A 115,343-nucleotide genomic window follows, 5' to 3' on the forward strand; every position below is an offset into this window, starting at 1 on the left:
GTGACGGTCGTAGCTGGCCGGACAGCAACCTCGAAAGACTTCGTGGACAGAGAGCGCAGAAAGACAAGACCGTCAGAATTCAAGGCGAAGGAAAAGAAGCTGCAGCGCACGAAAAGGAGGTTGCTTCAGGACGAGTCAGTTCCGACCAAATGCTTGACGGAAAAAGGATGAGGCGGCCGACGCGCCCGTCTCCTTGCTTTCCTCGACTGGCTTCTCTGCTGATACAGCGATAAAAGCCGCCCCGAGAGTTGTTCGCCGTCCGAGCCATGGATCGACAGCGGCAAGCAGTCGCGCCGCCGTCCCGCATGGCGGATAGTATACGGCGCTGCGTATTTCGACGACGCTGAGTCCAGCAACTTCGACGAGGTGGCGAAGCTCCCTGCATGAGCGAAATCTTGCCGCACGCCACAGGGGATGACGGAGCCACCCACGCATCCGTCGATAGGCCGCCCACAAGCTCCAGCGCCCCAGTTCGCCGATGACAAGCAGACCTTTCGGCTTTAGCACGCGGGCAATTTCCGCAACGGCGCGCTCGGCGTCAGGTATGAAGCACAGGGTCGTGACTGCAAGGACTCGGTCAAACTTCGCGTCCGGAAACGGCAACGCCTCGGCCCTTCCTTCGACGAGCAAAAGTAGAATGTTTTCGCTTCCAGGCTGTCGCCGCGCGACGGCGATCATCGTGGGATCTGGATCAACGCCAGTCACGGCGGCGCCTCGCTGGGCGAGTTCTACAGCGAGGGCGGCGTCGCCGCAACCGACATCGAGTAACGTCTTCCCAGCGACCGGCCCGAGAAGTTCGAAGAGCAACTCCCGCTCTAACGCGTCGGTGATCTGACCGAGGCTGCTTCGCCGCCAACGCGCATAGGACTCCCTCAGGCCCGCCGCCCGTCTCTGTGTCTTCTCTTCCATTTTCTTAAGGGCCTAACATCACCCAATCACCTTCGATCGTGCTGGGCTCGGGGAGCCGCGCATCAACAGAGCAACGATTAATCCGGAGACAAATGTAACCGCCGCGATCGCTCCGATCGCCCACGCCATTCCGAACAAGTCGGCGATGATTCCAGCGGAGAGCGCGCCGATCGCGTAGCCGAGATCGCGCCAGAACCGATAGACGCTGAGCGACCGCGCACGCCACGAAGGATGCGACGCGTCGGAGACGGCGGCGATCAGACTCGGATAGACCATCGCCGTACCGAGACCGAGAAGCAGGCTGCCGATCAGCCAGTAATGAAATTGGGACGTCGCCGCCGTGAGAAACAGTGCCGTGGCCTGCACCCACATTCCGGCGACGATCAGGCCCTTGCGGCCCCAGCGATCGCTCAACGGGCCAGTGGCGACCTGAAGAATGCCCCAAGTCGCCGGATAGACGGCTTTGAGAAGGCCGATCCGTTCGACGCCGAGGCCGAAGGACGCGAAGAACAGCGGGAAAATACCCCAGCTCATCCCGTCATTGAGGTTGTTGACGAGTCCGGCCTGGGACGCAGCGAAGAGATTGCGATCACGGAAAGAGGCGAGCGCGAACACCTCCCGGAAGCCGATGGCGGGCGCCTCGACGGGATGGTTGCCGATTTCCGCGCGCACATGCTCGCGCGTATCGCGCACGAACATGATCGACAGCGCCGCGCCCGCGATCGCATAACCGACGCCGAGATAGATTGGGACGGGCCGCAGCCCATACTCGGAGGCGAGATAGCCGGTGGCAAAAGCGGTGACGCCAACGGCGAGATAGCCCGCGAATTCGTTGAGGCCGACGGCGAGTCCCCGCGATTTCGGTCCGACGAGATCAACTTTCATGATGACGGTCATCGACCAGGCGAGGCCCTGATTGACGCCGAGCAGCGCATTGGCGGCGACAATCCATCCCCAGCTTGGAGCCCACATGATCATGAAGGGAACCGGTAGGCCGACCAGCCAGCCGAGGACCAGCACACGCTTGCGACCCCACACGTCGGCGAGATGCCCAGAGACCAGATTGGCGAAAGCCTTGACCACGCCGAAGCTGACGATGAACGAGACCACCAGCGTCGTCGAGGCGATGCCAAATTCCTCCGAGCCGATCAGCGGCACGACCGTGCGCTCAATGCCAACCATGCCGCCGACAAAGGCGTTGATCAGAACGAGCAGCGCGAACTGCCGCCAATTGGCGCGCAGCCCGAGCGTTACGCTGGAGGCAGAGGGAACGGACGCGTCCGTGTCACTTATGCTCACTCCGCCGCTGCCTTCAAACCCGAATTGACCGCGCGAATTTCAGCCGCCTGCGCGGGCGGCGGCGGAATGTCGGCGACCATGGCGCGGACAAAGACCTCTTCGTTCTCGATTCGAAACGCCTTGTTGTGGCGTTTCTCGAACCCGATCGTTGATGTTGGTTTGCCACTCAGGCTGCGTCCGCAAACCGAGCCCGAATAGGCCCCTGGTAGGATTTCGAGATAGTCGGGAAGAGCCTTGAGCCTCTGCACCGACCGGAACAATACCCGCGCGCCTTCCTCGGCGTTCGTCGCGAGCTCCGTTCGGCCGAGATCGCCCACCATGAGCGTATGCCCGGTCAGCACGAACCAGGGCTCATCGGCGCGCGTGCGATCGGTGACGAGGAGCGAAATATGCTCGGGCGTATGACCCGGCGTGTGCAGGACGCGGATCGTGACGTTACCCAGCTCCAGAATGTCGCCGTCGCGCACGCCATAGAAGGGGAACGCCGTTTTCGCTTCGGCGAACAGCACGTATGGCGCGCCCGCCGCCTCAGCCAACTCGCGGCCTGCTGAGATGTGATCGGCATGGAGATGCGTGTCGATCACATAGCGAATGCGCATGCTGATTTCTTCCGCCGTGCGCAGATAAGCACCGATATCGCCGACCGGATCGACAACCGCCCCCGCGGCGCGCCCGCCGCAGCCGAAAAGGTAGGAGGCCGCAACAGGGCTGGCGTGGAGGAATTGACGCAAGATCATGGAGGTCTCTCCTTGCTCTCTCCCAGCGCCGGGCGCGGAGCGTCTTGACAAAGCGCCTGGGATTTCATTCAATTAATCGATTGAATGATATGAGCGTTACCCAAGATGTCAACCCGAAGTCCCAAACAGGCGCTGTTCGCGGAGTTCGCCACTCTTGCCAAGGCGCTCGGCCACGCCCATCGCCTCGAATTGCTCGAGCAGCTCGCGCAGGGCGAGCACAGCGTCGAGACGCTGGCGCAGAAAACCAGCCTATCCATCGCCAACGCTTCTCAGCACTTGCAGCACATGCGGCGCACGGGCCTGGTGGACACGAGGCGCGATGGCAAGTTCGTCTATTACCGGCTTGCCGATGAAGCTGTGCTCGATCTCTTGGCAGCGCTGGGGCGATTGGCCGAGCGCAATGTCGCGGAGGTCGAACGCATTATGCGCCGCTATTTCAAGGACCGGGACGGGCTGGAGCCCGTGCCGCGCGACGCGCTGCTCGAGCGAATCCGCGCCGGCACGGTCACGGTGCTCGACGTGCGGCCGCAAGACGAATTTGCACTCGGCCATCTGCCGAGCGCCGTGAACATTCCGCTGAAAGCAATGGAGGCGCGGCTTAGCGAACTCGATCCGTCGCGCGAGGTCGTCGCCTACTGCCGGGGACGCTTCTGCGTGCTCTCCTTTGAGGCGGCGGCGCTGCTGCGCAACCGCGGCTTCAAGGCCCGCTGTCTGGAGGATGGCCTGCCCGAATGGCGCGCCGCGGGCTTGCCCGTCGTCGCCGGCACCGTGAAGCAACGTTGCAAACAGAATAATAAAAGGGAGTATAATATGACTGGCGCAATACAGGCGCATAACCAGAAGTCCGCCGCCTTCTGGAATTCCGGCGGCGCGCATTACGAGGCCATCAGTCGCGGCATCGCCGATTCCATCGAACACTGCGTGTTGCGTCTCGATCCGAAGTCCGGCGAACGCGTTCTCGATCTCGCGACCGGGACTGGCTGGACGTCTCGCGTCCTCGCGAGGAGAGGCGCGAAGGTCACAGGCGTCGATATCAGCGAGAAGCTTGTCGATGCCGCCATCGCGCGCGCCAAAAGCGAAAACCTCGACATCGACTATGAAATCGGCGACGCGGAGAGCCTGCCGTTCGAGGACGGCGCCTTCGACGCCGTTGCATCGACCTGCGGCGTAATGTTCGCCAGCCGCCCAGAAGCCGCCGCGGCCGAGCTGGCGCGAGTTTGCAAAAAGGGCGGACGCATCGCTTTGACTACTTGGCTGTCCGACAGCAACCTCTTCAAGATGTTCATGGTCATGAAGCCGTACATGCCGCCGCCGCCCACGCCCGCGCCGCCATCGCCTTTCGAATGGGGCAAGACGGAACGCATTCGCGAACTGCTCGCGGCGAATTTCGATCTCGCGTTCGAAAGGGGAACCTCTTTCTATCGCGAGCCGAGTGGAGAAGCCGCCTGGAATACGTTCTCGACGGGCTACGGACCGACACATTCTTTGGCCAAGAGCCTCGATGAGGCGCGGCGCGAAGAGTTAAGGCGAGATTTCATCGCTTTCCATGAAGGCTTCCGCAACGAACTGGGCGTCTGCGTCCCGCGCGAATATTGGCTGACGGTCGGAGTCCGGCGCTAGGAGCGAGATCGTCGGCGCAGGCTGATGTGTTCAGTGAAGAGAACAGGAACTCATCCGACGAAAATTCTCTTCATCCTCAACGATCCCCCTTACGGTACGGAACGCGTCTACAACGGCTTGCGCCTCGCCCATGCGGTCAGCAAGCTCGATCCTGAGGGCAGCGTCACGATATTTCTCCTGGCGGACGCTGTTCTTTCGGCTCGGGCCGACCAAAAGACGCCGGACGGATACTACAATGTCAAAAGGATGCTGAAACGTGTCATTGCCGCAGGCGGGGAAGTGCTGCTCCTGTGGAACCTGCATGGATGCGCTCGGCCTGCCTGCCGAACAGATGATCGAGGGCACCGAGCGAAGCACGATGGACGCCCTTGCGGCGGCAACGATCGCCGGGGACAAGGTTCTCGTGTTCTGAGGGGGGGCATAATGAAAGGCCATGAGCGGAATGCCCGCCGAAGAATACTGGGGACGTTCTAAGACGCTGAGGTTGCCCGCGCGCCGCCTCAGCTGAATTTCCACACAGGGATGCCTAGCATGCGCGCCTTGTCGGCGAGATTGGCGGAGATGCCTGAGCCGGGAAAGACAATGACGCCGATCGGCAGCGTCGCCAGCATTTGATCGTTGCGCTTGAATGGCGCCGCCTTGGCGTGACGCGCCCAGTCGGGCTTGAAGGCGATTTGCGGCACTTTGCGATCATCGGCCCAGCAGGCGGCGATGCGTTCGGCGCCCTTAGGCGATCCGCCGTGCAATAGCGCCATATCGGGATGTTTCGCGAGAGCCTTGTCGAGACGATCCCAGATTGCCCGATGATCGTTGAAATCGAGTCCGCCGGTAAAGGCGATTTTTGGACCGGGGGGAAGAAGTGCGTCGGAATCGGCGCGACGTTTGGCGGCGATAAAATCGCGGCTGTCGATCATCGCGGAGGTCAAAGCGCGGTGATTGACTCTGGAACCCGACCGGGGTCGCCAGGCCGAGCCGGTATGGCGCTCGAATTGATCGGCGGCCTCGTCGCGGAAGAGCTCCATGCTGTCGCGGCGTTCGATGAGCGTCCGCCCTTCGGTGATCAGGCGCTCGAGTTCAACTGAGCGGATTTCCGAGCCGTCTTGTTCATTCTGACTGCGCCGCTGCGCCTGCTCATTGTCGTCGAGTTCGCGCTCGATGCGTGAAACAGCGCGGTGGAAGAGATTGACCGTCGACCAGAGCAGCGCCTCGAGGTCGGGTTCGAAGCGGGTGTCGCCCAATGTCGCGACAAGAGCGTCGAAGATGTCGGCGACCGCCACAGTGATCGTTCGCGCTTCGGGAAGTGGCCTCGGGTCGGGTTCGTCCTGGAAGGGACGGAAGCCATAGAGCTGGAGTTCGGCGAGCACCTGTTCGGTCGAGGATGAGTGCGGTGGTGGCTCGAAGCCCGGTATGTCGCGCTCGTTCGTCATCTGCGCTTTTCCTTCGTCGGATTGACCGCGACCCTCGCGGCCTTCATGGGGACGAAAGGCGGCGGGCGGTTCTGACCCGCACCCGAAGCACAGCGAAGGGCCGCAGCACGCAGCGGAGGATGGCGAAGGGCCGGCTATTTTGTTTCGCGCTGTAAAGCGCCCAACGGGCGCGACGGAAAATAGTCGGCCCGTAGCCATTGCGTGGCCATACCGACCGTCGCAAAGGTCGCCCTCTATGAAGGCAAGGGATGCGGCTTTCTCCGACAATGCCGGAAAGCTGCGCGATCCGATCAGACACGTAGCCGACGCCGCTGCATCGGCCTCGTTCGGCTTCGAGGTTTCATGAAGCGCGCGACATCCTGTGGCGCGAGTTGCGGCCTGAGGGCCGCTCGTAACTGTTCGACCCCAAGTAGACGGAGGTCATCGTTGAAGTCGCCCAGCGTCGGCGACAGGATGATCGTCTCGATCCCTGCCGAATTTGCGCGGTCCAACAAGGTCGCCGCCGCATTGGCGCCCGCCGCGTCGTTGTCACGAAGGACATAGAGGCGGCGCAAGGTGGGCGGAAACAGGATGGCGGCAAGATGCGCGGACGACAGTGCGGCGATCATTGGCATGGTCGGCATGACGCAGCGAAGCGACAGCACGGTTTCGATTCCTTCACCCGCCGCCATGATGTCATGCGCCACACCGAAGCGGACAGCGTTGCCGAGGAGACAGCCCATCGCCCGTCTCGGCGTTTCGATTGGCGCTTTGCTGAAACCAGACGGATCAAGCCAGGTGCGTTGCACGCCGGTGAGCTTGCCGTCGAGATCGGAGACGGCGGCGATCAACGCAGGCCAGGTCTGGACCGGCGAGCGATTGGCCGGCCGATAGTAACAACGCGGATGGAAGCGCAGATTAGTGGTTTCGTGGAAAGCGGTAATGCCGCGATGGCGCAAATACGTCTCGGCAAGCGTGCCCGCGATCGGCCGCGAAATTGCCAACAGGCGTCGCGCCGACTCCGGCGAGCCCGCGAGCGTCGTCTCCGCGCAGGGTCGCTGCTTATCCGGTTCTGGCGCTCGTGGCTGGAGGCTGAGAAAGCGCCTGGCCTCGTCGATGACCTCTCGAAAATCGCGTAGTCGACACGTCTCGCGGATAATGTCGAGCAGATCGCCATGTTCGGCCGTCGCCGAGTCGACCCATTTGCCCGCGGCGCCCTTGCCGCTCAATGGACCTTTCAGGCGAACGAACAGGCTACGCCCGGGCTCATTTCGTGCATCGCCGACCAGCCAGTAGCAGCCCTCGCGTCGGCCGTTGGAGAGATAGCGCCGGCAAACCGCCTCCGCTTCGCGCGCGAGACGACTCGCCAGCTCTGACGCGATTGAACTGGACATGGCGTGCGCCCTCCAAGAGGAAAGGGACTCGCCATTGCTGGCGAGTCCCTCAGGGTCGGCCTCGGGGAGGTCTATTCGGCGGCGATGTCCTGGGGGGCATTCACCGACGCGTCGTCAGCATCGCCCCGAGCAGCGATTTCGTCGATAGCCGTTTCGTTTCCGGTTCCCGCCGTTTCTTCGACGACCGCATCAACGACAGTAGCCGTCACACTTGAGGGTTCTGATCCTTGCGCCGTGCGCCCCGGCGTACGCAGCGGTTCGGGTAGCCAGCCAGAACCCGACAGCATCTCTTCGGCTTCCTGCGCCATGTCTCCTTTTTTCAACTGCTCGATGCGCTTCGCCTGTTCGGCGCCCTTCGCCTCGCGCACAGCTTCGAGGATTCGCGCTTTGGTCACGCGGCCGAAGAAATTGTCGACAGTCGGCGCCCATCCAGTCGCGGCGATGTCGAGTGACAATACTCGCGCGAGACGGTCGGCGTGAGCGATGACCCTCGGCCGGCGGCTCCAGGCTTCATGCACGGCGTTGACCGTGAGCGAGATGCAATGGGCGAAGAGGCGTTGCTGCGCCTCAGCGTCGAAGGTCATCAACGCGTCCCATAGATCACCGGGATCAGTGGGAAGCTGCTGCGCCCAATCGTTATGACGGGCGTCAACCTTGGTTGCGAGCGACGCGTCGCCAAGCCCTGGCGCCTGGGCGCCGAAGGCGACCGTTTTCGGTTCGATCTCCAGACAGGAGTCCGAGCCGTAATGGTAGAACAGTTTAAGGGAGAGAACATGCAGCGCCGCGAGAAAGGCGACGCTGGGATCATTGCCGATGGCTTCGCGCAGCGCCAGCGTACGATAGGCCGTGAGTTCGGTGAGCAATTTGTCGGGGAGGGGTCGCAGCCCTTCGTCGTCATCATCCGCAGGCTCACGTTGAACCGCGCCGTCGCCCGGCGAGGCGGCCTTGGTGGCCGACGCCGCCGATGAAGCATTTGCTTCGATCTCCTCTTCCGTCTCGGCGGCCTCCGCTTTTTCGATCGGCGCTTCGTCCTCGGGCCGAACATAACCGCGCTCAACGCGAACGCGTCCCGACCCATCGATGCTGACGAAAGCGCCGGCGCTGGGGATGTCTGCGGGAGCGTATGTGACGGGCCGCTCCTCGATTGCCGCCATTGCAGTTTCGATCTCACAGAGGCGTTGATCGATTTCCTCGGGAATTTCGTCTGCGTTGGCGTGAGCTTCTTCGAGCTGTTCGGCCTCGGCGCGCAAGGCGTCGAGCGTTGCGGCTGCTTCGTCCGTTAGAGACTGACGCTCGCCCGAGATATGACGAAGACCATAGGTGTGGCCGTAAGGGAAATCGATCGCGACCTCGACCCATTTCCAGCCCTCGGCGCGGACGGCCTGCGCGTCGCGTTCCAGCTTCTCGCTGACAAGCCGGTCGAGCAGGGCGGCATCTTGTAGCCAGCCGCCGTCGTCACTTTGAAACAAATCGCGCATGACGGCGCCGCCGGCGGCAATGTAATCTTCGCCGACATATTGCGCGCGTTTGTCGGACGCGCGCACGGCGCCATCGGTCAAAAGGCGGCGGATTTGATAGGCTTCCTTATTGTAGGAGCGTTGGATCGCGTCCCAGACCTGCTCCTGTCGCTCATGGTCAGAACTGACCGTGAAGCCCATCAACTGATCGAGCGTCATGCCGTCGTCAGCATAGACGTCGAGTAGTTTCGGCGACACCGACGCGAGCCGTAGCCGCTGCTTGACGACGTTGACGCCGACAAAAAAGGCGGCGGCGATCTCTTCTTCGCTCTGTCCTTTTTCGCGCAACGCCAGAAATGCGCGGAATTGATCGAGCGGATGCAGCGGCGCGCGCTGAACGTTTTCCGCGAGGCTGTCTTCTTCGGGCGTTCCCTCAGTGCGCACGACGCAGGGGATCGGCACAGTACGCGCGAGACGCTTCTGCTTCACCAGAAGTTCCAGCGCGCGGTAGCGACGCCCACCTGCTGGGATTTCGAACATGCCGGTTTCGGCGCCGAGTTCGTCGAGCACTGGCCGCACGGTGATGCTCTGCAACAGAGTGCGACGCGCGATGTCCTCGGCAAGTTCCTCGATCGAGACCCCGGCCTTGATTCGCCGGACATTCGACTGGGAGAGAACGAGCTTGTTGAAAGGGATGTCGCGCGACGACGACAGCGTGATCTTCTGAACAGCAGTAGCCATTGGGATTGTCTCCGCGACGGGCGCCGAAAGACTCTCTCTCGACCTCCAACCCGTCACGAAAACCGGCGCAGCCCTCTACCTCTGGAACGCCGGATATCCGGCGCCCCGGAGATGCGCGTCCGCGCAAATTCGGCGTGACGGCCGGTTCGCGGTCGCAACAGAAGCCGGATCACGCGGCGTCCCGCTCGTTCGCGATAGAGACCTGCGCGTCATCGTCAGAAAGAAAGCCGAGGAGGAAGTCCGCAATTTTGCTCGCCTGCGACGCCGCGCGAACGATGGCGCGGTTGTCCTCGCGCAGCACCTCGAGCCAAGAGCCGATATAATCGGCATGGCGCACGGTCGGCACGATGCCGAGCGAGGCGCAACAAAACGCGGCGTTCATCTCGGCGACCAGCTCTTCAAACGCGTATTTCTTGGAGCCGAAGGAACCCGAGAGATCGCGATTGAGCCGGTGCGGAGCGCCGCTGGCGTGACCGAGCTCGTGGAGCGCCGTGCGATGCCAATTGATCGGCTCGAAATAGGCTTGCGGCGGCGGGACTTGCACACAGTCCTGCTCGGGCATGTAGAAGGCCCGGTTGCCACCGATGCGGAATTCGATGCCGCTGGCCTTGATCAAGGCTTCCACCTTGGGTTCGATGAGGCCCGGTTCGGGTGGCGGCGCCGCGACCACGAGATTCTCCGGCAGGCCCTCGCATTGCGCCAGGTTGAAGACGGTGAAGCGCTTGAGGAAGGGGATCGCTTGCGCTTCCTCGCCGGTCTCTTGTGCACGTTTCTTCTCGTCGTCGGGAATGAAGCGGTCGGCATAGACGACGGTGGTGCCGTGCTCGCCCTTGCGGACGTTGCCGCCCAGACTGAGGGCTTGGCGGAATGTCAACCAGCCTTGGACTGGGAAGCCATGCTCGATCACCGAACCCCAGAGGATCAGCACGTTGATCCCGGAGTAAAGCCGGCCGGTGCTGGCATTCTTCGGCATGGCGAGCGGCGCCTTCGCCGCCGCGGTACCCCAGGGCTGCACCCAGGGCACGCGGCCGGCTTCAAGCTCGGCAATGATCTTGGTGGTGATTTCATCGTAGAGGCTCGTCCGGCCGGAATCGGACCGAGCGCGAGCGGCGTCTCTGGACATCGCGGATCTCCCGCGACGGGCGCCGGGAGCCTCTCTCCCAGCCTTCAACCCGTCGCGGAAAGCCCGCCCGCACTCTCACTCTCGGGGCCTTGCGGGTTGTCCCCGCAGAAGGGGTCGGCCGAGACTACAGGGTCGGCCGCAGGGGAAGGCCTTCCCCTGCCGCCCTCCCGGATCGCGGCCCATAGGCTCCCAATCAGCGAACTGTTGACTTCCAATTAGCCGAAACGCATAGTTCCGATTAGCCGAGTTTCGGGGATAGCATGTTCGAGCGGTTTGTGGAGCGGCGGGCGGAAGAAGCCCTTTCGGATACGCCAGTGGTCCTGATTGTGGGACCGCGCCGGGCTGGCAAGACCACGCTCGTCCGAAAGATGGGGGAAGTCGGCCGAACCTATATCACGCTCGACGATCGGACGGTCCTCGAAGCCGCCCAATCCGATCCCGCCGGCTTCATCCGGGGCCTCGACCGGGCCATCATCGACGAGATCCAGCGTGCGCCCGACCTGCTGCTGGCGATCAAGAAGACGGTCGACGAGGATTATCGTCCGGGCCGGTTTCTACTCACCGGCTCTGCGAACGTACTGACGCTACCACGGATCGCCGACAGCTTGGCCGGCCGGATGGAGACCATCCGTATGCTTCCGCTGGCGAGGGCCGAGATTGAACGCCGCACGCCGACTTTTCTGGAGCGCCTCTTCAAGGGGAAACTGCAGGGCCGACAGGACGCAATCCTCGGCGATGATCTTGTCCAACTCGTCCTGCTCGGCGGCTTCCCCGAAGCGATCAGCCGCGAGAGCGAGCGGCGGCGGCAGGACTGGGCACGATCCTATCTCACGTCGATCCTCACCCGCGATCTCCGCGACATCGCCGACGTGGAAAAGCTGACCGAGCTTCCGAGATTCGTGCGGCTGCTTGCCGAGCATTCCGGCCAGTTGGTCAATTATTCGCAGTTTGGGGCCGGCATCAACGTCAGCCACAAGACGGGGCAACGTTATGTCGGGCTGCTCGAACAGGTGTTCCTGATCGCGACCGTGCAGCCCTGGTTCACGAATGCGCTGAAGCGGATCGTCAAGACGCCCAAGCTGCATTTCCTCGATTCCGGCCTGCTCGCCAGTGCGCGCGGACTGACCTTCGACCGGGTGAAGGCGGATCGCGGGACGTTCGGCGCGCTCTTGGAGAGCTTCGTGTTCTCGGAGGTGCTGAAGCTGATGACGGCCTCTGACCTGCAGCTGACGCCTCATCATTTCCGGGATCGGGACATGCGCGAGGTGGACATCGTGCTGGAGCGCGACGACGGGATGATCGCAGGCATCGAGGTGAAGGCGAGCGCCACGGTGAAAGCTGGCGACTTCACCGGTCTGCGGGCACTGGCCGACGCTTGTGGGAATCGCTTCGCCTTCGGCGTCGTCCTCTATGACAGCGCGGATGTTGTGCCGTTCGGCAACCGCTTGGTGGCGGCACCACTGTCGTGCCTGTGGGGGGGATAATGGCCGCAAGAGCTACAAGGACATTTACAGGATACTCACCCTGCAAGTTCACAGATGAAGGGCATCGATCAAGGTTGTCCTTCTCAAGGGTACGTCGTCCGGCGAGCTTGGTGCAAAATAGATTGAACGCGCGGGCGGCATTGGAGGGGGACCAATGAAGATTTCGAGGGCATTAGAGAAAATCGACGAGCACCAATTGTTTGTTCCGGCCTTTCAGCGCGAATATGTCTGGAAGAGAGACGATGCTAAGCAGCTCATCGACTCTCTTATCAAGCAATATCCCACCGGGACCATGCTGACCTGGGAGACGGCGAACCCGCCGGAGTTGAAGGGGCTGCACAAGTATAGCGAAAAGCAGGGAGCAGTTCGTATCCTTCTAGATGGGCAGCAGCGCATTACGACGCTCTACATGCTGGTGCGCGGCGAGATCCCGCCATACTACACTGCCTCGGAAATCCTGAACGACACTCGCGGCCTGTACGTGAACGTCGAGACCTTGGAGCTCGCCTATCACAGCAAGACCAAGATGGAAAATGATCCACGCTGGCAAAACATCACCGACATTTTCCGGCGGAAAATTCGCGCTAAAGACATCGTGCGCGAACTGGAAAAGAAGGGCGAGACGGTTAGTCGCGAGCGCGACGATGTGATGGATGACAACACACGGGCGATTGAGAACATTCTCGACCATGAATTTCCAGAACAAACCATTCCCGTGCGCGCCAGTGTGCGCGAGGCGATCGATATCTTTTACAAGGTGAATGCAAGCGGTGTGTCGCTCACCGATGCCGAACTCGCGCTTGCTCAGATTTCGGGGTATTGGCCGGAGGCCCGCGACACCTTCAAGAAAAAGCTGAATGAACTCGCCGAGAAGGGCTTCGTCTTCAAGCTAGATTTCATTGTGTACGTCCTGCTGGGATGCCTTTACCACCTCGGCTCGGAGATGAAGAAGCTCCATGACGCCGAAAATGACGCGCAGTTGCGGGCAGCTTGGAAGCTGCTGGACGGTCAGGTTTTAGATTACGTCGCAAGCCTGATGCGGTCGCATGCCTTCGTCGACCACACCGACGAGATCAACTCGGTTTACGCGCTGGTCCCGATCACCGTCTATTGCTTCGGTAAGGGCGGCGCCCACCTGAACGATGCCGAGATCCGCAAGCTGGTGAAGTGGTTCTACTACTCCCAGATCAGGACGCGCTATGTCAGCCAGCTTCCTCAAAAGCTCGACCGTGACCTGCGCACGATCAAAGAATCGAAAAACCCTTTCGACGAGCTGCTGGCGGTGATCGAGGAGGAGAGGCGCCTGGAGATCACACCCGACGAATTTGTTGGGCGGTCGATTTCCCACCCGCTCTTTGGCCTCCTGCGCTGGTATTTGAAGAGCCGTAACGCCGTCTGCTTCACGACCGGTGTCGCACTGCGTCAGGCTATGGGCAAGAAGTACGTGCTCGAGAACGACCACATCTTCCCCTACTCGAAACTGAAGGCGCAGGGATTCGGCCAAGAAAACCGCCTGAAATATTCGCTCGCGCAGGAACTGACCAACCGCGCGATCCTGACCCAGATCGCCAATCGCGCCAAGAGCGCCACGGACGCAAAGTCGTATCTCGCCGACGTCAAGGAACGATTCCCCGACAGCCTCGCCCTGCAATGCGTCCCAGAAGATCCGGCGCTGTGGGAAATCCAGAACTATGAACTCTTTCTGCAAACGAGGCGCGCCACTTTGGCGTCGAACCTCAACGCGTTCTTGAAAGGCATCACCGATACTAAGCCGCCGGAAGCTGCCATCACACTCGAAGACCTGATTGCTGAGGGTGAGGACGACGAACTGGAATTCAAGTCGTCTCTCCGTTGGGACTTCAAGGAGCAGACGACGAACAAAAAACTGGAAGAGGTGATCGTCAAGACGGTGGCGGCGTTCGCCAACAGCCAGGGCGGTACGCTGCTCATTGGCGTCAGCGACAGCGGCGACATCCTGGGTCTCGAAGGTGACTATCTGTCCCTTGGCGGCGCCAACCGGGACAAATTCGAGCTGCACCTGCGCAATCTTCTGAACAGCGCGTTTGGCGCGGCCTTTGTCAGCAGCAAGTTGAAGGTTCTGTTTCCGGCCATTGGCGAGGTTGAGATTTGCCAGGTCGATATCCAGCCGTCGGCCAAACCTCTCGTGCTCTCCGTGAAGGACAAGAACGGCGTCGGCCAAGAGAAATTCTATGTGCGCAGCGGCAACTCCTCGCAGGAGTTGTCTCTCGCCGAAATTCCGTCCTACCTCGCCGAGAGGTTCAAAAAATGAAGGCATTTGAGTTTGATCATCGCCTCATCGATTCTTACGCCCGTTTCTCTCGGTCCTTCAGCACCATTCGATCCGAAGACCTGAAGTCTGAGATCGATCGCCAATATGATGCGGGGCGTTTCTGGCCGAATGCTTTGCTATCTATCAACCCTCGATTTCTTCAGGGGCCGACCGTTGACGAACTGGTCGCTTCCGGCGATCTCGACGAAGCGACGGGCAGAATATTCCGGTTCGGGCCGACGCCTTTGCGGCTCCATCGTCACCAGGCGCAGTCCATCGCCAAGGCGCGGGCCGGCCAGAGTTATGTGGTCACGACCGGAACCGGTTCGGGCAAGTCGCTCTGCTTTTTCGTGCCGGTGGTCGACGCAATCGTTCGTGCGCGAAAAGCGCGTAAGGCGCGCAGAACTAGCGCCATCATCGTTTATCCGATGAATGCCCTGGCAAACAGCCAGATCAACGAGATCGAGAAGTTCATCTCCCAATCCGGCCTGCCCACCGAGATCAAGCCGGTTGTGCGACGCTACACCGGCCAGGAGAGCCAGGAGGAGCGGCAGCGGATCGCAGACAACCCGCCGGATATTCTCCTGACCAACTTTATGATGGCCGAACTGCTCCTGACGCGGCAGGACAGCCTCGACACCAAGGTCATCGAGAACGCAAGCGGTCTGGATTTCGTCGTTCTCGATGAGCTGCATACCTATCGTGGCCGCCAGGGTGCCGACGTCGCCATCCTCGTCCGCCGCCTTCGCAACCGTTGCACGCCAGACAAGGCGCCGATCTGTATCGGGACTTCGGCCACCATGGCGAGCGAAGGTTCCGATGCCAACCGCGCGCAGGCCGTAGCGGACGTTGCGTCGCGTCTTTTCGGGGCGTCCATCGGGCCGGAATCGGTCATCGACGAGTCGCTTGAACGGGCAACAGACGATCGGCTGAAGCTCGACGACGTGCGGCCAAAGCTTGCGCCTGTGCTGACATCTGCGCTCCCAGACGTGCTGACCGACGAGGTTCTGAGTAAACACCCCCTGGCTGTCTGGACAGAATTGGCGATCGGTCTGGATGATGCGCAGGAACTCAAGCGCAAGAAGCCAATCCCCTTTGAAGAGGCCGTCGCGCTGCTCTCAAACGATAGCGGCGTCGACGCAGAAACCTGTCGAACCGGCCTTGAGACATTTCTGACTCGCATCAGCCTTCCGGAAACGGAGCGCGGCGGCTCGAGGACAGGTGCATTTCTGGCGTTCAAACTCCACCAGTTCATTTCTGGCGCGGGCGAGGTTTTCACCACGCTGACCAAGAAGCCCCGGAATGTTTTGTTCGATGGCCAGCTCGAAGACCCCAACGCGCCAGGCCATCGCCTCTATCCAACCCGCTTCTGTCGGGAATGCGGACATGAGGTCCATGTCGTCACCAAGACTGAGGACGGCGAAGGCGCCCTGTTCCTTCCAAGGAACATCGACGATGCGCCGCTCGATGATCAGGAGGGAGACGCTGCAGGCTATCTGACCCCGACGGGCGACGGCGACCCCGATTACGCGTTCACGGGTGAGATCGAATCTTATCCCGAGGATTGGCGCGAGGAGCGCAATGGCATCGAGCGGCTTCGGGCGAACAGGAAACGCCGGATGCCTCAGATGGTCACGGTGGCTCCCGACGGGCGGTACGATTCATCCGGCAAGAGCTTCTGGTTCATACCCGGCAAGTTCGGCTTCTGCCCGTGCTGCCTCGATCAGCCCCACCCCAGCATGCGGGAACGCACCAAGCTCGTGGGTCTGTCTGGCGAGGGTCGCAGCTCAGCCACGACTTTGCTCGTCTCAACTGCGCTGGAGTGGATGAACGGGCGCAACAGCGGCGTTCCCAAAGAGAAGCGCAAGCTCCTCGGCTTCACGGACAACCGGCAGGATGCCGCCCTTCAGGCGGGCCACTTCAACGACTTTCTATTCGTCAGCCTCCTACGCGGCGCGATCTTGCGGGCCGTGCTTGATGCCGGTGACGATGGCATAGCCGAGGACGAATTCGGCCTGCGGGTCGTAAAGGCGCTCGGATTTACTGCAGCCAACAAGGATGCACGCATCCACTGGATGCTGGATCCCGAGGCTGGCGCTGTGATCCGCGAAGATGCTCAGCGTTCTCTCGCGAAGGTTCTTGCCCATCGGCTCTGGACAGACCTGCGCCGGGGCTGGCGCTACACCAATCCAAGCCTCTCCGTTCTCAAGCTCATCGATGTCGCGTTCATTGGGCTCGATGCCATCGCCGAAGATACAGACCGCCTCACGGCCGTCCTGCCAGACTTGGGGGCGCTCGATGTGCCCAAGCGCAAAGAGATGCTCAAGAAGCTCCTCGGCGCCATGCTCGACGGTCTGGCTGTCGGCACGGAAGCACTCGATCTGACCGTCCTCGACACGGTCGCGCAGAAGTCGCGGAATCTTCTGCGGGCCCCCTGGGCCATCGATGCAAAGGAGACGCCGAGAAGCCGCACGACCCTGTTTCTGCAAGCGCCTGGCAAGGATCGCGTGGGCCTGCGGGAAGAACAGACAATCGTTCGGGCCGGGCACAATTCTCGTATCGCGCGCCTCATAAATCGCACCAGCGTCATGGGGACCAAGCTGGGAAGGGCGGACTACCTGACGGTCATGACGGGCCTGATGGAACTCCTCGCCCGTGAGGGTCTCGTGTCGCGTGTCGACATAGAAGCGGATCTGCAGGGATGGCGTTTGTCGCCGTCAGCCGTTCGTATCGTGCCCGGCGAAGCCGTCCGGTCAGGCGGGGCGCAGGGAAACCGCTACTTTCATGATCTGTACAATGAGATCGCTGTCGAGCTGAAGGCTGGGAAGAGCAGCTTTTGGGGGCTCGAAGGCCGTGAGCACACGGCCCAAGTGTCCCAGAGACAGCGCGAATGGCGCGAATGGCGCTTCCGCTTCGAGAAGGAAGATCGGGAGAACCTCGCCAGCAATCTCGCCGATCTCAAGGCGGCAGGAGAGTCAGAGCAGTTTCTTCCCGCTCTATTCTGTTCGCCGACCATGGAGCTTGGCGTCGACATCTCGGCGCTCAATGCCGTCTATCTACGAAACGTGCCGCCAACACCTGCGAACTATTCCCAACGCGCTGGTCGTGCCGGTCGCTCCGGACAGGCCGCCGTCATCGTGACCTATTGTGCCGCTCAATCGCCGCATGATCAGTATTTCTTCGAGCGGCGCAACGAGATGGTGGCCGGCGTTGTCCGACCGCCAGCACTCGACATCACCAATGAAGAACTTGTCCGCTCGCACCTGCATGCCGTGTGGCTCGCGGAGACAAAGCTCGCCCTGTCCCCCGACATCCCGGAAATCCTCGACCTCACGCAGACAGGCTACCCGCTGAAGCAGGAAATCCACGACGTCATCGATCGGCCCGAGCTGACGACCGCGGCGCATGCTCCGATGAAGCGGATTCTCGATCAGATTCTCGCTTCCGTGGAAGGCCGAAAGCCGGCGTGGATGACCGAGCCGGATGAGTTCGTCACCCAGGTGGCCCAGCGCGCGCCACTGGAATTCGATCGGGCCTTTGATCGTTGGCGGGAACTCTACAACTCGGCTCGAACGCAGTTGATGGAGGCCAACGCCCGTTCGGAGATCACGGGACTCTCGGGCGCGGACCGTCGCCGGATCAAGGCGGCGCAGATGCAGGCGAGCGACCAGATCACCATTCTCGAACAGGGGAAGGCCTCGAACGGCTCAGATTTCTACTCTTACCGCTACCTCGCAACGGAAGGCTTCCTGCCGGGCTACAATTTCCCACGGCTTCCGCTTTATGCCTTCATCCCCGGCGAGGGGAAAACCGGCTCGTTCCTTCAGCGCGCCCGCTTCCTGGCCATCTCGGAATTTGGGCCGCGCAGCCTGATCTATCACGAAGGCCGCGCCTACCGGGTCATGAAGGCGAAGCTGCCGCCGGAAGTCCGGACTGGGGACGGATCGGAACTCGCTACGCGAGACATCTACATCTGCTCGAACTGCGGCGCCTGTCATGACAGCGAGGTCGAGCGCTGCCACGCCTGCAACAGTCCGATGGCGGGCGAGGTGCCGGTGCAGCGGACGCTCAGGATCGACAACGTCGAGGCTGCGCCCGCCGAGCGGATCACGGCCAATGACGAAGAGCGAGTCCGGCAGGGCTTTGACATCCAGACCGTCTTTTCCTGGCCGAGACGGGACGGCCGGGTGCAGATCACCGAGGCCGACTTCCGCTGCGAGGATGCTTCGGTTTTCAACCTGCAATATGCCAACAGCGCCGAGATCAGCCGCATCAACAAGGGGCTGAAGCGGCGCGCAAATCAGACCGTTTTCGGCTTCCATATCGATCCGCGCAGTGGCTACTGGGCGAAGTCGGACGACGAAGATCCCGATGTCGATGTCCCGCCGGATGTGGTGAGGCCGGTTCGGATCGTCCCTATCGTCCGCGACCACAAGAATGCGCTGCTCTTTCGTTTCAACGAGCCTACGGCCTATGCGCCTGAGACGATTGCGACGGTTCAGCATGCCCTTATGAGGGGCATCGAGGTCGTCTTCCAGCTGGAAGAAGGCGAAGTTCTTGGCGAGCCATTGCCTGCCCGCGATAACCGTCGCGCCATCCTGGCCTATGAAGCCACAGAGGGCGGCGCCGGCGTATTGAGCCGTCTGATCGAGGATCCGCAAGCGCTGGGCAAGGTCGCGCGCGAAGCACTGGCCCTGATGCACTTCGACAAGGTTGATGAAGCGATCGCAGCGGGCGACGCCGCGCTACTCGTCAGCCGGGATGGAGAGGCTTGTGTTCGCGGATGCTATCGCTGCTTGCTCTCCTACTTCAACCAGCCCGATCACGAGCTGATCGACCGGACGAGCGATGAAGCGAAGCAGATGCTGGTCGATCTGGCGCGCGGGCAGGTGGTGCTTGCCGCAGCATCGGGTCGGTCGGCCGAGGAGGGAGGATGGGCGAACGCCTTCAAGGATGCGGGGCTTCCGCCTCCGGATGGTTCCCCCGTCAGCTTTTCTGATCATGAGATGAGCTTCGTCTGGCGCAGTCACTTTGTCGCCGCTTGTGTCTCACCACTGACCGAGGCAACGCGCCAGGAGGCGGAAGCCAAAGGCTGGACGCTGTTTGAATTGCCGGAAGTCGTCACTGCGGGTGTGCCCGACGCGATGCTCTCGATGTTCGGGGAATGATCCGATGACAGTGAACTTTGCTCCGGGGGACTTGGTTCGCGCACGCGGACGTGAGTGGGTCGCGCTGCCGTCCCCTCGGGATGGCGTGCTGGCGCTACGTCCCTTGTCAGGCGGTGAGAACGACACGGTTGTGCTCGATCCCGTGCTTGAACTCTTCCCCGTTGAGCCTGCCCGCTTCGATCTCCCCGCCGACGCTGCGGTAACTGTTCAGGCGAAAGCGGCGTTGCTCGCGGACGCAATGCGCCTGACGTTACGCCGTGGCGCAGGCCCCTTTAGATCTGCTGCTCAGCTCGCTTTCGAACCGCGAACTTACCAGCTCGTGCCCTTGCTGATGGCGCTTCGTCTGTCGGCGCCGCGCTTGCTCATCGCGGACGACGTCGGCATCGGCAAGACGATCGAGGCCGGCCTCATCCTGCGCGAGCTGATGGATCGTGGTGAAGTGGACATGTTCTCTGTGCTCTGCCCGCCGCACCTCGTCGAGCAATGGGTCGGAGAGCTGAAAGCGCGCTTCGGGATCGACGCCGTCCCGGTCACGTCGGGCACCGCGAGCCGGCTGGAACGCGGTCTGCCGCTGGCTCAGACCCTGTTCGACGCCTATCCCTTCACGGTCGTCAGCCTCGACTACATCAAGGCCGAGAAGCGCCGCGAAGGATTCGCTCGCGCTTGCCCGGATTTCGTCATCGTCGATGAAGCGCATGCCTGCGTCGGCACGCACCAGGGCCGGCAGCAACGCTTCGAGCTACTATCTGGATTGGCTCGGAATCCTGAGCGGCGGATGATCCTTCTGACCGCGACGCCGCATTCCGGGGACGAAGAGGCTTTCGCGCGCCTTCTTTCCCTCGTCGACACGTCATTCGCCTCGATGGACTTCGAGGACGCTCGCTATCGCGAGCGTCTGGCCCGGCACTTTGTGCAGCGACGCCGGATCGATCTCGTCTCGGGGGATTGGGACGAAGATCGTGCCTTCCCGAAGCATGAGACGAAGGAGCTTCCCTATCCCCTGTCCCAAGCCCATCGCGGGTTCCAGGAGTCTGTTCTCGATTACTGCTTCGGCATCGTTTCCCGCGCGGGAGCGGGACAGCGGGAACGACGCCTGGCCTTCTGGGGCACGCTGGCGCTGATGCGCTGCGTCGGCTCTTCCCCGACTGCGGCCCTGAGCGCGCTGCGAAACCGCATGTCGAGCGAGGGCGATCGCCTCGAGCCGCAGATCTATGATGATGACGGAGACGACGAGGACGCGGTCGATCTCGAACCGGGCACGGCCTTCGATGCTGATCCGGAGCTTCTTGCCCTGGTGAAACGTGCCGAGGATTTGGTGGGCAAGCCCGATCCGAAGCTGGCTGCCTTGGTCGATGCACTGACGCCTCTCATCAAGAAGGGCGCCAATCCCGTCGTCTTCTGCCGCTACCTGGCGACGGCCGAGCATGTCCGCGATGGCCTGCGCAAGGCCTTCCCGAAGCTGACCATCGAAGCTGTGACGGGCGTTCTCACTCCGGACGAGCGCCGCGATCGTGTCGCCGATATGGCGACCGTGGACGACGAAAAGCCGGTCCAGCGCATCCTTGTCGCCACCGACTGCCTTTCGGAAGGCATCAATCTTCAGCAGCTCTTCGACGCCGTCGTCCATTACGACCTGTCCTGGAATCCGACGCGGCATCAGCAGCGTGAAGGACGGGTGGACCGCTTCGGCCAGCCGGCGGAACTCGTCCGGTCGATCATGATGTTCTCGCCGGACAGCGCCATCGACGGCGCGGTGCTCGAGGTCATCCTTCGTAAGGCCGAGGAGATCCGAAAAGCGACGGGCGTGACGGTGCCGCTCCCCGAGGAACGAGGGCCGGTGACGGATGCGTTGATGGCGTCGATGATGCTGCGTCGTGGCGTGTCCCGCCAGCTCACGCTCGATCTTCGCCTCGATGACGGTGCCAAGGTCATGGAGGCGCGGTGGCGCGACGCTTCTGAAAACGAGAAGCGATCCCGCGCGCGTTTTGCCCAGAATGCGATGAAGCCGCAGGAAGTCGCGCCGGAATGGGAGAAGGTGCGCACGCTCTTAGGATCTCCGGCGGAGGCGAGGCTTTTCGTCGAACGGGCGATGGCGCGTTTCGGTGTGCCTCTGGAAACCCGGAAAGCTGTGCTGCTGGCTCACGTCAAAGAGCTTGATCCCAGCCTGCGCGAGCGTTTGGCGGAGCACGATCTCAGAGGATCGGTGCGTCTTGCGACGGCCGAGCCGGCGCCGTCGGGCACCGCGCTGCTCACCAGGACACATCCCCTGACAGCAACTCTTGCCGAAGCGCTGGTCGAGGCTTCGCTCGATCCGGAGTCCCTTACTGGTCTCGGCATCGGCCGGGTCGGCGCCTGGCCGACCGCCGCCGTCGAGCAAGTGACCCGCCTCGCTCTCCTGCGTATCCGGTTCAAGCTGACCGTCCATGCTCGGAAGGAGCGGCTGCTGCTGGCGGAGGAAGCGGCTCTCGTCGCAAGCCAGGGCAGCCGGATCGTGGCGGTCGGCGAAAACGCCCGGGAGTGGCTCAACACATCGGCTACGTCCGATCTCGCGCCCGTCGCACGCGACAGGTTCATCGCCAAGGCGAAGGAGGACTTGCCGAGCCTGCTCGACGGGCCGATTGCCGACTTCGTCCGATCGCGCGCGCAAGAACTCATGCAGGACCACGCCCGCCTGCGCGCCGCATCAGGCTCCGCCTCGCGCGTCACCGTGGAGGCCGCGCTGCCGCCGGATGTGATCGGCCTGTTCACGCTGATGCCGGGAGAGGCCTGAGCCATGGCGCGCAAGCCCGTCACCGACATGTCGGCCTGGCCTTCGCTCATGCTGGAGGGCAACCTCATCGCTCCGGCCATGGTCGCCAGCATCGACCGCCGGCAAGCGTCCGAACAGACGGAGGAGGACTACCGGATCCGCAAGGGGCTGACGATCCGGGAAGAGATCTCGACCGCCTTCCGTGTCGGCCAGTCTCATTTCGACACCTTCGCGAAACTCCAGAACGCATCGGCCGAGGCGACGCGGCGTTTCGTGCGGGCCTTCTTGTCGGAAACCTTCAGCTTCGATGATCTCACACCGGCTGACGGAGTAATCTCGTTCCTTGCTGGCGGCCGCGTTCCGATCGTCGTCGTACCGCCTTCCGAGGAAAAGCTCGACAGGCGCAGCCCGACACTCTCGACCGACCGTTCGCGGTCCCCAGCCTTTGCGCTTCAGGACTATCTCAATGACAGCGATGACGCGCTCTGGGGCCTGGTGACCAATGGCACCGTCCTCCGCCTCATGCGTGACAACGCCTCGCTGACCCGTCCGGCATACATCGAGGCCGACCTCGCCGCGATCTTCACCAACGAGGATGCCGCCTCCTTCGCTGTCCTCTGGTCCCTGATCCACCGCACCCGGTTCGGCGTCACCGGCACGCCTGTCACCGATTGCGCGCTCGAACGCTGGCGCGAGGCCGGTTCCCGCGAAGGCGAGGTTGCTCGCGACCGTCTGGCGACCCAGGTGGAAACCGCGCTCAAGGTGCTGGGCTCCGGGTTCCTCGAAGCTAACCCAGACCTCGCCGCACGTCTGAAGTCAGGCGAGGTCAATCTCACCGAGTGGTTCAACGAGCTTCTGCGCCTTGTCTACCGCCTCATCTTCCTGATGGTGGCCGAAGACCGGAACCTGCTTCACCCCGAGGCGACAAAGCCGGACGCCCAAAAGCTCTATGCCGAAGGCTACAGCCTCGCTGCGCTTCGGACGCAAGCGGCGCGCGCCGCGACATGGGACAAGCATCACGACCGCTACGAGGGCATCAAGATCGTCTTCCGCGCCCTTGCTCACGGACAGGACGCACTCGGCCTGCCGGCGCTTGGCGGTCTTTTCAGCGCCGACAAGCTGCCGCATCTGGAAACCGCGCGCCTGCGCAACCGCGCTTTCATGGAGGCACTCTACCGCTTGTCCTGGCTCTCCGACAAAACCGGCATGGTGCCGGTGAATTGGCGCGCCATGGAAACCGAAGAGCTGGGTTCAGTCTACGAATCCCTGCTCGAACTCCAGCCGCAACTCGGCGACGACGGCAAGACGCTTGTCTTCGCCTCGGAAGCGGCCGAGCAGAAGGGCAACCAGCGCAAGACCACCGGCTCCTACTACACGCCGGACAGCCTGGTGCAGGCGCTCCTCGACACGGCGCTTGATCCAGTTCTCGACAAGACGGAGGCGGAGGCCGCCGACCCGGCCCACGCGCTGCTGAAGCTCAGCGTCATCGATCCGGCCTGCGGATCTGGCCACTTCCTGTTGGCCGCCGCCCGCCGCATCGCCACTCGTGTTGCTCGCATCCGCGCCGAGGGCACGCCCTCGCTTTCCGATTTCCGGCATGCGCTCCGCGACGTCGCCCGCTGCTGTATCTATGGGGTGGACCGCAACCCGATGGCGGTCGAGCTGACCAAGGTAGCTCTCTGGATCGAGACCGTAGATCCCGGCCTTCCGCTCGGCTTCTTCGACGCGCAGATCCGCTGCGGCGACTCGCTTCTGGGTGTGTTCGACCTGAAGGTGCTGGAACAGGGTATTCCCGATGCCGCCTACAAACCACTGACCGGCGACGATAAGGAGGTGGCGAAGCACTACGCTCAGAAGAATAAGCGTGAGAAGACTGAGAAGGACCGCATCGCGAAAGGCTTCGGCTTCAATCGCGCACGCGACCTAATGCGGGACTTCGAGGCGTTGCGTGCAATGCCCGAGAACACGGTCGAGCAGATAGAAGCCAAGGCTGCCCGCTTGCACGCTCTGACTGCACAAGGCGCGTCGGCTTGGCAGCTTGAGACGGCTTGCGATCTCTTCGTCTCGGCCTTCCTGCTACCTAAGACGAAAGGCGGGCCCCACGCGGGGCCGGAAGGGATGCCGCGTCGGGGCGCCGAGATGGTGCCCACGTCAGGCGCCATCTGGGAATGGCTGCGGGGCGTGCAGCCGTTCGGGCCAATGTTAGGCGCGGCCGTCTATGCTGCACAGCGCGCACATGCCTTCCACTGGCCGCTGGAATTTCCTGATGTCATGCAGTCCGGCGGCTTCGATGCGGTCCTCGGGAACCCACCATGGGAGCGGATCAAACTTCAAGAAAAGGAGTTCTTTGCCGCACGAGATGTAGAGATCGCGACGGCACCCAACAAAGCGGTACGTGACCGCCTCATCAAAGCATTGTGTGCTGCCGACCCAGGGACGGCAAAGCGTGTGCTTTTCGAGGAATTCGAGGCTGAAAAACGTCTGTCGGAGGCGAACTCCACGTTCGTGCGTGTTCCCAGCGACGATGGCGGACGCTTTCCACTTACCGGCACTGGCGACGTTAACACCTACGCTCTCTTCGCCGAGCTTTTCTCGCAACTTGGGGGTGAGATCGGCCGTGCCGGGGTAATTGTTCCGACCGGTGTAGCAACCGACGCTACTACAGCGCCTTTCTTCGCCAATCTAGTGTCGGAAAAGCGGCTTGCCGGATTAGTAGATTTCGAGAATCGAGAGCGGATATTCCCTGGCGTGTATTTCCGAGTGAAGTTCTGCCTACTCACACTCGGACACCGGGAGAACGCTGCGCGATTTGCTTTCTTCCTAACCGATCCCGCACAACTGGCCGAGCCCGAACGTTCCTTCACCCTCTCGCCTGAGCAGATCGCCGCGATCAATCCAAACACTCGCACGGCACCAGTATTCCGATCCCGTTGGGACGCAGAATTGACGGCCAAGATCTACCGTAACGTCCCAGTCTTGATTGATGAAGGTGCGGGGGAAATGGGCAATCCGTGGAGCGTAGGCTTCATGACCATGTTCCACATGTCGAACGACAGTAACCTCTTTCGCACAGCGCCGGAACTAGAAGAGGAAGGCCTTGTTCGCCACGGAACCGACTGGCTGCCCAAAGGTGCCCGCCCCGGCGACGATGACTCGCGTCGGCTTGTGCCTCTCTACGAAGGTAAGATGATTCACCAGTTCGACCATCGGCGTGGCGATTTCGCGCTGGCCAAGGAAAGAGGAGACGCTGACTATCGCGAGATCCCGTCGCCACCGCTGGATAGAATGGAAGACGTTTCGTTCGAAATTACCCCACGGTATTGGGTTCCCATACATGAGGTTACAGCGCGTCTTCGTACGAGAGGTTATACGCACGGCTGGCTTACAGGTTGGCGTGACATAACAAATGCCACGAATGAACGAACTGTCATCGCGTCCGCCTTACCTGCGGTGGCGGCAAACCATAAATTGCCATTGTTTTTCACGGACACGAGGGTTGCTGAACACGCAGCGCTCTTGGGAAACCTAAACTCGTTGGTTCTCGACTTCGTTGCGCGACAGAAAGTCGGTGGAACGAATTTAGCGTACTTCTTTCTGAGACAGTTCCCGGTTCTCCCCCCTACCTTCTACACCGGCGCGCGCCTTCACTTCGTCACGCTGCGGGTGCTGGAACTCACTTACACCTCTCACAGCCTTGCCCCCTTCGCCCGCGACCTTGATTATGACGGCCCGCCATTCGCCTGGAACGAGGACCGCCGCGCTAATCTCCGCGCGGATCTCGACGTCTTCTATTCCCGCGCCTACGGCCTGACTCGTGACGAGCTGCGCTATATCCTCGATCCCGCTGACGTGAAGGGAGCGAACTACCCCTCCGAAACCTTCCGCGTGCTGAAGGAAAGGGAACTCCGTCAGTTCGGTGAATACCGCACCCGCCGCCTCGTGCTCGAAGCCTGGGACCGGATGGACGCGGATGGAACATTCGTCGCTCTCGGACTCGGCGTGAGCCAAGTCGCGGCTACAGCGCCAACCACTCAAAAGCCTGCTCTCGGCACTCTGCCCGATGGAGCTTGGATGCGCGCAGCGCAGCAGCCGAACGACGCCGGCGCTGCTCTGACCGCGATCCTGAAGGCGATCGACGGGCCGACGCCGAGTCGGACCGTCCGTCTCGCCGCTGCGATGATTCTGGAGCCGCATCTTCTGACGTCGCTGCTACCGGAGGCACAAGCGCGGGAGTGGCGACGGCTGGTCGGACAGGAGGCCGAACCGCGCAGCGGCAATGTGGTCGGCTTCGCGGCGCGCACCAATCAGGGCTGGGGCACAGCCGTCTCCAACCATCGCGGCAACGGGCGACTGATCGAAAATCTGTCGGCTGAGACATGGGTGCCGGGGCCGGGTCTCGATGCGTTCGACACTGCCGGTTGGCCGGATGGCCGGGCAGGATTCGTGCTGGAAGCACTGGCCGCGCTCGACCTGGATGCGACCGTCACCTCCGTGCCGGACGAGGTTCGGGACTGGATCACGCATGCCGCAGCAGCATGAGATGTTCGATCCCCCCAAGCTCAGCCTGACCGTTCCGGCAAGCCTGAAAGACCCACGCCTCTGGGTGCGACGCCTGGCGATCTGGGAAGCGCCCGGCGGCCAGAAAATCAGCGACATCGCGCTTCGGCCGGGACTGAACATCATCTGGTCGCCGGACGGCTTCGATGACGACAGCGGCAGCGGTGTACGCGCCATCGGTCATGGAAGCGGCAAGACCTTGTTCTGCCGCTTGCTACGGTACTGCCTCGGCGAGCAGCGGTTCGCCGACGAAACCCAGCGGGAACGGATCTCAGTCGCCTTTCCGAACGGGATCGTCGGCGCGGAGGTAATGCTCGATGGCGTATGCTGGGCCGTCGTGCGGCCACTGGGCATCCGGCGCCGGCATGTCGCGATCGCCGACGGCAACCTCGACGAGATCGCCGCAGGCGACGGCGCGACGACAAGCATCGATCCCTTGATCGAGGCGATAGAGCAGGCCATCGTGACGCCCGGTGTCGCGAGTTTGGCCCGCCTTCAGCCAGGCCAAAAGGCATGGCCGATCGCGCTCGCCTGGCTGACGCGCGATCAGGAATGCCGCTTCGACGACGTTCTCGATTGGCGCTCCCCGGCATCCGGCTCCGATGCGCCGCTGCCGGCGAGCGGGCGTGAAACCGGGCCTCGGCGCGAGGCGCTTCGTGCGTTCCTTACGGCAATCACCGAAGAGGAACAGCAGGCGCGACGCGTAGAGGAAGCGCTGCGAACAGATGTCGCCAATGCGGAACGCGAAATATCCTACCTCGATTGGGATCGCGGCAGACGCCACGCGCGGTTGATCGATCAGCTTGGCCTTGCCGAGCAGACGTTGCCGGAAATGCCCCTGCTACTTGAGGTGTTTCAAAAGGCCGCCGACGCACAGCTCGCCGCCGCAGCCCAGCTCCCAACCGGCGATATGGCTGAACTGGGCCAAGCCCGGAAGGCATTACAGGACGCGCGCGAAGAGTTTAGGCGCACCGACGAAGAGCGCATCCGCCTGGAGGCTCAAATACCGGCCGAGAGGCAGGTCCTCACGCTGCTCTCCAGCGAAATACCAAGCCTATCATTTTCTGCGGAGAATGCGGCCAGCCAGGTGTGCCCAATTTGCGAGGTGCCGATCGACAAGGCGCTCGCCGAGAAATGCGATCTGTCCCACAAGCTGCACAACGAGACGGAATGCAGGGCCCGGCTCGTTGCCAAGCGCCAGGAAGTCGGTAATCAGAAGCAAAAGATCGACGGTTTGGAAGCTCGGCTGAAAGCTCTTCAACCCGCCGCCGCTCTCAGGCGTCAGCAGGTCGACCCGGCAGAGAAGCGGGTTCAGGCCATCGAAAGCGTCCGCGACGCGCGCGCATCCGCCTGGCAGGCCGCCACACGGCTCAAGGAAGGGGTCGAGCGATTTGCCGAGCTGTCGACCGAGCGAGATGAGGTGCGAAAACGGCTGAGGAGCCTCGGGGACAAGCTGGCCAAGGAGCGGGAAAGGCTTGGAGCCTTCCGCGACAAGCAGGGTCTGACATTTGGCAGAATAACGCAAAAATTCTCGGCGATCATTCGTCGCGTGGTCAACGAGGGCGCCAAAGGAGCGGTCACGCTGAACGGCGACAGGCTGCAAATCACCGTCGATGTCGATGGAGATCGCCGCACGGCCGCCATCGAATCCTTGAAGGTCATCGCATTCGATCTTGCCTGCCTCTGCCTTAGCGTCGAGGGAGCGACACGCGTTCCAGCATTCCTTGTTCACGACAGTCCCCGCGAAGCCGATCTCGGCCTCTCCATCTACGATGAGCTTTTCCGCCTGATGCGCGAGCTTGAGGCGCTGACGGAAATGACGGCCTTCCAGTACATCGTCACGACGACGACCCGTCCCCCTGACGACCTCCGCCGCGATCCTTGGCTGAGGCTGACCCTGAAGGGGGCGCCCGGGTCGGAGCGATTGATGGGGCGTGACCTATAGCGAGGAACCGACCACGGTGCTTGAATCGCCTCAGTCCTTTGTCGTCCGCGAGGAATGTCAAAAGGCCGCGTCGCAGAACGGCTTCCGCCGGATCCTGGGGGAAGAGGCCGGCTGGGCGGCTTTCGGTTCGACAACGGCGCATGGGACGATTCATCTCGCTGCAGGCGGACCGCAGGGGCCGTGGTATCTCGCGCTCGACCATCCCGGCGTCATCCAGGAACTGAACTTGCCCGCGGCTGTCGTTTCCGGTCCCGGCCGCGCCCGCTTTGCCTTCAATACACTTGGCGCTCTTTATGCCGTGCTACGCCGCGTTTACGAACTGGGCGTCAGCTTGCCCGATGCTCCACTGCGGGAGTTTGAGCGGCGCATCACGGATCTGCCACGCACGACCGAGGCCGAACGGCTGGTCGTACAGAGGATCGGGCAGGACATCTTTCGCGACCGTCTGATGGATTACTGGCAGGGGCGTTGCCCCCTGACCGGGATCTCCGACCCGGCCCTGTTGCGCGCCTCGCACATCATCCCGTGGAGCGAGTGCGAGAGCGATGCCGAGCGGCTCGACGTACATAACGGCCTGCTGCTGTCAGCGCTGTGGGATGCCGCCTTCGACCGTGCGCTCGTGACCTTCGACGACCAGGGCAGACCCGAGTTCTCGCCCAGTCTCAGCGAGCAAGCGCGCACCGAACTCCGCTGGAATGCACCCATCACGCTGACGGATGAGCACCGTCGGCAGCTCGCTCGCCATCGCGAGCGGGCGCGAGGCGAAGGCTAATGTGATTTGTGCCGGTACCGACCTTGGGTATCTGAATGTCTGAATGGCTTCCTTGGAAGAGAGCTGGAAATGTTCAAGGTAAGTGCTTTTGCCAATTCTTGACAGCGTCAAGACAGTCGGAGACGACACGATCCAACGACTGATCACCATTGATTACTGCATCGGCCCGCTGCGGAAGCGCCTCGCGCAGATCTGCCTCCACACGATGCGCAGATGCTCGTGCGAAATCCTCGGCATCAGGTCTCGTTTCCACACGCGCGATGCGTGTCGTCTCACAGGCTCCGAGAAACAACAGTCGCGCCTGAGATGGCGCACTCACGGTGGCGAGAATGTCGAAAATGTTGATATGCCGGATACCGTCGATCACGAAATCGTCGCCGGGATGAAAGCCACCTGCCGCCAGGACATCTCTGCAGAATGCTACTGGGTCGGTATCGACGCGCGACTGGCCGAGATCCTGCAACACCTTGCGGTCGTTGGGGTCGCCGCCTAGCCGAATAATCTCGGTCCGCAGGTAGTCGCCAAAGCCGGTGCGGCGCCAACCGAGCGCTGTGGCAACCGCTGCGCTGACCGAGGACTTGCCGCTGCCGATTTGACCGGAGAAACAGAGCAACAAGTTCATGCGAAATCGAACGCCATCTGACGCGATCGCAGGGACACCCATCCCCGCCGGTCACGCTTATCGCAACCGACTGGCGCGATCGAAGCGGGCGCGTCGAGCTCGATCAAGGTTGCATAAAGGGCATCGGCGCGGGAGGACCAGAATTCATCATCGGCACGGATAGCCGCGCCGAAGCGATGTCGGATGCGGTCGATCGGCTCGGTGCTGAGGTCGTAGCACCAGATACGACGCGCAAGCGCGAGGCCGCAGATCGGCCCAGCCACCTCCTTGAGGAGAATAATGTCACCATCGTCGATCTCGCCGTATGGTGCGCACCGGTTACGGCTAAAGCGGGACTCGATTGTCTTTTCGCCGGACAGAACCATGGATAGGAACGGCTCGGCAAAGATCGCAAGGTGAATGCCGATCCGGCTCCTCGGCCGGGTCGCGTCCGACAGATAGGTCAGCCAGAAATGATGGCCGTCGACCTGCTCCAGCAGTTCGTCGAACTCGACCTCCAAGCTACGCTCCGTTCCGTCGCTACTATGGGCGTGTTGCCCTCTTCTTGTTCCTCGATCGCCGCCAGCGCCCGCAGTTTGGTTGCGACTCGCTCCAACGTCTCATGCTCGCGAATAGTGCCCCAGAGGCCGTGCTGAACACCAGAGCCCATTGCCTCGCCAGCGCACGAAATTGCCGCCTCGAGCACTAGCTGTGGATTGTCAGTATGAAAGATGCGATTGCCCGAGGTCCAGACGTTGGCCGCCCGACGACGTGGATCGCGTCGGCTTACCGTCGGTAGGATATCGCCGTCGACGAGTGAGATGAGACTTGCGTCGTCGGAGCGCGCCTCGCCACCTCCGCGGATGAACAGCCGCATGCGGCCGATAACGACTTCGGTCCAGTCACGACGGCGGCCGGAGGATGCGGGGGGCGGCCTTGTCGATGCGCGCATCTTCCTGAACACGATCAGGTCGCCGCGGCACCAGTGCGGGGGCGGGTAAATCCCGACGGCCGCCAGGGCATTGCGCTCAAAGAAGGGCGTCTCATAGGCGATAGCCAGCGGCGAGTACTCTATCGCAGCGAGGCCGAGCCGTCGGGCGAATGCGATGGCAGTTTGCCTGTCGGCTTCCGCGCTCGGCCGGGCGCCATCGGGTGGCAAGCTGATTAAAACGACCCCGCCGGGGCGGCACGCATGCGCCGCAGCGGCGAGCATGGGACGCACGAAATCAAGATACCAGGGCGGATCGAGAAAAACGGCGTCGGCGGCCTCGCGCGGCAGACCGCCGCTGCAAGACCCAATGGAGAGAGGTGACCCCGTGGCCTGGTTGAGAGCAAAGACGCGATCGGTGACGCCGTTGTTCTCGGCGAGGAATGCGAGGCGCCGGCCGACAGGCAAGGTCAGCGCTTCGACGGCTAGGCCCGGCGTTCCAAACAAGAGAAAGTTGCCGCCGGAAGGCGTCAGGTCCGCCGCGCGACTGAGCAACGAGCGCGCCGCGTCGGGTGTGAAGCGCCATTCATAGTCGAGCGGGTGCGGAAGCGGCAACAGAGACCGGCCCTCGACCGCCGTGGTACCGTTGGTAGCCGCCTGCCGATGGATCGACACTGCCACGGTTGTGTCGATCGCTTTGCTGCCCGCCAGCCGATCGAGCGACGCCAACAGTTCAGTCGGATAGACGCTGGGGAGGCGATGCAGGAGTGCCGCAAAGCTGGTCGTGCCATTCCTGATCGCGGTCTGGATCAAGTCATCGACCCGCACCGCAAAGGCAGCCTCTGACAAGGAGCGGCGCGAAGCGATCATGTCGGCCTTGTGCGGAGCGGCACATCGCAGATTTGCAGCGCTCGCAGATCTGGAGAGAAGCGGCTCTCAAGCTCGCTCTTCCAGGCGGCGATGGCTTCCTCCTGGACAGCAAGGCTCTTCTCGCGCGCATCATCGCGGGCAACACGCTGTTCGACCGGTGTGAACACCTGAATCCGCAGGGGAATGACCCGGAGCGGATAGTTTGGATCGATCGCCTGGAGCCGGTCTATCAGGTCGGCGACGCCTTGCGCGATGCCATCATCGTGCGGGGAGGTCAACGTCACATAGCCGTAAACATCGAGCCCCAGGTCCAGCACGCGCCGCAATACCTCGAACTGCCGGTCGTAATCTTGAGGCGCGGCGCCCGTGTTGAAGGCGAACGAGCGGGCATCGAAGCCTTTGACGCAGCAGACGCGACCATAGTTGCGGTAGCGGTGCAGAAGAGCGAGATCGGCGGGTGGAAGCGCGTCGAAGAGATAGGTCGTGCTAAGGTTGTCGTCTGTCCAGAGATAAGTCGTTTCGGCGAGGCCGGCGTCGACGAGCGCTCGCATCATCCACGGAGTCCATTCCGGCACAAGGTCCGGCGATCCTCCCGAGAGGTCGATGATCCGGGGGGCGTCCGGGATCTGGCGATACAGGTCGACGAGTTCGGCGGCCCTGAACCACGCCGAGCGGCTGAGATCCGCTTTCAGCAGCTCCTCCGGCACGAAACAATACCAGCAGCGCCATGCACAGGCAGCGTTCTGAAACACCAGCGCGGTCATCAGGTCCGGAACCGGCGCGATGCCCAACGCGCGGCAGGCCGGCGCGACCGGGAGTGGATTGGCTGGCCAACCCTCGGCTGTCGCGAACCGGAAATGGCGAACGCGCCCATATCCGTTGCAGTTGGCCGGAACCGTAAGGTCGACCTCTTGGCTCGAGCCAGCGAGGCGAGAGATCAAGACGCGGCCGCCGTCGAGGTCGATCGCCCGCGCGCGCAAATGCGCGGCGAAACGCTCAGTATCAATGGGCTTGGCCGGGCTCGTCACGGATGTGATCCCTCCCACTCAGGGGGCAGGCTGCGAGGGCGGCGCGGCACTCTGATCGGCCCATCGGCCAGATCGGGTAGCTTCTCATCGAGGAAGAGGTCGACGAGGGTTGCGCAATAGTCGAATTCCTCTGCTGTCAGTGGCCGGCCCTTCGGGATGTCATGCCAGTATTCGAGGCAGGTCCGGCAGCACGTCGCGGTTGCGTGCTGCGCGTAGTAGATCGCATTGCCTTCAAGGGGAGTCTGACGACCATCGCGGGGCGGCTCGGCGACCGCGAGATATTTGCGGAGGCGGTCACGGGCGGCATCCTTCAACCCAATGCGCCCCTTGCGCTGGGCGTGGTGCATTGCGCGTTCGTCAACGGGACGGTGAAAAAAGTGGTGGCGTATCAGCTCATGCTGAAGCGCCCCGAAGGTATGCGCCGCATCGCCTTTGTCACGGCGGTGTAGACGCTTCCAGTCGACCAGATCCGCCCCGCATGCTCGGCATTTGCCGCGCTGATCAGGTGTCATCTTCTTCAGCTGCTTGAAGCAGTGCAGGTCATTATCGCAGTCAGTCGACGTGCATTTGATGTCGAGCGGCGGGGGTTTCTGAAACATAACCATGGAACACCTCAATGGAGCGCTCGATCGAGCAGCTGCCGATCGAGTTCGTTGTCGATTTCAAATGGGAAGCGCTCTACGAAGACGTCGCGTGCGATCGTCCACGGGTCGCCGTCGTCCGCCTGGAGGTTGGACGCGGTGCCCCACCAGTTCACCCCCTGCCAAGACAAGCGAAAGGCGAGGTAGTTCGCGAGGGCACCAACGCTTACCTTGTTTTTCTCTGCGATCGCTGGAACGACGCTCTTCAGACGTTCGACCGAATTGCGCGCGGCCTGAACGCAGGCCTGCGCCAACGTCTCAGCCTCGCCGTTAAGCTCGACCTCGCCGGCAAACTGGCTCGCAGCGATTTCTTCGTCTGAGTTCCGTCGCTCGGGGGAGGTCTCGTCGGCTTCAATCACCTCCAGCGTGTCTGCCTCTTGACGTTGCCCGGCATGAAACAATTCATGCAGAAGATCGAACAGCCAGCGGGCTTCGTGCTTCGATGTTTGCTTCAGCACGATTGCGTTGTGCCCCTCATAACGCCAGCAGGCGCCATGGAAGGCACCGCGGTCACGCAGCGGCAGAACGACGACACCCATATCCCAAGCCGTGTGAAGCGCGCTCTTGAGATCGACGGCCCTATAGGTCTCGTGAATGCGACGACGCATGACCGCCGGGTCCGTCGGGATTTCGCCCTTGGGTAGTGATCGCGCGCCCTTGAGTGCAACAACGGCGAGATAGTTCGCATAGGCAGCATAGAGGCTGGTCGTCGCCTGGACCCGATTGGCAGGCATCTTGAACCGCGCCTCGGCAGCGGCGAAGCGTGGCGGCATGAGTGCCTGCGCTCCGAAGATATTGTCACGGGTCCAACCGAAAACGCGTTCGAGAACGACGCCAGCCTTGGCAGTCAGGGCATAGTCGCCATCCTCGCTGCCAACCTCGCCGCTGGCCCGCGCGGCATCGGCCGACGGCAAGAGCCGCGACAAAAGAAAGTCGCGGTCGAGCCCGACCTGACGGAGCTTATTGACGAGCCCGCTGAAACTGTTGGGCGCGACGGGCAAGAGAATGTCGTTCTTGATTCGCACCCCAAGTGCGTTGGCGATCTCACGCAGCCGCTGATAGCTGGCCGATGCGTAGCGCTCGGCCTCGTAGCGTTGAATTTGCTGCTCCTTGAGCCCGAGTCGGTCGGCCAGCGACTTTTGGCTGAGTCCGCTTGCGATCCGTGCCTGGATGAGGCCGTCAGCCAGTTGGTCGAAGGAGTTGATCGAGATCACCGACAGGTCGGCGGACTTCAGGCGATCATACTCAGTAAGTTCAGCTTGCAGGTCGGCAAGCTGACTTTCCATGGCCTCACGCTCAGCCTGAAGCAGGCGCGGATGTACGTCCGCTCGGGCGGGGCCTTGGGTCAGCTCGCTGATAGCCTTGCGAAATCGATCAGCCTCGCTCCGGGTAATCCTATACTGCCGTTCGTTAGTAATCATGGCAGACTCCCGAGATCGATGTTCACGACGCCCTTGGGTACTCCGTTGCGATCCTTCATGAAGAAGTCGCGATAGAGCACGCCAGGGGCGGCGAGTGCGGTCGCCGGAAAGAGCTCGCCTAGATATTTCGATTTCATGGCCGCACGGCCATTCGAGAAATCGAGCAGTACGGGGTCGAGACGAGAAGGATCGACCCCTCTGATGTCCCAGGCTCCATCATAGTCCTCCGGCAGTTCTTTCCGTGAAACGAAGCTTCCATCGAGCAGCACCGACCGAGAGCCTGCAGTAGCGAGGTTTTGCAAAGCTGCGAGCAGGCCCCCAACGAGACGGGTGCGGTGTCCGTTGCAGCTGAATCGTGGTGCTACTTCGCTCCAGGGCGCGTCATGCACCCCCGGGGGCAAGTAGCCAGTCGATGCGTCGACATCGGGAAGCATGACACAACAATATCGTTGTGTTGCGTGTTCGTCAAGCGTTCCGGTTTGGCCCCGCCGGTGGTGCTTATGACGGCCTACCTGACGCGGCAGCCTACCCGGGCGATGGCTACGGGAGGCGGGTCGTCGAATTTGGGCGAGCAGCTTGCCATGGCGCATCGACCGGCGGTGAGACGGTGCGGGTGCTCGCGCGGCAGAGGCACCCTATGGCGTTTAGGCGCAAGCCGGTCGCGGCAGCTCCACGGCTTCTGATAGCTTGCGCGCAGCACGGGCAGGGACCACCCATGCCCGCGACGTGTGGAACGGCACTCGTGACAGAGCGGGTATTTCGTAGAGTCGGCGGGATGCACGGACGCGCCAAGATTGTCGCCTGCATCCCTAGCTTGACGATAGTCCCCGAAAGTACAATTTTCGGACTCATCCGGAAAAGGTCAATGATTCCAAGGCCCCGTCATTTTGACGGCGGGACTGACGGTATTTGGATTGCACAAGAATTTTTATCGCCGTTATTTCAATGTGTTATGAGGCTTTGATAATCGAGTGGGCGTGGCAGTAGCGTTGCGCCGGATAACATAGAATACCATAGAGCACTCCGGCGTAGTTCGCTCCTTCGATTGACTACGATTGATCTCAAGCGCTGGACGGCTGGCGTCCCGCGAGCGGCCACGCACGGGGCCGTCAGAAAGTTCTCGACTCTCTCGTATTCGCGGCAGCCGAAGAGGGTGGACGGTCGGCCACATGATACTTGCCGTTGGTTGGTGGTGCACTGGCGACGGCGACAACGTCTCGATGATAGGCAGTCGCCTGCCGTTCCGCCCCAGTACTAATCCTCGCGGACACCGACGTATTGTGCTGGTGACCGCAAATTGCGGTGCGACTTGCTGAGCTTTCGCGCGTACATGTCTGCGCCTTTTTCGCAGCAGATCTATGAAGGGTGGTTAACGAGCCAGCCCAATACATCTATCCAAGCCGTTCAACTACGAAGCCAGCACTGTTCGCACTGACGGTTAACTCGAATGGGGGCGCAGTCGCTAACCGCTGCATGATGAATCGTTGCTCAATCTGACGGTCTCAACCCGCGGACGACGGCGTGTGAGACAACTCAGCTGGACGATGGCTCGGCGCGAGGCTGTGTGTCAGCGCCCGACTTGCATCGGCCGCTCTGGACAATCGTGGGTATTTAATGCAGCCTCGCGTAGAAGCTGTACTTTTCGAGGTCGAGTAGGCGCGCACGGCTTGGGGGGCAGGCGTGGCGAACGATATCCTATGGCTGTTCAACAAGTCGGGATTCACGCTGCACGCCGAGGCACCGCCCGGCGGCGAGACGTTCAGCGCCACGACGATGGAGGTGGCCGGAACGGCCGGGCCGGGTAGCGTCAAGCAGACGCTCAAGCTCAAGTCGCCCATCGACATTCCGCGCAAGCTGCTGAAGACGGGACCGGCGAACGGCCTCGTGTTCCGCAACAAGGACGAATTGGAGCAACTCGCGCAGGAGGAATGGGCGGCGCTGCGCGAGCGCCTGCGCCGCCGGCTGGCGCAACCGTTCGCGGTCTCGGTCGACAACGCCGATACGCTGTTCGAGCTGCAGGCGATCGCGAATCAGAAGGTCATGGCGCGGCTCTGGCTGATGCCGGAGGTCCTCGATCCGGCCGCGATCACGGCCGACACCGTGCTCGTGCGGGTCGAGGCGGACGCGAGTGTCGACATCGACCTGACCCTGACGGCCGGCGCGGCCGCGTCGCTGAAGGGCAGATGGCGCCTCGAGCTGCTCGTGAGGGCGGCGGCGCTGCAGGATGCGGTGGACGCGCTGCTCGCGCTCGACCTGCCGAGCCTGCCGGCCTTCGATCTCGACTGGCCGCGCTTCAAGCTGCCCAAGCTGAGCTTTGCGGGCCTGAGCTTTCCGGCGTTCGGTAAGCTGCCGTCGCTGTTTCCGATCTCGCTACCGCCATTCGCGACCAGGCTGAAGTTCGAGCCGGACAATCCGCTGCCGGAGATCAAGGCCAGCCTGGTCAATGGCGATCTCTCGCTCGCCACCTCTGCGCCCGCCGGCGGCAACCTGTTCTACGACGGCACCAGGATCTGCGACGTCAGTAACGCAATGTTCAGCTATGACGGCGTCGCGAAGAAGCACAGCTTCACGGCCACTCTTCAGGTGACGGACATTCCGGTCGGCCAGCCATTCCCAGTCGATTTGGTAAACGACAAGGGCCTGCCATTCAGCCTCAAGATCCAGGCGATCAAGACGACCGTGAAGTTTGCCCCGATCGTAATCGATCCGGCGAACGGAGCCACGGTGCAGGGCGTGACGCTGGCGCACGAGCTCAAGGGCATTCGGATCGCCGCGATCGACGACCCGACCTTGTTCCTCGTGCTCGATGCCAGCTTCGAGACCACGGTCCAGCCTAGCGGCGGCATCCACTCCAAGCTCACCGAACTCAAGATCGCCGAGCCCTATCCGCTGGTGCTGATCGCCAACGGAGTGGCTGCGGCGGTCGAGGCGGTGGGCGAGCTGATCCGGCTGATCGCCGCGATTCCGCTGCCCAAGGCGAACATGCCCGGCTTCGACATCGAGAAGCTGAAGGCGCTGCTGACGCTGCTCGGGCGCATGCTGGCCTCGGCGATGACGTGGCTCGCGAAGCAGGCCGGCGACGCGGCCGGGCTGCTCGCCGGCGCCGTCGAGGCGGTCGCCAGGCTGATCGGCAAGCTGTTGGATGCGCTCGCGGACGCCGCGGTCGCGGCCTACAAGGTGGTCTGCATAGAGATCCGGCTTGATGCGCGCAGCTACCAGATTCGCCAGATCGTCCTCACGCCGGCGAACGATCAGCCGATCGGCGGGGCGCTGAATCTTTCCGCGCTCGGATTCGATCTCGTGATCGACGCGAAGGTGAAGCCCTCTCTGCTGATTGATTTCGGGCCGGAGAGTTGGTTCGGACTGATCGTGGAGCCTGTGGCCGGCGCGCATGCGACGATGTCGACTGATCTCTGGCTCGACAGGGAGACCGGGCCGCAGCAACCGCTCGGCACGCTGGACAACAACAGTGGTGCAGCTTCCGGTCCCGCAGAGCGGCTGATCGTGCTGAAAGCCGAGCCGGGGCAGGGCGGTGCCGGTGGCGCGAAACGCGATATCGTCGTCGTAGGCGTTCAGCGCGGGCGTCTGCGCCTGTTCCAGCGTTTCGTCACCACCAGCGCCGGCCGCGCCAAGGACGTGACGCTGCAGACCGGCAATACGACCGTCACGGTGCTCTCGAAGTACCAGTCGGCGCGACTCGAGCCGGGCAGCATCGGCACCACTGCGGCGACCGACGACATCGTACTGACGCCTACGGTCGGCAACGTCAAGGACCGGATTCTGGGCCTGCTGCCGAAGGCCGGCGACGAGACCGGTGGCGGCGGCGAATTCGCCAAGATGCTGTCGCAGAAGATCCAGATCGACAATCCCAAGCTGGCTTTCGACGGCCCGACGCGGACCGCGACGCTGACTCTCGATGTCACGGTTCATCTCGGCAAGGACTTCTCGCCGCAGACCAAGCTCGGCGTTGTCGCGTCGCTCGACGACCTATCGATGAAGGTGACAGGCGGCGACCGCATCGCAATCAAGGCGAAGAGCAAGGAGACGCGTCACTACCGGCCGCTTGGCTTCGACCTTGAAGTGCGCCGGAAGGAGAACGTCACCGTCGACGAATACGAGCAGTTCTACCTCGACCTGTCGGCCGGGGGCGAGAAGCTCGGGCTGGGCCGCGAGGCCGACGCCTTCCTCTCCTACGACCGCGTCGCGTCGGCCGGGAAGGGGCTGCAGTTCCAGCTCAGCGAATTCGTGATCGGCCGGTCCGGCCTCGACCTCGATGCGCGAATCAAGCCGGACGCGGTGCGCCTCGGCGGCGTCGATACGCCGTTCACCTTCACCTCTGGCGGGGTCTCGATCAAGGGCTCGCGCTTCAGCGGCGGCTCGCTCACCGGCTCCGGCCAATTGCCCAAGACGCTGATCGGTGAGGCCAAGGCCGCAGTCGCGCTGACGCTCGGCCGCAGTTCCTCCGGTGGCGATGTCGTGGTGGAGGCCGCGACCGCGCTGATCGACAAAAGCGGCGATCCCATCAAGTGCCATTCGACGCGCTTCGACATCACCATCGCCGAGCTCGGCTTCAGCTTCGTGAGGGAGGAGAGCTACCACTTCTACTTCCTGGTGACCGGCGGCGCGACCTTCAATCCCGGCGACAGCGCGTTCGAGCGCGGCCTGCTGAAGAACTTCAAGGCGATCGAGATCCGCTTCGATAAGGCGCCGCTCACCTCGGACCCGCGCGTGCTGATGCGCGCGATCTCGTTTCTGGTGAAGCTGAAGCCGCCGAAGGTGATCAAGCTGTTCAACATCTTCCGCTTTGAGCTGCGCAGCATCGCGTTCTACCCGGCGGCCGACAAGTTCGGCGGGGATCCCGCCATGGGCTTCGGCGGGCAGGTCAATTTCCTCAATCGCGGCGACCGCGTCAGCATCCAGGTCAATTTCCACGAGATGCAGATCGGCCCGCCAGCCGGCAACGACTCGCTGCCGCGTATTCGTTTTGACGGGCTCGGTGTTGCGATCTCGCTCAGCGGTGTAAAGATCGGTGGCACCGCGATTACGGTGGACGGCGACCTGCCGTCGCTCTATCGCCCCGGCGTGCTGCCGAAGAACGTCTCGGCGCAAGGCTTCTTGGCGAGCGGATTCCTGGAGGTCCAGGGCTGGGCGCCGATGTCGGCAACGCTCGGCTTTCTGGAGCTGAAGAAGAAGGACCATCCCGACTCCAGACCGGTCCACGCCTTCTTCCTCTACGGCCAGATGTACAAGATGTCGGAGCCGATCGATACGCCGATCGGCACGATTTACCTGCGCGAGGTCGGCTTCGGCTTCGGCTACCGCTACACGCTCGCCGGCATTGCCCAGGCCGAAGGCGCAAAGACACCACAGGAGCTGGTCAAGATCCTCGACGAGGTGTCGAAGTATCAAGGCAGCCTCGACCAGTTCGAGGCCTGGGAGCCGACGTACGACAATGCTGACCTGACGCTGGCGTTGCGCGGCATGCTGGCGCTCTCCGCCGCGCAGCGCTCCAGCAGCGAGTACAACGAAAAGGTCGAGGCAAAACTCCCGAACCCGATCCTGCTCGACATCGTGGCGGCGTTGCGCACGGATCTGACGATCCTGATCAACCTGCGCGCCTGGCTGTGCGTGAACTACAACAAATGGGTGACCGACGGCGGTGACGCGGACTGGAAGCGGGAGCCGGTGTTCCGCGGCTACCTCTATTTCTCGGCGCCGAAGCGTGAGTTTCTCGGCCGCTTCATCTCCAACCGCAACGGCTTCATTGGCGAGCACCCTCCCATGCTGCCGGCGCTGAAGACTGCGATTCAGTCCACCGATTTCTCGGCAACGCTCTACATACGGCCGGGGCTGTTCCACTTCGAGCTGGGCTGGCCCTACGAACTCGGCTTCGAGCTCGGCAAACGTGGCGAAGTGTTCTTCCTCAGCGTGCGCGGCGGGATGATCCACCGGGTCGAGGACTTCTCGGTCCTGCAGGGCATCGCATTCAAGGCCTACGGCGAGGTGCATCTCGAGGGGCGTATCGGCTCGGACAGCTTCGGCGCGGCCGCTGTGGCGCACGCGACCTTCAATCTCGAGACACGGCTTTTATCCTATCTGTCGCTGCGCAACTTCGACGAGTCGATGTATTACGGCTACCTGCGTCTCGACATCCTGATCGACGCGCGGATCGAGGTCTGGCTCAGCTTCAAGGTTTTCGGCAAGCGGATCCGGCTCTCGGCCGGCTTCTCGATCTGTCTCGCCGTGTCGATCGCGATTGAAGGCGTCGTGTCGCCCAAGGGACTCGGCGGCAAGGCGCATGCCTCGGTCGGCATCCGCGCGTTCGGACGCACCGCCTCGGTCGGCATCGGCTTCAGCTTCAACAACGGCCTGCTGGAACAGGCGCGTGCCCGCGTCGCCGGCTTCATGGCGCTGGGCCTGAGCACGCCGATCCCCGACAAGAGCCAGGACGGCCGGCGTGTCGAGCGCAATCCTCCGCCGGAGCCGCCGCGTCACGAGCAGGCGGCGATCGCGGATCAAACAATCGACCAGGAGCTCGGTGCCGCGCCTGCCCCAGAGCCGGTGACCGCGCCCGTGCTGATCGGCCGGCCGATCACGGCGACCAACTTCTGGGCGATGTTGTTCCCGACCTCCTACGCGAACGAGGCGGGCGAGTGGTACGTCATGCAGCTCGTCCCGCGCGACCACACGGCGGTCGACAAGAACGACAAGCCCCTGAGCGTCGCGAACCCTGCGGCCACGTTCTTTGCGTCGCCCGCCATGACGGACGGCCAACTGCAGGCGCCGTCCCACGCGCTGAAGAGCGGCACCGCGGTTCCACAGCAGTTCTTCCAGCTGCCGTTCGAGGGCCCGGCCAGGCCCGTTGGCTGGGACGAGGTATACAAGACCAACGGCGGCGAGGTGGTTGATGCCGGTGTGACGCTGAACGACCTCCTTTTCGACCTGTTCATGGATCCGGATGCCGGCAAGGCGACGGAGCCATTCGCGCGCGCCATCGCGCCGGCGCAGGAGACGCTGGCCGACGACAGCAAGGCTGCGGCCGCCACGCTGGCGCGGCACGGCCGCTCGCGCGTCGAGCTCTCGGCTCGGCGCAAGCGCGAAGCACAGATCGAGGAGGCGCGCTCGGCGATTCTCGCCGTGGTGGTCGATACCGCCGCGCAGTTCGCTGCCCAGGGCGTGCCGGTGGGCGATCTGCCGACGCGTCATGCGGAGGTGGACGCGCGCGACTTCGGCCTGACTTTCCTGGTCTCGGAATCATCGCTCCAGCAGCTGTTCCCCGATCTCGCGACTGCCAAAAAGGACGGCGACATTGTCAATCCGCCGCTCGGCGCGTTCGAGGTCGTCAAGAGCGACGCCCCGGGCGCGAACGGGACCGTGCATCTGTTCAATCCGCCGGTGCGCATGTTCCGCACGGCGCAGCCCTGCTTCACACCGCGCCACGTCATCAGCGAGCAGGGGATCATGCTCGACTGGGATCTGGAGCCGGCTTGGGGCGAGTCGCAAGGCGCCTATCACGATCCGGAATTCCATCTGCGCCACTATCGCGTGCGGCGCACGATCCGCGGCCTGAAAGACGAATACCGCGCCGAGTTCGTCGTCAAGGCGGCGGCGCCCACCCGGCTGGCGGTGGAGAACGACGTCACCACGATGACGATGCTGCGGCCCCCGTTCCAGTTCATCGACGACCTGCGTCAGGCGAATCCGGACACGGGGGCGGTCGCGATCCCCGAGGATGTGCGCGAGGCGCTGCTCGGTCTGCGCCAGTTCAGGAACGGCGCCGCCAATGACGATGTCGACGTTCTCTACGAGATCGTCCCGGTCGACATTGCCGGGACCTCAGACTTCGGCGAGCCCTATGAGGTGCCGATCAGCAAGGCCAAAAGGGCGCTGCCCGTGTCGCCGCGCCAGGCCGTGCTGCAACTGAGCTACAAGAAACCGGGCTCGTCCGAGGCGCCGTCGCAGCGCTTCCTGTTTACGCCGAAGCCGGAGGACAAGAGCTTCGCGTTGCACTTGCGCATCCTGACCGAGAAGGTCGAGGCGCTCGGCACCTATGGCGGCGACGCGCTGGAACAGGCCGGCCGGTTCGACGAACGCGCGATCGAACGGCTCCGTGGCAGCGACGTCGCGGACTTCGTCATCAAGTTGAAACCCGGAACGGCATCCGATCCGTTTGTGTTCCAGAACGAGGATCGGGATCCCGGCAAGACCGCGGCATCCAACAAGGATGCGGCGCCGTCCGAGGAATCGAAGGATCTGACGCCAGGCTTCTTCAGCGCGTCGATGCAGATGCTGAAGGACGGCAAGCTGGTGGACGCGAAGTTCAGCGCAATCCTGACCGCGCTCGATGCCGATGACGCCAATATCGTTCCCGGCCTCTCGCGCCGCCTGTTCGTGCGCCGGCTTGCCGGCGAGGCCGTCAAACCCGCTGACCTGCACGAACCGGGTCTGCACGGTGAATGGCGCAGCATGATGGTCAACCTCGTGCTGGCGCGCGATGAGTCTCCGACCCCGCCGGAGAAAGCGAAGCCGATCAGCACCATTCTCGAGACCTTCGAGCAGCCGCTCGCGCTGCAATTCATGGCGCTGCGCAACACGGAAGGTGACGCCACCTGCGAGAGCGGCCGACTGCACCTGATCTACCCGCCAGCCCACGGCACGATCGACGACCTCGCGCCTGCGCTTGGACAAAAGCCGCAGCCGTTCCCGACCTTGCGCGATCCCGCACGGCGCACCGCGACTCGACTGAAGTGGCGGGTCGACGCGCGCAGCCTGCGCCGCGAACAGGGGCCGGACCATGCGGAACTCTATCGCTGGATCGGCGGCTACGACCTGCACGTGATCGACCCGGACGCGCTGCCGGCGCTGTCGGACGCGGACGACGTCAAGGCGCAGCTCGAATCCGCCGCGAAGCCGGTCGGCCGGGTCGCGCTGATGCCGGCCGCGTTCGACGGCCTCGAACCGTCCGGCTTCGGTGACTTCGGCCGGCTGGAGGCCGCTTATCCAAGCGAAACCTTGCGCCTGCTCAATCCGCCCAAGGGTGAGCGCGCGGCCGGCATGCGCCGCGCCGGCTGGTACTCGTCGGCCGAGTCAACCGCGCTGTTCCCGGAACCCGCGCTGCGGCGCTCGCTGATGCCCGATCCCGACGAGGCGTTGATCTCCTCGCTGTTCGCGCACGGCCGGCCCGACGCGCTGCGCATCTTGATCCCGGCGTGGCTCGACCAGCCTGCTGATCCGCTCGCCGCCTGGCGGCTCGCCGTCGTCGGCCAGCACGCCGATGGTCTGGGCGAATATGACGGCAATGCACCCACGGACCTGGATCCGGCCGTAAAGGCAGTCCACTTCCGGCTGGTTGACGGCTTCACGGTCGCGCAAGTGCGCCAGTTGCTGCAGAACCTGCGGCTCGCCCCGGATGGCACCGCGCGCCCGATCGCGTACCGGCAGGAAATCGAGGCGCTGCAGCGGCGGATTGACGATCCGGCGCATTTGGCCGCGGTAAGTCTGCGCATCGAGGTGCTGCGCGCCCGTCAGGATGCCAACGGCAGTTCGACCGCGGATTTCGTCATGGTGACGAGCCGCGAGCATGTGGTCGATCTCGTGCCCGCGCTCCATCCGGTGCTCGGCGACGCGCTCGCGTTCCTGCCCTATGCGCCGCAGAGCGCCGATCCCGAGATCAAGGACGGCCGGATTTACCGGCGTTATTCGATCGTCGCCGATCCGGAGCCCGAGGTGAAAGCGAAGTCCTTCGCCGATTGGCTCGACGAGACTCCGCCCGAACGGGATCCCTATGGCTGGGGTGCGCTGCGCACGCTTGGGCTTGCGCGCGGGTTGCGGCTCTATGACAGCATGTCTGGCGAGTATCTGCGCGGCAGCGAACTGATGGAACGGGTGCGCACCGCGATGCGCCGCGCGCTGCTGCGCTATCGCGACACCGACACCGCAGACCGGGAGGAGCGGTTCAACGGCCAGCCATTCGTCGACCTGCTCACCAAGCCGTGGGGCAATGCCAAGCTGTTCTGGTTTGACGGTGGCGGCGAGGGCCTGAGTAAGAGCGAGCAGACCGACTTGATCGACAAGGAGACGCTTGCGGTCGTGCAGATCGCGCTGCGTCCGGCGCCCGATCGCCTGGCCCACGCGGCCGCGGGCGCGGAGTTTCAGCGTGTTCGCTATTTTAAGATCATTCCCCAGACCGGCAATGAGCAGCGGCCGGAATGGCGCGTGAAGCTCAAGGGAATGTCCGCGGGGCGATGGATCGACGTGCTCGCGCTCGCCGGCGGCATCGAGGCCAATCCGGCCATCCGGCTTGGCGATGACGTGGTGCATGCCTTCCGCGTCTCGGGTCAGTTGCCGCAAGGCGACAGGACCATCGCCATTCTGCGCGTGACTCTGCGGGACGCGACGGCGCTGGATGCGCAGGAAATTGATAATGCGCTGACGTTGGAACGCGTCAGCGTGCAGCCGGACGGCACCCTCAGCGCGCAACCCGAGCCCTACACGAGCGAAGAGATCACAGGACCGATCGTGCTCGGACCTAATAGCGACCGCGCGCCAGATCCCGCCTTCGGCAGGTTCGAGGCGCTCAAGGGGCAGGACTGGGCAGACGCGCTGTTCCGCCCAGAGCGCGTGCACGCCAAGCCATTCCTGCTTTCACCGGTGCAGGCCTTCGAGAACCTCGCCTATGCGCTGGCGCGGCGGTTCGGACGCATCACGCTGCCGCAGGGCATGCCGGTGAGCGGTGCGCTGGATGCCAAAGAGGCGGAGGCTGCGCAGACCGCACGCGCGGAGCTCGCGGCCGGCATCGTGCGCTTCTGGACGCGCTACCTCGACCATTGCGCTCCGCAGTCCGCACAGCCCGGCGCGATCTTCTTCTCGCTCGGCACGGTCGCAGATCCGGGCGTCTGGCGCCGTGCGCCCGATCCGGGCGGGTTCGTGTCCGTCACGATCCCGGATTCCGAGCGCCGTGGCGCACGGCGGAAATTCGCGATCCGTCCCTATGGGCGTTACGAGAGCTGGGTCAACGCGGTGAAGGCGCCCGGCGCCGCAGACGCGCCGCCTGATCTCGTCGGCGCCCTGGATGCGGACGGCTTCGCCAACCAGTTCCTCGACGTCACCCTGCCGCGCACCGAGCCGCTCGAGAAGCCCGTGATCCTCGCAGCGCAGCGGCGTCCAGCCAAGGACGACAAGGATCTGCCGCGCATGGAGATCGTCGTGGCCCATGGCACCGACATGGTGCTGGCGCAGGCCAATCGCCGCAACGATGCGCTGCTCGCGCCGCTCGGCATTTCGGTTGGCTATCGGCGCGAGTTTCCGCACCAGGCCTGGATGAGCGGCCTTGTGAAGGAAGGTCAGGGTTACGACGCGTTGGCGGCGTTCGGCGCACCTGGTGCCGACGCGAATTTCGCCTTCCCGGCACTCGGGGAGGACTATGCGGAGGCGCGGCTGATGGAGTTGCGCAAGGTGGTACCCGATGCGTGGCTTGGCTCGACGATGGTCTCCGCGGCGAGCCTGCCGTACTTCTTCCGGACCCATGCCCTGGTCCACATGAGCGCCGGCATTATCGTGTCGGACACGACGCGCGCGGTGTTCGAAGAAGGCTTCGCCGAGCCGCACCTGCCGTACCGAACCACGGACGGCTACGACCAGCGATCCCGGTCGGCGCCGCCCACCTACAAGGTGGCGGTGAGCGAGGCCGGCGTGACCGCGATCATCTTCGACCTGGCGCTGCACCGGTTCATCGACTGCATGTCGGCGCGCGAGGCGGTGCTGTGGTTCGGCGATGCCGGCCAGCATTGGACCCAGATCCGCAACGTCGTGCACCTTCCGGAACCGGGTGTCAGCTACCGCATCTCGATCGACGCTGTGCTCCCTGGGAGCGGCGAAGTGGTCGCGCGCGCCGGCGAGTTCGATCTGCTGCCGGTGGTACCGAAGAAGAAGAACGAAAAGTCGGCGTATCTTGCGCAGTCGATCGGGCAGTTGCTCGAAGCCGCGGCGCACGACGACACCAAGCCGCTGCTGATCACGCCGCAGGGACCCGGCGAGGATTGGCGACTGCTGCTCGCCGCAGTGCCACGCGATGACGGCGCGCTGCGACCGTCCATGCAGGAGGTGGATGACGATCTCCTGACACTGCTGAAGGCGCGTCTCGCGACGATCGTCACCGGCGACCATCTGGTGAGCATCGATGTGCTGGCCGACCACGCCCTCACTTGCAGCTGGCCGCCGACAGCGGCGGACTGGACGCCGCTCTGGGACAAGGCGATGGCGGCGCTGGGGTCTGCGCCAGAGGCGCAGAACATGTTGCGGCAATGGCAGGCTCCGCCGCAACAGGGCGACAAGCTGACTGTGCCAATATCCTATCCGGCGCTGAAACATTCTGACGCGCTGCAGGGCCTCCACGATTTGTGCAAGGGGCCGCCGCAAGCAATCGGGCGTGAATTGCTGATCGTGCGTCCGCTGCCGAGCGACGAGGATCTGCGCGGTTTCGGGCCGGGTGCCGTTCCGACGCCGATCGAGACCAGGCTGTGGGCGCTGCTGCTCCGCGTCGCGGCCGAGCAACTGTTCGGGCCGGGACGAAGTCCCGTGGTCTCGGCCAGCAAGGGGACGCTGGCGCCACTGCACTATCCGATCGCACGCCGCATCGAGGAAGAGCTCAAATGAGCGAGACCAGCAGGATCGCGGCCATACGCATCGCCGGCGGCGAGAGCGAGCCATTCTACTCTGCAACGCTGCGCGTCTTTTACTGGGACAGCGGGACCCATTCGGACCAGATCGTCAAGGACGTCGCCGGCCTGCGGGTACTGCTTGCCGACGCGCATGCCAGGACGGTCGAGCACGGCGGCTCCCATCAGGTGCACCTGCCGCTGATGCTGCGCGGCTATGTCCGGCCGGAGGAGCACAAGGACGGCGCCAATCACGGCGTCGAGTTGCGTCTGGAAGGACAGGGGGCGTCGTTTGCCGGCACGCTCATCACCGACAAGCCGGTGAGCGACGTCATGCTGGTACCGATCGGCGGCTGGCCGCAGAAGCTCGGTGCGGACATCGAGCTTCCGGAGCTGAGACTGACGGCCGGCAGGGTTCCGGCCGCACTCGCAGTCGACGGTCAACCACTGCAGAAGTTCCTGAAGCTAGCCACCAAGAGCGGCAAATCCACCTTGTTCGACGGCTTCCAGCTGGAGAAGCTTGCGAACAAGGTACTGGCGCTGACATTGGTGCCACACGGCATTGAGCTCGAAGGCGCGTTGCCGGACCCGACGCGCGACCTGTTCGATTCACCGGCACCAGCAGCGCGCATCCGGGGGCGGTTCCGGCTCGAGCGGCGTCTTGGCCGGGACGATGAGCCCCGCTACTGGCTCCGCCTGATCGCCGGGCATCCCGATGCGCCCGAGGCCATGGAAGAGCTTGAGGCGCGCATCGCCCGCGCGCTCGGCAGTCTGGGCCGCGAGAAGAACGCCCCGCTGGCCCTCCGCTTCGACCGCCGCCCCGGTGTGCCGCCGCTGCTCTGGCCCTTGAAGATCACGGCGACCGGACTGGCATTGATTAAGACCGGCTCAGCCGACTTCGTGATGGGTATCGAGCCATCTGCGATCGACGCGCGGCTGCGAACCATCAGCGGCTTTCCGGGCGACGTGCCGGGCATTGCGGCAGTCAACGGCGAGTATCTCGCGTGGTCCAAGACGTCGGACGGCTTCGACGTGGTAATCGCGGCGGGCCCCGACACAGCAGGGGTGCCCAAAGTCGTCATCCAGCTTTCCCGAGGGAAGGACGGATGGAAGGCCGATCTCGAGAACACCTTCGCGACGCAGCCGATCGACGTGCCGCTCGATGCGGCTGCGGCGCGCCTGCTCGCCGTTTACAAGAGCGGGAAGGTCGTCGCGGCGACGGCGACGCGTCCACCTTATGCGTTCGTTCCACTTGCCGATGGCTGGCTGCAGCTCGACCTCGCCACGGCGCGCAAGCAGAAACTGCCCGAGGTGGCGGTGCCGCCGAGCGCCATGAGCGGCCGGATCGTCGCCGCCCACGGCACCTCTGCCGACGGACTTCGCGGCATCGTTGTCGACGAGGCCGTGCGACTGGAGTTGGTCATGCGCTGGCGCAAGCTGGACGGGGAATTCCGTCCCGCGAGCGGGACCATCGACATCCGTGGTGCGCGAGGGCAACTGCGCGGCTTCGTGTTCGTCGCCGAGACGTCGCCGACCGCTGCGGAGTCGTTGCCGGATCTTCGCCGCGGCCCGGCAGCGACCCGCGACCTGCCGATCGCGTTCAATTCGCCGCAGACCGGGCTGGTGCTGAGAGGGAATTTCACGTGGAGGCCCGACGGGTGGTCGCTCGACGTCACGGATTTGCTGCAGTTTCTTTCGTCCGACAGCGAGGCAGAGCCGGAGCCGTCTCCGGCCGCTACGCTGCGCGGCTATGGTTGGCAGGTGCCGCATGACCGGCCGTTCATCACCAACCATCCTCTGACGCGTGCCGCGGTGACGCCTGCCGAACCTTCGGTGTCGCGCGGTCTGTTGCGCTATGCCTTCGAGGGGGGATTCACCCTTGCGAACACATCCGGCAGCGAGGCCCCGGCGCTCAAGGTCAAGCACCCGCCGGCCAGTCCAGTTCAGGACGGGGAAGACACTGCATCGTTCGTCGCCGACACCCTGGTAATGACCACGCTGCCTGGCCCCGAATTTGCGCCCCAGAAATGGCCGAAGGAGGAAGGAAAATTTAGGGCTGCGCTGCGTTATGATCTGCCGATCCTCGACGAGCTGTTCGCCTGGACCGATCCGCCGCCGCCTAAAACGGGTGCCACCCCGCCGCCGGCCGCCGATGCAGCGGGCGAAGGCCCGATCATCACTGCGCTTGAACCGGTACGCCTCGAGGAGGTCTGGCGCCAGAACCGTGTGCGGATGGCGCTCACGCATGCGCAGGACGCATTCATGACCGGCTGGGTCGCGGCCGGCGACAATCACGACCAGGACATCACGACGCTTGTGCAACCCTACAGTTGGAAAGCCGTCAAGGTGAAGTTCGACCTTGCGCCGCGGTGGGGCGCCTACGAGCTCGCGGGCCACGGCTACGCGCTCGACAAGGCGCTGGCGGGGCTGCGCGATGATTTCGACATCGTCGACGACCAACTGAAGGCCGGGGGAAAGACGATCGTCGTGCGCGGTAATGCCGCGAGCCTGTTCGAAGGCTCTGACCTCGATCTGATATGGGATTCACGCGGCACGGGGTTGGCGCGTGCGGCGGCGGACGGTATGCGCTCGGTCGGACTGAACGACATCCACAACGACAGGCTGCGCAAGTGGCGCGGTGCGCTAGGCACGCTTAAGCAGGTGGAGCGGATTGAGATCGATGGCACCATTCCGTGGATGAAGGCGGCTCGGCTCGCATTCCACGTTCGCGATCTGCCGATCGAGAACCGCGTGTTCGACGGCGCCACGAATCCAGTCGAGAACGCGCCTGGTACCGTGGGGCAAGCCTTCGACCGCGCCAGTTTTCCGCACGCGCTGCACGAATGGCGGTTGATGGAGGAACCCGCCGCGCCGGCCGAGACCAAGAAACCGAAGCCGTTCGATCTGCGGTTCGGGCCGTTCCTGTTCAGGCCATCGCGGCTGTTGCGCGTCGAGCTCGATGTGGCTGGCGCGGTCGGGGTCATCAAGGTGATCGGCAGCCTGCGCATCGGGCGGCGCCTAGAGCCGGACGCATCGTCCGAGGCCGAGGGCCCGTTCGGCGCCGACCGAATCTACGAGCGCGCAGATCTGTTCTGCCTGACGCTCACCCGCAACGGCAGCACATGGACGCCCGAATGGGCCGGCATCGCTCTCGATCGCTCCAAAGCTCAGCCGGCGAAGCTCGTGTTCGCACCGCGCGAACCGAAGGTCTCCTGCACGGTGCCGTTGATGGTCGACGCTGCCGGCGGCATCGCGTCTTCGGGCAGTGCGCTTGTCGATGCCACGGTTGTGGTCGACATTGCGAGCTGCAAGGTGAAGTTCGGCGCGCGTTTGTTCGGCCGAGCGTGCGAGTTGGAATCGCAAGCAACGATCGGCGAGCAGATCGAATTCGCTTTCAAGCCAACTGGTCAGGCCTCGACCGCATCCCACGTGCTGCTGAGCGTCGATGATATCGCCGTGAAGCTCGGCGCCGACAGCCAATCGATCCGCATCGACGGTGCGCTGCAGGTGATGCCAGAGAAGACCAAGAAGCCCGACGCGGTCGACCAGCCGAACCAGGCCGCTGCACTCGTCCATGTCGGTCGAGGCGCAGCGTCGTTCCGCTGGCTCGACCTGCCTGCCGGAGGAACGAGCGCGCGTGGCGCGCTGTCCATCGACCACGCGTCTGGCCGTGTCAGCGCCGCATGGGATGGATCCTGGAAGCAGGCCCGTCCGCTGTTCGGCCTGGAAGCAACGGGCGATTGGAACGCGAAAGCGCGACTCGAGGTCTTCGTTGCGAGCGCGGAGATCCTGCGGGCGCTGGCGCCGCTTGCGGCTGGCAGCGCCTGGGCACGCATCAGCGGCCTCGCGGGAGGAACATACCGCATCGATCATCGCCTGCGGGTCGATGCGGACAGCGCGGACCACCATCTCGACGTGACCTGGAAGGTGACGTTCACAAGCCCTGTGAGCTGGCCCGTGAACGGTATGCACCAGGCCAATGGCACTGCGTTGCCCGATGCGTGGCGCTCGCCGGCGCACGCCGACAGCAAGAAAGCGGGCCGCAGCCGCAAGATCCAGATCAAGACCGACGAGGCGCTGACGCATGTCGTGACGGCACACTTCCGGCGCCACCGGATCGAAGCCGCGCAACTGCGCCGGGTCGCCCAGCGCATCACGCCGCGAGCCCAGATCGTGCTCCTCGCCGAGGTCGAGCATACGCTCACCGGCAGCGAACGCAGCGCGACCTTCACGACTCTCGATCACGTCGCGATCACCTCCCTGCAGTTGATGATCGATACGGGGCAGGCCTATGGCTTCGCACCGCGCTATCCGGGGCGGCGCTACCGCGGACAGAACACCCACACGAAGGTGCCGCATCCGGGTCTTGTCCAACTGCCCTGGGCCGTGTCCGGGTTCTTCGACGAGGCGCTGATCCGCCTCTATGCAACGACCGCATTCGACGCGCAGCGCGATGCCCCCTTGTTTCTGGGTGGTGCTGCGGCGCTGTTCCCGTATCGGATTGGGGCTGAACAACGCGCCGTCGCGGCGGTCGTGCCTTGGGCCGGTCTCGATGTGAAGCTGCGTGAGGCGTTCAAGCCGCTTACGCAGGCCGGCGGCACGTGGGAGGTTGCGTCGCCCGACCTGTGGGGCGGCAGCGCCTATGTCGGACTGTCGACGCAACGTGCGATCGTCGTTCCGAGCCAGTCGGAGGCCGCGGGGATCCTCTCTGCGCTCAGTGGCGCCGGGTTGGTGGCGGCGCCCGATGAGACCAACGGCATCGCGCGGGTGATGCCGGTCGAGCAATTGTTCTTCGAGAACCTTCGTACGGGAAGCAAAGGGCAGCTCGAAATTGGCAGCGACGGCTCTTCTCCCGATATCGAGGCCGCGCCGTTCTTCCTGCGCGCCCTGATGGCGATCGAGGCACGCTGGAACGCGGCGCCGGCTGAGAAGGGGCGGGCGGTGTGGCGCGCGCTGTCGCTCCATCCTGCGCGCGGCAGGGCGGGCGGCACGACGATCGATCCGGTTGTCGGCGTCGAGATCAAGGCATTGCCACGGCAGGCGGCGGGCGCACGCGCACAAGTCCCGGCGGATTTGGCCGTGCTGTCCGCGCGACGGGCCGCGCAGGAATCTGCCTACCGTCTGGTCCAGGCGGATCTTGCCGATGACGCGGGCGACCTGAAACCGCGCGCCGAGCTGATCGCCCGAGCTCGCGATCTCGACCGCTTCGCCGAATGCGCGATCCGCGAGGTGGATATCGACGGCGCAATGCCGGGCATCACGGTCGTGGAGATTCCAAGTCCGCACGTCCTGCGAGGCAGCCGCAGCGGCATTGCGATCGATCATCCGGTGCTCGCGCCGTCGCCGTCGCTCGGTTGGCCGAGCCCGGAGCGGATCGATGGGCTCGACAAGCTTGCGCCGCTGCTCGGAGAGGAACGTCCGGTGCAGTCGGCGGAGGCGGGCTTTGCGGCACGCTTCCGACAGATCGGGCTCCCCGGCCACGTCACTGAGGCCATGAGCTATCTTGGCTTCGGCCATCGCGTAGCCTATCAGCGTGACCTGCGTGTACCGTTCGAGGGTCCGGCCGCGCGGCATCTGTCGCCGGTCAATACGAGGCTGCGCGCTCCGCTCGACGAGGCGGTCGACGTACCGGCAGATAGCGGACCGATCCTTCCTCCCTTCTTCGAGCTGGCCACGATCGGGCGGCGTCCGGGTGTGTTCGAGGTCGTGACCGCGGCTGTGACCGTTGCGGCCGAGAACCACGCGTTCGACCGGGAGCATGCCCGGTTCGGACGACCCGCCAATTCGGGTCCCGTGGTCGCGCATCAACTGCGCACGCCGCGCTCGCCTGCGCTTCCGGACGATATGGCCGACATCAGGGCTGCCGGACGCGAGAGCGAGGTCCTCAAATTCAGGCGGCGCACCTATCTGTCGCTCGCCGATGGAAAGCGCGCTAACCCGCAAGAGCCCTTCATCCTCGATAGGTTCGGCGCCTTCGCAGAGAGCGCCGACGTGGTGCGACAAGAAAGCGGCGACGAGCAGCTGCGGGTCGTCCTGTCGCTGACGGACGTGCCGGGCGCGCCGCCGGCGTCCATCGGACTGCTCGGTCCGAACTGGGATGGCTTGCTGGCGATCACAGTCGATGCTGTTGCGGCGAACATCAGCGACACCAAGGCTGCGCTCAATACTTTAATGGTGATCCGCACGGCACGCCTGGAGATCGGCGCGGCGTCGTTCGAGATGAAGGACAAGACGGCGCCGGTCGTCGTCTGGCCCAGCTTCACCTGGATGCTCTGGGTGACAGATCAGTTGCCGGCAGCCCGTGACGCGGTGCGCCGCGCGACTGTCGATGTACCGATCAGGCTGGTGATCACGTTCGGTCACACCAATCCTTTGGCGCCGGCGCTGCCGCCGCGCCTGAAGGCGATTTTGCCGCTGGCGCTCGATCCAGGCGACCGTCGCGTTCTGCGCACCCGGACACGCACGATCGCGTTCGGCGATCCATCCTATGACCGGCAGCTCGGCAGCGCCACCGAAGGAGACATCAAGCAGGTCGGCGATGCCCGCGCGCTGTTGTCGGTCGACCGGGAGGAGTATGACCCGGGCGCGACACTGTACTTTGCCTGCGATACGATCGATCCGGCGACCGGACTGTTCGCGAGCAATTCCTCAGCGCCGAAATTCACCGTTCGCTTCATCCGGCTTGCCCAACCGAGTTTGGATGGGAGTCCGCTTGCGCCCGAAAAACTGGTCGTTGCCGGCCAGGTCCCAAACAGCGGCGACCACGGCTATGAGCTCCCACGCTACGTGCCTTACGAACTGCCGCTGCGCTTGCTGCGGCGCCTCGGCGCCGGCGTCGACGGCGTTTCGCCTCTCGAACCCGGAGACAGGCTTGAGATCACTGCCGACCTTGAAAACGGCGGCAAGGCCAAGACGCTCGCGGTGTTTGTCAACATCATCGCGGCGCCGGTGATCGCGCCACCCCCCTGCGTCTATTCGGTGATCGAATCCACGGCCGGCGCGCAGGCCGCCTCGCGCGTCGTGCTGCATGCCGCGGCGCCTTTGCCGCAGCACATCGAGCATCCGGAGCTGCGCAAGGGCCTAGCCAAAGGCTATGTGAACCGGCGCGCGCTGTTCGTCTGGCGCTTCACGCGCACCGGAGCCGGCGACGGCGAGATCGAGCTCGTAAAATACGATCGGTCGGGTGGCGCTCAGCTACCCGACAAGGCGTGACCGCACGACCGATCACACCTGAGGGGGAGGCGATATCGTGGTGACGATCGCGGTGGCTGCGAGTGGAAGTCCCGTCGAGTCCGCGGACCTCGAACGGCGCGCACGGCTAGTGGGTCGGATCGTGGCCGAGCTAGGATGCGATCTCCTGACCGGCGGCGGATTTGGCGCGATGGAGATCGTCGCTCGATCGTTTTGCGAAACGCAGGGACGATCCGGGCGTTCAATCGGCGTGATTCCGGGGGAGGGCTCGGGTTTTGCTGGCGCGACGGTCGGAAGGATCACGAAATACACACTGACTCCGAAAGCACCTTACCCAAATCACTGGATCGAAGTGCCGACCTTCACGCATTTGCCCGGTGCCGATCCCAAGGGCGCCGCTTCGCGCAATATCCTGAACATGGCGTCGGGCGACGTAATCGTCATCCTGCCCGGGGCCCGGGGGACGCAAGCCGAATTCGAGATCGCGGCCGGCCTCGGAAAGCCCGTGATCGCCTTCGTCGGGCGCGGCGATCGCGTCGGTAGCTATACGTTCGAACAGCTTGGACCGCATGCCGAGATCGTTGGCGACGATGCCTTGTGCGAAGCGCTGCGCGACAAGCTGCTGCCGTTGTCTCTGCCGAAGCCGACCTATACGAAACTGCGCGGCGTCTACAAGACAAACCCGACGGACATCCATGCCTGCTCCATGCAGTTCCCCAATACATGTGCGATCTGGATGAGCGAGGCGCTCGCGCAGGTCGTCGCGGGATTCAAGGACAAGTTCAAGACCAGTGGAGTCAGTCTCTGCCCACATGACTACGTCCGGGGCGCCGAGGACCTCGCAGGCGTGCTGCGCAAGGCGGATGTGTTCGCGCTCTACAATTACGGCTTCTCGGCCCCGGGGTCGCCACCGCCATCGATCACCGGCAAGACGGGGCTGGTCGCCTACATCAACGTGCCCGGCTTTCCGGGCCAAGGTCACATCGACCTGTGGGACGGTACGGCACCTGCCTGCCGGAGACGCCTATTGGAACGCTGATCCAATCTGGTTCTGGAAGTTGGACCCCTAGCAGCGCTGCGCCATACCGGACGCATTCGAGAAAGGACGAAACAATGGCTTACTGGACCGTGATAGGCACTGGAATCGAAGGCGACGTTCTGGGCAAGTCCTTCGGACTGACGCTTGATACCGATACCGGCAAGTGGACCGTCGCAGGTCCCAGCGTCGCCAAGTTCTTCATCACGAAGAACGGGACCTTCAAGTTTGTCGGCATCCCTGAGAACGGTACGCAGTTGGTTAGTGCGCAGAAGGCGGAAGTGGCGTTCTTCAAGGCCCTCAACGGAAGCTCTGCCGTAGGCATCACCGGGACGGGCCGGGCGTCGGAGAAGGGCGTCAATTTCAATTGGAAGCTTGATAGCAAGTAGCGCACGTTATGTCTGATAGAGCGACCACGGCGTGTCGGTGCCTTTTCTGTTTCAACGCTCAGGCTGATGAAGCCAATGTTTCCAGTGGAGGCACTTTTTGACGCGCGATTTTAATGCGTTATGAGGTCGCGAAACGATCGAGGGGAAGTGACGGAAACGCAGCTAAAGCTGGAAAGGAAATCGTAGAAACTGTCGTCTAGGCCAACGACATGACCTCAGCTGAGGTCAGACATGTCAGGAGCAACTCGAATGCTGCCCATCGCTTGAGGCCTCCCTAGCAATGGGCAGGTAGCCAGCCACCAACGCTGCTATCAGCACGATGACCCGCGGCCACTCTATGGACAACATTTCGTAGGGCGGCTCTGCGAACTCTATCCTCGATGTCATTCGCAACGGGGTAGTAGTCAGAGGAAGAACCCTGGCACGCTCCTCTTTGGCCGAAGCCGGAAGGTGACCGGCGATGCCGGTCATACTCGCAACAGCAGTACCTCACGACCATCGCTGCTCTTTGCTGGCCGCAACACCACGCTCTTGAGCAAGATCGACAGCTCCGGACAATTGGCCTGCTTCGCTATCAGGCTCACATAGGCCTCGAAGGCTTGCTCGCTCGTCTTTTTCAGCGCGTTGATCGCACCGCTGCAACTTGAGCCGATCATGGGCGCGTCCTGCAGATGGCTCTCGCAAAAATGGGGCAGCGCAACGATATAGGATTGTAAGCTCAGGAGCTCGAAGGCCGTATGGGCCCTAGGATCCTCGGCATGATCAGGGTCGACTAGGATCGGCTTTCGGTCGCGAACGGGAGCAATCGCAATAGCCAGGTTACCCAAGCGTTGCAATAAGACCTGCTCGTGGGATGGCGATCTCGCCCGCGCCGCGACATAGCGTTGTAGGCGGTTTCCGAAGTCGGCGGTGGGATGAGCGAAAAACAAGGTTTGAAACTGCGGTGGCCACCATTGCGTGAAATATTCAAGTCCGACGACGGCCGACAAGAGCGGCCGCAACTCGAGGAGCGTGGTCTGGTCCGCATTGAGGAGTACATCTGCGAGCAGCAACTGGTCGTCGAACATTCCGACGATCTTCCTCGGAGACTTTCTCATCAAGCGTTGAATATGATCCTGGATGCCTTCTCCCGGGCCGGGCATCGGCAACGGTTGATGCGTTTCAAGTCGCTCGTACAAAGCCCTGACATGACCTTCCGGAGCTTTCCCTCCCGCGCGAACGAGCGCGAGCTCGAGCGCGCAGCGCGCGACGATCTGGATCAGCGTCCGCCCGACCAGCTGGCTCGAATTCACTTCGCCGATCGCCGCAGCTGCGCTCGTGGCCGTCCGGAAGTCAAAACCAATCTCCCGCCAAATGTCCCCGAAGTCCGCGACATACCGGTTGGCGATCGTCACGAGATGATAGACGACGGCATGGTCCGGACCCGAGCCCGGAGCGGACCGCCCTCCAACATGTTGAAACGCGTCAGGAATGGCTTCGAGAAACTCTCTGAGCGGGCGTATCGGCACAGCCTCACCCTTCAATGTTCTCGCTGCGAAGGACGCGTAAAAGGCCGCTCCAGAAAAGGTCTCGGCATGCGCGATTTCGTGCAGCGCGTTGATAGCACCGGGATCTTTGTGCAGCGGCGGAAGATTGAGAAAGGCGTGGCGGGGCGTGAACGTGGCCGCCGCACTGCACAGATCATGATCGGACGTCGGATTCAAGACGACCCCTTCCTACTACGATGCTGTGATGTCGCTCCTGCGACCATTACAATCTATGCATATTATCATGCCGCATAATTGCTCCGATTATTGTGCTTCGCCTGAAGCTGACGGCCGCTCCATTGCGACCAAGAATGCGCCGATCCGGAATTAGGCCCAAGCAGTCGGGGAAATAGCATCAAACACGATCATTTATACTCGGCCCCGACCCACAACTCATGATACACATTGTGGGGGAGTTCATGATATGCCGCTTGTGTTTGTCCATGGCGTTGCCACCCGGCCATCGGCCGAATATTCCGCAGCAATGAAACAGCGCGACGCGCTGTTTCGGTCTCTTGTCTTAAAGCGCTCTGACGCCAAGATCATCAATCCAGAGTGGGGAAGCTTCGGCGTCAAATTTGGCAATGACCTTCCTTGGCTCCCTTGTCCGACCGGCAACGAGGCGTTCAACGCTGGTGATGATGGGGGAGCGGCGGCGCTAGGCGCCGAGGCGCTCGACGGGCGCCTTGCGCTCGGACAGCTGGCCGGTTCCGATGCCGAGCAGGCCGTCGACCTGGTTGCGATGGCAACTCTGGACGCGGCGATCCGCAGCGCGGCTGAGTTCAACGTGCCTGATGCCGCCGCGACCGATGAAGCGCTGAGGGTTGCACTAGCGGCTGGCGCCTATCTCGAAGCGAAGGCGACGATTGACCACGACAAGCCGGTAGCTATCCCGACCCTCGTCGCTAAAGACAATTCCGAGTTCGCCGATGCGCTCGAATCCGAGATCGAGCAGGCGGACGGCGCTATACAAGCCTTCGGTCTCGGCGATCGCATTCGCGGCGCGATTGGATATCTGACGCGGCTCGTCGGCAACGGAGCGAGCGATGCTGCACTCAAACTGGCGCGGCGCGATTTGAGCCGTAGCGTCTCGTTCTTTCTCGGCGACGTGTTTGTCTATCTGCGCGGTCGCGACGATTCCGGGTCCGAGGGGACGCGTGCGCGTATCTTCCAGCCCATCTTCGATGCACTGGTCGAGGGCGCCAAAGCGCCCAAGCCCGGCAGCGAACCCTTCGTCGTCGTCGGCCATAGTCTCGGTGGCGTCATACTCTACGACATACTAACGGACCCGACGATCCGCGCAGGCCTCGAGGCGGCCATCGGATCCCCGATCCAGATAGACGCGTTGTTCACCGTCGGATCGCAGCCTGGCTTTTTTGCCGATCTAGGTCTCTACCCAGGTGGGCGGCCAGCCGCGGGCACCAAGCTCAAAATGGCCCCCGGCGTCGGCAGTTGGATGAACGTGTTCGACTTCACCGACGTTTTCTCGTTTCGCTGCGCGCCGATGTTCGAGGGTGTACGCGATTTCGGCTACGACACCGTCACCGATCTGCTCCACGCGCACGGCGCCTACTTTCTGCGCCCAAGCTTTTACAAGCGCATGCGGGCGCGGCTCGCGGATCTCGGGCACACATGACGCGAATCTACGAGCAACCCCAGGCGAATAGGGGCGTGCGCTTGCTGATACTGGGCGCCGGCCATTATCCGAACGCCCAGGTCGCGAAACCCAAAGTTCCAAAGCTTGCCGATATCGGCAGCGCCGCACAAAGCGCTATCGATTTCGCGACCCACGCGCTAACAGACTGGGCGGCGCTTTTCGGCAAGCCGATAGCCTCGGTCGACATGTTGATCAACGATGCGACGCATCCGGCTGGCGTCACCTTCAGCTGTCCTGGCATCGCGCCGACGAATGTCGATGCTCCCGACCTCGCGAACATACTCGCCGCGAGGAGTCGCTGGTTCGACGGCGCGCAGAAAGACGACATCCTCATCTTCTATTGCTGCGGCCACGGCATCTGGTTGCCCTCGGTGACCCGGACGTTCCTCGCGAGCGACTTCGGCGTGGATCCAGAAAGTGTCTGGCCCAACTCTGTCTCGATCGATCTATTCGTAGAGGGGATGGGTGACAAACCTCCACGACAGCAGTGGCTGATTTTCGATTGCTGCGCCAACACCGCGCCACCGGCGCTACGGAATGCTCGGCCCGCAACCAATGCTCTTGTCGAAGCGACGCCCGGCCTTCGCCAAGCGATGGTCGATACCAACGGCCCCCTCGCACAGGTCGTGATCGCTTCGTCGTCGCTAGGCGCGAAAGCGTTCGGACGTACCGGCGGACGATCGCGCTTCATGGATGTCTTCGTCGAAGCCTGTTCGAATTCCGGTTTCCGCGATCAGGGTGACGACGGCCGCTGGCATCTCAGCGTGCAGGGCCTTGAGGCTGCAATGTCAAGCTATCGCTTCCGCGTCGCCAGCTTTGCAGATCGGGCCTATTACACATTCAGCCGCCTGACGACGAGCGATGCTGAGGAACCGCCAGTTCTGATGGTCCGCGATGATCCCGCCGATACGACGCTACTAGTGTCGAGCGACCCACTGGCCAAGCTCACGCAATGTACGCTCGAGATCATGCGAGACGTGCACCAGCTCTACAAACAGGCGCCCGGCCCTGGTGCCGAGACGCCGGTCAGGCAAACCGTGTCGTCGTTCGACAAATACACGGTCAATGCGGCGTGGGCGCCGCCGCTCGATTTTCCCGCCCAGAGCGTAGTGCGGCGTGCCCTGCCGCCCCTGACCGAGGTGAAGCTGTGAGGACCCCGTGGCCCAGCTGAGGATCCAGACCCAGAGCGCGCTTGGCCCTTTGACGGTCGAGATAATAGGATCCCGGGGTGACCGGGTCGGGGACCGACTCACCCTATCCTCGCTCAAGCGAGGTGCGACCGTCGATCTGATGCCCGGAGATTACACCGTCGTCGCGACGCGGCCTTCGGGCGAGCAACTGATCGCCCCGACCACCGTCGGGCCGAAAGGCGGCGATGCGGTGGTCGCCATGTCCGGCGCCTCTCCGCGCGAATTCCTCGCCGAGGCGGCTGACCTTGGCCTCACCTACGCACCGAAAGCATCCACCCCAGATGACTACCGTGTCACTTCTCTTGCGTCCCCGTTCGCGGCCAATACAGCGGCACGATCCATGAGCGTGCTGCTCAGAAAGCAATATGTACCGGGGCGCTTTGACTCCTCGCTCGGCGACGACCAGCTCGCTTCCATCAACAGTACGGTCCGCTCGCTCGATTATCGTCTCATGTGCTGGCGCTTATCGCACGGGCGCTGGCAGACCTGTCCGGCGCCCTTGCCGCGTTATTCCGACGACTATCTGCAATTTGCTGTAACCGAACGTCATTCACCGACGGCGATCGGTTTGCTGTGCGATGACGGCTTCGGACCTATCGTGACAGTTCCGCCCCTCTGGCCTGGCATAGTGCTGACGTTCATCGCCGCCGGCGTCGCGATGGACGACAACGCCGACCGCGAAGCAAATCCGTCTGCGGTTCGGGTGCCAGTCGCGCTCTCGGTCCCCCAAAACCCCGGGCTCGCCGACCTACTGGTGGGTCTCAACGCACCTGTTCTCCCGAATGCCAGCGTCGTCTGGCAGGAAGGTCGTTCGGGAGATCCCGAGAGCGCGCTTGTGCAACTCGCAAACAAATTCGACGACTCGGCGGCCGCAGTGCTGGGCGCACTCTTCCTCGCCCGCTTCGCGCCGTCCAAGCTGCCGCTCGGCTGGCTCCGCAATCTCAACGGCATTCTGCCGGAGGTGGCGGACTCCTGGCTGCTCCTGGCGTGGACGCGCGCGATGCAAGGCGATGGCGACTATAAGTGGCCGATGAGCATCGCCGAGCAGCTCCGCAGGGCATCGGCATGCCGCTGCACCTATTTCAATCGCACGCGGATTCAGCTTGGTAGGCTCATGCTGCGCTTCGGTCCGTATCCGCGCGCCCGGCACAACGACGTCGCAACACCTCGCCGCGCACGTCCCGGCGATTATCTCGATTTTTCAGCTGATGCGGGAGGCCTCGAGGCATTCTGGGGTTGTTCGCCGACGCGGCCCGGAAAAGAGCCCAGCTATCCGACTAAAAAGCCTAACGGGCCAGTGATCAGGATGCGAGAAGGCAAGTTCGTGAGGCCCGGCTAAGCGGCACAGGCTGAATTCTTGGCCCAGCCGAGCCGGCTTTTCGGCGGGCACTTGTGCCTGGCCAGAGTGAGCCACTCTGCGAACTCTAGAAAGGTCGCCCCCTCATCGACATAGCGCTCGAGTGAGGAAAAAAGGCGGTGATCGGCCGCTCGGGCGTGGAATTTCGCATAAAATACAGATACTTTTCGGGTGCTCACTGCTTAGGGTGACGGAGACGGGTATGGCTTCCAGACGCGATAGTACGCATTGGGCGGGTGTTGAAACCGCAGTGCTCTGCCCGCGGAACGTATCCGCGCCGAAGCGGACAGCGGACCCTCGCGGACACCGCCGGTGAGCACGTTGGCGCCAGCGTCGAAAACGTTTGCGAGCAGGCAATCTTTTTCCACTCAAGGTAGCGAGCGGCGTGTCGCATCGTCTAGACTGGGATTACCAAGAAAGCACTCCGGTCGAAGGTGCTAGGCGAAGATGACGAGCTCTCGCTGCCGCTGTTCGGAACACGGGTTCGTCCATATTTTTTCGACCGTCGCATGTCTGCTCTTTGCGCTGCCGCCTGCTTCCGTCCGCGCCGATGGCAGCGATTTTCCGGAGGCTCTGCCGCTTGCCGCGCCCATCGCCGACCTGACGGGCAACTGGAGCTTCGTCCCTGTTCCGTTGCCGTCGCAGAACGTCACCCATCTGCTCGTCTCCCGGTCCGGCGAACGGCTGCTGATCGGCACGAGCGAAGGGGTAGCGTCTTATGACGGCGTCGCGCCCCGCGCTCCATCCTTCCCGTCATTGGACGCGCAGCAGCCGATCATCGTCAACGCCATGGTCGAGGCATCCGACCATGCGATCATAGTCGGCACGATTAACGACAGCCTATTCCGCTGGAAGGACGATCGGATCGAAGCGATCTACGGCGCCTGTCCACGCAGCCAGAGAGGCTGCCCTCGGGGAGATTGGGCGCTGGCGAGCTCCGGCGACGGCGTGATCTACGCTGTGTCGAGCCGTTTCGGCCCAAGGACAAACGAGGCGGTTGCTGCATTGCGCGCGGCGGTTCCGGATCGTGTCGTCGGGGTGCAGACTGCGGCAGCATATCTCGGCTTCGCGGGAAACGAACTCGTAGCGACGAGCGAGTATGGGTCGATCCAGAAGATCGACCCGGCGACTGGCAAACCTACGCGCTGGATTGACCTCAAGCTCGCGCCGCAAACCTTTGTCCGCAGCGTATCCTACGCACCGGACCGGCTCTTCATCGCGACCGATAGGAATTGCCTCGGCGTGCGGCTCGCCCAGCCGACCGCGCCGATGGTGCTGGCCGAGGGGTATTGCAGGGCCATCGCCAGCCAGAAGAACGGAGCGATGTGGCTCGCGACCACCTATCTGCAACGGTACGACCTCAATGGCTGGAAACGCTGGTCGCCCGGGGGCGGCGGCTCGATCACTGCCAATGTGGTGATGGAGGACAGGGTCTCGAACATCTGGATCGGCACGCCGAGGGGACTATGGCGCTATTTCGACATCTCCCACGATCACAGATTCCCGGGCAAAGGGTCGGCGGTCTCATCGATGGTCGCAGACCGGGGCGGCGGCGCGGTCGTGGGTCTGGACAACGGCGAGGTGTGGCGGCTTGACCGCAGCCTTGCCGCAACGCGCATAGACCTCCCGGCCGCGGCCGGGGTGCCTGCGTCGCCCTACTACCGTGGTGCGCTCCTTGCCCTCGATCCGCAGGACAGGCTTTGGACTCTCAACGCCGCCGGCCTGTTCAAGATCGAGGGCGCGAACGTCGAGCGGACGGGCGCGTACCCGCTTGCCATGGCGACGTCGCCGGCCGCACCGTCGTCACTTGCGGTTTCGAAAACCGGTGCCGCCTGCGTCGGCGTCGTCTGGAGCGATAAGGCGCTCTGTCTTTCGGACGGGCATTGGCGGGAAGGCGCGCATGTGATGTCCGATATAGGCGGTTCCGCCGTGGCGGCGTTGGCGTTCGACGACACAAGCGCCCTGCTGGCTGTCGGCGTGGAAAGCATCGCTGTCGCGGCGCCTAAACCGTCCGAACTCGGACCGTTCGCCCCGTCGCCTTTCGGCAAGAAGACACTGCTCGGCGCCGTCGCCATGACGCCGATCGTGGAGGGCGCTGAGGCCGTCGCTTCGGGAGGATGGGGCGGGACGGTGTTCCTGAAGCGTGCAGGCGGCGGTTATGTCGATGTCGGCCATGGCCGCGCCGACGTTCTGGACCAGCCCTATGTCATCCGCAGCTTCGCCTCGCATCCGGCTTTGGGGCTGCTCGCCGGGACTGACGAAGGGTTGTTCCGCTGGGAAGGTAGCCCGAAGACCGGACGCTGGCGCAGCCTGAGGACGATCGATCCGAGGCTCGCGCGTCCGACCACCGCCGTCGTCGCGTCGACGGGCCGCGGCTTCTGGACGGCGTCCGGCTCCGATGTATTCCTGATCGATCTGCCCGCGTCGACGCCTATGACGACCATCGAAAGATCGCCTTTGGGCGACACGATCGACGTCAACGCGGTGACGTACGGTCTTGCGATACCAGGCTTGGTCGGCCCGCCTGAAGCCAAGACCGCGACGATCGAGTACGATCCGCCCATCGCCAACGCCGAGCGCAACCTGTCCGGATCAAGCAGCCGGTTAGATCTCACCAACCTGTCCGACGTCACCCGCTACCGCCTGACTGTAACTGCGACCGACGGGTTCTTGAATCGGGGCTCGGCCGCCAACTCGGAATTCTCGGTCGCGCTTCCGTTCTATCGCAATCCCTACAAACTTGCCGCTGCGATCCTCACCGCGGCTGGCCTTTTGCTCCTTCTGTTGACGCGGCGTGGCCCAACCGGCTTCGTGCTGCGGCGGCTCGGAGGCCTGCGCTGGACGACGGACACAGCTGCCGCGCGCTTCGCAATCGAGGTCAAAAGCATCGGTGCCGACACGGTGCGCTACGAACTCGAAGCACCGTCGGCGCCGACGACTATACGCCTCGCGGTCGACATGCCGGCCGCCCAGCTCACGAACGAGGCCGAGTCCATCATGCCGTATCTGGTTGGCCTCGCGGAAGGCCGCACGCGCCTGCGCGGCGAACGTTTCGAGAAGGTGTACGAGCGCGTGGCAAAGCTGATGGGCGAAGCGGCTCTGCCGCAGGAGGTGCGTTTCGCCACCGCGCAGGCCGATGGCGGGGCCATCAGTCTCGACTTGTCGAAGTCGCTGATCTGGCTGCCCCTGGAGATCACCGATGACGGCGGCGAAACCAGAATGATGTTGCGGCATGCGATCGGCCGCACAATCTCGGGCGATGTCCTCGCCGAGCGCAAGCCGCTAAGCGCATTCAGGCTCACCGTGACGATCTTCGCTCCGCATGCCGACGATGCCGATCGGCTAGCCCGCGCGGACGGCGAAGCCGAGGCGGTCGCGGCTGCCGCGCAAAGCTGGGGCGCGGAGGTCGTCCGGATGGCCCCCGACGCGACCAAGCAGGAGATTCTTGCTGCGATCTGCGCCGCCCATCTGTTCCACTATGTCGGTCATGCTGAATTCGTCGAGGATGCAGGGGAGCAGAGCTATCTCCCGATCAAGGGCGACCGGATCCTAGCCGGCGATATCGCGGCCGCGCTTAAGACGACGCCGAACGACCTGCTGCTCGCCTTCATCAACGGATGCGGCAGTTCGCGCGAGGCGGCCTGGGCACGCGGCGCCGAGGTCTACGGCTTCGCATCGGCTTTCCTCAATAACGCCTCCTATTTCGTCGGTGCGCAATGGCCGATCCCGGACGAGCCCGCCGCCGCCTTCGCGACCGAATTCTACTCAAGGCTGTTTCCGCATGCATACAGCCTCTGGTGGCGGCTGATCCGGCGCGATACGCTCGGGGGTATTCCCTTCGCGGAGGCACTGCGACTCGCAAGGCTTAAACTAAGCGGTGAGGGGCCGTCGACCGTCCAGACGTGGTCCTCTTACGTGTTCTATGGCGATCCGACGCGACGGCTCCTTCTGAAATGATGATTGTGCGGCAGCTTCAACCACGATCGTGAGGCCCTCGGCATGAAACGCAGATACGCCATCATCGAGTCCAACCGCGCCCTGCGCTCCGGGGGAGCCTTGCCCGGCACGTTCAGCAAATCGGCAGATGCACAAATCAATATCCATGAGGCGGAGCTGTCCGCCTCTGAACTGCGCGACATCGAGAAGAACCCGAAAGTGGCCGATTACGGCCTGATCATGCCGATGCGGCTGATCACGCCGGTGTCGAAGAAGCAGCCTGCGAAAGGCGCTGTCCCGAAGACTGCCTGGGGCGTTTCCGCCGTAGGCGCGGAAAAGACGGGTCTGGACGGCTCCGGCACGGTCGTCGCGGTGCTCGACACCGGCATCTGCCGGAATCATCCGGCCTTCGCCGGCATCGACATCGAGGAAAAGGACTTCGGCGGCTCCGGCAACGGCGACTCGGACGGCCACGGGACCCATTGCGCCGGCACGATCTTCGGCAAGGACGTCGACGGCGTTCGCATCGGCATTGCCCGGAACATACGCAAGGCGCTCATCGCCAAGGTGTTCTCTGACAAGGGCGACGGCGGTTCCGCGGTGGTCTTGCAAGCCATGCAATGGGCGGCGAACGAAGGCGCGCATGTCGTGTCGATGTCGCTCGGCTTCGACTTTCCCGGCATGGTCCGGCAGCTGCAGGAAGAGGGGTATCCGCCCGAGCTCGCGACCTCGATCGCCCTCGAGTCGTTCAAGGACAATCTACGGCTGTTCGACTCAGTCATGGAGTTGATCGAAGCCGGGCGCGCCTTCGGGCGCGGACCACTGGTGATCGCCGCCGCCGGCAACGAGAGCCGCCTTGACGTCGATTCGCGATTCCGGATTTCGGCATCGCTCCCGTCTTCCGCTACGGGCGTCCTCTCCGTCGCTGCCCTGCGGACGGACGGCGACTCGCTCGCGATCGCGGATTTCTCGAACGTCCGCGCCAAGATTTTCGCTCCGGGCGCAGAAATCCTGTCGGCTGCTCGGGACGGCGGCTTCGCGACGATGAGCGGCACTAGCATGGCGTGCCCCCATGTCGCCGGCGTCGCTGCGCTGTGGTGGCAAAAACTCGCGACGCCTCAAAAAGGACCGAACGGAGAGAGGCTGAAGCAGAGCATACTGGCGTCGGCGGTGACGGAAGTTCTGCCGAGTTTCGACGCGGATGACGCTGAATACGGGCTGGTGCAAGTCCCGAAATAGCCGGACGGGCGGTGCTTAGGGCAGTTTCACGCCTCGATAGTCCTCAGTCTCGCTCACAGGGATTGGCGTGGCCTGGCCGGTTCGGCCGCGAAAACGCGATACGTCGCGAGGGCGACGCTCGTTTGCGACCCGGACACACGGCGCCCCGCCCTGATGGCAGACGGCAAATCCCAAGTGTTTCAGACTAGGAGCGGCGTTCGCTGCAAGTTGCGCAGCTATTGTTGGATGGAGGCCTGACGGTACTTTTTGAGCGTTCGGGCTTTGGGCTGTCTGGCTTTAAGCGGAATGCCGAGTGCCGATAGCAGTCGATAGATGGTTTGTGAAGGTCGGCCGAAATTCGTCAACGAAATCACGACTGTAGGATTCTGACGGATCATAGGCCGGTAGTGTTTGGGCGAAAGAATATTTTGTTTAGAGAGTCAGATAATTGACGTGAATCTGAACAATCGAGTGGAGTGACGGGGGCGATCACCGAAATATTACCTCTACAATTCAATGGTTTACACGGTAGATATCGTCGGCGATGCATCCTCCATAGTATCTCCACGACCCGATAATATGCTGATTCGTGAAGAGATTTTGCTTGGTCACAAGAAATTTTGGCCTTCGGTAACCGGTCAAAATGACGGTCTTTTTGACGGTTCTTTTTGAACGGCACGCCAGCGGAAACAAAAGACCGTCACATTGAGCGGGTCGCGTTGACGGTCTTTTCCAAATGAGCCGTTCTTGTAAGTGCGTTGAAAAGCTAGCCTCCGAAATTCAGGCGCATGGCCAACCCCGGGTACGTAACGACGAGGCGATGTGTCGGTGTAATTCTGCTTCCTTTGACCACGGAGTTCGCTAGGCGCGGCGGATGTGCGTGACCGCATACTGTGGCGTGGTAACGACGACGCTCGATGAACAGATGTTCGGATCGGCTCAACGTTTGTGTCGGGCGATAGATGGCGAAACCACGATTTTCGCGATTGGGCGAAAGAATGCAATGTTTTCAAGAGCCCTGTTTTTCAACGGTCTGGGCGACGGTATTTTGCTTACCGGAAAAAACCTATCGACGTAATATCAATATCTTATGAGGCTCGTTGATAATCGAGTGGGAGTGAAACGACACATCGACATATGAGGCCCGACAGGGAATTCAAATGAACGTCATCGAAACAGACCGGCTGATTTTGAGGAATTTCCGGCAGGGTGACGCCACCGATCTGTTTGCCTATTTGCGCCAACCCAGGTCGAATTGTTTCGCTTCTCTCAGGTTGGCGGATCTCAACGCCGCTCAAGCCGAGGTGGAGGCGCGCAGCAGCAGCGATGAGCATATTGCCGTGTGTTTGCGAAGCTCCGACAGGCTGATTGGCGACCTGTTCTGCGTGCACGAGCCTCCCGACACATATTCGGTTGGGTGGAACTTCAACGCGGATTTCGGCGGCGCCGGTTACGCCTCCGAGGCTGCTCGGGCGCTCTTTGATTGCTTGTTCAAGGTGAAGCGAGCTCGGCGCCTCTACGCCTATGTGGAGGAGGATAACATCGCCTCGCAGCGCCTGTGCGAAAGATTGGGAATGAGGAATGAGGGGCTTTTTAGAGAGTTCGTGTCATTCGTGACGGATGACGACGGCGCCCCAATATTCGAGAACACGATGCAATACGCCATCCTGCGCAAGGAGTGGACGGCGCTTTGACCGGCCGCGTGCGCCGTTGATGCACGTCCCGCGCTGGAGCTTTGCGCACGATTTCCGCCTCTGATGCACGGCGCCGGTCCTCGAGGCAGATCTCCACCTCGGCCAAAGCCCAAACCACGGCATCACGCGTGATGCGCGCCACCTGAAGTCTGACGCATGATTTCAGTTTGATCGGCGCCGCCGCCTGCATGTCAGCGGTGATGCGATTGGCCATCGTTAGGTTATCAGAGAAGACAGCACGAAGTCGGCGCGCGCCGCCACTGCCGTCTTTGGCAGCGGTAGCATTTCATATCCCAGGGCCGGATATGTCTTCGCAAGGCGTTCATACTCCGCGACCGCGATGTCAAAGCCGTGCTTGCGGTCCACATCCGTCACATAGATTTCCGGCCAGGGCGGCGCCAGGAACATTTTTGGATGATAGCGGTGGGTCGCAGACAGCGGGCGCAGGACGGGTTCGCCGGTCAAAGCCTCCAGCGCCGACGCAGCATCGATAAGGCCGCGATCAAAGAATACCCAACCATCGAGCGCCGTAGCGGCGGCATGGTCGGACAGCGCCAGCTCGATTGCGCGATGCAGAAAAGCCGCGAGATTAACCCAAGGCAGAGCCGTCCCGCCTCGTGCCGTCTCTTCGGCGATGATACGGCGGCCGGGCTCCTCAACAACCGTATGGCCTCGCGTCTTCAGTTCCGTCAGCAAGGTGGATTTTCCGCCGCCCGAACAGCCGGAAATCACGACACGTCCATTCATCGCAATGCTTCTTTTCTTCTTCAGGAGACAATCGTCTCCTCCCGCCATGTCCCGATCCGATCCGGCGCGATGAGACTTCCTAGCCGCCGACGGCCGTCGAGCGCCGCTGGAAGGCCCGCGTAGACAGCCATCTTTGTGAGGACTTCGGTGATTTCGTCGCGGGAAGAGGGACGTTCAATCCGGCTTATGGACCTTCAGTTTCGGCGCGGCGGCGCCGAGGACCGTCGGCGCCGCGATGGCGGCTAGAATTGCAGTTTGTAACGACCGAACAGCGGCCCCGATGCGAAGAACAGCCTGGATCGCGTCGGTCTCGCCAGGTGCGCGCGCCTGTTGCGCTTGCGAAAATCATTGACCATCGCATGCTCGGCCGCCGCCTACAGGTTGCGAAAGCGAGTGACCCGACTCCGGGAATGGCGTGAGCGGCTGGATGGGCTGCGGGCCGGAATCGGTCGGCATGGTCCCCCCGCCAAGGCGCAGGAAGCAGAAATTCTCGAACGCGACCGGCAAGGCATATCCCGGCACGCCAAAGCGCGTCAGCTCGGGGTAGATATATTCGCCGACCGGCGCCCCATATCGGCCGGAGGTCAGGCCATTTGCAAGTTTGGCGTGCGGGCTGCCGACCACTTGTGCGATCGCGTCGCGCCGCACGGCGCGGGCCGAGTCCTTCGACGGCCAAGTGTTTCTGAAACGACCCAGTTGCGCGAGATTTGAGGGGGCAAGTCCATTCGGCCCCGTGAGGGAGACGCCGATGTCGTTGACGCCGCCGACGTCACGGCCGATGTCGGCGACAAGAATTTCGACATTGCGGCTGGGGTCAGTGGTGAAGCCGACGATACGGAAGCGCGTTGTCTCCTCTTGTGGAATATTGGGAAAAATTTCGCCTTTCGTACCCTGTATCGCTTCCTCGACGAAAACATAGACAGGCTCGGTTCCGGGTGAGGTGTAAACGCCGAGTTCTGCTTCGAGACCGTGTGCGGCGATGATGAATCCCGCGCCGGGAAGCTCCTGAAGCATGCCTGCATAGGTCACATAATCGCCGACGCGCAACGGAATTGGCAGCTCAGGATTGCAATCGTGACGCGGCGCATCGACCGCCGCGGCAGGCGCGCCGGGCCGCGCGCAGGTGAAGCGGCGGATGTTGGAATCGGACGGACGGTTGCCGCGGGGGCATTTTGGATCGTCCGCCGTGGCTGATCGAGGAATGCAGACCGGGAAACCCGTTCGCGCGTGCACCGGCGAATTTTCCTTGTCGAGCTGAAAGCGCGCATCGAGCGGCGGCGTGCTGGCCGCTCCATAGATCCCCTCCGGATCGTTGAGCCGCACATGCGCGCCTTGAGCGCCGTTTTGAGCGCCGATCGTGAGTTCGCCTTTTTCATGATCGATGCTCTGGATGAAGCCAGCGCCGGAATGGAGCGCGCCCTGCGAAATATGCGCGATGCCCGCGATGTAAACGCCGTTGACGATATTGCCGACGAGTTCGGCCTCGAAGGGCACACGCGGCGCTGACGCATCGAGGAGCGCGAGGCCGCTATTTTCGCCTCGTGGCGGCGCCCGCATCGTCGGTCCACGAAAGAGATCTTGCGCGGTGAGATATTGGCCCGGCATGGTGATCAGCAAATGCTTCGGAAGCACGACGTCGATCCCGCGCACGGTCATTTTACCGGCGCTGAATTTGTCGGCCGGCGCATCCAGGCTGAATTTTTCGATATGTCCCGTCAGAGCGAAAGACGGCGCCGCTGTTTGCGCCATAGCAGATTGCGCGCCGAACGCTATGGCGAATAGACCGAAAATCAGTCGAGGCGCGTATCCGAATGTCGTGCGCGTCATCACAGTTTTCTCCCTTAAAATTGTTTGCGCCTAATCCTCGGCGCGCCTGCGGAAATAGTGATGATGTCGGGGTTCCAGGCGTAATGGCGCGCGCGGTCGAAATACGCGGGCGCGCCAGCCTCAAGCTCGACGCGCAAACCCTTTTCGAGCGCCATGAGGGGCGAGCGCTCATTCAGCCGCGAACCGGCGCGCGCACAAAGTTCGACGACGAGACGCGCCGCCGCGCGGCCGAGCGCTTGCCAAGGACTCGACGACTCCTCGCGGCCGACAAGAAAGATTGCGGCGGGAAATGGGAGAATGAGACGCTTCTCCCAAGTCGCAGGCATGGCTGCATTGACCGCTGCAGCGTCGGCTAATCCATAGGCCACACAGCCGGGAGACGCGATTTGCTTCGCCGCGTCGGCAGCTTCGGCGGCGCTTGCGAACCAGCGTCGGTCCGCCATCGGCGTCGATGCAATGGCGATATTGCCTGCAATCGCCCATTTCGGCCCCGGCGCCGCACAATTCTTGAGCGCGGATTCAATCGCGCTGCGCTGCTGGTCCAGCGGCGCAAGGAGATCAATGTCCCACGCATCAAGCGACAACGCGTCCCGATGCGGCGTCAGCGTCGCAATCTTCGCGATGCGCTGCTTCGCGAGTTCGAGGGAGATGGGCGCATCCGGCCGCCACATCCCGCCGACGACCGCGAAAGGCCTGCGCAAAGCGACGTCTTTTGTAAGCGCTTGGGCGTCCTGCTCGATATCGATCGCTTCGAGGACGAGCTTGCGTCCGTAGACTCCCCCATTCGAATTTGCGGCGTCAAAGGCGCCGCGCATGCCGTCAAGGACTGCAAGACCGACGGCGCGCGCAGCGCCCGAAAGCGGCAGCATCGTCGCCAGACGAATTGTCTGGCGGTCGACGCCGGGCGGATAGTCATCGGCGCGACCCACATGCTTCAGATAGTCAAGAAGCGCCGACATCTCCGCATCGCTCAGCGTGTAGCGTGGCATGGTCGGGCCAAGCGCGGCGCCGTCACGCGCGACGCCCTTCGTGATCGCGTCAAGGACCTGCGACTCGGCCTGGAAAGCCGGCGCTTCCCCTCGCGGCGTCGTCAGCGCGGACCAAATGAGCGCCGGGGCGGTGACGCCGCCTTCGCGTCCGCCTTCGCCGAATGCGCCATGACACTTCGCGCAGGCGGCAAACTCCGACGGCAGACGCAGATTGGTCGCCGCGTCGCCGCGTGCAAAGCCTGCGTGGCCGTGGTAGAGCGCCCGCCCTTCGGCGCCATCAGCCTTCGCCATGATCGGCGACAGCGCCGCACAGGCGATCAGCGCTGGCGCGAAAAACGCGGACGTTCTTTTCATCTTGCCGCCTCGCGCAAGATTGACGCAAGCGCTGCTGGCGACGACGCTTCCGCCGATGATGTGGGAATGCGCGCCCAACGCCCGGCGCTCTGGCTGCCAATCCAGATCGACCCGCTATGATCGCCGGGCGTCGGCCCCGCCGTTTCGTCGAAAGCTGCAATGAGCGTGCTGGTCGCTTCGGGCGCGCCGGTAAGCATGACCCAGTCATGCGTCTCGCCGAGCGCAAGGTCGAAGCGCTCCGCATATTGCCTGATGCGCGTCGGCGTATCGATTCTTGGATCGACAGAGATCGATATGAAGAGCGGCTTTCGATCCGCGGAGGCTTCTTTTTCGATCAGCTCCTTCGTTTGTCGCAAGATGGCTGTCTGCGCCGGACATACGCTCGAACATTGCGTGAAAAAGAAATTCACCGCAACGACGCGACCGGCGACAAGCCTGTCGAAGGCGACAGGGTTTCCGTCGTGATCGGTCAAAACGATATGTGGAAGCGCGGGACCCGGCGAGATCCATGAGCGTGTTTTCGCGCTCGCGATCCCGGAGAGCACAAGCAGCGCGATCATAGTAAGAGGCGCCGCTCTCATGGCGCGGCCCCCAACGAAACCTGACCGAGACGCCCTTCAATGAAGGAAATATTTCGCGAGACGCTTGATACATGCAAATCATAGCGGCCTGGATGAGGCGCGGATACGCGCGCTTCATATTCGCCCGATTTGATCTCACGCATCGGCGCGCGAATCTGCCAGCCGCTGTGGCGATCGAAAACGAGCATCGTCAGGTCCCGAACGCCGCTGACGTTGTCGTCGAGGCGATCGCCGGGCGCCTGCTGAAGGCGGATGCGGATAGCGCGCTCGGCGCGTTCATCCGCAGCTGTCTCGGACAGGAGCGTCACGCTGTATGCGGGCGCCGCAGCGACATCGGCGTCAACGGATGGCATTTGCAGTCTCGCGCAGAGCGAGAAGCGTGGACCGCGCCCGGTCAGCAGCAGATCGTAGGCGCCGCCGCGGTTATGCCGAACTGTTGTCGCGTAACTGCCGGGCTTTGTCTCGCGCAACGAAAGATCGAGCAGCATCATGGCGACTGGCTGGCGCGAATAGTTGGAAAAGCTTCCGCTCGGCGCCATCATGCCTTCCGCATATTGGTAGAGCGTCGCATCGGCGCGGCTCGCGAAAACGATGCCTGCGCCATCCGGCGAAGCGGCGGCGAACTGGTTGAATGGCGTCATCACGCCGGCGTCGATTGCGCCGGAGCGGCCCAGACTGGTCTCGATCGGCTGTGCGGATCCGCTCTTGAGATCGCTCAGCGACCACAGGGTCGCGCGCGCATGATGAGCGTCGATCGCATAAGCGAATCTTCGCGTAAGCAGAAGCTGATCGGCGACTGTTGAGAATCGAAGCGGCAGGGTCACGCGTCCAGCAGCGAGGTCGATGACGCTGGCTTCACCGTCGCCGACCGCCAGCGCCATTCTGCCGCCATCGAAGATCGACAGGTTGCGCACGGCGTGCCCGAGCCGCACGCGGGTTTCGACATCCGCCGTCTCGGTCTCAGGATCGAGAAAGGCGAGGGCGCCGTCGGCGCTGGCGACAATGATGCGCCGCGCGAGCGCGCTGTAGGCGGCGGCCGTCGGCCTGCTGTCGAGGCGCCAGGATTTCGAGCGCGCATTGCTTGCGCGCCACACGAAGCCGCCATCCTCGCGAAGCATGAAGACGCCATCAAGCGGCTGATCGCCGATAGCGCCATCGGAAACGGCGCCATGATCCGCCGGCACGACGTCGGCGTCTGCCGCGAGCGGTTCGAAGATTGGCGTCGCGTCGGGTCGCGTCACATCGAGATGGGCGAGCTCCTGTCGCCCCGCCAGGACGATCCATAGCCGAGAGCCCGATCGATCGAAGGCGAGGCCGCGCGCGCGCCCCTCTGCCGGCAGATCTATTTTGCGTTTGAGCTGGCGTGTTTGGAGATCGACGCCGACCAGCGTCGACGGCTCCGCCAATATCCAAAGCTCCATGCGCTCCGCCGCATAGGCCCAGGCCAGCGGTTTGGCGCCGAGGCTTACGATTGACTCGAGTTTGGCGTTGCTGAGACGAACGAACGGATTGATGAACGCCACCACGCCGTCTTCATTGAGCGTGAGCAGACGATAGGTGGAGAGATCGATATCCGCTCGCTGCCCGATCCCCTGGCCGATCAATGCGGCGATCTGGTCAGAGCAGGGCGTCTCGGCGTCGGAAAGCGCGGCGCGAGAGCGCCGAAGCCAACCCGCGAGCTGGCTGGAGTCGTATTTCAAGGGCGCGCCGGATCGCGCGTCCGACAGGGCGATTTCAAGCTTGCCGACTCCGCTGCGTTCGGCGCCGCTTTCAGGCGTGTAGCGCCACTGAATTTTGACGCCATTATCTTCGGCGTCCGCAGTTTGCGCGTCATTCGCCAGAGCCGGGCCCAGGAGAAGGACTCCGGCCGCGCCCATCCGCGTCAGAGTCGTCGCGGCGAAGCGTATGAATCGTCGGCGCATCGTCATAGCGCCCCGTAGAGCGGGGAAAGCGCCAGAAACTTGAACGGGCGATTGCCCATAAAGGTTGCATCAAAGCGGACTTCGGCGATTCGCTCATTGCCCGATGCGAGTGCGCCGACGAAGGCGGCGCTATCCGGTTGACCTTGCGCGATGGGATTTGCTCCGGTTACGCCGCTGGCGACGACATGGGTCCAGTTTCCGTCCAACTGGCGCAGCCACATGACGGCAAGAAGCGGGAGGCCCGGCTGGACATCCTGACCGTCGACCGCGACGAAGGCGCCAACGCCGCGCACGGGATTGGCGAAGGTCAGCGTTATTGGCGTATTGTGCAGCGTCGCCGCCGCGCTCGGATCTTCGGCGACGATGAGCGCGTCGCCCTCGCGCAGATTCACGCGCATGTCATTGCCGTCACATGCGCGTCTATTTGCTGTGGGACCGTTTGGATTGATCACCAGCCCGCCGCCATTCACCGCATAGATGTCCTGTCGGTCGACCGGCTGAACGCCGACCGGCGCGCCATCCGCGCCGATAGACCAATCGACAATCACGCCGGGCTGTGCGCCAAACGCCTGCGGCTGTTCAACATGGATGAAACCGGCCATTTCGCGCTCTCCTATTCGCCGCGGCGTGATTGTTTGGAGGCCGATTTGGGCTCGACGCGCAATATTCCCCAAAGTCCTCCGTCGAAGAGGAAACTTGCCTCGCTGCGGTAGAGGTAATCCATCGGCTGTTTCGCCGCGCCGCCTGCGTCCACCTGCAATGTCACGCCCATCATCGGGCCGAAGCCATTGTAAACGCCCTGCCGGATGGAGGAGCCTTTGGCGGGGTCGAACACGCGGGAGTCATCCGACCAAGGATACGGATTCCAGCTGTGACCGCTGAATTCAAAACCCTGTTGCCGTGTATGTCCGCCGGGATGCACGATGTTGAGGCGGAGCTTGTCGCCGGCGACAGCCACGATCACCGGCGTCTCCGGATCGCAGGGATTGTCGAGCGCTGGCGTTGGCGCTACGCCCGCGACACAGGGGCCGCGTTCGCCGACGCGTCCCGAACTCAGCGCCTTGCTGTAATCGAACTGCGTGTTGCGTTCGGGGAAACCGATGCTGGGGTCGGCGCCGCGCCGCGCCCAAAGCGGCTCCGTTTTGTAGTTGATGGCTTTGACGCCATAGTCGTCGGGCTCTTCCGCGCCTGACAGATTGGGCACCGGATGTCCGCCGCTCGTGGCGCTGACAGCGTCCTGCATCACGAGAACCTGATCGACATAAGGCTCCCGGCCCGGCGCGCAAATCCGTGCGCTCAAGCCGCCGGGGAATGTCGGCTTGCCGGGCGCGGCGCTGTCGCCCGCCTTGCAAACTTCCGATCCCTCCGGGCCGATGACCAATGCGCCGACAAGGCCGTGCGCCGGATGCTTGATCGGATCGCCGAAGCTGCGCAGCGGCAAAGCGCCAAATTCGATCGGCTTGCCGACCAGCTTTCCGTCTTGAACTTTGAAGTCGGTGGCGCTCCAAATGAACGATCGCTTGCATCGCGCTTCGCGGACGCCAGGGACGCAGGGCGCGATCAGCGAGCCTTGGCGCGCAAGCGCATCGGGTTTCGCGCTCAGCCAGTCGCCTTTCGCGAGTTTGGCGTTGATCGACTGGAACCAGACTGCGCCGTTCAGTCCGACATTGCTCCCGTCGGCGGAGACGACATGTTGCGCAACGCGCGGCGCCGACAGCCCGACCGAACCAGACATGCGAAACTGATTGATGTTGAACCCATCCGTAATCATCGGAAGGAAGTTATGATAGGCGCGCTCATCCGGAACGACGCCTTCCGGACCGGGTCCGTCCTCCATTTTTGCGGGCAGAAGATTGCGCAGATTGACATGCAGGCATTCACCCGCGGCGGCGCGCAGCACGAGCGGCTCGATGCGCCTTGTCGTAAACTCCGCTCTCATCTGATTCATCACATCGCTGTTGCCCTGCCTAAACCACTTGGATTCGTGCTCGCCGCATTTCTCATTCGCGGCGCCGTCGCAATAGCCGTCGGCGTTCAGCACATAGACAACGCCCTGCGCGTCCGTCAGATCGAAACGCGCGCTGTAATCGATGCCCTTCGCTTCCTTTGCGTCGCAGGCGTTGTACAGATCGCAGGCCCGGACCGCGCTGATGTCGAAATAGCGATCCCGCCGGTTCGGCGAAGCAGGACAAATATCAGGCATATCGCCGTGCCGGTCGGCGACCTCGTCCTGACGCAGCGGCGCGAGGAAATCTGCCGGCGTGAAAGTCACGGGGGCGGCGCTTGCGGTTTTGAGCATGTTCGTCGTTTCATTGCGCTTCGTAAAGCTGCGCATGACGCCCCACAGGCCGTCCCACAACTGATCAATGGATGAACCGAAATAGAGATAGTCCGTATGCGCGCCGTCGAACTGGTTCACGTTGATGTCAAATTCGAAATGTTCGGAAATGCCGAGCGCCTGCGCGTTGACGAAGCCCGAGTTGTTTTCGAGCGAGACAGAGCCGTCGCTCTGTGTTTTTGACGCGCCGCCGGGGAGGCGCGGCCATTTCAGGCCGTTCATGGTGAACACATGCTGCGCCTCCTGCGCCCCCTGGATGAGTCGGATCTGCACCGGATCACGTTCATAGACCGGCAGAATGGGCGTCGCGGGATCGCCGAAGCGCCGCCACGGCTCGAGGCGTGCCTGGTTCAGCCGGTCCGGGCAGCCCTCCGTCTTGCCCATGAGCGTCGTCGGATAGAGCATGCAGTTGAAGTCGCGGCGCCACCGCTCCACGGACGAAAGCACGGGCGCGAGTTTGCTCTCGACCGGCGTCTTCTTGATGAGGTCGCGCGTCGCCGGCGAGACGGCGATCGCACTCGTCGTCGTCGCGAGCTGTTCGTCGCGCTTTGCATGCGCCGCGGTGCTCATGCCATTCGCCGGATCGCCGAGACAATCCTGGTCTCCGCTGTCGAGCTTGCATGCCGTCTTGAGGTCGGAGCGTTTCGTCGCCTGCGAATAGTCCCAGCCGCCAAGGCGCTTGTTCAGCGTCAGATCGGAAAGACGCAAAGCGAGCGGCTCGTGCCGATAGTTGAAATACTGGCTGCCGGGATCTTCCGATGAAATTCCAAGCGGCCGCGCCAGCGCCTCGGCGACGTGGCGCCTGCCGAAACGAATGGCGCTGTTGTCGCGCAAGGCGCTGCTGTCGCCGCGCGGCTCCGGATTGATCGGTTCAAGCGCCATATTATAGGCGATGCCGAAATCCGCGACCGCCAGCAGAAATTCGCGTCGCGTTTCATGCGCGTCGAGAGCTTCCTTGCAGGCCGGGCTCTTGTAGGCGTCCGCGTCGGCGAAGCAGGGCGGCGTCAGAATATTCGCCATCGTCGCGGTCGGGCCTCCGTCGGCGCGAATCCGCAGGGGCTCATGGATGGACGCCACGGTCGATGAAAACGGATCGGACCCGCCGATCAGCTTGTCGCAAATGAGCGACCGATTGGGATCGCCGCCGCGCAAGTGACAATTCAGCGGCCCGCCCGACGAAATCGTCTCCCCGATTTTCTTCGGCTCGAGATCAAGGCGAGTCCAGAGCGTGTTGGACGGCTCGATCACGAGCCCGGCATAAAGCCCGTGCTGCTGATGCGAACTTGGGCCCATGTGATCATGCGTGAACACCGTGCGTAGCGTGTCGTCCTTGCCGTTCCGGCGATTGATGATGGGATCGGCCCACCAGCGCTGCGTCGTGCGCTGCGCGCCGCAATAGGGGTGCTTCGTGTCAAGCAGATGCTCATAGGCGTCGTCGCTGAGCGATCCCTGCGGCGGACATTGGCCTTTCACGAGCAGGCTGGCGCTCTTCTTGTCGGCCGCGATGTCGCCGGTCTCGATGAACGAGACGCCGCCATTCTTTGGATCCTTCGGATCGTTAAAGAGCGGATGGACTTTTGGATGCAATTTCTCGGCCGGGTTCGTCGTCGTGCGATTGACGGCGAAAATCCGTTCGCGGACTTCGTCGGGCGAGAATGTCGAGTCTTCGTAATTGAAGCCGTTGCCCGACCCGTCCGACGAGGTGACGTCGAACTTTACGAGATGGATATGCTGGCCGATCGTGTCGGTCGGCGTGTAGATCTGAAAATCGTCGACAGCGAGAGCGCTCGGAGCAAAGTTGGATGATTTGAAATTGATGCATTCACGTGAATTCGCCCGGAAGAAAAGCGGCTCCGGCAATTGCGTGCGTGTGTTTGGATCGATGACGTTCTTGATGTCATTTTCGAGGATGACGATCCGCCCCTGCGGATCGAACCAGCCATGCTTGTTGTAGGTCAGCTCGGTCTGGATGAACGCGGCGCGATAATTGCGCTCGGGCGTGTCGTCCGTCGGACAGGGATCGGCGAAGGGCGCGCCAGGCTTCGGCGCTCGCGAATTGACGAAGAACAGGGCCGGGCGCGCCTTCGTTTGCGTCGGCGTCAGACTGGCGACGTCGGTCGGATAGGCGCGCGCTCCCGGCCACTGGTCGGGATAAGTCGATGGCGCGTCGACAGGGTGCAGTTCATCTAGGCGCCCCTGATGGAAGCGCATCGCCGCCTGTTCCTGCGGCTCGCCTGTCTGATTCAGTTTGCGGATGGTGAGCCTGTCCCAGCGGAAGGCGAGCGCCAGCGCCTGTGCATCCTGCTTGGCCACGCGCTGCGCGATGATTTGCGCCGCGTCGCCGCCCTTGGTCAGCGCATGCTCGTGACTGGCCTTCACCTTCCCGTCCACGACAATGTGGCGCGGAAGACCGCCGTCGACGATCGTTTCCGGTGTGGGCTCCCGCGCGGTTCGCCAGTCCTTCGCCCAGGCGTCATTCCAGCTCGCGTCCGCGACGTCGATGTCGAGGGGCGGCTGCGGCGGCCGGTGCCCCGCTTCGCCCGCGATGTAGAAAGGATAGCCGCGGAACGCCGCGGACGGCATCGGCGCGAGCGCGAAGCCCGGCAGCGGAACAACCGCCGGCGTTTGCGTGCCCGTTGTGATTTCGCCGTCCGGCAGATTCATCATGGACGGATCCGTGGCCGGATCGTTGGGCTTGAAGAGACCCGGCTTGCCGTCCCGGAACGCGTCATGCACCCGCCACAGCTCCCACATGCCCTGCGCAAAGTGCGGATACAGGTGGCAATGGAAGATCGAGTCGCCGGGCGTGTAGTTCCTGTTTCCCGAGCCGCCAAAGGCGATGCCGTAACTGAACGTCGCGCCCGGTGAAATTGTCTGCGAGTCGAGATAGCTGGAGCCGGGATTGGCCGTATCCTGGAACCATTGATGCGCGTGCAGATGGAAGATGTGCGTCTCTTTCGGCCCTGCGTGCAGGTTTCGGAATCTTACGGGGTCGCCGAGATAGGAGTGATGCACATTGGACGGGTCGTCCGGATAGCGCGCGCCATTCGGCTTACCGGTTCTCTCGTCATAGGAGAGAACAAGCGCCGGATCGCCATTCGCCCATGAGGTCAGGAAAAATTCTTCCGCGCGGCATTCGGGACATTTGGCGACGGGCCCGATGGGCGGCTTGTCGCCGCGAAGCGCCGGGGTGGCCATCGCCGCGACGCCCATGCTCGAAACGCCGTAATTGATGCCCATCCCGTCGCGAACCTGGTGCAGCGGGTTGTTCTCGTCCGCGAGTTCGGGAAAAGCCTGCTCGGCATGCACTTCATCGTGAAAGATGACGGTGAATTCACGGAACGGGCTGTCGCAGTCATGACCATGCGTATCCGTCCTGCAGTCGGGGTCGGAACCTTCCTTGGGCACGACGATCGCATTGAGATCGCTGTGAACGATGTTGTTGTCCGCGTCGAGAATGGCGAGAATCGGCCGCGACTTTCCGTCGAGCGTGCGCTTGCGCTCATAGTCGAGGCGGCTGTAGCGATGATGTCCTTCGCCGGCGTCATCGCGAACAAGCTGCATTTCGTCATGCGTCACCTGCGAGCGATACCAGCGCGACCCTTGCGGCTCGACATGGACGGCGCCGAAGAGTCCCAGCCCGATCTGGCCGCCATCGCCTTCGCCGCCGACCGGCGCCGCCGCCGAATAGGCGAAGAATGCGCCTTCGTCCGTCGCAACCCATCGCGATTTGACTGTCTGGCCGGGCTTCGCCAACGAGCCGATGTCGTAACCGCCTTTCACGGCGTCGCTCGTCGCCGGGTTGAACACGATGCCCTGTTTTCCCGGCAGACCGACATTCGTGCCGTCGCCGCCGCAGGCGGCGTTTATCGGGCAGGCGGCGGCCGAAATCGGCGCGACCGACAGGCCTGTGATGTGAAAGGACGCGGCGCGTGTGCGCGGGCGGTCGACGCTGACTTTCTGCGGCGAAGACAGCTCGTTCTTGCCGCTCCCCGGCAGCGCGTTCACATGCTCGGGCAGGCGTCCGCCATGATCCGGCGGCGCGCCGCCCTCTTCGTCCACAGTGGGCGACAGAAGATTGGTGAAGGCGACGTCGAGGCAATCGCCCTTGTTCACGCGCAGAACAAGCGGCCGCGGTCGCTTGTCGGATCGCAGTTTCACCTGGCCGGGCTTCAACTCGGTACCGCCATCCAGCGCGACGACGTCGCTGCGCAAGGCGAACAGCATGCCGGCCGGCACATAGGCGGAATAACGATTGAGGATGTAGGCCTGCTCGAGCGCGACAACATCCGCGCTGACGAAGCCCGTGCACGCAGGACCACTGGCGGCGTCAGGGGATGGCCGTGTGTCCGCCTCATTTGAGCAGGCCATCAGGCTTAGGCAGGCGGACGCGATGAAAATGGCGTGAACGGCGCTCGCAAACTTGAAACGTAGCATGTCAATATCCGTAGAAATAAAATCGACCTAAGACAGGCGAAGCTAAAGCGTAAAGGAAAACGCCGGCCGCCGGAAGGGGTTCCATCGAGCGCGATCCGCCCGCTGGAGTTCATGCGGATGAATATCCGAATGTGCGCTCCGATGCCGATCCCGTCCCCGGCCTATTTGCCCGATCACGACGGCGCCGACGCGTAGGTCCACGTCGTTGACGCTGGCGATCCAGCCGACACGGCTCCGTGAGCTTTAGGTCGGCGCCGTTCCGAGACGACATTCGCATCCAGGAGATACATGCGTTAGCCGGGTTCCTTCGGCTCGCGGCAGACGGCGGCGGCCCGCCTCGGGGTGGCGATGCCCGTCGCTCGCGCTGTTTGCTTGAGCGGCCGATAGACGAAAAATTTCGGACGGCAAGGCGCGAATAGAGGATCACGGCTCAAGAGGAATTTGTTTGCTTCCCCAGATTGCTTACCGCGCTAATTAGCGAAGCGTTTGAACAGTCCTCTTAATTTAATGGAGTGCGTTATGCGAAATCTCCTCATCCTCACGATCGCGGCATGCGTTGGCGGCATGTTCTCCACCGCGGCGAACGCGCGTCCCGTGACGACGGACGAGTGCCTCGCGCGCGGGCTTTGCGCTTATGTCAGCCCGAAAGGTCGCGTGACATGCGGAAAATGCCCTGGCCAGCTAAAGTCGTCAGTCTGGTTCGCGACGCGCGCCCAGGCGAGTTCGAAGCGCAGCAAATAAGGCGGTCGTCGCCGTTGGTCCTGCGCGCGGGCGATTGGTGATAGACAGGGCGGGAGCACGACGTGACATCGCATCCGCTGCTGATCCGCGCCCTGGCCGTGGCGCTGTCCATCGGGCTTTATCTGGCGCTGGCGATCCTCGGCGCCGGCGGGCTCGACGCCTACTTCGCCAATCCGGCGCGGGCGGCGCTCGTCGTCGTCACACTCGCGCTTGGAGTCGCGTCGCTCTTCGTCGGCGGCAATCTCAGCTCAGGCCTGCGCGAGGACCGCGACAATCGATGGGTCATCCCGGCTTTCTTCGTCATCGGACTTCTCGGCGCCTATTTGCCCGCCTGGGCCGATCGGCAGGGACTGTGGAGATTGGACGGCGACGCCGTGCGCTGGCTCGGCGTCGCTCTGCTCGCGGCGGGCGGGGCGTTGCGGCTGTGGCCGGTCGCCGTGCTCGGGCGCCGCTTCAGCGGCCTTGTCGCCATCCAGCCGGGCCACGAACTCGTCACCACGGGACTCTACAGCCGCATCAGACATCCGAGCTATCTCGGCTTGCTGATCTCGGCGCTCGGCTGGGGACTGGGCTTCAACACTGCGGTGGGCGTCCTTGTCGCCTTGGCGAACATCCCGCCGCTTGTCGCGCGGATGAATGCCGAGGAGCGCTTGTTGAGTTCGGCGTTCGGCGCGGCTTATGAGACCTATCGCGCACATACGGCGCGGCTCATTCCGGGCGTATATTAGGGCTGCGAGACGTGGACGCGGACGGCGCCCGCGGGATCGCTATGGTTCGCCAACGCGGCAAGGGGAAACTCATGAAGCGTCTGCTGTCGCGCCTGTTGCTGCTCAGTGTTTTCATCGCGTTTCCCGCGCATGCCGGCGAGGTGATAAAGCTCGCGCCGGGCGGCAGCGCAATCTTCACGCTGCAGGAGAATGTCACGACCGGCTATTCCTGGCGCATCGATCAGGCCGCCAGCCGTGACCTCGACATTCTGGCGATATCGGACCGCGGCCGCGGCGGCGGGCGGCGGCGCATGGTCGGCAGCCCCAGCATGCGCCACTGGAAAATCCGCGCGCTCAAAACCGGACGCGCCGAAATCGTCTTCATCTATCAGCGGCCTTGGGAACCCGCGCCGGTTCAAACCCGCAGCGTCGAGGTGGAGGTCGCGCCTTAGATCGGGTTCGATGAGAACCTAGTTTAGCATTTTCATTTGAGCGTTTCCTTATCGATTACATGAGTCCATGTGATCTGGAAGCGCTTGTTCAGGCGTCGCTCTGACGGGCGGATTTCATCGCGTCCTCGAGACTCATCATCGCCGAGCCGGGCTTCGCCGGCTTTTGCTGGCTCTCATGCGGCGCCCAGCCCGACGCCCAGACGATTTCGAAGCTCGCGCGCACGCGTCCGTCCGCGTCGCAGAAGCGCTCGGCGTAGATTTGCGCGGCGCGCGCCACGACATCCCGCCGCAACGGTTTGCGCGCCCGCTTCACAAGGACGTTGGCGGCGCCCATCGCGCGCAGATCGTCCATCAGCGCGAACATGGAGTCATAGCGCAGCGTGAAGCTGTCGACGTCGGCGACCGGCAGAGCGAAGCCGGCGCGCTGCAGCAGTCCGCCCATGTCGCGCACATCGACGAACGGCGATACGCGAGGACTCGCGCCGCCGGTGATTTCCGCTTCGGCCTGGGCGAGCGCGGCGCGAAGTTCGACGAGGCTGGCGCCGCCGGCGAGGCAGGCGAGGAAGAGTCCGTCCGGCGCAAGCATGCGTCGCGCTTGCGCCAGCGCGCCCGGCAGATCGTTGACCCACTGCAGCGACATGCCCGAGACGATCAAATCAAAGGAGCCCGGCGCAAAGGGCGGCGCTTCCTCGTCAGCGACGACGTCGCCGGCATGTCCGCTCGCGCGCAAGGGCCGCGCACGGCCGCTCGCCATGACGGCCTGCGCGAAATGTCCGCTTGGCGAACCGAGATCGAGCGCGCGCGGAAACTCGCGCTTCACCGTCAGCAACCGATCGAGCAGATCGTCGGCGGCGCGCGTCATCAGGAAATCCGGCGCGCCTTTCGACATGGCGCGGCGCAAGCGCCGGCGCAGCAGCGGGCGATCAAAAATCCTCGGCGGTCCGGCTGTCTCGCTCATGCCTTATTACCGCGCCCGCGCCAGTTACCCTGCAAGTGCGCAATGCGCACGAATTTCGACGAAAGGATGGCGCAATCTTGAAGCGATGATCCGAAGCGAAGCGGTCGCGACGATAGAACATTCCAGATTATCTTAACGTTAAGCCATAACCTGAAAACGCGAAACGTTTCGACAAGATCATGGCGAAAGTTAGACTGCCGCCATTCAAGAAGTCGCTGTCGAGGCTTCAACACGTAGGGTGTAGCGTCATGCGTAAACTGTTTGCTTTCTTGCGTCGATCCCACACCGCCGGAGCGCCAACCGGAACGTCAGCTGGAACGTCAACTGGAACGCTTCAGTCAGTTTTGATGGCGACAGTCGTCGGACTTGGCGTCGCCGCGCTTCCGCAAGACGCGAACGCGCGCAACATCGTCTCCTTCTCGCCCCACGTCGCTCCCGGCACCGTCGTGATCAGCGCCAGCCAGCGGAGGCTTTTCTACGTCGTCGACACCGGAGTCGCCATCAGCTATCCCGTGGCCGTTCCCAAGCGCGGCAAGGAATGGTCGGGCGCGACGTCCATCGAGGGAAAATACGTCAATCCCGACTGGGTTCCGCCAGCGGTGGTGAAGGCCGATCACCCGGAACTGCCGAATTTCATCCGTGGCGGCTCGCCGCGCAACCCGATGGGCGTGCGCGCGTTGACGCTCAGCAGCGGCGAAGTCGCAATTCACGGCACGACCCAGAAGATGCGCGCTTCGATCGGCACGGCCGCCTCCTACGGCTGCATCCGAATGTTGAACGAGGACGTTTCCGACCTCTACGATCGCGTGAGCGTCGGATCGCCGGTCGTGATGACGCGCTAATTCACGCCACCCAAAAAAAGACGCAAGCCTCGTCCGCGACCGCGCGGACGAGGCTTTTTCGTCTCCTCAGGCGCTCGCGCCCGCCGCGCGACTTCGTCCTGTCCTTTATCCAGAGCCTTTTTGGCGCGCATGGCTGTGGAAGAGGGTGGCCGCGCCATGGACGCAGGCGTGCGAATCCCGCAGTCTCCGCCTCGAACACGGTCTGACCATCGCTTTTTTGGCGTCAGAGTTCTTGTGTGGAGTATAGTGATCGCAAGAGATGATTCGACTTTGAATCAATCGCTTGAAAAGGAGGCGCCCTCACGCAAAGCTCCACGACGCATCGTCGCCTGTCTTTTAGTCGCCGCGTTATGCTGACATTGAGAAAAAGGTTGGCACATGCTGATCGCAACGGAAAAAGAAACGGAACGCGCCGAACATCCTGTGGATGTTGTGGAGCAACTGGCGGCCAACAATGATTGGTCCTTCGATCGAGACGATGAAGACGAGATTTCAATTTCCGTCGCCGGAGCTTGGACGGAATATCACGTCGCTTTTACTTGGCTTCCGCAACTCGAAACGCTGCACGTCAGTTGCGCTTTCGATCTCAAGGCGCCCGAGCGCAGGCGCGGCGAACTGATGTCGCTCGTCAACGCGATCAACGAGCAGATGTGGATCGGGCACTTCGACTTCTGGCCGAAGGAGGGCGTGGCGATGCACCGCCATGGCCTCATCCTGACGGGCGGGGCGCAGCCCTCGGCGACGCAATGCGCGGCCTTGCTCGACAACGCGCTTCAGGCGTGTGAGCGGCATTATCAAGCCTTTCAATTTGTGCTCTGGGCCGGAAAGAACGCCAGGGAAGCGCTCGCCACCGCCAATTTCGAGACGAAGGGCGAGGCGTGACCGACGCGGGCGGGCTGCGCGGAAAGTCGGTCGCGCTGATCGGCGCCGGAAACATGGGGCTGGCGTTGCTCGAAGGCTGGGCCGCGCAAGATTTACTGGGCGCAGTGTCGGTCGTCGAGCCGCAGCCGTCGCAGCGGCTCCAGGAGCTGTGCTCCGCGCAGGGCTACGCGCTGAACGGCGCGGCTGCTCCCTGCGACGCCGTGGTTCTCGCCGTTAAGCCGCAGGCGCTGGAGGCGGGCGCCGCGGCGGCGGCCCCTTTCACGGCGCGAGACACCGTCGTCGTGTCGATCCTCGCCGGCAAGCGCGCCGCGGACGTCGCCGCGCGCCTGCCGACGCAAGCCGTGGTGCGCGCAATGCCAAATACGCCGGCGGCGATCGGGCGCGGCGTGACCGGCGCCTTCGCCAGCGCGGCGACGAGCGCGCCTCAACGCGTGTTTTCCGATGCATTGCTGAGCGCCGTCGGCGGCGTGGAATGGGTCGATGACGAGGCGCTCATCGACGTGGTGACGGCGGTTTCCGGATCGGGTCCCGCTTATGTCTTCTATTTCGCCGAATGCCTCGCCGCCGCCGGCGCCGAAGCCGGTCTGCCGGCCGCTCTCGCGGCGCGGCTCGCCCGCGCGACGGTCGAAGGCGCCGGCGAGCTGATGCGCCGGCAGCCCGAGACAGGCCCCGACGAATTGCGCCGGCGCGTCACTTCGCCGGGCGGCACGACGGCGGCGGCGCTTGAGGTTCTTGAGGCGCCGGACGGCCTCGCCGCACTGATGCGCCGCGCCGTAGCTGCGGCGAAGCGCCGGGCAGGGGAACTTTCCGGTTAAGACGGCGCGCGCCTTGTCCCGCCGCCCGGCGACAATAGAATACTGATTGGAAAATTCCTTCGGACCCGGAGACAGACATGACCAGCGGCGGCTCCCGCGACCGAGTGATCGATGCGACGCTTCGGCTCGCCACGCGGCGAGAGTTCAGCGACGTGACGCTCACCGATATCGCCCATGAGGCCGGCATCTCGCTTGCCGATCTGCGCGAACTTTTCCCATCGAAAGGCGCGATCATGGGGGCGTTCTCTCGGCGCATCGACCGGGAGGTTCTCGACGCGGCGCCCAAGGAAGCTTCGCACGAACCCGCGCGCGAGCGGCTCTACGATGTTTTGCGTCGCAGGCTCGACGCGCTCGAACCGCATCGTGAGGCGCTCGCGAGCGTCGGCCGCTGGGCGGCGCGCGATCCGCTCACCGCCGCGGCGCTCAACCGCGAGACCGTGAACTCGATGCGCTTCATGCTGGAGGCGGCGGACATCGACAGCGAGGGGCCGGTCGGCTCGCTCAAACTGCAGGGATTGGCGTTGGCCTGGAGCCGCGTGCTCGAGGATTGGTTCGCAGGCGATATCCATGACGCGCTGTCGACGCTCGATCGCGAACTCACGCGCGGCGAGCGCTACGTCGATCGGGCGGAGGATTTCGCAAGGCTGACGCGCCCGTTCTATTCCTTCGCGCAAAGCCTGTTCGGCTGGCGGACGCGACGTGGGCGCGATTACCACGACGACGACAGCGGCTATCCTCACGCCCGCGCGTGATGAGGCGGGGTTTTAGAGCAGGTTCCGAAGAAGGTGACGGACTTTTTCGATGAGAACCTGCTCCAATTTTTTTTTGAGCGATTCCTATCGATCACATGAGTCCATGTGATCGGGAAGCGCTCTAAAGCGGGAGACTGGCCGTCGCGCGCAAGCCGCCCAGCGGGCTGCGGTCGAGCGTGATGTCGCCGCCATGGCCGCGCGCGATGTCGCGCGCGATGGCGAGGCCGAGCCCCGAGTTTCCGTCGTTCTGGCTGCGGGATTCGTCGAGCCGGTAGAACGGCCGGAAAGCGTGCTCGCGACGCTCCATGGGGATGCCGGGCCCATCGTCGTCGATATGTACGGTCATCGTCGCGCCGTCGTTGATCACTGAGAGTTCGAGCCGGGAGCCGTAACGCTGCGCGTTGCCGACGAGGTTGGCGAGCAGCCGCTTGATCGCCGCCGGTCGCGCGACGATCGTCGGATCGCCCTCAATCTTCACTGACGCCGCGAGACCGCGCTTCTCGGTGTCCGCCCTCAATTCGTCGAGGATGGCCGCGACATCGGTGGGCGAGGACGTTTCGTCGCCGTCGCCGCGGGCGAAGGCGAGATAGGCCTCGAGCATGCGCTCCATCTCGTCCACGTCCTTGCGCATTTCGGCGGCTTCATGCGAGTCGCTCATCAGCGCGAGCGAAAGCTTGAAACGCGTGATGATGGTTCGCAGATCGTGCGAAACGCCGTTGAGCATCGTCGTGCGCTGTTCGATCGCCCGTTCGAACCGGCGTTTCATGTCGAGGAAGGCGGCGCCCGCCTGACGCACCTCGCGCGCGCCGCGCGGACTGAATGCGACATTGCGGCCTTTGCCGAACTCCTCGGCGGCGCGGGCCAGCCGCAGAATCGGCCTGATCTGATTGCGCAAAAAGGAAGTGGCGATGGCGAGGATGATGACCGAGGCGATCGCCATCCACATGAAGAAAATATAGGAGTTGGAGGCGTATGCGTGCGTGCGCGTGGCGAGCATTCTCAACGTCGCGTCATTGAGCGCGACGCGGACTTCGATCAGGCTGCCGGGCAGCGCGGTGTTGATCCAGAAGGGCTCCTTAAGTCGGCGCGAGAGCTCCTTCGTGAGCGCCTTGTCGAGCAGCGAGAACAAGGACGACTTTGGCGCCGGCCCAGGCAAGACCTGCTTGGGGAGAACCGCAACCTCCATATTGAGGTCGAAGGCGGCGATGCGGCGCAGTTGCGCGTGATCCGGGTCGTCCGGGAACGTCTGATAAATATCGACGAGCGCGGCGACTTGCCGGGCCATTCCGGCGGAGAGACGGTAGGTCACGACCTCCCAATGCCGCTCCATGAAGACATAGGCCACGGCGGACTGGAGGAGCACGACCGGCAGGATCACGATCAGCAGCGCGCGGGCGTAAAGCCCTTTCGGCATGCGGTCGTGCAGCCAGTTGGCGAAGCGCCGCCACAGATTGCGGGGCGCGGCGAGAACTTCCGGTAAGACGGCGGTCATCGTGACGACTCTATCATGTCAGCGGTTGGCGCGCAGCGGATCGGCGAGCAGACGATAGCCGTGGCCGCGCACCGTCTGAAGATAGCGCGGCGCGTTCGGCTCGGTCTCGATTTTGCGCCTCAATCGGGCGATCTCGACATCGACGCTGCGCTCGCTCGCGCTTCGCGCGGGATCACGCTGCGCCAAAGTTTGGCGCGAGACGATGGCGCCGCCGCTTTCGGCCAGCGCCCGCAGCAGATCGCGCTCGCGCGTCGTGAGTCGGACCGGCGCGCCGTCGTGCAGCAATTCGCCGCGCGACGGATCGAAGACGAAATCGCCAAAGCGCTTTGGCCCCCCGGGGTCCGCGCGCTGCGCGCGGCGCAAGATGCTGGCGATGCGCAGCGACAATTCCCGCGGATCGAAAGGCTTGGCGAGATAGTCGTCGACGCCGGCTTCAAGCCCTTCGACGCGGTCCGCCGTCTCGGTAAGCGCCGTCAGCATCAGGATGGGCGCGGAACGCAGCGGTTCAGCGCTCTTGCGCAGCCGCGTCGCGAAGGCCGTGCCGCTTTCGCCGGGCATCATGACATCCAGAACGATGAGATCGAAGGCGATGTCGCGCATTCTGACGCTCGCCTCCCTCGTGTCGGCTGCAGCGCTGACGAAATAGCCCTCGTTCACCAGATAGCGCGACAGCAAGGTGCGAATGCGCTGATCATCGTCGACGACGAGGATATGCGCCGCTTTCGCGTTCGGCGCGGCGCGTTGCGGAAAGGCCGTCATGTCGCGGCGCCGGCTGCCTTCGCGCATGCAAGATGCGCTCGAACCCGCTCACGCTCGCCGGAGTCGATCATCGCGAACAGGAATTTGGAGGCGGCGCCGCGCGCCGCGGGCGGGAGCTCGTCCATGACTTTCCGGAAACGCGCCGATTGCAGCGCCGCCAGATCGCGCGCGAGCGTCGCGCCCTTCGGAGTCGGATAGAGAAGGCGCTGGCGGCGGTCGACGACGCCGGCGCGCGCCTCGACGAAGCCCGCCTCAAGGAGTTGTTTCAGCACACGGTTCAGGCTCTGCTTGGTGATTCTCAATATCTCCAGCAGCGCGGCGATGGTCAGGCCGGGGCGACGGTTGACGAAATGGAGCACGCGGTGATGCGCCCGTCCGAACCCATAGTTCTCGAGCAGCCGGTCGGCGTCGCCCACGAAATCGCGGTAGGCGAAAAAAAATAGCTCCACGAGTTCGAGAGCGTCGCCGTCGCCCGCCGCGGCCGCCGCTTCTGCGGCCGCGTTCCGCCAGCCGGCGACGCCCGGCGGCTCGGAGATTTTTCTCGCTACGAGTTCATCCACGCTATTTATTGCCTGACGTTTGGCGGGCGCTATTTACGTCAACTATATTGACATAAATCTGACCGATGGCTAGTGCTGATCAAGCGTCGCAGCGCCTTGTTTGGCCTCTCGATCGCGTCTTCCCGGAGTTCGCCATGTCGCTTCCGCCTTTCGATCAGCGCGACGGATTCATCTGGTACAACGGTGCGCTCGTTCCGTGGCGCGAAGCGAAGCTTCATGTTCTCTCGCATGGGCTGCATTACGCCTCTTGCGTCTTCGAAGGCGAGCGCGCCTACGGCGGGACGATCTTCAAATCGCGCGAACATTCCGAGCGGTTTCAGACGTCCGCTCGGATCCTCGATTTCGAGATCCCTTATAGCGTCGAAGAGATCGACGCCGCAAAGCATGAGACCGTGAAGGCCAACGGCCTCTCCAACTGCTATGTGCGTCCGGTCGCCTGGCGCGGCAGCGAAATGATGGCCGTCGCGGCGCAGAATTCGAGGATCAACGTCGCCATCGCCGTTTGGGATTGGCCGAGCATGTTTGACGTCGAGACCAAGATGAAAGGCATTAAGCTCGACATCGCCGAATATCGGCGGCCCGATCCGCTGACGGCGCCCTCGATGGCGAAGGCCGCAGGTCTTTATATGATTTGCACCATTTCGAAGCACCGCGCGGAGCGGCGCGGCTTCGCCGACGCGCTGATGTACGATTGGCTCGGCCGAGTCGCCGAATGCACCGGCGCCAATGTCTTTTTTGTTCAGGACGGCGCGCTGCATACGCCGATCGCCGATTGTTTCCTTGACGGCATCACCCGCCGCACGGTGATCGACCTCGCGAAGCGACGCGGCGTCGAGGTCATCGAGCGCCGGATCATGCCTGAGGAACTGGCGTCGTTTTCGGAGTGCTTCATCTGCGGCACCGGCGCGGAAGTGACTCCCGTTTCCGAGGTCGGCGTCTATCGCTTCACGCCAGGCGAGCTTTCGCGCGCGCTGATCGAAGATTATTCGCGCGAGGTCGAGAAGCAGCCTTCGCCGGCCGTTTGAGCGCGACTCTGCGCGCGCTCGGCGCGCGCGCGATTCAAACGGTCAGCCGCTCATTCGCGCCTTGATCGCGTGTTCCGCCAGAGTCTTGCCGAGCGACCAGACGGCGGAAGGCGCCTTGTGCGCGTCGGCGATGACGGCGTCGAAGGATTGCTCGATCCAATCGCAGTCTTCATCGGAAATCGTGAGCGGCGGCAGCAGCTTGATCGTGTGATTGCCGTGTCCGGCCACTTGCGTCAGCACTTTGTGATCGCGAAACAGCGGGATCGAGATGAGCTGGCAGAACAGGCCTGAATTCACCGTCTCCAGGAGATTCCAGGCGGCCTTCAGTTTGAACGACTTCGGCGGCCCGAATTCGACTCCGATCATAAGGCCCTTGCCGCGCACGTCGGCGACAAGCTCATAGCCGCCGGCCATCCGCTGAAACGATGCGAGCAGACGGTCGCCCGTCTTGGCCGCATTCTCGATCACCCGCTCGTTCTTGAGAACGTCCAGCGTCGCGACGCCGGCCGCCATGGCGAGATCGTTCTTGCTGAAGGTCGAGCCGTGCACGACGGCGCGATCCATGCGGTCGAAGACCTTATCGAAAATCCATTTGCGCGTGAGCACCGCTCCGACCGGCACGTGGCCGCCGGAGAGCGCCTTTGCGACGACGATCATATCGGGTTCGACGCCGGGGTAGTGATCGATGGCGAAGAACCGGCCCGTCCGCCCGATCCCCGTCTGAATTTCGTCGGCGACGAACAGGGTTCCGTATTTGCGGCAGAGCGCCTGCGCGCCGAGAAGATAGCCCTCTTGCGGAATGTTGACGCCTTTGCCCTGGATCGGCTCGACGAAGTAGGCGGCGACGTCGCGCCCCGCCAGAGCGCGTTCGAGCGCGTCGAGATCATCGAACGCGACCTCGCGCGCGTTCGGCAGCAGCGGTCCGAAACCCTTCTTGAAAATGTCGTCGCCGTTCATCGACAGCGAACCATAGGTCAAGCCGTGAAAGGAATGCGCGCAATGCAAGATCCCGGGGCGACCCGTCGCCGCGCGCGCGAATTTAATCGCCGCTTCAACCGCTTCGGCGCCCGAATTGGCGAAAAAGACCTTTTCCAGCCAGGGCGCGTAGCCGAGCAATTTTTCCGCGAGGACGCCGGCCAGAACTGAAACGTCAAGCTGCACGAGATTGGCGAGTTCGCCGTCGAGCACGCTGACGAGCGCGTCGCGCACCGCCGGATGGTTGCGTCCGAGCGCGAAGACTCCCCAGCCGCTGAGGAGATCGAGATAGCGGTCGCCCTTGCGGTCCCACAAATACGGCCCAAGGCCTCTGGTGAAGCCAACGTCATAACCGATCGTTTTGAGAACGCGCACCCACATTTCATTGAGGTGTTTTGTATGCAGCGAAAAGCGATCGCTCTCGCGGGCCGCCGCAAGCGCGGCGTGGTCGTAGCGAGGATCAATCCGCGCAGAACCGCTGTGGGTGGCCTGAACACTCATGGGCGCGCTCGCTGGCGCGGTCGACGAATGGGTCATTGGCGGCGCTCCAACCGAGGAAAAGGCGGGCGGGCGACAGGGCGCGCGACGCTCGCCGGCTTCCGATTGCGCGCCCGGGGGGCGTTTGTCAAATCCCCGCTGATGTGGCGCAGGGGCCACAGCTGCAAAGATTTTGGGCGTCCCCACCGATTTTATCCGCGACAGAATCCGCGTTTATTGCGCAATATCGCTGCGCGCATTGTGGCGCACGCGCGCATATTTCGGTTTCAACGACAATGGCTTCGCCAATTCGCGCGGCGACGGAGGGCGTATCCACAGACATTCGCTAGTGTACAAAAATTGCCGGTTGGATGGCGCGCCGCGGGTGTTATCTTGTTAGAAGTGATTCATGAGCGACGCGGGGTGATTCGCGCTTCAGGACAATCGCCAGCGCGCGCCAATCGAATGCTCTGGATCAGCACGGGGAGTTGGTCGGTGAGCGCTAAAGTGACTTTTCAGGATGATTTGACGGCGAGCGCGACAGAATCCGATGAGACCGGTCTCGAATTGGTCGAAGTCGCGGGACGGATTAAATGGTTCGATGTCGCCAAGGGCTACGGTTTCGTCGTGCCCGACGACGGCTCCGACGACATTCTCCTGCATGTCACCATTCTCCGCCGCAGCGGTATGCAGACGGCCTTTGAAGGCGCGCGCGTCGTCTGCGAGGCGCAGAAGCGCGTCAAGGGCATGCAGGTCTTTCGCGTCATCGCGATGGACGAGTCCACCGCGGTGCATCCGTCACAATCATGCGCCGGGCGCACCCACGTCCAGATTGTCCCGACAAGCGGCTATGAGATCGCCATCGTCAAATGGTTCAACCGCATGAAGGGATTCGGCTTCCTGACGCGCGGCGAAGGCACCGAAGACATTTTTCTGCACATGGAGACGGTGCGCCGCTACGGCATGACCGAACTCAAGCCCGGCGATAGCGTCCTCGTGCGTTACGGCGGCGGTCCCAAGGGCTTGATGGCGGCCGAAGTGCGGCCGCTCGACGCCAAAAGCGTTCCGTCGCACTGAAGCGTCGATGCTGCGCAAGGCTCTTAGGAGCCCCACCCGAATGAGAGCGGCGCAAATTCTCCGCACAATGATCCTGTCGCTCTTGCTGGCGCTGGTCGCGTCGACGGTCGCGCGGGCCGAGTCCGCGGTTGAAGTCATGCGCATCGTGACGGCGACGGGGGAGCATGACTTCAAGGTTGAAGTCGTGGACACGCCCAAGGCGCGCGCCCGCGGGCTCATGTTCCGCAAGTCGATGCCCGCCAATCACGGCATGCTGTTCGAATTCCAGGCCGAGGGGCCTGTTTCGATGTGGATGAAAAATACCTACATTCCGCTCGACATGGTGTTCATCGGGCGCGACGGGCGGGTGGTGGGCGTGGCAGCCGACACGACGCCGATGTCGGAACGCATCATAACTTCGCCTGAGCCGGCCTATGCGGTGCTGGAGCTGAACGCCGGCGCCGCGCGGAAAATGTCGCTCGCGCCCGGAGACCAGGTGCGGCACCGGATATTCAAGCGCTAGCCGCATTCCCTTGTGAGGGGCGGCCGTGCGTGGTAGCGAATTTCGAGCGAGGGCAGGGCCGTCATGGGCGCGGCTTGGTCCGGCGGGGTATAGCGCAGCCTGGTAGCGCGGAAGTTTTGGGTACTTCAGGTCGCAGGTTCGAATCCTGCTGCCCCGACCAGCGCGAAGACCGCCGCACGCCGCTCTCATGACGCGTCTACGCGCGCAGCCAACGACGAGGCCATATGACCGCACGCATCTATCTTCCGGCGCCGAGCGCCACTCAATCCGGTCCGGGGTCGGACATGTGGCGGCTCGACTTCGAGCCGGAGCTTCCGCGCAGCATCGAGCCGCTCATGGGCTGGACGAGCTCGGCGGACATGCGCCAGCAGGTCAGGCTCAATTTTTCCACCAAGGAGGAGGCGATCGCCTACGCCGAGCGCAATGGGCTCCCCTATCGGCTCGAAGAGCCCAAGCCCAATCTGGCGGCGCGGCGCGGCGCATCCTATTCAGATAATTTCAAGACCAGCCGCATCGGTCTCTGGACGCATTGAGGCTGTTTCGGCCCCGTAGCTCAGCCGGATAGAGCAACTGCCTTCTAAGCAGTAGGTCGCAGGTTCGAATCCTGCCGGGGTCGCCATATATGACTACCCTGTCGGGCGCTGCTGGCGCCGCGTTGGCCGAACTGATACGGTCCGCGGCGAAAGCTGCGCCATCGACGGCTCCGTAGCTCAGCTGGATAGAGCAACTGCCTTCGAAGCAGTAGGTCGCAGGTTCGAATCCTGCCGGGGTCGCCAGTCGAAGTTGAGTAGACGGGGACGGCGAATGCGGCTCAACCGCCAAGGTGCGACAGGGATCGCCGGCGCTCTGGCTTTCGCTTTGGCGTTTGTCTCACCCCTGGACGCTTTGGCTCAAGGCGAATTTCTCGATTTCCTCTTTGGGCCCGATCAATCTCCGGGGTTCTCGTCCCACCGCTCCTGGCGGACGATGCGTGCGCGCTCGCGGCAACCGAGGCGCGCGCCGAAGACGTCTGTTCATTACGCTAAACCCGAACCCGGCGGCGCCTCCGACACGGACTCGATGTCCGGCGGCGGCTACTGCGTGCGCGCCTGCGACGGCTATTATTTTCCCCTCGTCAAATTATCGCGCATTTCCGGCCAGCAATCCTGCGAATTCGCCTGTCCGTCAGGGCGCGTGCAGCTCTATCAAGGCGCAAGCATCGAGCAGGCGCGCAACGCCAAAGGTCAGCTCTATTCGGCGCTTCCGGCGGCGTTCCGCTTTCGCGACAGGCTGACTGCGGGATGCGCGTGCAACGATCCGGCCGCGTCTCGCGCCTATTACCTTGGGCTGTCCCGCCGGGATCCGACATTGCAGACCGGCGATATCGTCGTCGGCGAGAAGGGCGCTTTCATTTACAGCCGCTCAAGCCTTGTGAGCGTCAGTCACGCCTCGCGCCAGGTCAGGGCGCGGTTACGAGGCGTGCTGCCGCGCAACCTCGCGCTGGATGCGGCGAACGCCTCCCGTGACGGCGCCGTCGCGCTGAACAAAACGCAGCGTCCGGCAAAATAGACGCGGCCTCGGCTCTGCGGCGCTTTACACTCGACGCCGCGCCGGCTATGTGCCGCGGGCTCATTTATGACGTTTTTGTGACGAGCTGCCGGGGAGGCGAGAGCGCCATGCTGTCTTGGTTTCAGGCGCTCATGCCGAGAGAGGAGCGCTTCTTCGATCTTTTCGAGCGGCATGCGGAGACGCTCGTCGCCGGATCCCGCGCCTTGCGCGAATTGCTGAACGGGGGCGACCGCGTGCTCGTCTGCAGCCAAGAAATCCGTCGTCAGGAGCATGAGGCCGACGCCATCGTCCGCGAGGCCCATCTGGCGGTTCGCCGCACATTCATCACGCCGTTCGATCGCAGCGACATCCGTGACCTGGTCACCGCGATGGACGACGCGATCGACCAAATGCATCAAACGGCGAAGGCGACGCTGCTCTACGAGACGCGAGATTTCGAACCTGGCATGCGTCGCATGGGCGATATAATCGTCCAGTCGGCGGAACTCACGCGCAGCGCCATACCCTTGTTGCGCTTGATGCGCCAGAATGCCGGCAGGCTCAACGCTTTCAGCGAGGAGATCACCCGCATTGAGGACGAGGCCGACGCCATTCACGATCAGGGCTTGAAGGAGCTGTTTCTGGCGCACCGCCACAAAGACCCGATGGCGTTCATCGTCGGGGCGGAAATCTACGGCCATCTCGAACGAGTCGTCGACGGCTTCGAGGACGTCGCCGACCGCGTCGCCGGCATCGTCATCGAGCATACTTAGGGACGACGCTTGCAGAACTTTTCATCGTATCTGATTGGGCTTATCGCGGTCGCTCTGATCTTCGATTTCCTGAACGGTCTGCACGACGCCGCCAATTCGATCGCGACGATCGTCTCGACCCGCGTTCTACGTCCGCAATTCGCAGTGGCCTGGGCCGCCTTCTTCAACTTTATCGCCTTCGTTTTTTTTGGGCTTCACGTGGCGCAAACTGTGGGCGCGGGCATCGTCTCGCCTAATATCGTCGATGATTTCGTGGTGTTCGGCGCGCTGATGGGGGCGATCGTCTGGAATTTGATCACATGGGGATTGGGCATTCCGTCCTCGAGTTCGCACGCCCTCGTCGGCGGCCTCGTGGGCGCCGGCGTGGCCAAGGTCGGCGCTTCGGCGATCGTGTGGGACGGACTGCTCAAGACCAGCGTCGCGATCGTATTATCGCCGGCGCTCGGGTTCGTTCTGGCGCTGGCGCTGATCCTGCTCGTGTCCTGGATCTTCGTGCGACGGACGCCGGGCGGCGTCGATGCGCTGTTTCGCGTCCTGCAATTCGCCTCGGCCTCGCTTTATTCGCTGGGCCATGGCGGCAATGACGCGCAGAAAACCATGGGGGTGATCGCGGTGCTCCTCTATTCGCATGGGGCCCTCGGCGGCGAGTTCTACGTGCCCTTTTGGGTCGTCATCGCGTGTCAGGCGGCGATGGGCCTTGGCACCTTGTTTGGCGGATGGCGGATCGTGCGCACAATGGGATCCAGGATCACCCGCTTAACGCCGGTGCAAGGCTTCTGCGCCGAGACGGGAGGCGCCATCACTCTGTTTCTCGCGACGGCGCTGGGCGTTCCGGTGTCGACGACGCATACGATCACCGGCGCGATCATTGGCGTGGGCGCGTCGCGGCGCGTCGCGGCGGTGCGCTGGAATGTCGCGAAGGACATCGTCGTCGCCTGGGTCATCACCATGCCGATGGCCGCCTTTTTCGCGGCGACCTTCTATGCGCTTGCGAGGTTCGCGGCATGAAGGCGGCCAAAACGAAGAAGAAGCGCGTCGGCGCGGGTTCTGTCCTTCGCACGCAATACGCGGCCTTACCTTGGCGAATCAATAATGGGCGCATTGAGATCATGCTGGTCACCTCCCGCGACACAAAGCGCTGGGTGATACCGAAGGGCTGGCCGATGAAAGGCCGCAAACCGCATATCGTCGCGGCGATCGAAGCGGTGCAGGAGGCCGGCCTCATCGGCAAAATGGACAAAGCGAAGCTCGGCGATTTCCGCTATGAAAAACGCCTCGACAGCGGCGCGACGGTCGACTGCTGCGTCGAAGTCTTTTCTCTGCGCGTACAAAGGCAGCGCAAGAAATGGCGTGAGAAGAAGCAGCGCGCCACCCGATGGTTCGAATGCGCCGTCGCCGCCGGACTCGTCGAGGAGCCGGAACTGCGCGACCTGATGCTGGGCTTTTGTAGGGCGCTGTCGCAGCAAAAATGATGAGAGCGAAGGTCCGCATCGTTCGAGCGCGTCACGAATCGGCGTCGCCGGTTTGATGTAACGCTCCTGCCGATGCCGGAGGCATGCGGGCGTATTGAAGACGTGTCGTCCGATCGATCTTTGGAGATCCCTCGTCGTCGCCGGTCCGTGCGGCGCGTCTCGCCCGCGCATGGCCGGACCGCTCCGGGCAGGCGCCGCCGCATCCAGCTTTGGGCGCGCTGTCGGCGCCTCTGCGATCGGCGTCACGACTCCTGAGCGAAGGAACGAGCAGTTTGCAATTCCTGCGGCAGGCTTCGTCCGAGGCGCCGCCGTCCGTCGCCGCGACATTTGCCGCTTCCATGGATCCCTTGCCGGTCTCCTGAACGAAAATCCGCGAAAGATCCCGCGGATCGAATTTGACCGCCACGCGTTCGCGTCCTTCTCGATGCAGCCGAGCGAGCCCCGGCGACCAGAATGTTTCTCCAAGCACGCTGACGCCGCTTGAACTGAGGGCGCAGACGGCGTCGGGCAGGAGGGACAGTCGAAAGCGCATGCAATCTTGCGGCGCGCGCAGCGGCGCCGCCGCTACGGCCTCCCGCCAGCCGTCGAGCGGCGTGCGTCCCGTGTCCTTGTGCGCACGATGATGATAATCATTGACGAGGCCGTCGCCGACGGCGAATTCCAGTTCGCGTATGTCGCGCGCCAGCGCGCGTCGCAGATGACGCGGCGCTCTCGGCGTCCAGCTGACTCCATTGGCCTTGGCGACGGCGACTTTGCCGAATCGGCCGCCGAACATATGCGTGGCGCGCACGCCAAAAACGCTTGAACGGATCGATTCGGACGCCGTCGCGATTCCCTGATCGCGCCAGGCGCGCGCCAATTGGCGAAAACCGAAAATGCTTTGCGGGTCGATGGCGATGGTTTCAGGTAGCCCGGCGGCGGGCCAATCGCCAGTGAGCCCGCGCGCGTTCATCCAGCGCGCCTTGTCGCAAACGGCGTGCAGCAGACACAGGCTGAGCGAGACGCGCGACGGCGGCGCCAGCGAAAGGTGAAAGCCGGCGATCATGCGCGTATTGGCGTCGATGGCCAAAGTCAGCCAGGGATAGCCTGTTTCGCCCGTCCGCTCGTCGACGACATAGTCTTCGATCTTTACGTGATCGAAGTAAACGATCTGCAGCGGCCGTTCCGGAATGTCGCTCAGCCGCATTTGAGCCAAGTCCCGTGAGCCATGGTCCAATCAGTTCGCGACGCCGCACGCGCCGCGACCGCGACTCTCGAAGTCTCGCAGACGCTTGCGAATGGTGCGCCAGTTCGGCGGCGCCAGAAGCTCTTCGCCGCAGCGCTGGTGGATGTCCTGGACCAGCGCCCTGAATTTCGGCCGAAGCGCGTGCGAATAATGCGCTTTGATCGCCTCCTGGATGAGCTGCTCGCGGCGCGGATCGAGACAGCGCGCGCCTTTCGGACGGCCCACCGGACGCCTCCAGGGCGCCGTGACGGCCCCGCAGGTGCGAAATGTCTTCATCATGCGATAGGCGGTCGCGCGGCTGACGCCCAAATCCTTTTTGAGCTCCTCAATGATCTCCTTGGAAGGCTTGTCCACAATGCCGCTCAGCAGCTGGCGGAGAGAATCTTCACGCCGCTTGCGATAATTCAACTGATGGTCTTCTTCAGAGTTTCCGCTCATTTATTTTTCTCTTTTATACTCTTCGGGCCACCTTGTAATTTTGCTTTGCGTTAGATCGTCGCTGCTTTTTCTTGCCTCCTGTCGGGCGTGATCGTTCACGTCAAAGACATTGGTTCGTATGGAGATATTCTGCCTGCGAGGCGCGACGTTTTGGCGACGCGCACGCCATTCGCCCCTGCGTTTTCGCTCTCTCCGCAGTCCGCGCGCGGACAGGATCGTCCCAACTCGAGGGGGATCAAGTTGGGACGATCGTTCGCGCCGGGGAGGGCGGCTAAAGGTTGAGGGCTCGGTTCACGGTCGGAATGAAGATTGCGAAGAGGAACACGCAGAAGGCGACCCAAAAGGCGACCCAGCCAAGTTCATTGAACGCGTGCAAAGTCTTCATCCGTTTTCTCTCCATGGACTGCGGCGGACGCTGTCGATCAGCGCTGTTTCGATTTTCAACGATTCAACTCGACGCACAATAGGTTTAACTTGCGGCAACATGTCGCAAGTTTGACTATAATCTGGTCTTAAATCATTCTAAGTTGGCGTTGTTTCATATTATAATACATCAAAAGCTAATCAACCGCGCCAACAAACTCAGATATCAATTACATACAAACATTGAGTCTCAACATTTGTAGCAATAAAATGAGATTTTAAACAGCATATGGTGCAAATTGTCGCATGTGGAATACTATACTCTTCTTGACGTCGACAGTGTTCGCCGTGATAGGGTTCCCCCAGCTGTGAACGCCGCCGCGGGTTTGCGCACGTCGCGAGCGGTCATCGCACAAGCGCTCTTTTGACCGCTTCACGCGGCGCGACGGGCGCCTTGCGCGGCGCGCATCGCAGCAATGGGAGGCGAAGCGCCAATCGGGACCGCACGTGCGTCTCGAACCCGCAAGAGGAGAGGCAAGGATGAATCAAACGACAGAAAAAGCCGTGAGCGCCGCGCAAGCCGGCGAGACCGATACGATCGTGAACTACAAGCCCGCCTATATCACGATGGGCGTCATGCTGGTCTTCTACGTCGGCATCCGAGTCTATGAGCAATATTTCGGATGGAAGGCCGGCCTCGATTCCTTCGCGCCGGAATTCCAGACCTACTGGATGAATTTGATGTGGACCGAGCTGCCGCTCGAGTTCGTCGCCTTCTGCGGCATCGGCGGCTATCTTTGGAAGACGCGCGACCGCAACATCGACGCCGTCGCGCCGCGCGAGGAGATGCGCCGCATCCTGACGCTCATCGGCTGGCTCGCGGTGTACGCCTTCTCCGTCTACTGGGGCGCCTCCTACTTCACCGAGCAGGACGGCACCTGGCACCAGACCGTGATTCGCGACACCGACTTCACGCCGAGCCATATCCTCGAGTTCTACCTCAGCTATCCGATCTACATCATCTGCGGTTGGGGCGCCTTCATGTATGCGCACACGCGCATCCCGCAATTCGCCAAGCGAATTTCGCTCGCCTTCCTGATGTTCTTCGCCGGGCCCTTCATGATTTTCCCGAACATCGGCCTGAACGAGTGGGGCCACACCTTCTGGTTCATGGAAGAGCTGTTCACGGCGCCGCTGCACTGGGGCTTCGTGTTCTTCGGCTGGTTCGCGCTCGCCGTTTTCGGCGTCGCGCGCCAGGTGCTCGATCGCGTGATCGAACTCAGCAAGGAATACGAGAAGGACGCTCTCGCGCTCTAGATCGCGCCGCATCTGAGCTGAACCGCCCAAATGCGGATGCGTGATCGAATCCGAAAGTTAGAGCGCGCTCCAAGCAAAAAGCCGGTTCCCACTTTTTCGCCGCGCGCGCCAACGCGCATCGACCTTCGCGCGTCAACGCTTCGAAACGGAAAGCGGCCGTCGACCGAAAGGCGAAGGCCGGGCGGGGCCGCCGCTTTCCTTCCGCAAGATCAATTCGAGAGAGGAAAACATGTCGGCATCAATTGAAACAGGCTCGCCAACCGGCAAGACCTGGAAATCGAAAGAAGAGTTTCTCGGCTGCGTCATTCTGACGGATTGGATCCTGCTGGTGATCCTGTTCGCCGTGCTGCTCGGCTCCTTCCACATCCACTACATGCTGCTCGCCGGCGACTGGGACTTCTGGATCGACTTCAAGGATCGACGCATGTGGCCGACGGTGACGCCGATCGTCGCCATGTGCTTCGCCGCGGCCGCGCAGTCCTTCTTCTGGACGCGGTTCCGACTGCCGATCGGCGCCACGACCGTCGTGCTCGCCCTGCTGATCGGCGAGTGGATCAACCGCTATGACAACTTCTGGGGCTGGACCTTCTTCCCGATCAATCTGGTGTTTCCGTCGGCGCTCATTCCGATGGGCTTCTGGCTCGACATCGTGCTGATGATCTCGGGCAGCTGGCTGGTCACCGCGCTCCTTGGCGGCCTTGGCTGGGGCCTGTTGTTCTATCCGATCAACTGGCCTGTGTTGGCGCAATATCATCAGGCTGCTGAAATCGACGGCGTGCTGCTCACGCTCGCCGACCTCATCGGCTTCAACTACGTCCGCACCGGCACCCCGGAATACATCCGCATGGTCGAGCGCGGCACGCTGCGCACCTTCGGCAAGGACGTGGTTCCGGTCGCCGCCTTCTTCTCCGGCTTCATTTCGATGCTCGTCTACTTCCTGTGGTGGAACATGGGCAAGTGGTTCTCGACGACGAAATATCTCGAGATCGAAGAGGTCTAGGACGCGACGCGCAATTTCACCGGAGCCGGCGACGGCTCCGGCGGCGAAGAAACGCAAGGGAGTGACTCGAGATGAAAAGTTTGAATTTGCACTCGATGGCCAAATGCGCGACGGCCCGCGTCGTCCGCCTTTGGATCCTCGGATTGGCCGTCGCAGGCGCCCTAACCACCCTGCCGGCGGCGACGCCCGCCGCCGCGCATGGCGAACGTTCGCAGCAGGCCTTCCTGCGCATGCGCACGCTCAACTGGTATGACGTCAAATGGTCGAAGACCGAGCTCAATGTGAATGACGAGATGGAGCTCACCGGAAAGGTGCATGTGTTTTCCGGCTGGCCGCAGGCCGTCGCCAGGCCCGGCGAATCCTTTCTCAACGTCGGCGAGCCGGGGCCGGTGCTCATCCGCAAGAGCGCCTTCGTCGGCGAAGTGCCGGTGCCGCGCACCTTCTCGATGGATGTCGGCAACGACTATGAATACAAGATCGTCCTGAAAGCGCGCCGGCAGGGCCGCTATCACGTGCATGTCCAGATCAACGTCAAGGACGGCGGCCCGATCGTCGGTCCGGGACAGTGGATCACCATCAAGGGCGACATGAAGGATTTCACCAATCCGGTGACGCTGCTCGAAGGTTCGACGATCGATCTCGAAACCTATGGGATCACCTGGACCTATATCTATCACTTCTTCTGGATGGCCGCCGCCGCCGCCTGGATCCTGTACTGGTTCATGACCAAGGGGATCATCGTCCGATATTGGCAGGTCAAGGCCGGCAAGGGCCGCGAGCTGATCGGCCAGGACGAAAAGCGGATCGGCGCGGTCACGCTCGCCGCGGTTCTCCTGGCTGTGCTGGTCTTCTACGCCAGCGCCAATCGGGAGTTCCCGCGCACGCTGCCGATGCAGGCGGGCTTGCTGACCGGCATCTCGCCGATCGACGAGCCGCGGTCGACGGTCGCCGTTCAGTTCAAAGGTGGCTCCTATACGGTGCCGGGCCGCGAATTGCGGATCAGGGCGAAGGTGACCAACAATGGCAAGGAGCCGATCCGGCTCGGCGAATTCACGTCCGCCGGTCTGCGCTTCCTCAATCCGGACGTCTTCACGACGCGGCCGGATTTCCCTGACTATCTGCTTGCCGACCGCGGCCTTTCCGTGAGCGATCCCAATCCGATCGCGCCCGGCGAGACCCGCGACCTGGAAGTGATCGTTCAGGACGCCCGCTTCGACATCGAACGCCTGTCCGATCTCGCCTATGACACCGACAGCCAGTTTGGCGGACTGCTGTTCTTCTTCAGCCCCTCCGGCGAGCGTCAGAGGGCTGAAATCGGCGGCCCGGTGATTCCGAAGTTCCAGGCGGGAGCCACGCTTTAATCCTCCAAGCGTTGTTGCGCGCTCGCTGCGGGCGCGCAACAAAACCTTGCCCGCCCAAGTTCTTGGGCGGGCATTTTGCATGGCGATTAGACGATCGCCAAAGCGCGGGACCCAGACGCGGCGGCGAGGCCAAGCCGCCCCCTTTAGCACGCTGACTTAGGCGTAGGGGTTATAGCGAGAACGACGCCGGCGGCGTCAATTGCAGCTCCGTTTCCACGCTTTAAGGTCAAAGGCGCGCGCCCCTTTTCCATGCGCCGCAACGAGGACCGACTTGGAGATGCGATGGATCAGCGCGTTTTCGCCGGCGGCGGATCGGCGCGCATCCAGCCCTTCGGGAGCTTCATGCGGGCGGCCTTGCAAAACCCCGTAGGTTCGGGGGCCTTGGCGGTCTTGTCTTTCTTGCTTGAGTGGCTCTTGGCCCCTGCCGGGGGAGCGTCCTTGTCGCCTTTGTCGTAGACCGTCTTGTCCTTGCAGACGTCGGGGCATTTGCCGATGACGTCGGATTTGTTCTGGCCACATCCCTTGCAGGCGCATGTGGAGTTCGGAAAGTCCTGACCGCTGGCCGCACGCGCCGGCGCGACGCCCGCAATCAAAAAACCGCAGACGGCCACATAGGCAGCAACCCGGGAAACGGCCACCATATTGCTTCTCCTCTTCAAGACAGCTTTTCACGATAGGAACGCCAAAACCTGGAATACACCGCCGCGCGCCGCCTTCAATGGGCGTTGAGGCGCGCGAAGCCCGCCTCGAGATCAGACTTCAGATCCGCGACGTCCTCCAGTCCGATGGAGAAGCGCAGCGTCGGTCCTTCCGGCGTCCAGCGCGTCGCCGTCCTGTAAGAAGAGCAGTCGAAGGGCAGGACAAGGCTTTCATAGCCGCCCCATGAGAATCCGATGCCGAACAGTTCCAATCCGTCGACAAAAGCGGCGACTGCCTTTTTTGAAGTCGCTTTGAGGATCACGGAAAAAACGCCGGAGGCGCCGGTAAAGTCTCGTCGCCACAGCGCGTGGCCGGGATGCGTCGCAAGGCCGGGATGCAGCACGCGCGAAACTTCCGGCCGGTTCTCCAGCCACTGCGCGACGTCGAGCGCGGCGCGCTCCTGCTCGCGCAGCCGTAGCGCCATGGTGCGCATCCCGCGCAGGGCGAGCGCGGCGTCGTCGGGACTGGACCCCATGCTGAAGGCGTTGAAGGTCGCGCGCAGGCGCTTCGCCCATGCAGAATTGGCGGAAACGAGCCCCATGAGGAGATCGGCGTGGCCCGAGAGATATTTGGTGCCGGCGTCGATGACGAGGTCGCAGCCGCGCTCATGCGGCGGGAAGAGAAGGGGGGTCGCCCAGGTGTTGTCCGCGATCACACAGGCGCCATGGGCGTGGGCGGCCGCGGCGATCGCAGGAATGTCTTGAACCTCCATGCTCAGGGAGCCGGGCGACTCGACGAGCACCGCGGTCGTTTCGGGCTTCATCATCGCGGCGACGCCGCCGCCGATCAAGGGATCATAATAGTCGACTTTGACGCCGAAGCGCGCGAGGAGACCGTCGCAGAAGATCCGCGTCGGCTGATAGGCCGAATCCACGATGAGCGCATGCGCGCCCGCTTGCGTGGCGGTGAGAAGCGCCAACCCGATCGCCGCAAGGCCGGAGGGCGTCAACACCGTGTCCGCGGCGCCGGCGATCTCGCTCCAGCCCTGCTCGAGCGCGCGAGTCGTGGGCGTCCCCTTGGTGCCGTAGGTGTACGGCTGCCGTAACGCCTCGAGAGCCGCGACCGTCGGGAACAGCACGGTCGAGCCGCGATAAATAGGGGGATTGACGAAGCCGAAATGATCGAAGGGCGCGCGGCCGGCTTGCGTCACCAGAGTGGCGGGCTTTAATTTGCGCCTTGCTTTTCGCTTTTCTTCGGACATGCCGCCTCTGACAACTCGTCTTTGCGTGAACGCCGCGCGACCGTAGTATATCCTCCGCCGGATGCCGAGCCCGCCATGATCCGCCGCACAGCTTTCGCCTTCATTGCGGCCTTCGCCGGAGCGCTTTTCGCCCTTGGCGCCGGCGCGCAAACGGATGTCGGTCCCACGCTCGCGCAGATCATGAAGCGCGGCTATTTGACCTGCGGCGTTAGCGACGCGCCCGGCTTCGCCCAGCGCGACGGCGCGGGCGAATGGCGCGGCTTCGACGTCGATTTCTGCCGAGCCGTCGCCAGCGCCGTCCTCGACGACCCGAACAAGGCGCGATTCGTCGAGCTTTCGCAGAAAGAGCGCGCTGGCGCATTGCAGGCCGGCGCCGTCGATCTGCTGGTTAGCGCGTCGCCCTGGACTCAAGCCCGCGACACCAGCCATAGGCTGATCTACGCCGCCATCTTCCTGCATGACGGGCAGGGCTTTTTGGTCCGACGGCAGCGCAAAACCGCTTCGGTTCAGGACCTGGACGGCGCATCGATCTGCGTCGAGCAAGGCACGCCCTACGAACTTGCGGTCGCCGACTTTTTCCGGGCGCGCAAGGAGAAATATGATCCAAAGCTGTTCCCGAGCCTCGAGGACGCGGCCAAGGCCTATGACGAGGAGAAATGCGACGCGCTGACGGCCGACGTCTCCACGCTGCATGGCGTCCGAATCGGCTTGACCGCGCCAGCGGACCACGCGGTCCTGCCGGACATTCTATCGAAATCGCCGCGCGGCCCACTTGTCCGCCAAGGCGACGATCAATGGCTGAACATCGTTCGCTGGACCCTGTTCGCGATGATCGACGCAGAGGAGCTGGAGGTGTCGAAGGCGAACGCCGACGCCGCCTTGTCGTCGGAGAATCCGCAGATACGGCGGCTGCTCGGCGTGGACGGCGCCCATGGCGACGATCTCGGCCTCTCTCAGGATTGGGCCTACCGCATCGTCAAACATGTCGGCAATTACGCCGATGTTTTTGAGCGCAATCTCGGGCGGGGGGCGCCCTACGCCATGGAGCGCAGGCTGAACGCTTTGTGGAACAAGGGCGGCCTGATGTATGCGCCGCCGGTCAGATAGTAGCCCTTTCCGGCGTACCGGCGCATAGCTTCGCCCACCAATCCGCGAGCGCCTGGCGCTCGGGCGCGACATCTTCCGCCAGCGGCCCGGCGAAGGCGCGCCATTCGTCGCGATAGTGCGGAGAGACCGCCGCGATCACCGGAACGCGCGCGGTCATCGCCGCTCGGAAGGCGTCGCAAAGCCCGCCACGCGCCGCCTCCTGTTTGGAGAACTTGCTGATAACGATCAATTGCGCGCCGTCGCGCGCCGCGCGCTCGATCGCCGCGCAGGCGAGCGCCAATTCGCTCGTATCGAGATTGCAGGCGACCGAACCGGGGCCAAGGTCCTGCGAGATCGGATAGAATGCGCCCGTGGCGACGTCGCGCAGCACGATGCCCGAGCGGCCCGATGAATCCGCGACGCGCGTCTGCGTCACGCCGCCGACCCGCACGCCAGCCCGCATCAGCTCTTCGCCGAAGGCCCGCATCAGCGACTGGATCCGAACGCTATCTTCAGCGGGCAGGGCCGCAATGCGCGTCCATCCGTTCGCGGCGGTCAGCGCGGATCCGTTCAGGACATGAGATTCTTCGCTGGGGATCGACATCGACTCCTCGCCGGGCGCGCTGAAAGAGCCTATGTTTCAGGTTACGCGCCAGCCTCTTGTTTATCAGAGAGCAGGGCCGATTTGATAGAGAGCGTCAGATAAAACGACGTGAACCGCAGTGGGCGAACATTCACCTAAACCGCCGGCAGCTCAAGGCTCTGCGCAATCGGGGCCGATAGAGGCCTTCCTGGACAAGGCAAGGAACGTCGCGGCGAGCGCGGCGCGGGGACGCTTGATTTTCGCGCTGGACGCCACGATGAGCAGACAGCCGACCTGGGACATGGCCCAGTCAATTCAAGGCGAAATGTTCCGCACGACCGCCGCGCAGGGCGGACTGGATGTTCAGCTCGTCTATTTTCGGGGCTTCGGGGAATGCCGCGCTTCGCGCTTCGTCTCGGGAGGCGAGGGGCTCGGCGCGCTGATGTCGCGCATCGCCTGCCGAGGCGGCCGGACGCAGATCGGCAAGGTTCTGCGCCACGCTCTCGACGAATCGCGCGCGGGACGCGTGGGCGCGCTGGTTTACATCGGCGACGCCATGGAGGAGCGGCTCGACGCCCTCGCGGCGACGGCAGGCGAACTTGGGCTGCTCGGCGTCAAGGCCTTCATGTTCCATGAGGGCCAGGACTCGGCCGCACAGCATGCCTATCGTGAGATCGCGCGACTGACGGGCGGCGCCTATGCGGCGTTCGACGCCACGGCTCCAGGGCGTTTAGCGGAGCTACTCGCCGCCGCGGCGGCCTATGCGGTAGGGGGCAGACGCGAGCTGGAGCGGCGCGCCGAAGAAGGCGCGGACGCCGCGCGCCTGCTTTTGTCTCAGATCGGTTGAGGATAAACGGATGCCCATTCTGATCGGACTCATCGCCCTGCTCCTGACGATCGTGGCGCTGAACGCCTATACGAAGACGTCGCCGGCGCTGTTGGCGGTGATCTTCAAGCGCGGGGGCGGCTTCGTCGCCCTGGCGCTGGGCGCATTGCTTTTGGTGCGGGGACGCCTCGACCTCGGCATGGCGCTCTTGGGCTTTGGCGTTTGGCTCATGGGCCTCGGCGGGGGCGCCCTGCGCGGCTTTCGCAAGGCGGGCGCCGGCGCCGGCGGCGTATCGCGGGTTCGGTCGGCGATGATCGAAATGGAGCTCGACCATTCCACGGGCGCCATTCGGGGAGTGGTTCTGGCCGGTCAGCACGAGGGCGTGCATCTTGATTCGCTGGCGCGGCCCGCGCTCCTCGAACTCTACGGCGTTTGCCGGCGGGACGATCCTGACGGCGCCAGGCTTTTAGAGGCTTATCTGGACCGCCGATTTTCCGGCTGGCGTTCGGCAAGCGATACGCACGCAAACGCGGGGGGATTTCGTCCGGGCGAGGGCGGCGCGCGACATGCGGGCGCGATTACCGAAGACGAGGCTTACGAAATTCTCGGCCTCAAGCGCGGCGCGGCGGCGGCGGACATTGCGCGCGCCCATCGTGATCTGATGAAGAAGCTTCATCCAGATCTTGGCGGAACGACTGATCTTGCGGCCCGGGTAAATGAGGCCAAGGACGTCCTCATGCGGCGTCACCAGCACTGACGCGCGTCGCGCGCCGTAGTCGTGGTCCCAAGTCGTGGACATGATCAGTTCTTTGTCGTGAAGCAGGAGAAGCCGGAGCGCTTGAGCGCCTTGCAGGCCGACTGCGCCGTATCTTCCTCGAGTCCGGCGAAACGCGCGCGGTAGAGCGTTTCAGTTCCCCGCTGCACCTTTTCGGTGAAGGCCTTGGCGGTGGCGGGAAAGCCTTGAAGCTGGCTGCGGGCGCGCACGAGCAGCTGATTGGCCTTTTCCTGATCGTCGGTCGCGCCGATCTGAATCATCCAGCCTGGCCGCCCCGGACGCGCGGCGTCCGCCTTTGCGAGCTGCGATTTTGCGGAGCCGCCGCGAACGGCCGAAGGCGTCGTGGACACCGGCGTAACCTCGATCTTACGCGTGCCGCTCGTCGTGGAGCCGTCGCGCGCGGCCACTGGCGTCGCGCCGGCGCGGGCCTTGGCGCTCGGAGAGGCGCCCTTGCGTTCCTCATCTCTGTCGTCGGCCGTTCGTTTCTGGCCGCCGGAAACGAAAGCGGGACGAACCGCTGGCCGCTCAGCGCTCTCCTGCGGCGGAACGGCCGCCGCCGGAGCCGGAGCGTTCAGCCGGCGGTCAAACGGTTCGGGCTGCCCGGCGGGCTCTTCCTGAGGCTCGGCATACGCCAAGCGCTCCGCGGCGATCTGCTGGGCGCGCTCGGCGGCGCGTTCGGCGCGCTGCGTCCGCTCATACGCCAATTGCTCCTGCGCCTCGGCGGCGCGCGGATCTTCGCTCACCGCCGCGGCGGTTCTTACCGAAGAGCCGCCGTCGATGTGTTCCTCGATCAGCCCCGCCATGATTCGATCCCGCGTATAGGCGGTCTTGCCGCCCATCACCACCGCGACGATGTGATGCCCGCGACGGCGCACCGAGGTCAGCAGATTGAAGCCGGACGCGCGCGTGTAGCCGGTTTTGATGCCGTCCATGCCTTCGACCTGGCCGAGGAGATGATTGTGGTTTCGGTGCAAGGCGCCGTTGTAGGCGAAGCTCGGCGTCGAGAAATAGCGATAATAGCGCGGGAAGCGCTCCTGGATGGCGCGTCCGAGCAGCGCGAGATCATAGGCGGTCGTCACCTGATTGGGGTCGGGCAGCCCCGACGCATTCTCATAATTGGTGTTGCGCATGCCCAGCGCATGGGCCTTGCGCGTCATCATCTGCGCGAAACTATGCTCGTCGCCCGCAACGTTCTCGGCGATCGCGCAGGCGATGTCATTGGCGGATTTGGTGACGACCGCCTTGATCGCATTGTCGACGCTGATCGTCTGTCCGGGACGCAGGCCGAGCTTGGACGGCGCCTGCGCCGCCGCGTGCTGCGAAATCATCAGCGGCGAGTCCAGGCGCAGCCGCCCTTTTTCGAGCTGCTCGAACAGAAGATAGAGCGTCATCACCTTGGTGACCGAGGCGGGATGGCGCAACTCGTGTTCGGCGCGGGAATACAGCGCGCGGCCGCTGTTGGCGTCGACGACGATGGCCGAAAAGCCGCGATGCTCGCCGATGACAGGATCGCCGTTGGCGTGTGCGCGCGCCCGAACGGCCGAATTGCGGTCGTCAGAAACGCTGCGATGATGGAAATGGTGTCTGCCGCGCGCCTCCGCGCAGACCGACATCGCGAGGAGGATTGTGATCGTGGCAAAGCTTACCGCGAGGGAGCGGGGCCGCAGCAGGCGGTCCGACATACTCGATCTCAGCATAAACGCGCCCCTTGACTTCACTGTTGTTCGCGCAACCGCCCAGCCGCGCCAAAAGTGACGATTTGGCAGACTAAGCGCTTGCGGTTACCCACGGGTTAAGCGCGAGCCCGGCGTCGCGCCTATTTTGCGCCGCAACATTTTCGTTGACTTTATTTTGTGCAATGCATATAAATAAGTCGTGAGCGGGCGCATAGCGCCGCATAGGGCGCCTTTGCGCCAAAATCATGAGGACGAACCCATGGCAGCTAATTTCGACAGCGTTCAGAAGCTCGGCAAAGAGCAGTTCGAAGCCGTGTCCGCCGCTGCGGCTGCGGTGACCAAGGGCTGGCAGAGCATCGCCGCCGAGACCACCGATTATTCCAAGAAATCCTTCGAAAAGAGCCGCGTTCTGGCCGAAAAGCTGATTACCGTGAAGAAGATCGACGAAGCGTTTCAGCTTCAGACCGATTTCGCCAAGAGCGCCTACGAAGATTTCCTTGCCGAAGCGACCAAGCTCGGCGAACTCTACGCCTCGATCGCCAAGGAAGCGTTCAAGCCGATCGAATCTGCGGCGAAAGCCTATAGCCCTGCCGAGTAATAGGCGCTAAACAGGTTCGTCCAAAACGCGGCTAGGACATATGAGCCCGGGGAGGCGATCGCCTCCGCCGGGCTTTGGACCAAGCGCCGTTCGCGCCGAGACCTCTGTTTGAGCAAGCCCGAACGGCCGTCTTTAGCCAAGGAGCACCACATGAGTCATGGAAAGCCGGCGCTCGCCGCCGGCGCCCTGTTTGGCGCGTTTCTTCTGAGCGCTGCAATGCCCGCGACTGCGCAGGATGTGCGCGTCGGCTGTTCCCTCGTCCAGCAATATGGCGGCGCGGAAGTGAGCGCCATGCTTGAGCAGGTCCGCTCAACCGTTGGCGACAGCGAGGCGAACACCCTTCACGCCAAATATGTCGGCCTCAAGAACGACTGCAGTTCTAATCTGAGCGCGTCTCGTGTGGTTCACCTCTCTCCCGCGATGCACAGGCTCCTCGCTGAAAATGGCGTGAACGTTCACCGCTTCGCCGTTTTGCAGCGATAGTCCGCGCTCCGCCCCAAACCTGAAAACATTGGGGCGGGCGCCGCTTTTCACGCTATCTGGGGACGGCGGCGCGCGCGGAGTTCCGAGACGCGGCGCGAAACTGTAGACTTTGGCCCGAATCCATCCGCGTCCTCGAGGCCTTCGACCATGCCTGCCGCCGAAGCCGGCTTTGCGCATCTTCACGTCCACACCGCCTATTCCCTGCGCGAGGGCGCGCTTTCGCTCGGCAAGCTGATTGATCTCGCGGTGCGCGACCTTCAGCCCGCGCTCGCCGTCACCGACACCAATAATCTTTTCGCGGCCCTGGAGTTTTCCGAGAAGGCCGTCAAGGCCGGCCTCCAGCCGATCGCAGGCGCACAGCTCCGGGTCGATTTTAGCGACGGCAGGGGCGGCGCGGTCGCGGCGCGCGACGACGGTTTCGCCAATATCGTGCTGCTGGCCAAGACCGAGGCCGGCTACCGCAATTTGATGCGGCTCGCCTCCCGCGCCTTTCTCGACACGGAGCAGGGCGACGAGCCGCATCTGACGCTCGAAGCGCTGGCCGCCGACGCCGAGGAGCTGATCGCGCTGACCGGCGGGCCTGACGGCGCATTGGACCGTCCGCTGGCGCAGGGCAGGCCGGAGCAGGCGCGTGCGCGCCTTGCAACGCTCGAGCGTCTCTATGGCGACCGGCTGTATGTCGAGGTCCAGCGCCACAATTTGCGCGCCGAACGCGATGTCGAGCCGCAGCTGCTGGACCTTGCCTATCGTCGCGGCTTGCCGCTCGTGGCGACCAACGAGCCCTATTTCGCGCAGCCCGCCGATTTCGAAGCGCATGACGCGCTGCTCTGCATCGCCGAGGGCGCGGTGACGAGCGTCGACGATCGCAGGCGGGTCTCGCCCGAGCACTACTTCAAGACTCGCGCCCAAATGTGCGCGCTTTTCGCCGATCTCCAAGAGGCGACCGCCAACACGCTGGAGATCGCCCGTCGAGTCAGCTTCCGGCCCCAAACGCGCAAGCCGATCATGCCGCGATTCGTCCAGGAGGCGCGCGATGCGCAGTCTCTCGACGACATCGAGGCGCAGGAGCTGCGCCGGCAAGCGACGGAGGGGCTGGAGCAGCGCCTCGCCGCGCATGGGCCGGCGCCGGGCCGAACGCGGGAAGAATACGCCGCGCGACTCGATTTCGAACTTTCCGTCATCGAGAAGATGCGCTTTCCGGGCTATTTCCTCATCGTCTCCGACTTCATCAAATTCGCCAAATCCCAGGGAATTCCGGTCGGACCGGGACGCGGCTCCGGCGCGGGTTCGCTCGTCGCCTATGCGCTGACCATCACCGATCTGGATCCGGTTCGCTTCGGGCTCTTCTTCGAGCGCTTCCTCAACCCCGAGCGCAATTCGATGCCGGACTTCGACATCGACTTCTGCCAGACGCGGCGCGGCGAGGTGATCGACTACGTCAGACGCCGCTATGGCGCCGACCGGGTGGCGCAGATCATCACCTTCGGCTCCTTCCTGGCGCGCGGCGTTTTGCGCAGCGTCGGTCGCGTGCTCGAAATGCCGCTCGGACAGGTCGACAAGCTCGCCAAGCTCGTGCCGCAGAATCCGGCGAAGCCCGTCACGCTCGCCGAGGCGCTGGCGAGCGAGCAGAAGCTGCGCGAGGCCGTGGAGGAGGACGAGCGCGTCAGGCGGCTCTTTAAAATCGCGGGCTCGCTCGAAGGGCTTTTTTCCAACGCCTCCACCCACGCCGCCGGCGTCGTCATCGGCGACCGGCCGCTGCATGAGGTGACGCCGCTTTACCGCGATCCGAAGTCCGACATGCCGGCGACCCAGTTCAATATGAAGTGGGTCGAGCCGGCGGGATTGATCAAATTCGACTTTCTCGGTCTGAAGACGCTCACCGTGCTCGCAACGGCGAGCAGTCTGGCGCGCCGGCGAGATCCGGCGTTCGATCTCGCCAAAGTGCCGCTCGACGATCCAGCGACCTATGCGCTGCTCGGCCGCGGCGAGACGGTCGGGATATTCCAGCTGGAAAGCGCCGGCATGCGCAAGGCGCTGGTCGAAATGCACGCGGATCGCTTTGAGGACATCATTGCGCTCGTGGCGCTGTATCGCCCGGGACCGATGGCCAATATCCCCACCTATTGCGCGGTGAAGCTCGGCGATGAGGAGGCGGATTATTACCATCCCAAGATCGAGCCCATTCTGAAGGAGACCTTCGGCGTCATCATCTATCAGGAGCAGGTGATGCAGATCGCGCAGGTGCTCTCCGGCTACACGCTGGGCGAAGCCGATATGCTCCGCCGCGCCATGGGCAAAAAAATCAAGTCCGAGATGGACGCCCAGCGCGAGCGCTTCGTCAAAGGCGCCATCGCGCGCGATGTAAAGGCCGACCTCGCTAATTTTATTTTCGACCTCTTGGCGAAATTCGCCGATTATGGCTTCAACAAGAGCCATGCGGCGGCCTATGCGCTGATCGCTTATCAGACTGCTTGGTTCAAGACGCATTATCCGGCGGAATTCCTCGCCGCCTCAATGACCTTCGACAAGAGCCAGACCGACAAGCTCGCCGAGTTCCGCGACGAGGCGCGGCGCATGGGCATCGCGGTCGAGCCGCCCTCGATCAATGAGTCGGGCGTCGACTTCGACGTCGCGCCTGGCGCCGAAGGCAGGCTGGCGATCCGCTACGCATTTTCGGCCCTCAAGGGCGTCGGCGAAGCGCAGGCCGAGTCTCTCGTGCGCTCACGCGGGGCGCGCCAA

The 115,343-nt window shown here is 63.3% G+C and carries 75 protein-coding genes, 3 tRNA genes and 1 pseudogene (1 of these 79 cut by a window edge); 46 read left to right on the top strand and 33 right to left on the bottom strand.

The features are described 5' to 3' along the window. Nucleotides 1-135: 135 nt before the first annotated feature. The 3 genes from BN69_RS00740 to BN69_RS00750 are packed head-to-tail and all read right to left on the bottom strand — an operon-like array spanning nt 136 to nt 2,945. Nucleotides 136-909 (bottom strand): class I SAM-dependent methyltransferase, encoded by a 774-nt coding sequence (locus tag BN69_RS00740; RefSeq protein ID WP_014889623.1) that lies wholly within the window; start codon nt 907-909, stop codon nt 136-138. Nucleotides 910-927: 18 nt separating this feature from the next. Then, complete coding sequence (locus BN69_RS00745) at nt 928-2,208, bottom strand: MFS transporter (protein WP_014889624.1); 1,281 nt, start codon at nt 2,206-2,208, stop codon at nt 928-930. Further along, nucleotides 2,205-2,945 (bottom strand): MBL fold metallo-hydrolase, encoded by a 741-nt coding sequence (locus tag BN69_RS00750; RefSeq protein ID WP_014889625.1) that lies wholly within the window; start codon nt 2,943-2,945, stop codon nt 2,205-2,207. The genes BN69_RS00745 and BN69_RS00750 overlap by 4 nt, the downstream gene beginning before the upstream one ends. 105 nt (nt 2,946-3,050) lie before the next feature. Here BN69_RS00750 and BN69_RS19995 point away from each other — a divergent pair, with 105 nt between their 5' ends. The 3 genes and pseudogenes from BN69_RS19995 to BN69_RS19935 all read left to right on the top strand — a co-directional run bounded on the left by BN69_RS19995 (nt 3,051) and on the right by BN69_RS19935 (nt 4,977). Beyond that, nucleotides 3,051-4,565: a metalloregulator ArsR/SmtB family transcription factor gene (locus BN69_RS19995; RefSeq protein ID WP_014889626.1), complete on the top strand. Its 1,515-nt coding sequence runs from the start codon at nt 3,051-3,053 to the stop codon at nt 4,563-4,565. Between the two features lie 24 nt (nt 4,566-4,589). Then, nucleotides 4,590-4,778: pseudogene (locus BN69_RS20000) on the top strand (DsrE family protein); the annotation flags it as partial. Between the two features lie 88 nt (nt 4,779-4,866). Next, nucleotides 4,867-4,977: a hypothetical protein gene (locus BN69_RS19935; RefSeq protein ID WP_256364798.1), complete on the top strand. Its 111-nt coding sequence runs from the start codon at nt 4,867-4,869 to the stop codon at nt 4,975-4,977. 88 nt (nt 4,978-5,065) lie between these two features. On the opposite strand, the gene BN69_RS00770 is transcribed toward BN69_RS19935, so the two are convergent. The 4 genes from BN69_RS00770 to BN69_RS00785 form a co-directional block, all read right to left on the bottom strand. Then, the gene (locus tag BN69_RS00770) at nt 5,066-5,992 is read right to left on the bottom strand and encodes a DUF2493 domain-containing protein (protein ID WP_041926734.1); all 927 of its coding nucleotides are present in this window, start codon (nt 5,990-5,992) and stop codon (nt 5,066-5,068) included. Between the two features lie 290 nt (nt 5,993-6,282). Next, nucleotides 6,283-7,365: a DUF7146 domain-containing protein gene (locus BN69_RS00775; protein WP_014889629.1), complete on the bottom strand. Its 1,083-nt coding sequence runs from the start codon at nt 7,363-7,365 to the stop codon at nt 6,283-6,285. A 71-nt stretch (nt 7,366-7,436) separates the two neighbouring features. Then, nucleotides 7,437-9,563: a ParB/RepB/Spo0J family partition protein gene (locus BN69_RS00780; protein ID WP_014889630.1), complete on the bottom strand. Its 2,127-nt coding sequence runs from the start codon at nt 9,561-9,563 to the stop codon at nt 7,437-7,439. Between the two features lie 169 nt (nt 9,564-9,732). Continuing rightward, a complete protein-coding gene (locus BN69_RS00785; RefSeq protein ID WP_014889631.1) occupies nt 9,733-10,686 on the bottom strand; it encodes an ArdC family protein in 954 nt (317 codons plus the stop codon). Between the two features lie 260 nt (nt 10,687-10,946). Between BN69_RS00785 and BN69_RS00790 the strand changes: the two genes are divergently transcribed. From BN69_RS00790 to BN69_RS00820, 7 genes are all read left to right on the top strand, one after another. Beyond that, nucleotides 10,947-12,170, top strand: a complete 1,224-nt coding sequence (locus BN69_RS00790) for an ATP-binding protein (protein ID WP_014889632.1) — start codon at nt 10,947-10,949, stop codon at nt 12,168-12,170. A 154-nt stretch (nt 12,171-12,324) separates the two neighbouring features. After that, nucleotides 12,325-14,460, top strand: coding sequence for a GmrSD restriction endonuclease domain-containing protein (locus BN69_RS00795; protein WP_014889633.1), 2,136 nt, complete (start codon nt 12,325-12,327; stop codon nt 14,458-14,460). Continuing rightward, nucleotides 14,457-19,628: a DEAD/DEAH box helicase gene (locus tag BN69_RS00800; RefSeq protein ID WP_014889634.1), complete on the top strand. Its 5,172-nt coding sequence runs from the start codon at nt 14,457-14,459 to the stop codon at nt 19,626-19,628. The genes BN69_RS00795 and BN69_RS00800 overlap by 4 nt, the downstream gene beginning before the upstream one ends. 4 nt (nt 19,629-19,632) lie before the next feature. Further along, nucleotides 19,633-22,398: a DEAD/DEAH box helicase gene (locus tag BN69_RS00805; protein WP_014889635.1), complete on the top strand. Its 2,766-nt coding sequence runs from the start codon at nt 19,633-19,635 to the stop codon at nt 22,396-22,398. 3 nt (nt 22,399-22,401) lie between these two features. Beyond that, nucleotides 22,402-26,916, top strand: a complete 4,515-nt coding sequence (locus BN69_RS00810) for an Eco57I restriction-modification methylase domain-containing protein (protein WP_014889636.1) — start codon at nt 22,402-22,404, stop codon at nt 26,914-26,916. Continuing rightward, complete coding sequence (locus BN69_RS00815; protein ID WP_051013215.1) at nt 26,900-28,879, top strand: DUF2326 domain-containing protein; 1,980 nt, start codon at nt 26,900-26,902, stop codon at nt 28,877-28,879. The genes BN69_RS00810 and BN69_RS00815 overlap by 17 nt, the downstream gene beginning before the upstream one ends. Next, nucleotides 28,869-29,651: an HNH endonuclease gene (locus tag BN69_RS00820; protein WP_014889638.1), complete on the top strand. Its 783-nt coding sequence runs from the start codon at nt 28,869-28,871 to the stop codon at nt 29,649-29,651. Before BN69_RS00815 ends, BN69_RS00820 begins: the two co-directional genes overlap by 11 nt. A 73-nt stretch (nt 29,652-29,724) precedes the next feature. On the opposite strand, the gene BN69_RS00825 is transcribed toward BN69_RS00820, so the two are convergent. The 7 genes from BN69_RS00825 to BN69_RS20005 are packed head-to-tail and all read right to left on the bottom strand — an operon-like array spanning nt 29,725 to nt 35,730. Beyond that, the gene (locus tag BN69_RS00825; RefSeq protein WP_041926735.1) at nt 29,725-30,273 is read right to left on the bottom strand and encodes a hypothetical protein; all 549 of its coding nucleotides are present in this window, start codon (nt 30,271-30,273) and stop codon (nt 29,725-29,727) included. Then, on the bottom strand, nt 30,270-30,773 hold the full coding sequence (locus BN69_RS00830; protein WP_051013216.1) for an ASCH domain-containing protein: 504 nt from the start codon (nt 30,771-30,773) through the stop codon (nt 30,270-30,272). Before BN69_RS00830 ends, BN69_RS00825 begins: the two co-directional genes overlap by 4 nt. After that, nucleotides 30,716-32,050 carry a hypothetical protein gene (locus tag BN69_RS00835; RefSeq protein WP_014889641.1) on the bottom strand — a complete coding sequence of 445 codons (1,335 nt, stop codon included), beginning with the start codon at nt 32,048-32,050 and terminating at the stop codon, nt 30,716-30,718. The genes BN69_RS00830 and BN69_RS00835 overlap by 58 nt, the downstream gene beginning before the upstream one ends. Continuing rightward, nucleotides 32,047-33,078, bottom strand: coding sequence for a radical SAM family protein (locus BN69_RS00840; protein WP_014889642.1), 1,032 nt, complete (start codon nt 33,076-33,078; stop codon nt 32,047-32,049). Before BN69_RS00840 ends, BN69_RS00835 begins: the two co-directional genes overlap by 4 nt. Continuing rightward, complete coding sequence (locus BN69_RS00845) at nt 33,075-33,683, bottom strand: DUF4186 domain-containing protein (RefSeq protein ID WP_014889643.1); 609 nt, start codon at nt 33,681-33,683, stop codon at nt 33,075-33,077. Before BN69_RS00845 ends, BN69_RS00840 begins: the two co-directional genes overlap by 4 nt. A gap of 8 nt (nt 33,684-33,691) precedes the next feature. Then, complete coding sequence (locus BN69_RS00850; RefSeq protein WP_041926736.1) at nt 33,692-35,140, bottom strand: XRE family transcriptional regulator; 1,449 nt, start codon at nt 35,138-35,140, stop codon at nt 33,692-33,694. Then, a complete protein-coding gene (locus BN69_RS20005) occupies nt 35,137-35,730 on the bottom strand; it encodes a DUF6932 family protein (protein ID WP_014889645.1) in 594 nt (197 codons plus the stop codon). The genes BN69_RS00850 and BN69_RS20005 overlap by 4 nt, the downstream gene beginning before the upstream one ends. Nucleotides 35,731-36,820: 1,090 nt before the next feature. Between BN69_RS20005 and BN69_RS00860 the strand changes: the two genes are divergently transcribed. From BN69_RS00860 to BN69_RS00875, 4 genes are all read left to right on the top strand, one after another. Beyond that, the gene (locus BN69_RS00860; RefSeq protein WP_014889646.1) at nt 36,821-47,794 is read left to right on the top strand and encodes a hypothetical protein; all 10,974 of its coding nucleotides are present in this window, start codon (nt 36,821-36,823) and stop codon (nt 47,792-47,794) included. Further along, the gene (locus tag BN69_RS00865; protein ID WP_014889647.1) at nt 47,791-55,008 is read left to right on the top strand and encodes a hypothetical protein; all 7,218 of its coding nucleotides are present in this window, start codon (nt 47,791-47,793) and stop codon (nt 55,006-55,008) included. The genes BN69_RS00860 and BN69_RS00865 overlap by 4 nt, the downstream gene beginning before the upstream one ends. Nucleotides 55,009-55,045: 37 nt before the next feature. Continuing rightward, the gene (locus BN69_RS18295) at nt 55,046-56,026 is read left to right on the top strand and encodes a T6SS effector amidase Tae4 family protein (protein WP_148276990.1); all 981 of its coding nucleotides are present in this window, start codon (nt 55,046-55,048) and stop codon (nt 56,024-56,026) included. 74 nt (nt 56,027-56,100) lie between these two features. Then, nucleotides 56,101-56,412 (top strand): hypothetical protein, encoded by a 312-nt coding sequence (locus tag BN69_RS00875; protein ID WP_014889649.1) that lies wholly within the window; start codon nt 56,101-56,103, stop codon nt 56,410-56,412. A 467-nt stretch (nt 56,413-56,879) separates the two neighbouring features. Here BN69_RS00875 and BN69_RS00885 read toward each other — a convergent pair whose 3' ends face one another. Further along, entirely contained in the window at nt 56,880-58,115 is a 1,236-nt protein-coding gene (locus BN69_RS00885; protein ID WP_014889650.1) for a hypothetical protein, read from the bottom strand. A gap of 247 nt (nt 58,116-58,362) precedes the next feature. Between BN69_RS00885 and BN69_RS00890 the strand changes: the two genes are divergently transcribed. The 6 genes from BN69_RS00890 (at nt 58,363) to BN69_RS00920 (ending at nt 68,990) form a co-directional block, all read left to right on the top strand. Continuing rightward, entirely contained in the window at nt 58,363-59,574 is a 1,212-nt protein-coding gene (locus BN69_RS00890) for a hypothetical protein (RefSeq protein ID WP_014889651.1), read from the top strand. Then, nucleotides 59,571-60,746 (top strand): caspase family protein, encoded by a 1,176-nt coding sequence (locus tag BN69_RS00895; protein ID WP_014889652.1) that lies wholly within the window; start codon nt 59,571-59,573, stop codon nt 60,744-60,746. Before BN69_RS00890 ends, BN69_RS00895 begins: the two co-directional genes overlap by 4 nt. Before the next feature lie 139 nt (nt 60,747-60,885). Then, complete coding sequence (locus tag BN69_RS00900; RefSeq protein ID WP_014889653.1) at nt 60,886-62,124, top strand: hypothetical protein; 1,239 nt, start codon at nt 60,886-60,888, stop codon at nt 62,122-62,124. 465 nt (nt 62,125-62,589) lie between these two features. Then, nucleotides 62,590-66,099, top strand: a complete 3,510-nt coding sequence (locus BN69_RS00905) for a CHAT domain-containing protein (RefSeq protein ID WP_014889654.1) — start codon at nt 62,590-62,592, stop codon at nt 66,097-66,099. Between the two features lie 42 nt (nt 66,100-66,141). Then, nucleotides 66,142-67,317 carry a S8 family peptidase gene (locus BN69_RS00910; protein WP_014889655.1) on the top strand — a complete coding sequence of 392 codons (1,176 nt, stop codon included), beginning with the start codon at nt 66,142-66,144 and terminating at the stop codon, nt 67,315-67,317. Nucleotides 67,318-68,456: 1,139 nt separating this feature from the next. After that, nucleotides 68,457-68,990: a GNAT family N-acetyltransferase gene (locus BN69_RS00920; protein WP_014889656.1), complete on the top strand. Its 534-nt coding sequence runs from the start codon at nt 68,457-68,459 to the stop codon at nt 68,988-68,990. A 216-nt stretch (nt 68,991-69,206) separates the two neighbouring features. On the opposite strand, the gene BN69_RS00925 is transcribed toward BN69_RS00920, so the two are convergent. The 7 genes from BN69_RS00925 to BN69_RS18305 form a co-directional block, all read right to left on the bottom strand. Continuing rightward, nucleotides 69,207-69,737 (bottom strand): AAA family ATPase, encoded by a 531-nt coding sequence (locus tag BN69_RS00925; protein WP_041927067.1) that lies wholly within the window; start codon nt 69,735-69,737, stop codon nt 69,207-69,209. A gap of 345 nt (nt 69,738-70,082) precedes the next feature. After that, nucleotides 70,083-71,564 (bottom strand): hypothetical protein, encoded by a 1,482-nt coding sequence (locus BN69_RS00930; protein ID WP_014889658.1) that lies wholly within the window; start codon nt 71,562-71,564, stop codon nt 70,083-70,085. Between the two features lie 14 nt (nt 71,565-71,578). Next, on the bottom strand, nt 71,579-72,907 hold the full coding sequence (locus tag BN69_RS18300; RefSeq protein ID WP_014889659.1) for a cytochrome c/ABC transporter substrate-binding protein: 1,329 nt from the start codon (nt 72,905-72,907) through the stop codon (nt 71,579-71,581). Continuing rightward, the gene (locus BN69_RS00940) at nt 72,904-73,467 is read right to left on the bottom strand and encodes an SCO family protein (protein ID WP_014889660.1); all 564 of its coding nucleotides are present in this window, start codon (nt 73,465-73,467) and stop codon (nt 72,904-72,906) included. Before BN69_RS00940 ends, BN69_RS18300 begins: the two co-directional genes overlap by 4 nt. 17 nt (nt 73,468-73,484) lie before the next feature. Beyond that, on the bottom strand, nt 73,485-75,410 hold the full coding sequence (locus BN69_RS00945; RefSeq protein ID WP_148276991.1) for a YncE family protein: 1,926 nt from the start codon (nt 75,408-75,410) through the stop codon (nt 73,485-73,487). A 2-nt stretch (nt 75,411-75,412) separates the two neighbouring features. After that, entirely contained in the window at nt 75,413-76,012 is a 600-nt protein-coding gene (locus BN69_RS00950; protein WP_014889662.1) for a hypothetical protein, read from the bottom strand. Between the two features lie 11 nt (nt 76,013-76,023). Beyond that, a complete protein-coding gene (locus BN69_RS18305) occupies nt 76,024-82,185 on the bottom strand; it encodes a cupredoxin domain-containing protein (RefSeq protein WP_014889663.1) in 6,162 nt (2,053 codons plus the stop codon). 803 nt (nt 82,186-82,988) lie between these two features. Here BN69_RS18305 and BN69_RS00965 point away from each other — a divergent pair. Then, on the top strand, nt 82,989-83,654 hold the full coding sequence (locus BN69_RS00965) for a methyltransferase family protein (RefSeq protein WP_014889665.1): 666 nt from the start codon (nt 82,989-82,991) through the stop codon (nt 83,652-83,654). 71 nt (nt 83,655-83,725) lie between these two features. Beyond that, a complete protein-coding gene (locus tag BN69_RS00970) occupies nt 83,726-84,085 on the top strand; it encodes a protease inhibitor I42 family protein (RefSeq protein WP_014889666.1) in 360 nt (119 codons plus the stop codon). Nucleotides 84,086-84,173: 88 nt separating this feature from the next. Here the strand turns inward: BN69_RS00970 and BN69_RS00975 are convergent, their stop codons facing one another. Next, complete coding sequence (locus tag BN69_RS00975) at nt 84,174-85,043, bottom strand: methyltransferase domain-containing protein (RefSeq protein ID WP_014889667.1); 870 nt, start codon at nt 85,041-85,043, stop codon at nt 84,174-84,176. A 347-nt stretch (nt 85,044-85,390) separates the two neighbouring features. Between BN69_RS00975 and BN69_RS00980 the strand changes: the two genes are divergently transcribed. From BN69_RS00980 to BN69_RS00995, 4 genes are all read left to right on the top strand, one after another. After that, nucleotides 85,391-85,885, top strand: coding sequence for a L,D-transpeptidase (locus BN69_RS00980; RefSeq protein ID WP_041926742.1), 495 nt, complete (start codon nt 85,391-85,393; stop codon nt 85,883-85,885). 378 nt (nt 85,886-86,263) lie between these two features. Continuing rightward, nucleotides 86,264-86,767: a type III secretion system chaperone family protein gene (locus tag BN69_RS00985; RefSeq protein WP_014889669.1), complete on the top strand. Its 504-nt coding sequence runs from the start codon at nt 86,264-86,266 to the stop codon at nt 86,765-86,767. Next, a complete protein-coding gene (gene proC / locus BN69_RS00990) occupies nt 86,764-87,582 on the top strand; it encodes a pyrroline-5-carboxylate reductase (RefSeq protein ID WP_014889670.1) in 819 nt (272 codons plus the stop codon). Before BN69_RS00985 ends, proC begins: the two co-directional genes overlap by 4 nt. A gap of 77 nt (nt 87,583-87,659) precedes the next feature. Next, nucleotides 87,660-88,334 carry a TetR family transcriptional regulator gene (locus tag BN69_RS00995; RefSeq protein ID WP_014889671.1) on the top strand — a complete coding sequence of 225 codons (675 nt, stop codon included), beginning with the start codon at nt 87,660-87,662 and terminating at the stop codon, nt 88,332-88,334. 121 nt (nt 88,335-88,455) lie between these two features. Here the strand turns inward: BN69_RS00995 and BN69_RS01000 are convergent, their stop codons facing one another. From BN69_RS01000 to BN69_RS01010, 3 genes are read right to left on the bottom strand one after another with little or no spacing between them, the layout of a single operon-like run. Continuing rightward, nucleotides 88,456-89,826 carry an ATP-binding protein gene (locus BN69_RS01000; RefSeq protein ID WP_014889672.1) on the bottom strand — a complete coding sequence of 457 codons (1,371 nt, stop codon included), beginning with the start codon at nt 89,824-89,826 and terminating at the stop codon, nt 88,456-88,458. A gap of 18 nt (nt 89,827-89,844) precedes the next feature. After that, a complete protein-coding gene (locus tag BN69_RS01005; protein WP_244435002.1) occupies nt 89,845-90,612 on the bottom strand; it encodes a response regulator in 768 nt (255 codons plus the stop codon). Beyond that, complete coding sequence (locus BN69_RS01010; protein ID WP_014889674.1) at nt 90,582-91,145, bottom strand: MarR family winged helix-turn-helix transcriptional regulator; 564 nt, start codon at nt 91,143-91,145, stop codon at nt 90,582-90,584. Before BN69_RS01010 ends, BN69_RS01005 begins: the two co-directional genes overlap by 31 nt. A 134-nt stretch (nt 91,146-91,279) precedes the next feature. Here BN69_RS01010 and BN69_RS01015 point away from each other — a divergent pair, with 134 nt between their 5' ends. After that, nucleotides 91,280-92,170 (top strand): branched-chain amino acid aminotransferase, encoded by an 891-nt coding sequence (locus tag BN69_RS01015; RefSeq protein WP_014889675.1) that lies wholly within the window; start codon nt 91,280-91,282, stop codon nt 92,168-92,170. Nucleotides 92,171-92,212: 42 nt separating this feature from the next. Here BN69_RS01015 and BN69_RS01020 read toward each other — a convergent pair whose 3' ends face one another. Next, on the bottom strand, nt 92,213-93,646 hold the full coding sequence (locus tag BN69_RS01020) for an aspartate aminotransferase family protein (protein WP_014889676.1): 1,434 nt from the start codon (nt 93,644-93,646) through the stop codon (nt 92,213-92,215). A gap of 441 nt (nt 93,647-94,087) precedes the next feature. Between BN69_RS01020 and BN69_RS01025 the strand changes: the two genes are divergently transcribed. From BN69_RS01025 to BN69_RS01070, 10 genes are all read left to right on the top strand, one after another. Next, nucleotides 94,088-94,699: a cold-shock protein gene (locus BN69_RS01025; protein WP_014889678.1), complete on the top strand. Its 612-nt coding sequence runs from the start codon at nt 94,088-94,090 to the stop codon at nt 94,697-94,699. A 7-nt stretch (nt 94,700-94,706) separates the two neighbouring features. Continuing rightward, nucleotides 94,707-95,201 (top strand): DUF192 domain-containing protein, encoded by a 495-nt coding sequence (locus tag BN69_RS01030; protein WP_014889679.1) that lies wholly within the window; start codon nt 94,707-94,709, stop codon nt 95,199-95,201. Between the two features lie 83 nt (nt 95,202-95,284). Next, nucleotides 95,285-95,361 (top strand) — tRNA-Pro (locus BN69_RS01035). A gap of 64 nt (nt 95,362-95,425) precedes the next feature. After that, a complete protein-coding gene (locus BN69_RS01040) occupies nt 95,426-95,734 on the top strand; it encodes an ETC complex I subunit (RefSeq protein ID WP_014889680.1) in 309 nt (102 codons plus the stop codon). 9 nt (nt 95,735-95,743) lie between these two features. Further along, nucleotides 95,744-95,820: transfer RNA gene (locus tag BN69_RS01045), tRNA-Arg, on the top strand. Nucleotides 95,821-95,900: 80 nt separating this feature from the next. After that, a tRNA-Arg gene (locus BN69_RS01050) sits at nt 95,901-95,977 on the top strand. Nucleotides 95,978-96,260: 283 nt separating this feature from the next. Continuing rightward, nucleotides 96,261-96,749 (top strand): DUF2865 domain-containing protein, encoded by a 489-nt coding sequence (locus BN69_RS18310; protein ID WP_158491288.1) that lies wholly within the window; start codon nt 96,261-96,263, stop codon nt 96,747-96,749. 107 nt (nt 96,750-96,856) lie between these two features. Next, a complete protein-coding gene (locus BN69_RS01060; RefSeq protein WP_041927076.1) occupies nt 96,857-97,501 on the top strand; it encodes a DUF47 domain-containing protein in 645 nt (214 codons plus the stop codon). Nucleotides 97,502-97,510: 9 nt separating this feature from the next. After that, the gene (locus BN69_RS01065; protein WP_014889683.1) at nt 97,511-98,509 is read left to right on the top strand and encodes an inorganic phosphate transporter; all 999 of its coding nucleotides are present in this window, start codon (nt 97,511-97,513) and stop codon (nt 98,507-98,509) included. After that, complete coding sequence (locus BN69_RS01070; RefSeq protein ID WP_014889684.1) at nt 98,506-98,973, top strand: NUDIX hydrolase; 468 nt, start codon at nt 98,506-98,508, stop codon at nt 98,971-98,973. The genes BN69_RS01065 and BN69_RS01070 overlap by 4 nt, the downstream gene beginning before the upstream one ends. Nucleotides 98,974-99,004: 31 nt before the next feature. Here the strand turns inward: BN69_RS01070 and BN69_RS01075 are convergent, their stop codons facing one another. After that, nucleotides 99,005-100,159 carry a Mu transposase C-terminal domain-containing protein gene (locus tag BN69_RS01075; protein WP_014889685.1) on the bottom strand — a complete coding sequence of 385 codons (1,155 nt, stop codon included), beginning with the start codon at nt 100,157-100,159 and terminating at the stop codon, nt 99,005-99,007. A 30-nt stretch (nt 100,160-100,189) separates the two neighbouring features. Beyond that, nucleotides 100,190-100,636 (bottom strand): hypothetical protein, encoded by a 447-nt coding sequence (locus BN69_RS01080; RefSeq protein ID WP_014889686.1) that lies wholly within the window; start codon nt 100,634-100,636, stop codon nt 100,190-100,192. 903 nt (nt 100,637-101,539) lie between these two features. On the opposite strand from BN69_RS01080, the gene amoC reads away from it, so the two are divergent. The 3 genes from amoC to amoB all read left to right on the top strand — a co-directional run bounded on the left by amoC (nt 101,540) and on the right by amoB (nt 104,677). Then, nucleotides 101,540-102,316, top strand: a complete 777-nt coding sequence (gene amoC / locus BN69_RS01085; RefSeq protein ID WP_014889687.1) for a bacterial ammonia monooxygenase, subunit AmoC — start codon at nt 101,540-101,542, stop codon at nt 102,314-102,316. A 229-nt stretch (nt 102,317-102,545) separates the two neighbouring features. Next, the gene (gene amoA / locus BN69_RS01090) at nt 102,546-103,316 is read left to right on the top strand and encodes a bacterial ammonia monooxygenase, subunit AmoA (protein WP_014889688.1); all 771 of its coding nucleotides are present in this window, start codon (nt 102,546-102,548) and stop codon (nt 103,314-103,316) included. 71 nt (nt 103,317-103,387) lie between these two features. Next, nucleotides 103,388-104,677 (top strand): bacterial ammonia monooxygenase, subunit AmoB, encoded by a 1,290-nt coding sequence (gene amoB / locus BN69_RS01095; protein WP_014889689.1) that lies wholly within the window; start codon nt 103,388-103,390, stop codon nt 104,675-104,677. 287 nt (nt 104,678-104,964) lie between these two features. Here amoB and BN69_RS01100 read toward each other — a convergent pair whose 3' ends face one another. Further along, a complete protein-coding gene (locus BN69_RS01100) occupies nt 104,965-105,318 on the bottom strand; it encodes a hypothetical protein (protein WP_014889690.1) in 354 nt (117 codons plus the stop codon). 74 nt (nt 105,319-105,392) lie between these two features. Continuing rightward, nucleotides 105,393-106,577: a cystathionine beta-lyase gene (gene metC, locus BN69_RS01105; protein WP_014889691.1), complete on the bottom strand. Its 1,185-nt coding sequence runs from the start codon at nt 106,575-106,577 to the stop codon at nt 105,393-105,395. 75 nt (nt 106,578-106,652) lie between these two features. On the opposite strand from metC, the gene BN69_RS01110 reads away from it, so the two are divergent. Further along, on the top strand, nt 106,653-107,684 hold the full coding sequence (locus tag BN69_RS01110; RefSeq protein ID WP_014889692.1) for an amino acid ABC transporter substrate-binding protein: 1,032 nt from the start codon (nt 106,653-106,655) through the stop codon (nt 107,682-107,684). On the opposite strand, the gene BN69_RS01115 is transcribed toward BN69_RS01110, so the two are convergent. Continuing rightward, nucleotides 107,677-108,267, bottom strand: a complete 591-nt coding sequence (locus BN69_RS01115; protein ID WP_014889693.1) for a DUF2478 domain-containing protein — start codon at nt 108,265-108,267, stop codon at nt 107,677-107,679. The two genes, BN69_RS01110 and BN69_RS01115, sit on opposite strands and share 8 nt — an antisense overlap. 118 nt (nt 108,268-108,385) lie before the next feature. Here BN69_RS01115 and BN69_RS01120 point away from each other — a divergent pair, with 118 nt between their 5' ends. Together BN69_RS01120 and BN69_RS01125 are read left to right on the top strand one after the other, a co-directional pair. Further along, nucleotides 108,386-109,093 carry a hypothetical protein gene (locus tag BN69_RS01120; RefSeq protein WP_014889694.1) on the top strand — a complete coding sequence of 236 codons (708 nt, stop codon included), beginning with the start codon at nt 108,386-108,388 and terminating at the stop codon, nt 109,091-109,093. A gap of 10 nt (nt 109,094-109,103) precedes the next feature. Then, nucleotides 109,104-109,829: a DnaJ domain-containing protein gene (locus BN69_RS01125; protein ID WP_014889695.1), complete on the top strand. Its 726-nt coding sequence runs from the start codon at nt 109,104-109,106 to the stop codon at nt 109,827-109,829. Nucleotides 109,830-109,873: 44 nt separating this feature from the next. On the opposite strand, the gene BN69_RS01130 is transcribed toward BN69_RS01125, so the two are convergent. Continuing rightward, nucleotides 109,874-111,544 carry a D-alanyl-D-alanine carboxypeptidase gene (locus BN69_RS01130; RefSeq protein WP_014889696.1) on the bottom strand — a complete coding sequence of 557 codons (1,671 nt, stop codon included), beginning with the start codon at nt 111,542-111,544 and terminating at the stop codon, nt 109,874-109,876. Between the two features lie 238 nt (nt 111,545-111,782). On the opposite strand from BN69_RS01130, the gene BN69_RS01135 reads away from it, so the two are divergent. The 3 genes from BN69_RS01135 to dnaE all read left to right on the top strand — a co-directional run. Beyond that, nucleotides 111,783-112,121, top strand: a complete 339-nt coding sequence (locus BN69_RS01135) for a phasin family protein (RefSeq protein WP_014889697.1) — start codon at nt 111,783-111,785, stop codon at nt 112,119-112,121. Nucleotides 112,122-112,271: 150 nt separating this feature from the next. Continuing rightward, nucleotides 112,272-112,604 carry a hypothetical protein gene (locus BN69_RS01140; protein WP_014889698.1) on the top strand — a complete coding sequence of 111 codons (333 nt, stop codon included), beginning with the start codon at nt 112,272-112,274 and terminating at the stop codon, nt 112,602-112,604. A gap of 147 nt (nt 112,605-112,751) precedes the next feature. Further along, nucleotides 112,752-115,343, top strand: the 5' portion of a protein-coding gene (gene dnaE, locus BN69_RS01145; protein ID WP_014889699.1) for a DNA polymerase III subunit alpha. Its footprint extends 870 nt past the window's final position; the window shows 2,592 of its 3,462 coding nt (coding positions 1-2,592); its start codon is at nt 112,752-112,754; its stop codon lies off the right edge, out of view.

Origin of the sequence: Methylocystis sp. SC2 (genome assembly GCF_000304315.1) — a bacterium.
Taxonomy (GTDB): Bacteria; Pseudomonadota; Alphaproteobacteria; order Rhizobiales; family Beijerinckiaceae; genus Methylocystis.

Coding starts and splice junctions, on each gene's coding strand:
- BN69_RS01100 (WP_014889690.1), bottom strand. CDS start 105,318: ATGGTGGCCGTTTCCCGGGTTGCTGCCTATGTGGCCGTCTGCGGTTTT.
- BN69_RS00850 (WP_041926736.1), bottom strand. CDS start 35,140: ATGATTACTAACGAACGGCAGTATAGGATTACCCGGAGCGAGGCTGAT.
- BN69_RS00845 (WP_014889643.1), bottom strand. CDS start 33,683: ATGGTTATGTTTCAGAAACCCCCGCCGCTCGACATCAAATGCACGTCG.
- BN69_RS01015 (WP_014889675.1), top strand. CDS start 91,280: ATGTCGCTTCCGCCTTTCGATCAGCGCGACGGATTCATCTGGTACAAC.
- BN69_RS00980 (WP_041926742.1), top strand. CDS start 85,391: ATGGCGACAGTCGTCGGACTTGGCGTCGCCGCGCTTCCGCAAGACGCG.
- BN69_RS00805 (WP_014889635.1), top strand. CDS start 19,633: ATGACAGTGAACTTTGCTCCGGGGGACTTGGTTCGCGCACGCGGACGT.
- BN69_RS00900 (WP_014889653.1), top strand. CDS start 60,886: ATGCCCGGAGATTACACCGTCGTCGCGACGCGGCCTTCGGGCGAGCAA.
- BN69_RS18300 (WP_014889659.1), bottom strand. CDS start 72,907: ATGAAAAGAACGTCCGCGTTTTTCGCGCCAGCGCTGATCGCCTGTGCG.
- BN69_RS01110 (WP_014889692.1), top strand. CDS start 106,653: ATGATCCGCCGCACAGCTTTCGCCTTCATTGCGGCCTTCGCCGGAGCG.
- BN69_RS00780 (WP_014889630.1), bottom strand. CDS start 9,563: ATGGCTACTGCTGTTCAGAAGATCACGCTGTCGTCGTCGCGCGACATC.
- BN69_RS00985 (WP_014889669.1), top strand. CDS start 86,264: ATGCTGATCGCAACGGAAAAAGAAACGGAACGCGCCGAACATCCTGTG.
- BN69_RS00925 (WP_041927067.1), bottom strand. CDS start 69,737: ATGAATGGACGTGTCGTGATTTCCGGCTGTTCGGGCGGCGGAAAATCC.
- BN69_RS00865 (WP_014889647.1), top strand. CDS start 47,791: ATGAGCGAGACCAGCAGGATCGCGGCCATACGCATCGCCGGCGGCGAG.
- BN69_RS00795 (WP_014889633.1), top strand. CDS start 12,325: ATGAAGATTTCGAGGGCATTAGAGAAAATCGACGAGCACCAATTGTTT.
- BN69_RS00800 (WP_014889634.1), top strand. CDS start 14,457: ATGAAGGCATTTGAGTTTGATCATCGCCTCATCGATTCTTACGCCCGT.
- BN69_RS00770 (WP_041926734.1), bottom strand. CDS start 5,992: ATGACGAACGAGCGCGACATACCGGGCTTCGAGCCACCACCGCACTCA.
- BN69_RS00835 (WP_014889641.1), bottom strand. CDS start 32,050: ATGATCGCTTCGCGCCGCTCCTTGTCAGAGGCTGCCTTTGCGGTGCGG.
- BN69_RS19995 (WP_014889626.1), top strand. CDS start 3,051: ATGTCAACCCGAAGTCCCAAACAGGCGCTGTTCGCGGAGTTCGCCACT.
- BN69_RS01125 (WP_014889695.1), top strand. CDS start 109,104: ATGCCCATTCTGATCGGACTCATCGCCCTGCTCCTGACGATCGTGGCG.
- BN69_RS18310 (WP_158491288.1), top strand. CDS start 96,261: ATGTCCGGCGGCGGCTACTGCGTGCGCGCCTGCGACGGCTATTATTTT.
- BN69_RS18305 (WP_014889663.1), bottom strand. CDS start 82,185: ATGCTACGTTTCAAGTTTGCGAGCGCCGTTCACGCCATTTTCATCGCG.
- BN69_RS00775 (WP_014889629.1), bottom strand. CDS start 7,365: ATGTCCAGTTCAATCGCGTCAGAGCTGGCGAGTCGTCTCGCGCGCGAA.
- BN69_RS00905 (WP_014889654.1), top strand. CDS start 62,590: ATGACGAGCTCTCGCTGCCGCTGTTCGGAACACGGGTTCGTCCATATT.
- BN69_RS00995 (WP_014889671.1), top strand. CDS start 87,660: ATGACCAGCGGCGGCTCCCGCGACCGAGTGATCGATGCGACGCTTCGG.
- BN69_RS19935 (WP_256364798.1), top strand. CDS start 4,867: ATGGATGCGCTCGGCCTGCCTGCCGAACAGATGATCGAGGGCACCGAG.
- BN69_RS20005 (WP_014889645.1), bottom strand. CDS start 35,730: ATGCGCCATGGCAAGCTGCTCGCCCAAATTCGACGACCCGCCTCCCGT.
- BN69_RS00950 (WP_014889662.1), bottom strand. CDS start 76,012: ATGGCCGGTTTCATCCATGTTGAACAGCCGCAGGCGTTTGGCGCACAG.
- BN69_RS01040 (WP_014889680.1), top strand. CDS start 95,426: ATGACCGCACGCATCTATCTTCCGGCGCCGAGCGCCACTCAATCCGGT.
- BN69_RS01005 (WP_244435002.1), bottom strand. CDS start 90,612: ATGCGCGAAGGCAGCCGGCGCCGCGACATGACGGCCTTTCCGCAACGC.
- BN69_RS00940 (WP_014889660.1), bottom strand. CDS start 73,467: ATGATCGCGCTGCTTGTGCTCTCCGGGATCGCGAGCGCGAAAACACGC.
- BN69_RS00970 (WP_014889666.1), top strand. CDS start 83,726: ATGAAGCGTCTGCTGTCGCGCCTGTTGCTGCTCAGTGTTTTCATCGCG.
- BN69_RS01080 (WP_014889686.1), bottom strand. CDS start 100,636: ATGAGCGGAAACTCTGAAGAAGACCATCAGTTGAATTATCGCAAGCGG.
- BN69_RS01140 (WP_014889698.1), top strand. CDS start 112,272: ATGAGTCATGGAAAGCCGGCGCTCGCCGCCGGCGCCCTGTTTGGCGCG.
- BN69_RS01025 (WP_014889678.1), top strand. CDS start 94,088: ATGCTCTGGATCAGCACGGGGAGTTGGTCGGTGAGCGCTAAAGTGACT.
- BN69_RS01000 (WP_014889672.1), bottom strand. CDS start 89,826: ATGACCGCCGTCTTACCGGAAGTTCTCGCCGCGCCCCGCAATCTGTGG.
- BN69_RS01020 (WP_014889676.1), bottom strand. CDS start 93,646: ATGAGTGTTCAGGCCACCCACAGCGGTTCTGCGCGGATTGATCCTCGC.
- metC (WP_014889691.1), bottom strand. CDS start 106,577: ATGTCCGAAGAAAAGCGAAAAGCAAGGCGCAAATTAAAGCCCGCCACT.
- BN69_RS01115 (WP_014889693.1), bottom strand. CDS start 108,267: ATGTCGATCCCCAGCGAAGAATCTCATGTCCTGAACGGATCCGCGCTG.
- amoC (WP_014889687.1), top strand. CDS start 101,540: ATGAATCAAACGACAGAAAAAGCCGTGAGCGCCGCGCAAGCCGGCGAG.
- BN69_RS00750 (WP_014889625.1), bottom strand. CDS start 2,945: ATGATCTTGCGTCAATTCCTCCACGCCAGCCCTGTTGCGGCCTCCTAC.
- BN69_RS01030 (WP_014889679.1), top strand. CDS start 94,707: ATGCTGCGCAAGGCTCTTAGGAGCCCCACCCGAATGAGAGCGGCGCAA.
- BN69_RS00895 (WP_014889652.1), top strand. CDS start 59,571: ATGACGCGAATCTACGAGCAACCCCAGGCGAATAGGGGCGTGCGCTTG.
- BN69_RS00785 (WP_014889631.1), bottom strand. CDS start 10,686: ATGTCCAGAGACGCCGCTCGCGCTCGGTCCGATTCCGGCCGGACGAGC.
- BN69_RS00930 (WP_014889658.1), bottom strand. CDS start 71,564: ATGACGCGCACGACATTCGGATACGCGCCTCGACTGATTTTCGGTCTA.
- BN69_RS01135 (WP_014889697.1), top strand. CDS start 111,783: ATGGCAGCTAATTTCGACAGCGTTCAGAAGCTCGGCAAAGAGCAGTTC.
- BN69_RS00790 (WP_014889632.1), top strand. CDS start 10,947: ATGTTCGAGCGGTTTGTGGAGCGGCGGGCGGAAGAAGCCCTTTCGGAT.
- amoB (WP_014889689.1), top strand. CDS start 103,388: ATGAAAAGTTTGAATTTGCACTCGATGGCCAAATGCGCGACGGCCCGC.
- BN69_RS01075 (WP_014889685.1), bottom strand. CDS start 100,159: ATGCGGCTGAGCGACATTCCGGAACGGCCGCTGCAGATCGTTTACTTC.
- BN69_RS00825 (WP_041926735.1), bottom strand. CDS start 30,273: ATGAACTTGTTGCTCTGTTTCTCCGGTCAAATCGGCAGCGGCAAGTCC.
- BN69_RS01070 (WP_014889684.1), top strand. CDS start 98,506: ATGAAGGCGGCCAAAACGAAGAAGAAGCGCGTCGGCGCGGGTTCTGTC.
- BN69_RS00875 (WP_014889649.1), top strand. CDS start 56,101: ATGGCTTACTGGACCGTGATAGGCACTGGAATCGAAGGCGACGTTCTG.
- BN69_RS00975 (WP_014889667.1), bottom strand. CDS start 85,043: ATGAGCGAGACAGCCGGACCGCCGAGGATTTTTGATCGCCCGCTGCTG.
- BN69_RS00890 (WP_014889651.1), top strand. CDS start 58,363: ATGCCGCTTGTGTTTGTCCATGGCGTTGCCACCCGGCCATCGGCCGAA.
- BN69_RS00920 (WP_014889656.1), top strand. CDS start 68,457: ATGAACGTCATCGAAACAGACCGGCTGATTTTGAGGAATTTCCGGCAG.
- BN69_RS00815 (WP_051013215.1), top strand. CDS start 26,900: ATGCCGCAGCAGCATGAGATGTTCGATCCCCCCAAGCTCAGCCTGACC.
- BN69_RS00740 (WP_014889623.1), bottom strand. CDS start 909: ATGGAAGAGAAGACACAGAGACGGGCGGCGGGCCTGAGGGAGTCCTAT.
- BN69_RS01130 (WP_014889696.1), bottom strand. CDS start 111,544: ATGCTGAGATCGAGTATGTCGGACCGCCTGCTGCGGCCCCGCTCCCTC.
- BN69_RS00910 (WP_014889655.1), top strand. CDS start 66,142: ATGAAACGCAGATACGCCATCATCGAGTCCAACCGCGCCCTGCGCTCC.
- BN69_RS00810 (WP_014889636.1), top strand. CDS start 22,402: ATGGCGCGCAAGCCCGTCACCGACATGTCGGCCTGGCCTTCGCTCATG.
- BN69_RS00945 (WP_148276991.1), bottom strand. CDS start 75,410: ATGCGCCGACGATTCATACGCTTCGCCGCGACGACTCTGACGCGGATG.
- BN69_RS01060 (WP_041927076.1), top strand. CDS start 96,857: ATGCTGTCTTGGTTTCAGGCGCTCATGCCGAGAGAGGAGCGCTTCTTC.
- amoA (WP_014889688.1), top strand. CDS start 102,546: ATGTCGGCATCAATTGAAACAGGCTCGCCAACCGGCAAGACCTGGAAA.